103 protein-coding genes, 1 tRNA gene and 1 pseudogene (1 of these 105 running past the window's edge) are annotated in these 115,343 nt (G+C 57.7%); 53 read left to right on the top strand and 52 right to left on the bottom strand.

From position 1 onward, the window contains the following. Positions 1-138 precede the first annotated feature (138 nt). A complete protein-coding gene (gltX, locus tag AAEZ05_RS21645) occupies positions 139-1,620 on the bottom strand; it encodes a glutamate--tRNA ligase (protein ID WP_045057786.1) in 1,482 nt (493 codons plus the stop codon). Positions 1,621-1,839: 219 nt separating this feature from the next. Between gltX and AAEZ05_RS21650 the strand changes: the two genes are divergently transcribed. Together AAEZ05_RS21650 and AAEZ05_RS21655 are read left to right on the top strand one after the other, a co-directional pair. Continuing rightward, positions 1,840-2,889, top strand: coding sequence for an HlyD family secretion protein (locus AAEZ05_RS21650; protein WP_350648781.1), 1,050 nt, complete (start codon positions 1,840-1,842; stop codon positions 2,887-2,889). Then, a complete protein-coding gene (locus AAEZ05_RS21655; RefSeq protein ID WP_350598139.1) occupies positions 2,879-4,429 on the top strand; it encodes an MDR family MFS transporter in 1,551 nt (516 codons plus the stop codon). The genes AAEZ05_RS21650 and AAEZ05_RS21655 overlap by 11 nt, the downstream gene beginning before the upstream one ends. Before the next feature lie 139 nt (positions 4,430-4,568). Here the strand turns inward: AAEZ05_RS21655 and uvrB are convergent, their stop codons facing one another. After that, a complete protein-coding gene (gene uvrB, locus AAEZ05_RS21660) occupies positions 4,569-6,584 on the bottom strand; it encodes an excinuclease ABC subunit UvrB (protein ID WP_045057783.1) in 2,016 nt (671 codons plus the stop codon). Positions 6,585-6,935: 351 nt separating this feature from the next. Between uvrB and AAEZ05_RS21665 the strand changes: the two genes are divergently transcribed. Further along, positions 6,936-8,132, top strand: a complete 1,197-nt coding sequence (locus AAEZ05_RS21665) for an amino acid aminotransferase (RefSeq protein ID WP_045057782.1) — start codon at positions 6,936-6,938, stop codon at positions 8,130-8,132. Between the two features lie 177 nt (positions 8,133-8,309). Then, positions 8,310-8,519 carry a hypothetical protein gene (locus AAEZ05_RS21670; RefSeq protein WP_045057781.1) on the top strand — a complete coding sequence of 70 codons (210 nt, stop codon included), beginning with the start codon at positions 8,310-8,312 and terminating at the stop codon, positions 8,517-8,519. On the opposite strand, the gene AAEZ05_RS21675 is transcribed toward AAEZ05_RS21670, so the two are convergent. Beyond that, a complete protein-coding gene (locus tag AAEZ05_RS21675; RefSeq protein WP_045057788.1) occupies positions 8,516-8,746 on the bottom strand; it encodes a hypothetical protein in 231 nt (76 codons plus the stop codon). The genes AAEZ05_RS21670 and AAEZ05_RS21675 overlap by 4 nt on opposite strands. A 227-nt stretch (positions 8,747-8,973) precedes the next feature. Between AAEZ05_RS21675 and AAEZ05_RS21680 the strand changes: the two genes are divergently transcribed. Further along, a tRNA-Asn gene (locus AAEZ05_RS21680) sits at positions 8,974-9,049 on the top strand. 90 nt (positions 9,050-9,139) lie between these two features. On the opposite strand, the gene AAEZ05_RS21685 is transcribed toward AAEZ05_RS21680, so the two are convergent. The 3 genes from AAEZ05_RS21685 to AAEZ05_RS21695 all read right to left on the bottom strand — a co-directional run bounded on the left by AAEZ05_RS21685 (position 9,140) and on the right by AAEZ05_RS21695 (position 12,684). After that, a complete protein-coding gene (locus AAEZ05_RS21685; protein WP_045057780.1) occupies positions 9,140-10,657 on the bottom strand; it encodes a nucleobase:cation symporter-2 family protein in 1,518 nt (505 codons plus the stop codon). A gap of 296 nt (positions 10,658-10,953) precedes the next feature. Next, positions 10,954-11,781 (bottom strand): arylamine N-acetyltransferase family protein, encoded by an 828-nt coding sequence (locus tag AAEZ05_RS21690; protein ID WP_045057779.1) that lies wholly within the window; start codon positions 11,779-11,781, stop codon positions 10,954-10,956. A gap of 108 nt (positions 11,782-11,889) precedes the next feature. Next, entirely contained in the window at positions 11,890-12,684 is a 795-nt protein-coding gene (locus AAEZ05_RS21695; RefSeq protein WP_045057778.1) for an exodeoxyribonuclease III, read from the bottom strand. A gap of 194 nt (positions 12,685-12,878) precedes the next feature. On the opposite strand from AAEZ05_RS21695, the gene AAEZ05_RS21700 reads away from it, so the two are divergent. Then, on the top strand, positions 12,879-13,241 hold the full coding sequence (locus tag AAEZ05_RS21700; protein WP_350648785.1) for a hypothetical protein: 363 nt from the start codon (positions 12,879-12,881) through the stop codon (positions 13,239-13,241). 61 nt (positions 13,242-13,302) lie between these two features. On the opposite strand, the gene AAEZ05_RS21705 is transcribed toward AAEZ05_RS21700, so the two are convergent. Genes AAEZ05_RS21705 through AAEZ05_RS21715 form a run of 3 tightly spaced genes read right to left on the bottom strand, consistent with a single transcriptional unit; the run spans position 13,303 to position 17,454 of the window. Continuing rightward, entirely contained in the window at positions 13,303-14,874 is a 1,572-nt protein-coding gene (locus AAEZ05_RS21705) for a sensor domain-containing diguanylate cyclase (protein ID WP_502947786.1), read from the bottom strand. Positions 14,875-14,899: 25 nt separating this feature from the next. Continuing rightward, positions 14,900-15,697: a WaaZ-like lipopolysaccharide core biosynthesis protein gene (locus AAEZ05_RS21710; RefSeq protein WP_350648787.1), complete on the bottom strand. Its 798-nt coding sequence runs from the start codon at positions 15,695-15,697 to the stop codon at positions 14,900-14,902. 11 nt (positions 15,698-15,708) lie between these two features. Beyond that, a complete protein-coding gene (locus AAEZ05_RS21715) occupies positions 15,709-17,454 on the bottom strand; it encodes a L,D-transpeptidase family protein (RefSeq protein ID WP_350648789.1) in 1,746 nt (581 codons plus the stop codon). An 81-nt stretch (positions 17,455-17,535) separates the two neighbouring features. Here AAEZ05_RS21715 and AAEZ05_RS21720 point away from each other — a divergent pair, with 81 nt between their 5' ends. The 5 genes from AAEZ05_RS21720 to tal all read left to right on the top strand — a co-directional run bounded on the left by AAEZ05_RS21720 (position 17,536) and on the right by tal (position 22,660). Next, positions 17,536-18,240: a murein L,D-transpeptidase catalytic domain family protein gene (locus AAEZ05_RS21720; protein WP_045057773.1), complete on the top strand. Its 705-nt coding sequence runs from the start codon at positions 17,536-17,538 to the stop codon at positions 18,238-18,240. A gap of 124 nt (positions 18,241-18,364) precedes the next feature. Then, the gene (locus AAEZ05_RS21725; protein WP_350648791.1) at positions 18,365-19,177 is read left to right on the top strand and encodes an alpha/beta fold hydrolase; all 813 of its coding nucleotides are present in this window, start codon (positions 18,365-18,367) and stop codon (positions 19,175-19,177) included. After that, positions 19,170-20,339, top strand: coding sequence for a PAS domain-containing sensor histidine kinase (locus AAEZ05_RS21730; protein WP_350648793.1), 1,170 nt, complete (start codon positions 19,170-19,172; stop codon positions 20,337-20,339). The genes AAEZ05_RS21725 and AAEZ05_RS21730 overlap by 8 nt, the downstream gene beginning before the upstream one ends. A gap of 116 nt (positions 20,340-20,455) precedes the next feature. Continuing rightward, positions 20,456-21,451 (top strand): tRNA dihydrouridine(20/20a) synthase DusA, encoded by a 996-nt coding sequence (gene dusA, locus AAEZ05_RS21735; RefSeq protein WP_350648795.1) that lies wholly within the window; start codon positions 20,456-20,458, stop codon positions 21,449-21,451. Positions 21,452-21,733: 282 nt separating this feature from the next. Further along, complete coding sequence (gene tal, locus AAEZ05_RS21740; RefSeq protein WP_045062488.1) at positions 21,734-22,660, top strand: transaldolase; 927 nt, start codon at positions 21,734-21,736, stop codon at positions 22,658-22,660. Between the two features lie 84 nt (positions 22,661-22,744). Here tal and rssC read toward each other — a convergent pair whose 3' ends face one another. The 3 genes from rssC to AAEZ05_RS21755 all read right to left on the bottom strand — a co-directional run bounded on the left by rssC (position 22,745) and on the right by AAEZ05_RS21755 (position 25,475). Then, a complete protein-coding gene (rssC, locus tag AAEZ05_RS21745) occupies positions 22,745-23,227 on the bottom strand; it encodes an anti-sigma factor antagonist RssC (protein WP_007935262.1) in 483 nt (160 codons plus the stop codon). Continuing rightward, on the bottom strand, positions 23,227-24,408 hold the full coding sequence (gene rssB / locus AAEZ05_RS21750) for a two-component system response regulator RssB (protein ID WP_045062484.1): 1,182 nt from the start codon (positions 24,406-24,408) through the stop codon (positions 23,227-23,229). Before rssB ends, rssC begins: the two co-directional genes overlap by 1 nt. A 377-nt stretch (positions 24,409-24,785) precedes the next feature. Next, a complete protein-coding gene (locus AAEZ05_RS21755) occupies positions 24,786-25,475 on the bottom strand; it encodes an MlaA family lipoprotein (protein WP_350648797.1) in 690 nt (229 codons plus the stop codon). A 197-nt stretch (positions 25,476-25,672) separates the two neighbouring features. Between AAEZ05_RS21755 and pcrP the strand changes: the two genes are divergently transcribed. Beyond that, entirely contained in the window at positions 25,673-26,293 is a 621-nt protein-coding gene (gene pcrP / locus AAEZ05_RS21760) for an HAD superfamily inactivated hydrolase PcrP (protein WP_045062479.1), read from the top strand. 125 nt (positions 26,294-26,418) lie between these two features. Beyond that, the gene (locus AAEZ05_RS21765; protein WP_045062476.1) at positions 26,419-26,682 is read left to right on the top strand and encodes a DUF4404 family protein; all 264 of its coding nucleotides are present in this window, start codon (positions 26,419-26,421) and stop codon (positions 26,680-26,682) included. Positions 26,683-26,782: 100 nt separating this feature from the next. Here AAEZ05_RS21765 and queF read toward each other — a convergent pair whose 3' ends face one another. Both queF and copI read right to left on the bottom strand, forming a co-directional pair. Beyond that, the gene (gene queF / locus AAEZ05_RS21770) at positions 26,783-27,613 is read right to left on the bottom strand and encodes an NADPH-dependent 7-cyano-7-deazaguanine reductase QueF (protein WP_350648800.1); all 831 of its coding nucleotides are present in this window, start codon (positions 27,611-27,613) and stop codon (positions 26,783-26,785) included. 160 nt (positions 27,614-27,773) lie between these two features. Then, positions 27,774-28,289 (bottom strand): copper-resistant cuproprotein CopI, encoded by a 516-nt coding sequence (copI, locus tag AAEZ05_RS21775; protein WP_045062472.1) that lies wholly within the window; start codon positions 28,287-28,289, stop codon positions 27,774-27,776. 155 nt (positions 28,290-28,444) lie between these two features. Between copI and AAEZ05_RS21780 the strand changes: the two genes are divergently transcribed. Next, positions 28,445-29,125, top strand: a complete 681-nt coding sequence (locus AAEZ05_RS21780) for a heavy metal response regulator transcription factor (RefSeq protein WP_205893792.1) — start codon at positions 28,445-28,447, stop codon at positions 29,123-29,125. Beyond that, positions 29,125-30,474: a heavy metal sensor histidine kinase gene (locus AAEZ05_RS21785; protein WP_350648802.1), complete on the top strand. Its 1,350-nt coding sequence runs from the start codon at positions 29,125-29,127 to the stop codon at positions 30,472-30,474. Before AAEZ05_RS21780 ends, AAEZ05_RS21785 begins: the two co-directional genes overlap by 1 nt. 167 nt (positions 30,475-30,641) lie before the next feature. Here AAEZ05_RS21785 and AAEZ05_RS21790 read toward each other — a convergent pair whose 3' ends face one another. From AAEZ05_RS21790 to AAEZ05_RS21800, 3 genes are all read right to left on the bottom strand, one after another. Next, complete coding sequence (locus AAEZ05_RS21790; protein WP_350648804.1) at positions 30,642-31,886, bottom strand: lipoprotein-releasing ABC transporter permease subunit; 1,245 nt, start codon at positions 31,884-31,886, stop codon at positions 30,642-30,644. A gap of 63 nt (positions 31,887-31,949) precedes the next feature. Further along, on the bottom strand, positions 31,950-32,633 hold the full coding sequence (gene lolD, locus AAEZ05_RS21795; protein WP_163019364.1) for a lipoprotein-releasing ABC transporter ATP-binding protein LolD: 684 nt from the start codon (positions 32,631-32,633) through the stop codon (positions 31,950-31,952). Positions 32,634-32,640: 7 nt separating this feature from the next. After that, entirely contained in the window at positions 32,641-33,891 is a 1,251-nt protein-coding gene (locus AAEZ05_RS21800) for a lipoprotein-releasing ABC transporter permease subunit (RefSeq protein ID WP_045062466.1), read from the bottom strand. Positions 33,892-33,985: 94 nt separating this feature from the next. On the opposite strand from AAEZ05_RS21800, the gene AAEZ05_RS21805 reads away from it, so the two are divergent. Both AAEZ05_RS21805 and AAEZ05_RS21810 read left to right on the top strand, forming a co-directional pair. Further along, the gene (locus tag AAEZ05_RS21805; RefSeq protein ID WP_350648807.1) at positions 33,986-34,567 is read left to right on the top strand and encodes a PilZ domain-containing protein; all 582 of its coding nucleotides are present in this window, start codon (positions 33,986-33,988) and stop codon (positions 34,565-34,567) included. Positions 34,568-34,581: 14 nt separating this feature from the next. Beyond that, complete coding sequence (locus AAEZ05_RS21810; protein WP_045062462.1) at positions 34,582-35,304, top strand: glycerophosphodiester phosphodiesterase; 723 nt, start codon at positions 34,582-34,584, stop codon at positions 35,302-35,304. A gap of 42 nt (positions 35,305-35,346) precedes the next feature. On the opposite strand, the gene sthA is transcribed toward AAEZ05_RS21810, so the two are convergent. Both sthA and AAEZ05_RS21820 read right to left on the bottom strand, forming a co-directional pair. Further along, the gene (sthA, locus tag AAEZ05_RS21815; RefSeq protein WP_045062459.1) at positions 35,347-36,741 is read right to left on the bottom strand and encodes a Si-specific NAD(P)(+) transhydrogenase; all 1,395 of its coding nucleotides are present in this window, start codon (positions 36,739-36,741) and stop codon (positions 35,347-35,349) included. A 185-nt stretch (positions 36,742-36,926) separates the two neighbouring features. Then, positions 36,927-37,985 (bottom strand): FAD:protein FMN transferase, encoded by a 1,059-nt coding sequence (locus AAEZ05_RS21820; RefSeq protein ID WP_350648809.1) that lies wholly within the window; start codon positions 37,983-37,985, stop codon positions 36,927-36,929. 196 nt (positions 37,986-38,181) lie between these two features. Between AAEZ05_RS21820 and AAEZ05_RS21825 the strand changes: the two genes are divergently transcribed. Then, on the top strand, positions 38,182-39,480 hold the full coding sequence (locus AAEZ05_RS21825) for an MFS transporter (protein WP_350648811.1): 1,299 nt from the start codon (positions 38,182-38,184) through the stop codon (positions 39,478-39,480). 13 nt (positions 39,481-39,493) lie between these two features. On the opposite strand, the gene AAEZ05_RS21830 is transcribed toward AAEZ05_RS21825, so the two are convergent. From AAEZ05_RS21830 to AAEZ05_RS21855, 6 genes are all read right to left on the bottom strand, one after another. After that, positions 39,494-40,903: an efflux transporter outer membrane subunit gene (locus AAEZ05_RS21830; protein ID WP_350648813.1), complete on the bottom strand. Its 1,410-nt coding sequence runs from the start codon at positions 40,901-40,903 to the stop codon at positions 39,494-39,496. 39 nt (positions 40,904-40,942) lie between these two features. After that, positions 40,943-43,093, bottom strand: a complete 2,151-nt coding sequence (locus AAEZ05_RS21835) for a glycosyltransferase family 2 protein (RefSeq protein WP_350648815.1) — start codon at positions 43,091-43,093, stop codon at positions 40,943-40,945. A 1-nt stretch (position 43,094) separates the two neighbouring features. Beyond that, a complete protein-coding gene (locus tag AAEZ05_RS21840) occupies positions 43,095-44,339 on the bottom strand; it encodes a hypothetical protein (RefSeq protein ID WP_350648817.1) in 1,245 nt (414 codons plus the stop codon). Further along, positions 44,336-45,541: an HlyD family secretion protein gene (locus tag AAEZ05_RS21845; protein ID WP_350648819.1), complete on the bottom strand. Its 1,206-nt coding sequence runs from the start codon at positions 45,539-45,541 to the stop codon at positions 44,336-44,338. The genes AAEZ05_RS21840 and AAEZ05_RS21845 overlap by 4 nt, the downstream gene beginning before the upstream one ends. Positions 45,542-46,060: 519 nt before the next feature. Then, complete coding sequence (locus tag AAEZ05_RS21850) at positions 46,061-47,524, bottom strand: glyceraldehyde-3-phosphate dehydrogenase (RefSeq protein WP_045062443.1); 1,464 nt, start codon at positions 47,522-47,524, stop codon at positions 46,061-46,063. Positions 47,525-47,544: 20 nt separating this feature from the next. Beyond that, a complete protein-coding gene (locus AAEZ05_RS21855) occupies positions 47,545-47,781 on the bottom strand; it encodes a hypothetical protein (RefSeq protein ID WP_350648821.1) in 237 nt (78 codons plus the stop codon). A gap of 106 nt (positions 47,782-47,887) precedes the next feature. Between AAEZ05_RS21855 and mfd the strand changes: the two are divergent. The 3 genes and pseudogenes from mfd to AAEZ05_RS21870 all read left to right on the top strand — a co-directional run bounded on the left by mfd (position 47,888) and on the right by AAEZ05_RS21870 (position 54,633). After that, positions 47,888-51,351, top strand: a pseudogene (mfd, locus tag AAEZ05_RS21860) (transcription-repair coupling factor). A 10-nt stretch (positions 51,352-51,361) separates the two neighbouring features. Beyond that, positions 51,362-51,928 carry a CsiV family protein gene (locus AAEZ05_RS21865; RefSeq protein ID WP_122838167.1) on the top strand — a complete coding sequence of 189 codons (567 nt, stop codon included), beginning with the start codon at positions 51,362-51,364 and terminating at the stop codon, positions 51,926-51,928. 11 nt (positions 51,929-51,939) lie between these two features. Then, entirely contained in the window at positions 51,940-54,633 is a 2,694-nt protein-coding gene (locus tag AAEZ05_RS21870) for an SNF2-related protein (RefSeq protein WP_350648823.1), read from the top strand. A 143-nt stretch (positions 54,634-54,776) separates the two neighbouring features. Here the strand turns inward: AAEZ05_RS21870 and AAEZ05_RS21875 are convergent, their stop codons facing one another. The 3 genes from AAEZ05_RS21875 to AAEZ05_RS21885 form a co-directional block, all read right to left on the bottom strand. After that, positions 54,777-55,514 carry an S-methyl-5'-thioinosine phosphorylase gene (locus AAEZ05_RS21875; protein ID WP_045062436.1) on the bottom strand — a complete coding sequence of 246 codons (738 nt, stop codon included), beginning with the start codon at positions 55,512-55,514 and terminating at the stop codon, positions 54,777-54,779. 12 nt (positions 55,515-55,526) lie between these two features. Next, positions 55,527-56,525, bottom strand: a complete 999-nt coding sequence (gene nagZ / locus AAEZ05_RS21880; protein ID WP_350648903.1) for a beta-N-acetylhexosaminidase — start codon at positions 56,523-56,525, stop codon at positions 55,527-55,529. Positions 56,526-56,695: 170 nt separating this feature from the next. Then, the gene (locus AAEZ05_RS21885) at positions 56,696-57,403 is read right to left on the bottom strand and encodes a TetR/AcrR family transcriptional regulator (protein WP_008037709.1); all 708 of its coding nucleotides are present in this window, start codon (positions 57,401-57,403) and stop codon (positions 56,696-56,698) included. A 229-nt stretch (positions 57,404-57,632) separates the two neighbouring features. On the opposite strand from AAEZ05_RS21885, the gene lexA reads away from it, so the two are divergent. Both lexA and sulA read left to right on the top strand, forming a co-directional pair. Beyond that, complete coding sequence (lexA, locus tag AAEZ05_RS21890) at positions 57,633-58,244, top strand: transcriptional repressor LexA (RefSeq protein ID WP_045062428.1); 612 nt, start codon at positions 57,633-57,635, stop codon at positions 58,242-58,244. A gap of 10 nt (positions 58,245-58,254) precedes the next feature. Further along, entirely contained in the window at positions 58,255-58,728 is a 474-nt protein-coding gene (gene sulA, locus AAEZ05_RS21895; RefSeq protein ID WP_045062425.1) for an SOS-induced cell division inhibitor SulA, read from the top strand. 94 nt (positions 58,729-58,822) lie between these two features. Here sulA and AAEZ05_RS21900 read toward each other — a convergent pair whose 3' ends face one another. The 7 genes from AAEZ05_RS21900 to AAEZ05_RS21930 all read right to left on the bottom strand — a co-directional run bounded on the left by AAEZ05_RS21900 (position 58,823) and on the right by AAEZ05_RS21930 (position 67,320). After that, on the bottom strand, positions 58,823-59,056 hold the full coding sequence (locus tag AAEZ05_RS21900; protein ID WP_045062423.1) for a hypothetical protein: 234 nt from the start codon (positions 59,054-59,056) through the stop codon (positions 58,823-58,825). 106 nt (positions 59,057-59,162) lie between these two features. Then, positions 59,163-59,687 carry a DUF6586 family protein gene (locus tag AAEZ05_RS21905; RefSeq protein ID WP_045062420.1) on the bottom strand — a complete coding sequence of 175 codons (525 nt, stop codon included), beginning with the start codon at positions 59,685-59,687 and terminating at the stop codon, positions 59,163-59,165. Positions 59,688-59,913: 226 nt separating this feature from the next. Continuing rightward, the gene (gene topA, locus AAEZ05_RS21910) at positions 59,914-62,544 is read right to left on the bottom strand and encodes a type I DNA topoisomerase (RefSeq protein ID WP_350648826.1); all 2,631 of its coding nucleotides are present in this window, start codon (positions 62,542-62,544) and stop codon (positions 59,914-59,916) included. A gap of 114 nt (positions 62,545-62,658) precedes the next feature. Further along, entirely contained in the window at positions 62,659-62,895 is a 237-nt protein-coding gene (locus AAEZ05_RS21915) for a DUF1653 domain-containing protein (RefSeq protein WP_045062415.1), read from the bottom strand. Between the two features lie 99 nt (positions 62,896-62,994). Beyond that, positions 62,995-64,170, bottom strand: a complete 1,176-nt coding sequence (fadA, locus tag AAEZ05_RS21920) for an acetyl-CoA C-acyltransferase FadA (protein ID WP_045062413.1) — start codon at positions 64,168-64,170, stop codon at positions 62,995-62,997. 32 nt (positions 64,171-64,202) lie between these two features. After that, positions 64,203-66,350 carry a fatty acid oxidation complex subunit alpha FadB gene (gene fadB, locus AAEZ05_RS21925; RefSeq protein WP_045062410.1) on the bottom strand — a complete coding sequence of 716 codons (2,148 nt, stop codon included), beginning with the start codon at positions 66,348-66,350 and terminating at the stop codon, positions 64,203-64,205. 532 nt (positions 66,351-66,882) lie between these two features. After that, positions 66,883-67,320 carry a hypothetical protein gene (locus tag AAEZ05_RS21930; RefSeq protein WP_350648828.1) on the bottom strand — a complete coding sequence of 146 codons (438 nt, stop codon included), beginning with the start codon at positions 67,318-67,320 and terminating at the stop codon, positions 66,883-66,885. Positions 67,321-67,441: 121 nt separating this feature from the next. Here AAEZ05_RS21930 and AAEZ05_RS21935 point away from each other — a divergent pair, with 121 nt between their 5' ends. Then, positions 67,442-67,882, top strand: coding sequence for a universal stress protein (locus tag AAEZ05_RS21935; protein ID WP_045062405.1), 441 nt, complete (start codon positions 67,442-67,444; stop codon positions 67,880-67,882). 236 nt (positions 67,883-68,118) lie between these two features. Here AAEZ05_RS21935 and AAEZ05_RS21940 read toward each other — a convergent pair whose 3' ends face one another. Beyond that, a complete protein-coding gene (locus tag AAEZ05_RS21940) occupies positions 68,119-70,038 on the bottom strand; it encodes an ATP-binding cassette domain-containing protein (protein WP_350648830.1) in 1,920 nt (639 codons plus the stop codon). A gap of 213 nt (positions 70,039-70,251) precedes the next feature. Between AAEZ05_RS21940 and AAEZ05_RS21945 the strand changes: the two genes are divergently transcribed. Beyond that, the gene (locus AAEZ05_RS21945; protein WP_045062401.1) at positions 70,252-72,180 is read left to right on the top strand and encodes a transglycosylase SLT domain-containing protein; all 1,929 of its coding nucleotides are present in this window, start codon (positions 70,252-70,254) and stop codon (positions 72,178-72,180) included. Positions 72,181-72,268: 88 nt separating this feature from the next. Here the strand turns inward: AAEZ05_RS21945 and AAEZ05_RS21950 are convergent, their stop codons facing one another. Both AAEZ05_RS21950 and AAEZ05_RS21955 read right to left on the bottom strand, forming a co-directional pair. After that, complete coding sequence (locus tag AAEZ05_RS21950) at positions 72,269-72,727, bottom strand: REP-associated tyrosine transposase (protein ID WP_350648832.1); 459 nt, start codon at positions 72,725-72,727, stop codon at positions 72,269-72,271. Between the two features lie 179 nt (positions 72,728-72,906). Then, entirely contained in the window at positions 72,907-74,682 is a 1,776-nt protein-coding gene (locus AAEZ05_RS21955) for an ABC transporter transmembrane domain-containing protein (RefSeq protein WP_350648834.1), read from the bottom strand. A 234-nt stretch (positions 74,683-74,916) separates the two neighbouring features. Between AAEZ05_RS21955 and AAEZ05_RS21960 the strand changes: the two genes are divergently transcribed. Next, the gene (locus AAEZ05_RS21960) at positions 74,917-75,096 is read left to right on the top strand and encodes a PA1571 family protein (RefSeq protein ID WP_350600865.1); all 180 of its coding nucleotides are present in this window, start codon (positions 74,917-74,919) and stop codon (positions 75,094-75,096) included. Positions 75,097-75,313: 217 nt separating this feature from the next. Here the strand turns inward: AAEZ05_RS21960 and pdxB are convergent, their stop codons facing one another. Further along, the gene (gene pdxB, locus AAEZ05_RS21965; RefSeq protein WP_045062394.1) at positions 75,314-76,462 is read right to left on the bottom strand and encodes a 4-phosphoerythronate dehydrogenase PdxB; all 1,149 of its coding nucleotides are present in this window, start codon (positions 76,460-76,462) and stop codon (positions 75,314-75,316) included. 373 nt (positions 76,463-76,835) lie between these two features. Between pdxB and AAEZ05_RS21970 the strand changes: the two genes are divergently transcribed. Continuing rightward, the gene (locus AAEZ05_RS21970) at positions 76,836-78,236 is read left to right on the top strand and encodes an MATE family efflux transporter (RefSeq protein ID WP_350648837.1); all 1,401 of its coding nucleotides are present in this window, start codon (positions 76,836-76,838) and stop codon (positions 78,234-78,236) included. 97 nt (positions 78,237-78,333) lie between these two features. Here the strand turns inward: AAEZ05_RS21970 and tusA are convergent, their stop codons facing one another. Both tusA and rlmM read right to left on the bottom strand, forming a co-directional pair. After that, entirely contained in the window at positions 78,334-78,585 is a 252-nt protein-coding gene (gene tusA / locus AAEZ05_RS21975) for a sulfurtransferase TusA (protein WP_045062389.1), read from the bottom strand. 274 nt (positions 78,586-78,859) lie between these two features. Next, positions 78,860-79,933, bottom strand: a complete 1,074-nt coding sequence (gene rlmM, locus AAEZ05_RS21980) for a 23S rRNA (cytidine(2498)-2'-O)-methyltransferase RlmM (RefSeq protein WP_045062387.1) — start codon at positions 79,931-79,933, stop codon at positions 78,860-78,862. Positions 79,934-80,155: 222 nt separating this feature from the next. On the opposite strand from rlmM, the gene acnA reads away from it, so the two are divergent. From acnA to AAEZ05_RS22110, 26 genes are all read left to right on the top strand, one after another. After that, positions 80,156-82,897 carry an aconitate hydratase AcnA gene (gene acnA / locus AAEZ05_RS21985; RefSeq protein WP_350648839.1) on the top strand — a complete coding sequence of 914 codons (2,742 nt, stop codon included), beginning with the start codon at positions 80,156-80,158 and terminating at the stop codon, positions 82,895-82,897. 358 nt (positions 82,898-83,255) lie between these two features. Further along, a complete protein-coding gene (locus tag AAEZ05_RS21990; RefSeq protein WP_350648841.1) occupies positions 83,256-84,047 on the top strand; it encodes a CPBP family intramembrane glutamic endopeptidase in 792 nt (263 codons plus the stop codon). Positions 84,048-84,260: 213 nt separating this feature from the next. Further along, the gene (locus AAEZ05_RS21995) at positions 84,261-84,695 is read left to right on the top strand and encodes a low molecular weight protein-tyrosine-phosphatase (RefSeq protein WP_122838149.1); all 435 of its coding nucleotides are present in this window, start codon (positions 84,261-84,263) and stop codon (positions 84,693-84,695) included. Between the two features lie 24 nt (positions 84,696-84,719). Next, positions 84,720-86,957: a polysaccharide biosynthesis tyrosine autokinase gene (locus AAEZ05_RS22000; protein ID WP_350648844.1), complete on the top strand. Its 2,238-nt coding sequence runs from the start codon at positions 84,720-84,722 to the stop codon at positions 86,955-86,957. Between the two features lie 54 nt (positions 86,958-87,011). Further along, positions 87,012-87,530, top strand: coding sequence for a transcription/translation regulatory transformer protein RfaH (gene rfaH, locus AAEZ05_RS22005; RefSeq protein WP_350648846.1), 519 nt, complete (start codon positions 87,012-87,014; stop codon positions 87,528-87,530). A 766-nt stretch (positions 87,531-88,296) separates the two neighbouring features. Further along, a complete protein-coding gene (locus tag AAEZ05_RS22010; protein ID WP_502947787.1) occupies positions 88,297-89,688 on the top strand; it encodes an undecaprenyl-phosphate glucose phosphotransferase in 1,392 nt (463 codons plus the stop codon). Between the two features lie 64 nt (positions 89,689-89,752). Further along, on the top strand, positions 89,753-91,009 hold the full coding sequence (locus AAEZ05_RS22015; RefSeq protein WP_350648848.1) for a lipopolysaccharide biosynthesis protein: 1,257 nt from the start codon (positions 89,753-89,755) through the stop codon (positions 91,007-91,009). 33 nt (positions 91,010-91,042) lie between these two features. Then, positions 91,043-92,041 carry a UDP-N-acetylglucosamine 4,6-dehydratase (inverting) gene (gene pseB, locus AAEZ05_RS22020; RefSeq protein ID WP_350648850.1) on the top strand — a complete coding sequence of 333 codons (999 nt, stop codon included), beginning with the start codon at positions 91,043-91,045 and terminating at the stop codon, positions 92,039-92,041. A gap of 3 nt (positions 92,042-92,044) precedes the next feature. Further along, positions 92,045-93,205: a UDP-4-amino-4,6-dideoxy-N-acetyl-beta-L-altrosamine transaminase gene (pseC, locus tag AAEZ05_RS22025; protein WP_350648852.1), complete on the top strand. Its 1,161-nt coding sequence runs from the start codon at positions 92,045-92,047 to the stop codon at positions 93,203-93,205. Then, positions 93,202-93,897, top strand: a complete 696-nt coding sequence (pseF, locus tag AAEZ05_RS22030; RefSeq protein ID WP_350648854.1) for a pseudaminic acid cytidylyltransferase — start codon at positions 93,202-93,204, stop codon at positions 93,895-93,897. The genes pseC and pseF overlap by 4 nt, the downstream gene beginning before the upstream one ends. Continuing rightward, positions 93,894-95,030, top strand: a complete 1,137-nt coding sequence (pseG, locus tag AAEZ05_RS22035; RefSeq protein WP_350648856.1) for a UDP-2,4-diacetamido-2,4,6-trideoxy-beta-L-altropyranose hydrolase — start codon at positions 93,894-93,896, stop codon at positions 95,028-95,030. The genes pseF and pseG overlap by 4 nt, the downstream gene beginning before the upstream one ends. Next, positions 95,023-95,544, top strand: a complete 522-nt coding sequence (gene pseH, locus AAEZ05_RS22040; protein WP_350648858.1) for a UDP-4-amino-4,6-dideoxy-N-acetyl-beta-L-altrosamine N-acetyltransferase — start codon at positions 95,023-95,025, stop codon at positions 95,542-95,544. Before pseG ends, pseH begins: the two co-directional genes overlap by 8 nt. Before the next feature lie 11 nt (positions 95,545-95,555). Further along, positions 95,556-96,611: a pseudaminic acid synthase gene (pseI, locus tag AAEZ05_RS22045; protein WP_350648860.1), complete on the top strand. Its 1,056-nt coding sequence runs from the start codon at positions 95,556-95,558 to the stop codon at positions 96,609-96,611. A 23-nt stretch (positions 96,612-96,634) separates the two neighbouring features. Next, a complete protein-coding gene (locus AAEZ05_RS22050) occupies positions 96,635-97,615 on the top strand; it encodes a hypothetical protein (protein WP_350648862.1) in 981 nt (326 codons plus the stop codon). 55 nt (positions 97,616-97,670) lie between these two features. Continuing rightward, complete coding sequence (locus AAEZ05_RS22055; RefSeq protein WP_350648864.1) at positions 97,671-98,882, top strand: hypothetical protein; 1,212 nt, start codon at positions 97,671-97,673, stop codon at positions 98,880-98,882. A 1-nt stretch (position 98,883) separates the two neighbouring features. Continuing rightward, a complete protein-coding gene (gene glf, locus AAEZ05_RS22060) occupies positions 98,884-100,032 on the top strand; it encodes a UDP-galactopyranose mutase (RefSeq protein ID WP_350648866.1) in 1,149 nt (382 codons plus the stop codon). Further along, complete coding sequence (locus AAEZ05_RS22065) at positions 100,029-100,814, top strand: DUF4422 domain-containing protein (RefSeq protein WP_350648868.1); 786 nt, start codon at positions 100,029-100,031, stop codon at positions 100,812-100,814. The genes glf and AAEZ05_RS22065 overlap by 4 nt, the downstream gene beginning before the upstream one ends. A gap of 28 nt (positions 100,815-100,842) precedes the next feature. Beyond that, entirely contained in the window at positions 100,843-101,862 is a 1,020-nt protein-coding gene (locus tag AAEZ05_RS22070) for an NAD-dependent epimerase/dehydratase family protein (protein WP_350648870.1), read from the top strand. Between the two features lie 34 nt (positions 101,863-101,896). After that, positions 101,897-102,919 (top strand): UDP-glucose 4-epimerase GalE, encoded by a 1,023-nt coding sequence (gene galE, locus AAEZ05_RS22075; protein WP_350648872.1) that lies wholly within the window; start codon positions 101,897-101,899, stop codon positions 102,917-102,919. 239 nt (positions 102,920-103,158) lie between these two features. Beyond that, positions 103,159-103,443, top strand: a complete 285-nt coding sequence (locus AAEZ05_RS22080) for a hypothetical protein (protein ID WP_350648874.1) — start codon at positions 103,159-103,161, stop codon at positions 103,441-103,443. 91 nt (positions 103,444-103,534) lie between these two features. Continuing rightward, on the top strand, positions 103,535-104,641 hold the full coding sequence (locus AAEZ05_RS22085) for a polysaccharide biosynthesis/export family protein (protein ID WP_350648876.1): 1,107 nt from the start codon (positions 103,535-103,537) through the stop codon (positions 104,639-104,641). A 14-nt stretch (positions 104,642-104,655) separates the two neighbouring features. Next, on the top strand, positions 104,656-105,315 hold the full coding sequence (locus tag AAEZ05_RS22090) for a YjbF family lipoprotein (RefSeq protein WP_350648878.1): 660 nt from the start codon (positions 104,656-104,658) through the stop codon (positions 105,313-105,315). After that, positions 105,312-106,085, top strand: a complete 774-nt coding sequence (locus AAEZ05_RS22095; protein WP_350648880.1) for a capsule biosynthesis GfcC family protein — start codon at positions 105,312-105,314, stop codon at positions 106,083-106,085. Before AAEZ05_RS22090 ends, AAEZ05_RS22095 begins: the two co-directional genes overlap by 4 nt. After that, entirely contained in the window at positions 106,082-108,172 is a 2,091-nt protein-coding gene (locus AAEZ05_RS22100) for a YjbH domain-containing protein (RefSeq protein ID WP_350648882.1), read from the top strand. Before AAEZ05_RS22095 ends, AAEZ05_RS22100 begins: the two co-directional genes overlap by 4 nt. Then, positions 108,169-108,564 carry a VanZ family protein gene (locus AAEZ05_RS22105; RefSeq protein ID WP_350648884.1) on the top strand — a complete coding sequence of 132 codons (396 nt, stop codon included), beginning with the start codon at positions 108,169-108,171 and terminating at the stop codon, positions 108,562-108,564. The genes AAEZ05_RS22100 and AAEZ05_RS22105 overlap by 4 nt, the downstream gene beginning before the upstream one ends. Positions 108,565-109,205: 641 nt before the next feature. Beyond that, complete coding sequence (locus AAEZ05_RS22110; protein ID WP_350648886.1) at positions 109,206-109,541, top strand: hypothetical protein; 336 nt, start codon at positions 109,206-109,208, stop codon at positions 109,539-109,541. Positions 109,542-109,755: 214 nt separating this feature from the next. Here AAEZ05_RS22110 and AAEZ05_RS22115 read toward each other — a convergent pair whose 3' ends face one another. The 11 genes from AAEZ05_RS22115 to AAEZ05_RS22155 form a co-directional block, all read right to left on the bottom strand. Then, on the bottom strand, positions 109,756-110,343 hold the full coding sequence (locus AAEZ05_RS22115) for a hypothetical protein (RefSeq protein ID WP_205893286.1): 588 nt from the start codon (positions 110,341-110,343) through the stop codon (positions 109,756-109,758). A gap of 16 nt (positions 110,344-110,359) precedes the next feature. After that, positions 110,360-110,971, bottom strand: a complete 612-nt coding sequence (locus AAEZ05_RS22120) for a hypothetical protein (RefSeq protein ID WP_350648888.1) — start codon at positions 110,969-110,971, stop codon at positions 110,360-110,362. A 372-nt stretch (positions 110,972-111,343) separates the two neighbouring features. Next, complete coding sequence (gene imm40 / locus AAEZ05_RS22125; protein ID WP_205893288.1) at positions 111,344-111,697, bottom strand: Imm40 family immunity protein; 354 nt, start codon at positions 111,695-111,697, stop codon at positions 111,344-111,346. A 102-nt stretch (positions 111,698-111,799) separates the two neighbouring features. Further along, positions 111,800-112,072, bottom strand: a complete 273-nt coding sequence (locus AAEZ05_RS22130) for a colicin immunity domain-containing protein (RefSeq protein ID WP_350648891.1) — start codon at positions 112,070-112,072, stop codon at positions 111,800-111,802. Positions 112,073-112,128: 56 nt separating this feature from the next. Next, positions 112,129-112,257, bottom strand: a complete 129-nt coding sequence (locus tag AAEZ05_RS30850; RefSeq protein ID WP_502947788.1) for a tRNase toxin domain-containing protein — start codon at positions 112,255-112,257, stop codon at positions 112,129-112,131. An 84-nt stretch (positions 112,258-112,341) separates the two neighbouring features. Next, on the bottom strand, positions 112,342-112,665 hold the full coding sequence (locus tag AAEZ05_RS22135; protein ID WP_350648893.1) for a hypothetical protein: 324 nt from the start codon (positions 112,663-112,665) through the stop codon (positions 112,342-112,344). A 9-nt stretch (positions 112,666-112,674) separates the two neighbouring features. After that, positions 112,675-113,037, bottom strand: coding sequence for an immunity 8 family protein (locus AAEZ05_RS22140; RefSeq protein WP_205893290.1), 363 nt, complete (start codon positions 113,035-113,037; stop codon positions 112,675-112,677). A 491-nt stretch (positions 113,038-113,528) separates the two neighbouring features. Continuing rightward, the gene (locus AAEZ05_RS30855; RefSeq protein WP_502947789.1) at positions 113,529-113,819 is read right to left on the bottom strand and encodes an immunity protein CdiI family protein; all 291 of its coding nucleotides are present in this window, start codon (positions 113,817-113,819) and stop codon (positions 113,529-113,531) included. Beyond that, on the bottom strand, positions 113,816-114,205 hold the full coding sequence (locus AAEZ05_RS22145) for a hypothetical protein (protein ID WP_350648895.1): 390 nt from the start codon (positions 114,203-114,205) through the stop codon (positions 113,816-113,818). The genes AAEZ05_RS30855 and AAEZ05_RS22145 overlap by 4 nt, the downstream gene beginning before the upstream one ends. A gap of 44 nt (positions 114,206-114,249) precedes the next feature. Next, positions 114,250-114,567 (bottom strand): hypothetical protein, encoded by a 318-nt coding sequence (locus AAEZ05_RS22150; RefSeq protein ID WP_223523674.1) that lies wholly within the window; start codon positions 114,565-114,567, stop codon positions 114,250-114,252. Positions 114,568-114,572: 5 nt separating this feature from the next. Continuing rightward, on the bottom strand, positions 114,573-115,343 hold the 3' portion of the coding sequence (locus AAEZ05_RS22155; RefSeq protein ID WP_350648897.1) for a two-partner secretion domain-containing protein. Its footprint extends 8,733 nt past the window's final position; 771 of the gene's 9,504 nt are visible here — the last part of the coding sequence; the start codon falls outside the window, past its right edge; the stop codon is at positions 114,573-114,575.

The raw sequence follows: 115,343 nt of genomic DNA on the forward strand, positions 1-115,343 counted from the left end.
TTGAACTGCACGGAATACTTGCCCATGGAAAAACCCCAAAAGTCAGGATATGTGTCCAACTTTTGGGGGTCAGCTCAGGATTGCATTTCAACTGTAGGAGCTGGCGAAGCCTGCGATCTTTTTAGTCGCTGCCCGTAATCAGGCGATATTGGCCAGGAGCTTTTCCCATTCCTTGTTTTCCTTCTTCGACACGCCACCGAGCAAATCGATGGCCTGGCGCAGACGGAAACGGGTCAGGTCCGGCCCGAGAATCTCCATGGCGTCGAGCACCGAGACCGAGCTTGCTTGCCCGGTGATCGCGGCGAACATCAGCGGCATGGCGTCACGCAGTTTCAACTCCAGGGATTCGACCACCGCCTGGATCGTCGCGGTAATGCTGTCCTTCTCCCACTGACGCAGGCTTTCGAGCTTCCACAAAATCAACTGCATCAACTGACGCACCTGATCGCCCGACAGCTTCTTAGACTCGAACAGCTTCGCGTCCGGGTTGACCCCGCCGGCGAAGAAGAACCCGGCCAGCGGAGCGACCTGGCTAAAGGTTTCAACGCGGCCCTGCACGTGCGGCGCGATTTTCATCATGTATTCAGGGTTCAACGCCCAGGTCTGCAGGCGCGAGGCGAACTCGTCCACCGGCAGGTCACGCAGCCACTGGCCGTTGAGCCAGGAGAGCTTCTCGATGTCGAAGATCGGCCCGCCCAGGGAGACGCGCTTGAGGTCGAAGTTGTCGACCATTTCTTGCAGCGAGAACTTCTCGCGCTCATCCGGCATCGACCAGCCCATGCGCCCCAGGTAGTTGAGCATCGCCTCAGGCATGAAGCCCATGCGCTCGTAGAACGTCACCGAGGTCGGGTTCTTGCGCTTGGACAGTTTGCTCTTGTCCGGGTTACGCAGCAGCGGCATGTAGCACAGCTCCGGTTGTTCCCAGCCGAAGTACTCGTAGAGCAGGATCAGCTTGGGCGCCGATGGCAGCCATTCTTCGCCGCGCAGCACGTGGGTGATGCCCATCAGGTGATCGTCGACCACGTTGGCCAGGAAGTAGGTCGGCAGGCCGTCGGTCTTCATCAGCACTTGCATGTCCATGCGATCCCACGGGATCTCGACGTCGCCACGCAGCATGTCCGGCACCACGCAGACGCCTTCGCTTGGCACCTTCATGCGGATAACGTGCGGCTCGCCAGCGGCCAGACGACGGGCCACTTCTTCCGCAGGCAGCAGCAGCGCACGCCCATCGTAGCGCGGGGTTTCGCCCCGGGCCTGTTGTTCGGCGCGCATCTGGTCCAGCTCTTCGGCGGTGCAGAAGCACGGGAAGGCGTGGCCCATTTCCACCAACTGCTGGCAGTACTTCTGGTAGATATCGCCACGTTCACTCTGGCGATAAGGACCGTGCGGGCCGCCCACGTCCGGGCCTTCGCTCCAGTCGATACCCAACCAGCGCAGGGCGTCGAAAATCTGCTGTTCGGACTCGCGGGTCGAACGCAATTGGTCGGTGTCTTCGATCCGCAGGATGAACTCACCGCCGTGCTGCTTGGCAAAGCAGTAGTTAAACAATGCGATGTAAGCGGTACCTACGTGGGGATCCCCGGTAGGCGATGGCGCGATGCGAGTGCGGACGGTGGTCATGGCAAGTCTCGAAATGAAGATAAAACAAAGGGCGAATGGTAACAGGCGACACCGGCCCGGCTCCAGTGAGCAGGGCATTTAAGCCAAGTTTGCGTCTGCAACGCGCTTCGCAGCCGGTGAATGGCCGAATATCAACGGTCGGCATTTACCGTTTATCGGCTGTATGCCAGATTGGGCTGCTGATACCTTTCCTTACAATTTCTCGACTACAGTCTGCCCATGCCTGCCCAACTCAAGCGTCGCCTGTTTATTTTCCTGTTGCTCGTCCTGCTCATCGCCGGGGGATTCTTTGCTCACTGGTTTTTCAAAGGGCGCTTTTACGAAAGCACCGACAACGCCTATGTGCAGGGCGAGATCACCCGCGTGTCGAGCCAGCTCGGCGCTCGCATCGATCAGGTTTTGGTGCAGGACAACCAGCACGTTGAAAAAGGCCAGTTGCTGGTCAAACTCGAAGGTGATGATTTCCACCTGGCCGTCGACCGCGCCAACGCCGCCCTCGAGACCCGCCAGGCCGAGCGCCTGCAAGCCCAGAGCAAACTCACGCAACAGGCCAGCCTGATTGCGGCCAGCGAGGCGCAGGTGGCCTCCAGCCAGGCCAGCCTCAGTCGTTCGCAAATCGATTTGTCCCGCGCCGAAACCTTGCGCAAACCCGGCTACGTATCAGAAGAACGGGTGACCACCCTCTCCGCCGACAACCATATTGCCCGCTCCCAAGTGACCAAAGCCCAGGCGGATGCCCAGAGCCAGCGCCAGCAGGTGAACTCCCTGAGCGCCGAAATCAAGCGCCTGGATGCGATGATCGCCAATGCCCGGACCGATCTGGCCCAGGCCGAGCTGAACCTGACCCGCAGCGAGATCCACGCGCCCATCAGCGGCCTGATCGGCCAGCGCGCCGCGCGCAACGGCCAATACGTGCAGGCCGGCGCGTACCTGCTGTCGATCGTGCCGGACCAGGACATCTGGATCCAGGCCAACTTCAAGGAAACCCAGATCGGCCACATGCAGCCAGGGCAGAAAGCCGAGCTGACCTTCGACGCCTACAGCGATACGCCGATTGAAGCGCGGGTCGACAGTCTGTTTGCCGCTTCCGGGGCGCAATTCAGCCTGCTGCCACCGGACAATGCCACCGGCAACTTCACCAAAGTCGTACAACGGATCCCGGTCAAACTGACCTTCGCCGCGGATAACCCGCTGCACGGCAAGATTCGTCCGGGGATGTCGGTCACCGCCAAAGTGAACATCAAAGACGCCCCTGACGATGGCCGGTGACCAACTGATCCGCCCGGTCGGCGAGCCGACGCGGCGGGACTGGATTGCGGTCATGAGCGTGATGCTCGGCGCCTTCATGGCCGTGCTCGATATCCAGATCACCAACTCTTCACTCAAAGACATCCAGGGCGCGCTCTCGGCGACCCTGGAGGAAGGCTCGTGGATTTCCACTTCCTACCTGGTCGCGGAAATCATCATGATCCCGCTGACGGCGTGGTTGGTGCAGTTGCTGTCAGCACGTCGCCTGGCGGTATGGGTCTCGCTGGGCTTCCTGGTGGCTTCGCTGCTTTGCTCCATGGCCTGGAGCCTGGAAAGCATGATCGTGTTCCGCGCCTTGCAGGGCTTCACCGGCGGTGCACTGATTCCGCTGGCGTTCACCCTGACCCTGATCAAGCTCCCCGAACACCATCGCGCCAAGGGCATGGCCATGTTTGCCATGACCGCCACCTTCGCGCCCTCCATTGGCCCGACACTGGGCGGCTGGCTGACGGAAAACTGGGGCTGGGAATACATCTTCTACATCAACATCCCCCCCGGCCTGATCATGATTGCCGGGCTGATGTACGGTCTGGAGAAAAAAGAGGCGCACTGGGAACTGCTCAAAAGCACCGACTACATGGGCATTCTCACCCTGGGTGTCGGCCTTGGTTGCCTGCAGGTTTTTCTTGAAGAAGGCCATCGCAAGGACTGGCTGGAATCGAGCCTGATCGTGACCCTGGGCAGCATCGCGCTGATCAGCCTGATCACCTTTGTGATCGTGCAGGTATCCAGGCCCAACCCCCTGATCAACCTGGGCATCCTGCGCAATCGCAATTTTGGCCTGTCGAGCATTTCCAGCCTCGGCATGGGGGTGGGCTTGTATGGCTCGATTTACCTGCTGCCGTTGTACCTGGCGCAGATCCAGAACTACAACGCCCTGCAGATCGGCGAAGTGATCATGTGGATGGGTGTGCCCCAGCTGTTTCTGATTCCGCTGGTGCCAAAACTGATGAAGTACATCTCACCCAAATGGCTGTGCACGCTGGGTTTTGGGTTGTTCGGCCTGGCGAGCTTCTCGTCGGGGGTGTTGAATCCGGATTTTGCCGGGCCGCAGTTCAATCAGATCCAGATCATTCGCGCCCTGGGCCAGCCGCTGATCATGGTCACCATTTCACTGATCGCCACCGCCTATATCCTGCCCCAGGATGCGGGGTCGGCGTCGAGCCTGTTCAACATCCTGCGCAACCTGGGCGGCGCGATTGGCATCGCCCTCCTCGCCACATTGCTGGATGCGCGAACCAAGACCTACTTCGATTATTTGCGCGAGGCGATCGTACCGACCAACCCGCAGGTGGCGGAGCGCATGGCGTCGATGACGGATAGGTTTGGCAGCGAGACGGCGGCCTTGGGCAAACTGAGCGAAATCGCGCACCAGCAGGCCTCGATCATGGCGTACAACGATGCGTTTCACTTTGTCGGGATTGCGCTGGGGATCAGCATGATTGCGGTGTTGCTGACCAAGGCATTGCCGGCGGGGATCAAGGCTGGGGAAGCGCACTGATTTTGTAGTGCGGCGACTGACCTCATCGCGGGCAAGCCCGCTCCCACAAGATTTAGAGCCGTTCGCAGGATTTGTGGATCGACACAAAACCTGTGGGAGCGGGCTTGCCCGCGATGAGGCCAGTCAGGCACCGCACACCTCAAACAGTGATCAGGCGCTCGCGCAGCTTGCCAATCTCGTCGCGCATCTGCGCCGCAGCCTCGAACTCGAGGTCCCGCGCCAAGGCGTACATTTTCTCCTCCAGCGCCTTGATCCGCTTGGCCACTTCGCCCGGTGAGCGCAGTTCGGCTTCGTACTTGGCGCTTTCCTCGGCAGCCTTGGCCATGCCCTTGCGCTTCTTGCTGCGCGAACCCGGCACAGTGGCACCTTCCATGATGTCGGCAACGTCCTTGAACACCCCTTTGGGCGTGATGCCGTTGGCCAGGTTGAAGGCAATCTGCTTGTCCCGGCGACGCTCGGTCTCGCCGATCGCCCGCTCCATGGACCCGGTGATGCGGTCCGCATACAGGATCGCCCGGCCATTGAGGTTACGCGCCGCCCGGCCGATGGTCTGGATCAGCGACCGCTCGGAACGCAGGAAGCCTTCCTTGTCCGCGTCAAGAATCGCCACCAGGGAGACCTCCGGCATGTCCAGGCCTTCTCGCAGCAAGTTGATCCCCACCAACACGTCAAACGTCCCCAGCCGCAGGTCGCGGATGATTTCCACGCGTTCCACCGTGTCGATGTCCGAGTGCAGGTAACGAACCCTTACACCATGATCGGCCAGGTAGTCGGTCAAATCCTCAGACATGCGCTTGGTCAAAGTGGTGACCAGCACCCGCTCTTCCAGCGCGACACGCTTGGAGATTTCCGACAGCAAATCGTCGACCTGGGTCAGCGCCGGGCGGATTTCGATCTGCGGGTCCACCAGGCCGGTCGGCCGCACCAGTTGCTCGACCACCCGCCCCGCATGTTCGGCCTCATAGTTGCCAGGCGTCGCGGAGACGAAAATGGTTTGCGGGCTGATGTGTTCGAATTCGTCGAAGCGCATCGGCCGGTTATCCAGGGCCGACGGCAGGCGGAAGCCGTACTCCACCAGGGTTTCCTTGCGCGAACGGTCGCCCTTATACATGGCCCCCACCTGGGGCACGCTGACATGGGATTCGTCGATCACCAGCAACGCATCGGCCGGCAGGTAATCGAACAAGGTCGGCGGCGCCTCGCCGGAAGCGCGCCCGGACAGGTAGCGCGAGTAGTTTTCGATACCGTTGCAGTAGCCCAGCTCGAGAATCATCTCCAGGTCGAAACGCGTGCGCTGCTCCAGGCGCTGTGCTTCCACCAGCTTGTTGTTGGAGCGCAGGTAGTCCAGGCGCTCCTGCAGTTCGACCTTGATCCCCTCGATGGCGCCGAGCAGGGTTTCTCTCGGGGTCACGTAGTGGCTCTTCGGATAGAAGGTGAATCGCGGCAACTGGCGCGTCACCTCGCCAGTCAGCGGATCGAACGCGGAAATCCGCTCGACCTCGTCATCGAACAGCTCGATGCGGATCGCTTCAAAGTCCGATTCCGCCGGATGGATATCGATCACGTCGCCGCGAACCCGGAATGTCGCCCGGGCGAAATCCATGTCGTTGCGGGTGTATTGCAGGTCCGCCAGGCGGCGCAGCAAGGCGCGCTGATCCAGCTTGTCGCCGCGATCCACGTGCAACACCATCTTCAGATAGGTTTCCGGGCTGCCCAGGCCGTAGATGCACGACACCGTAGTCACGATGATCGCGTCCTTGCGCTCCAGCAGGGCCTTGGTCGCCGACAGTCGCATCTGCTCGATGTGGTCGTTGATCGAGGCGTCCTTCTCGATAAAGGTATCCGAGGACGGCACATAGGCTTCGGGCTGGTAGTAGTCGTAGTAGGAAACGAAATACTCAACGGCGTTGTTGGGGAAAAACGCCTTGAATTCGCCATACAACTGCGCGGCCAGGGTTTTGTTCGGCGCCAGCACCAGGGTTGGGCGCTGAACCTGGGCAATGACGTTGGCGATGCTGAAGGTCTTGCCCGAGCCGGTCACACCGAGCAACGTCTGGTGCGCCAGCCCGGCCTCGATGCCTTCGACCATCAGGCGGATGGCTTCCGGCTGATCGCCGGCGGGCTCGAAGCGGGTGACTAGCTGGAATTCAGACATGCATACCTCTGGGTTCTCGAAGCAGGGAATCGCGCCTGCAGGTTAAACCTGCTGGAACGAGAAAAGCCGCAAACGACTGACGCCGCCCGAGGAAAAAAACTGGATTGTGCTCAATGTGGAGCCGATTGCCTGCGCTTTCAAGGTAAACGTCCTACATCACTCTGGGTCTTTGACGACGCAGTGCGACTAACGGTCGAAAAATAATGCAAAAAACTTACGCGAAAAGCCGAATCGTCTGTCGCCTTCACTCGTTGATGGCCTCTATACTAGCTCCCCGTTTGTGCACCGCTCTAGTGCATTCGGCTGGAGCGCGACACGTCCCTCCACTCCCCATTCAGAGCCGCCGCAAAAATGAGCCTGTTCTCCGCTGTCGAAATGGCACCACGCGATCCAATCCTGGGCCTCAACGAAGCATTCAACGCCGATACACGCACCACCAAGGTCAACCTGGGGGTCGGTGTTTACTGCAACGAGGAGGGGCGAATTCCACTCCTGCGCGCCGTTGTCGAAGCCGAGACGATTCGCGTCGCTCAACACGCGTCCCGCGGCTACCTGCCAATCGACGGCATCGCTGCCTACGACCAGGCCGTGCAAAAACTCCTGTTTGGCAACGATTCGCCCCTGATCGCCGCTGGCCGTGTTCTGACCACCCAGGCGGTCGGCGGCACTGGTGCACTGAAAATCGGTGCTGACTTCCTCAAGCAGCTGCTGCCCGACGCCGTCGTAGCGATCAGTGACCCAAGCTGGGAAAACCACCGCGCGCTGTTCGAAACCGCCGGTTTCCCGGTACATAACTATCGCTACTACGACGCCGCGACCCACGACGTTAACCGCAGCGGCCTGCTGGAAGACCTCAACGCCCTGCCGTCTGGCTCGATCGTCGTACTGCACGCCTGCTGCCACAACCCGACCGGCGTGGACCTGAGCCCGGCGGACTGGAAAAACGTGCTCGACGTGGTCAAAGCCAAAGGCCACGTGCCGTTCCTCGACATGGCCTACCAGGGCTTTGGCGACGGCATCGACGAAGACGCGGCGGCCGTGCGCCTGTTCGCTGAATCGGGCCTGACCTTCTTCGTCTCCAGCTCGTTCTCCAAGTCGTTCTCGCTGTACGGCGAGCGCGTTGGCGCCCTGTCGATCGTCAGCGAGTCGAAAGAAGAAAGCGCGCGAGTGCTGTCGCAGGTCAAGCGCGTGATCCGCACCAACTACTCCAACCCGCCGACCCACGGTGCAAGCATCGTCGCTGCTGTACTGAACAGCCCTGAGCTGCGCGCGCAGTGGGAAGAGGAGCTGGCTGAGATGCGCCTGCGCATTCGCGCCATGCGCACCCAGATGGTCGACCTGTTGGCGGAAAAAGCGCCGCAGCGTGACTTCAGCTTCGTCGGTCGCCAGCGTGGCATGTTCTCCTACTCCGGCCTGACCACCGAACAGGTTCACCGCTTGCGCAACGAGTTCGGCATCTACGCGCTGGACACGGGCCGCATCTGCGTTGCGGCGCTGAACCAGAGCAACATCAAGGCGGTAACGGATGCCATCGTTCAGGTGATCTGATTCGGCCTGTTGACGAAAAACGGGAAGCCTTTGGGCTTCCCGTTTTTTATTTGTCTGAAGAATGCGGCTCGAAACCTCTAGACTGCATCAGATCTCAACTAGCCGTAGGAGCTGTCGAGTGCAACGAGGCGGCTCCTACGGGTTTTGTGTACAGCCTGAATTCCTGCGAGAACGTAGATGAAAAATGATGACCTGCGCGCCGAGCGCGATGACCTGGATGAACTGGACCATTTCGTCCCTCGCCCTGCGGCCAAACGCGGCAACAACCTGGTGCTGCAAGTGGCCGCCGGTGTGTTTCTCGGCGGCCTGGCCCTGTGGCTGGTGCAACTGGCGGTGACGATGGTGTATGGCAAGCTGATGCTTGGCACCTTTACCTTCGGCGGTTAAACCAGTTCGCCAGCCCGCTGACTGGCGGCATCGTCATAAGCGACGTAGAGCGATTCGGCGACCTGGCTCTTGATGGCCTTGGTGCTTTCCAGGCCGAGAACGAAACCTTCGGCCTTGCCGCCCGCACGATTCAATTCTTCGGCGGTGCTGGCCTGGGTGATGGCGTCGAACAGCTTTTCAGCGTGTGGGCCAACGCCTTTTGGCAGGCTGATCTGGGCGATGCTCATGCGAACACCCCGTTGGCTGGACAGGTGAAAACTGGGTGATTCATGGCGCGTACCTTTTCGGCGAATGGCCGGCAGCGCGTGTAACCGCTTCCGGGCGGCCATGGTAGACCCCTGAGGGGATTCTGGTAACCGCCAAAGTCGGAAAAACCACTGCGGGTCTCGACGAATTGTCGATTTTAACCACAGGTGCTTGACTTCCCTTTTTGAATCAGTAACATACACGCCATTCCGCGATAGCTCAGTTGGTAGAGCAAGTGACTGTTAATCACTGGGTCCCTGGTTCGAGTCCAGGTCGTGGAGCCAGACAGCAAGAACTGAAAAGCCCCTGAATCGAAAGATTCAGGGGCTTTTTTGTGGGCTTAAGTCTGTTGCAGGAGCGAGCTCCTGCATGATTCAGACATGCTCACCCGTCTTGGCCTGCACCGGTCGCGATTCTCCATGCCCATGGTCAACCTCCACCACCGGAATCTCCTTGCCATCGCAATCGTGCAGCTTGCCATCGCTGAAGTAATCGCCTTCACGCAATGCGGCCAGGTCCTGATAACGCAACACCCGCTCGGTACCCGCAGCGAACACCGACTGCTGGTCGGAGTTGCCCGCCGTCAGGTGGTTAAACGCCAGGTTCAGCACGATGGCCATGATCGCCGACGAGCTGATGCCCGAGTGGAAGATGGTCGCGAACCAGCTCGGGAATTGGTCATAGAAGTTGGGCGCAGCGATGGGGATCATGCCGAAACCGATCGAGGTGGCGACGATGATCAGGTTGACGTTGTTGCGGTAATCAACCTTGGACAGCGTCCGAATGCCACTGGCCGCCACGGTGCCGAACAGCACAATACCGGCACCGCCGAGCACAGAGGTCGGCACTGCGGCAATCACCCGCCCCATGAACGGCAGCAGGCCGAGGATCACCAGGAACAACCCGCCCGTCGCTACCACGAAGCGACTCTTGATTCCGGTCACCGCCACCAGCCCGACGTTCTGGGCGAATGCGCTTTGGGTGAACGAGCCAAAGATCGGCGCGATCATGCTCGACAGCATGTCCGCGCGCAGACCGTTGCCCAGGCGCTTGGAGTCGACCTTGGTCTCGATGATTTCGCCCACGGCGAGAATGTCCGCCGAGGTTTCCACCAGCGTCACCATGACCACAATGCACATCGACAGGATCGCGGCGAAGTGGAACGTCGGCATGCCGAAGTGGAACGGTGTCGGGAAACCGAACATCGGGCCCTGGGTCACGGACGAAAAGTCTGCCATGCCAAGGAACACCGCGATGACCGTGCCGATCACCATGGCCAGCAGGATCGACAAGCGGGAGATGGTCGCGCTGCCGACCTTGCTCAGCAGCAATACCAGCACCAGCGTCACTGCCGCCAAACCGATGTTGGCCATGCTGCCGAAGTCAGGCGCGTGACTGTTGCCCCCCATGGCCCAGCGCGCGGCCACCGGCATCAGCGTCAGGCCGATGGTGGTGATCACGATACCGGTCACCAGCGGCGGGAAGAACTTGGTGATACGCGAGAACACCGGGGTTATCAGTAACCCAATCAACGACGCGGCAATTACCGCCCCCAGGATCGACTGGAACCCGCCCTCCCCGCCGCTGCTGACAATCGCCACCATGGTCGCGACGCCGGAAAACGAGACGCCCTGGACCAGCGGCAACTGGCAGCCAAAAAACGGTAAACCAAGGGTCTGCAGCAACGTTGCCAGGCCCCCTGCAAACAGTGACGCAGCAATCAACAAACCGATGTCCGCCGGCGACAGCCCGGCCGCCTGTCCGATAATCAACGGCACCGCAACGATGCCGCCGTACATGGTCAGAACGTGTTGCAGGCCATAAGCCATATTCGCGCCGATCCCAAGGTTTTCATCCTCAGGCCGTTGGTGTGAAACATGGGGCGTTTTCATGATTGGGGGGTTCCCTGGTTTTTTGTTATGCGCACACTGTATGCAAGACTCAGGACAAATGTCTATAGAGTTGTATACAACTCACCAGTCAGATTATGGACACATGTCCATCCCACCCTTGTTTGCACTGGGCTCCACCAGAAAAATTCCTTCACTATTTTTCGCCTGACAGCTCTCTCGCCCCCCGCTGTTTTTTAGCTTTCAGGCGTTGAGCGAGATCCCGCGAGTGCTCAAAACCTGAGCCGGTCGCTGAAGGCGATCAGCTCGGTCACTTACTGAGGCTGGAAGTACGGCCTCTAAGCGCCGCTCACCAGGCGGGCCAAGGTTTGCCTCAATCCCGCATGCGCTGGCAGCCGAATGCCGAACTCGAGCTGTAGCAAGTCGATGAGTTCTGCGACATCAGCCACTTCATGCCGATCGCTGGCATGGCCAGTTCGGTGGATGGCAAAACTGCCGTTGTTGAGCGTGCGCCGCCAGCCATCCCCGGTCCGCGCCACCATCAGTTGCCTTGAGAAAGACGAGTCTGGATGAGTCGAGACGTACCAGTTGCCGACGGCGTAATCGACGTCCTCCTGGCGCTGCAGGTCGAAGATGTACATCGGCCGCCATTCATCCCCGACCTTGGCGCGCAAGGTATAGCCATCCTCATGCTCGTCGATCCGGTAGGGTTCGTGGAAGGTGGGCTGCTCGGCCCTGGAGTCGAGTAGCAATGGCGCAGTGGGCACCATGCCGCCGAAGCCAACGTCGGTGATGTAGCGTACGCCGTCCAGGTGCACCAGGCTCAAGCGGTGAGTGCGGGCGGTCCAGGCGCCTTCGGGCTGGCCCATTACCACCCGACCGGTAATGCCCTGAACATCGAAGCCCAGCTCTTGGAGCAACACGAAAAAGATGTGGTTGAGCTCGTAGCAATAGCCGCCGCGCTGTTCCTGCAGCAGTTTTCGCTCGATGGACGGCAAGTCGATCAGCACCGGTTCGCCCGCCAGCGTCGCCAGGTTTTCGAACGGGAACACGCCGGTGTGACGCAGTTGCAGCTGACGCAAGGTATCGAGTGTCGGCGCCGGCGGTGCTTCGAACCCTAGAAGTTGCAGGTAGTGCGCAAGGTTGCTCAGGCGTGTCTCGCTCATTGCTCAATCCTATACCGGTGCTGCGGATCGCTCCGCCGATGGGCCACAGGTATAGGCCAAAAACGCCCCGGACCGACAATTGATTTCCCCAATCAGCCTTTTTTGAAATCAACGACGCTTGCGTGAGCCCAGGCGAATCCAGGTCGGGGCATGGTCGCTGGCGTGGGGTTCATTGCGCACCCAGGCGTCCACGCCAGCCTCCTCCAGGTAAGGACTCGACGCCGGGTTGAGCAACAGGTGGTCGATGCGCAGGCCTGAGTTCTTTTGCCAGTGCTGGCGAAAGTAATCCCAGAAGGTATAGAGCCGATCTTCCGGGTAGAGGTGACGCAGGGAATCGGTCCAGCCCTGGTCGAGCAGGCGCTGGTAGCACTCGCGACTTTCCGGCTGCAGCAAGGCATCCTTGAGCCAGGAGCGCGGGTTATAGATATCCATGTCGGTGGGCACTACGTTGTAATCCCCGGCCAGCACCACCGGATGGTCGCTGGCCTGAAGGTCCTTGGCATAGGCGATCAATCGCTCGAACCAGGCCAGCTTGTAATCAAATTTCGGCCCGGGCTGCGGGTTGCCATTAGGCAAGTAAAGACACCCCACCAACACCCCGTGCACGGCGGCCTCGATGTAGCGGCTGTGCGTGTCGCTGTCATCGCCTGGCAACCCGCGCCGGCTTTCCAGCGGTTGCGCATCCCGCGCCAGGATCGCTACCCCGTTCCACGACGACTGGCCCTGCCAGATCGCGCCATATCCGGCAGCTTCAAGCGCGGCGGCGGGAAAAGCGCTGTCCACTGACTTGAGCTCCTGCAGGCAGACAACGTCCGGTTGCTCGCGCTCGAGCCAGGCGAGCAGGTTCGGCAAACGGGCGCGCATGCCATTGACGTTGAACGTGGCGATTCGCAATTTTTTCATGGCCCGGCGCTCCTGCTGGCAAAGTGGACGGCGTGGTTTCCAAGGTTGTGACAGCTGGCTTTTTGCGGGGTTGCGTCGGAATGGGTTTGTACCTGTCCGTTGCGCTCACCTCACGACCACTCGTCATCCAATCGGCACCAACCCCCTCACTCGCTACCCAACATCAGGTAACGACTCATTTTTGGAGACGTACCATGAAAAATCTCAAGATCTCCTCACTGCTTCTGGCCGGGTTGATGTCCGTGGCGTCACTGGGTGCCTATGCGGCGTCCGGCGATGGAGCTGACGCTACCGGGACCAAATCGGGATCCGTCGGTGGCTCGACGATGTCCCCCAATAACAACCCTGGCATGCCTTCCGGCACCTCGGGCGGCAGCAACAGTAGCTCGACCCCATCCACCGGTAGCGGCAGCGGTAGCGGTAGCGGTAGCGGTAGCGGCAGCAGTACCGGCGGCGGCACCGGCACCAATGGCGGCACCAGCGGCTCGGGTGCAGGCGGCGGCACCGGGGCTCCAGGTGGTGGCACGGGCGGTGCGGGCGGTGGCACGGGCAGCTGAACGCGTAAAGGCAGCCGATGAACTCGACTGCCTGCGTTGCCCTGACCGTACAATCGCTGTATCAACGATCTGAGCGTATCAGCGCCTCTTCGGCGCCTTCCATCGAAAGCACCGCCACCCGGTTGCGGCCGGAATGTTTGGCTTGATACAGCGCAGCATCCGCGCGCCCGATAAACACTTCGATGCTGTCGCGCCCGTTTGGCACGAACGAGTAGCACCCCAGGCTCACGGTGACGTATCCCGTGGGCGATTCGGAATGGGTGATGTTCTTGCCCATGACTCTTTGGCGAATTTCCTCTGCGATAATCTTAGCCCCGCGCAGATCGGTGTCAGGCAGCAGTACCGCGAATTCCTCCCCGCCATAACGCACCGCAAGATCAGCCTTGCGCTGACAGCATGCTTTCACCGCACCCGCCACTTCAGCCAGGCAATGGTCACCGACAACGTGACCGTAGGTATCGTTGTAGCGCTTGAAAAAATCGATGTCGAGCATGATCAGGCTGAGCGGACTGGCTTGCCGGGCCCCACGCCCGAACTCGATGTCCAGCGCGCGCTCGAACAACCTCCTATTGGCCAGCCCCGTCAGGCTGTCGTGGGTGGCGATCAGCTCCAGCGTTTCCTGGGCCGCGCGCAAATCCGCCTCGATGCGCTCGCCATTGCGCACCTGATGGATGAACACCCAACCGAACAGGCAAACGCCCAGCACCACCAGGCCGACGATCATGCTGGACTGGAATGCGGTGTCTGACCAGCGCTTGAGAATCGCCGTTTGCGAAGAAGCCGCGGACACCACCAGCGGATAGGCGTCCAGCTGCCGGTAACCGTGCAGGCGTATCACGCCGTCCACCATCGAGCTCACCATGGCATTGCCGGAAGACGCACCGGGCAGCCATTTCTGGAAGATTTCCCCCTGGGCCAGGCTCGAGCCAATCTGCGCTTCCACGAAAGGCCTGCGCGCCAGCAGGGTGCCATCGGTCATGGCGAGGAACATCGAGCCGTTGTCATCGATGCTGAAGCTTTTGAAGAACTGGTCGAAATACGACATCTTGATCCCGGCCATCAACACGCCCAGGAACTTGCCATCCTTGTCGTTTACCCGCTTGGACAGCGGAATGATCCACTCGCCATTCTCGCGACTGCGAATCGCCGGGCCGATGTGCGCCTGCGAAGAAATGTTCTGCTGGTGAAACTTGAAGTAGTCACGATCCGCCACGCCCTTGCCACGGGGCAGGTCTTCGAACGACGTCACCACCCATTGCCCCTGGCGGTCGAACAGGAAAATGCCGTGCAGCTGATTCAGCGCCGCCACTCGCCGGGCGAAGGTCCTCTGCAGCCTTGGCACTTGCGCAGCGCCGTAGCCGTCAGCCTGAATCCAGTCGGCCAGGCTGCTCAACACCAGGTCAGCCTTCATGAAGGTATCTTCAGCCTGCTGTGCCATGGCACGGGTCAGATTCTGCGACGCCACTTGCGCCTGTTCCAGATCGTAACGGCGTGACTGGTCCAGTTGCAGGTACAGCAAACCCACAAGGGTCAGGCACACGGCTACGATGAACAGCACCGCCGCCTTGAGCAGCGGCATTCGTTTCAGCGGCCGGCCGGAGCTGGGCTGGTGGTCATACATGGGAATTGGCAAGGAAACTCATCCTGGGAAAGGCGCGTCAGGCACCGATCATTCTGTCGACATCTTCAAAGGTCACACGGGGCACCAGTTCAGCAGGGATCCTCGAAGTGCTGGACAGGTTGTAGACCTGGAAGTCCGGATTCATTACGTATTTCGACAGAATCTTGAACGACGGCAGAATCCGGGTGTGGAAATGCTCATCCAGCGTGCAAGGCGAAACGAAGGCCCCCGGGGTCTCGTAGAAGCGTTTCACTGATTGATTCAGATCGACACCCACCAGGAACACCTTGGAAAAACCCAGGTGATAAGCAACCTGCAGGGCCACATAAGCCACCGTGCGCGCATCAAAAAAACCACGCTTGAGATTCTTGCTGAAACCCAGGCTGCGATTACGCCCTGCCCCCAGCTTGCGGCTTCGGATCAGTTCCCTGTCACGCCGGCCCAGCAGCCCCAGCCATGACAGCCTGGGCGCGCGAGTCAACAGATACAGCTCCCCCTTGGGGTTGAGCGCCTGGTAATACGCGTGACTTTGCGGCACCGCAACCCGCTGGCTCAAGCGCATGGCTTCAGCGAACAGACGCGGCTGCTCTCTGTAGAACGCGTCATCCGAGCACATGAAAAAGTACGGTTTGATGCCCGTACCGATGAACATCGATATAGCACCGTTCATGGTAATCATCGGCACGTCAGCATACTTCTTGAGAGGAAAGTCCTTGGCTGACGCACCCGAGGCGATGATAAACACCGCCCCGTTACTTATATTGCGACACTCATCCAGGTCATGCACCTGGACCGGACTCTTGACCAGTTCCGTGGCTTTTTGCGCAACATCCATATTCAGCCCCCTTATTTCGGGTTGAGCACCACGGCGGGAGCTCCTGCCCGCAGCAAATCCAGAATCGGTAACTTGGAGGGCAGGTTCAACCCCCGCAGGACAGCCGAATCGTAGCCGTACACATCGGGCTTGAACGTCACTCGCCCGTCATTACTCAGGTCTACCGTCCAGTAAGCCAACAGCACCGGCACCTTCACCGGCAGCCGAATATTTTCGGTCTTGCCCTTGGCCAACTGTTTCTGGATGCCGGCACTGTCCCAGCGCACCGGATCGTTGAACAACAGTTCGACCAGCTGCAACGGGTTTTCCACGCGAATGCAGCCGGAACTGGTGGCGCGCATCGATTTGGAGAACAACTCGCGATGGGGCGTGTCGTGCAAATAAATCGCATAGTCGTTGGGAAAACGAATCACCACCTGGCCCAGCGAACTGTCGGGCCCCGCATCCTGGCGCAGGCTGACGCCACGCGGGTTGCTCCAGTCGACGCTCGACGGATCCAGCACCGCACCCTCGCGATCAATCACGCGAATGTGGTTGGCGGCGAGATACCCGGGATTCCTCTGGATCTTGGGGATCACGTCTTCCTTGAGGATGGTGGGGGGCACCGTCCAGGTCGGGTTGAACGTGACATAGGTGATCTCGGACTGGAACACCGGCGTGTTACGGAACGGCTTGCCCACCTGCACCCGCGAGCGCCAGATGGGCTTGCCGTCGCGGTACATCGCGACTTTATACCCGGCGATATCAACAATCACGAAGGTGCCTTGCAGCTTGTACAGCAGCCAGCGCGCCCGCTCCATGTTCACCCGGACCTGATCGATGCGCGCGTCGACCGACACATTCAGCGCCGCCAGCGTGGTCGCCCCGGCCACACCATCAGCCCCCAGGTACTGCTCGGCCTGATATTTCTTCACTGCCGCAATCACTGCGCCGTCATATTTGGTTCCACGGGCCAGGCGCGGTTCGAGAAAACCACCGGCGACCAACCTGGCCCGCAACTGGGCGACGGCAGGGTCATCCATGCCCGGCTTGAGCGATTGACCTTCGACCACTTTTGGCCAGCCACCCACGTCGTGCACCTTGCGCAACTGCGCCAGGCCTTCGCGCAAGCCGCGATACACCGCCTCTTGCGGTGGCGCCTGGGCAAAGGCGCCGGCCACGTCATGGGCATCCAGGGCGATGAAGAATTTATTCACGTCTTCCCGGGGATCGACGTCCGCAGGGTCGAAATTCCAATGGATATCCAATCGGGAAGGATCGACCTTGCCGCGACGCAACTGCAGCAATGCCGTGAGAAAAGTATGAGTGGCCGCAACATCGAATGCCGCCCGCTGTTCAGGTGTCGCCGAATCAGCCTGCATCAATGTCCGCGACGCGGCCAACTCGTCGATATGAAAATCCGCCGGGTTCAAGCCATCGACCTGAGTGGCCCGCAAGCTGGCAAACAATTGCGCGGTATCGCCTTCGTTGGTCCACGCCGCGCGATAGCCACGATGAGAGTAGAAATCCAGGACCATGCGGCTGACATCGACCCGCTTATGCCGCGGCGCAGTCAGTAAAGGAGGAAAAGATGTCGTCAGGGGCGAAAGGTGCGCCTGGATCGCCTGCCCGACGTTGTCATCCGCTGCCGCATCCCTTTGGATGATGGGAGCAATTGCCCCCTCGTTCGACGAATTTTCTCCATGCGCAGCACCGCTGATCAGAAAGACCATAAAAAAGACGCGGCTTATGACGAATAACCTTGTTAATTGCACCATGGATAATCCTTAATCTCCCGATTTCAACGGCTAGCTTCCCGCAAACAGCTAGACTCGAACCTATCACGATGAGACATCTATATGGCGCCAGCTCGCATTCGTCTGCTTCTCTCGGCCCTGCTGCTGACATCCCTTTCAGTACCGGCAGCCTACGCCGATTCGCTTGCCGCCGCCCTCGTCAAAGCGGCTCCAGATGCCAACGCCGCCGTTATAAACCTGGCAGTACGCGCTTCACAATGTACGCAGGCCCAGGGTTCAGCTCCAGCCCAACGCCTGGCAGTCATCGATTACTCCCTGCCTTCGACCGAACAACGCCTGTGGGTGTTCGATCTGAAAAAGAGAAAGTTGCTGTTTCGTGAACTGGTCGCCCATGGCCGTAACAGCGGCGAGAACATGGCGGTCAACTTTTCCAACCAGAACGAGAGTTTCGCCACCAGTTTAGGGTTGTATCGCACACAAGCCAGTTACGTCGGGCAGAACGGTTATTCCCTGCGCATGCAAGGCCTGGAACCAGGCTTCAACGATAACGCGTTTGACCGGGCAATCGTCATTCACGGTGCACCATATGTCAGTCCGGTACTGGCACGCGCCAACGGCCGGATTGGTCGAAGCCTGGGCTGCCCGGCCGTGAGGCCTGCCGTTGCTCGCCCGTTGATTGACTCGATGAAAAATGGGCAGTTGTTGTTTTCTTATTATCCGGACCAGCGCTGGTTGAAGTCATCGCCTTATATTAACTGCAGTGGCGCAACGGTTGCTTCGGTGGGTAAGGCTACGTCTCGGAAGTAGGTGGGGCGCCCTCCCGAGCTCGTTGCAAAAGTGTAATCAGCGCTCGCGAAGCGTGACCTGCCGGCCCTGACTATTTAAACTCCCGGGGCGCCATTACTTTCTTTGGCCTGCCCGGGAATCAAGCATGGACCTTCAGCATCGCAACAACGTAACTGTGCTGGGTGACGGTCCGTCGACATTGATCCTGTCCCACGGCTTCGGCTGCGACCAGAGCATGTGGAACTACCTGTATCCTCACTTTACCGGGCGTTTTCGTGTGGTGATGCTTGACCTGGTCGGTGCCGGCCGGTCGGATCTAAGCGCCTACGATCCACAAAAATACAGCTCGCTGGCGGGTTATGCCCATGACCTCAACGAAATCATCGACGAGTATGCCCAAGGCCCGGTGATCCTGGTCGGCCACTCCGTCAGCGCCATGATCGGCGTCATCGCTGATCGCCAATTGCCTGATCGAATCGCCGCCCACGTCATGATTGGCTCATCGCCCTGCTACATCGATTCCGATGACTACGTGGGCGGCTTCAAGCTCGAAGACATCCATTCGTTGCTCGACACCCTCGACAGCAACTACCTTGGCTGGTCGAGCACCATGGCGCCGGTCATCATGGGCGCACCGGGGCAGCCGGACCTGAGCGAAGAACTGACCAACAGCTTTTGCCGCACCGAACCGGAAATCGCCAAGCAGTTCGCCCGCACCACCTTCATGTCCGACAACCGCAAGGACGTCGCAGGGCTGACCACGCCCACCTTGATCCTGCAGTCCACCGACGACCTGATCGCGCCTGTTGCCGTGGGCGAATACCTGCGCGCCGTAATCCCCAACAGCCGCTATTGCCTGGTGGACAACGTCGGCCACTGCCCGCACATGAGCGCACCGGGAGCCTGCTCCATCGCCATGGACGATTTCCTGCAGCCCTGGGCCGGAACCGATGACTGAAGAGTCGTACCTGCCGGATGCCCACTCGCTGTTCGAAGGCGCCCCTTGCGCCCTCGTGGTCACCCGTGAAGATGGCAGCATCCTGCGAGCCAACCTGACCTTCTGCACCTGGATCGGTTTCAGCCAGGAGGAGCTGTGCGGGCGCCGCTTCCAGGAACTGCTGACGATGGGCGGGCGGATCTTTCACCAGACCCACTGGGCACCGCTGATGCGCATGCAGGGCTCGGTCGCGGAAGTGAAGCTCGACCTGGTTCACCGCGACCGGCACATCATCACCATGCTGCTCAACGGCGTCCGGCGCGAGCACGCCAGCGGCGCCTTCTACGAACTTGCATTGTTCGGAACCACTGACCGCGACAAATACGAGCGCGAACTGCTCAACGCCCGCAAGCTCGCCGAGGCCCTGCTGAAAGAAAAGACCGCCACCGAAACGGCTTTACAGCAAGCACAGGACGAACTCAGCGACGCCTACGAAAAGGCCCAGCGACGCGCCCAATTTGCTGAACAGATGGTCGCCATCGTCAGCCACGACCTGAAAAACCCGCTCACCGCAATCAAAATGGCCTCGGACATCCTCGCCCGCAGCGAGCGCACCGCCCGGGAAACCACCCTGCTCGGCCACATCAGCCAATCCTCCGAACTCGCCCAACGGATGATCGCCGACCTGCTGGACTTCGCCCTCGCCCGGGTCGGCCAAGGCCTGAGCATCGCCGTCGCCCCTTCGGACCTGCACGGCGTCACCCGCCTAAGCGTCGACGAACTAAGGGTGGCCTTTCCGGCCGCGAACCTCCTCCACCAGGAAAGCGGCAGCGGCAGCGCCCTGCTCGACGCTGACCGAGTGCAGCAGATCATCGGCAACCTGGTCGCCAACAGCGTGGCCTATGGCGATTCGCTACAGCCGGTCATCATCACCTCACGCATCGAACAACATACTGCCATCCTGTCAGTGCACAACCAGGGCCCCGCCATCCCGCCCTCCCTGATAGACGTCCTGTTCGAACCCATGACCCGCGGCACCGAGAGCGACAGTGAAGTGCGCAGCGTCGGCCTGGGATTGTATATCGTCCGGGAAATTGCCAAGGCGCATGGGGGCGACGTCGGCGTGCAATCCAGTGAGGAAGGCGGGACTGAGTTCAGCGTCTATTTCCCACACTCCCTTTAGCGGCTGGTGGCGTCCTGAGGACTGGTGACGGTGGCGCCCGAGGTGAATGATTCGGCAGGCAGCCTAACCCTGATAAACTCCCCATCTCCCAGCCCTGTCGATTCCAGATTCCTCCAATGCCTTCAGCCATTGCCACACCTGCACCGCTCTCCCGCCGCTTCTCCGTCGCGCCCATGATGGATTGGACAGACCGCCACTGCCGCTTCTTCCTGCGTCTGCTCTCCAAACACGCCCTCCTCTACACCGAGATGGTCACCACCGGCGCGCTCCTCAACGGCGATCACGAGCGGTTCCTTCGTCACAATGAAGCCGAGCACCCGCTGGCCCTGCAACTGGGCGGTAGCGTCCCCCTGGACCTCGCTGCCTGCGCACGCATGGCCCAGGAGCACGGCTATGACGAGGTGAACCTGAATGTGGGCTGCCCGAGCGATCGGGTGCAGAACAACATGATCGGCGCGGTGTTGATGGGGCATCCGCAGTTGGTGGCGGATTGTGTGAAGGCGATGCGGGATGCGGTGTCGATTCCGGTGACGGTGAAGCATCGGATCGGCATCAATGGCCGGGACAGTTATGAGCAGTTATGTGACTTCGTAGGCACCGTGCGGGATGCCGGGTGTACGAGTTTTACCGTGCATGCGCGGATTGCGATCCTGGAGGGGTTGTCGCCGAAGGAGAACCGCGATATTCCGCCGCTGCGTTATGACGTGGCGGCGCAGCTGAAGACTGACTTCCCGGATCTGGAGATCATCCTTAATGGCGGGATCAAGACGCTGGAGGCCTGCCATGAGCATTTGCAGACCTTCGACGGGGTGATGCTGGGGCGTGAGGCATATCACAATCCTTATGTGATGGCCGAGGTGGATCAACAGCTGTTCGGCAGCACTGCGCCGGTGATCAGCCGGGCTGAGGCGCTGGCGCAGTTGCGGCCGTATATTGCGGCGCATATTGCTGCGGGTGGGTCGATGCACCATATCACCCGGCATGTGCTGGGGTTGGGTACGGGATTCCCTGGCGCGCGCAGGTTTCGGCAGTTGTTGTCGGTGGATATTCACAAGGCCAAGGAGCCCTTGGCGTTGCTGGATCAGGCGGCGGAGTTGCTGGAGGGGCGTTGATGCGGGGGGGGGCTGATCGCAGCCGTTTTTAAAAGATCGCAGCCTCGTTTCACTCGACAGCTCCTACGCTTCTGCGCTTCTGCGCTGCTACGGCTTTTACTGCTTGGTCAGCCCGGTTGAACCAGTTCCGCATTTCGGCATCGTATTTATCAACACCGCGCCCCACCTTTCAAACAGCCGTTTTCAGGTTGTTGCCGCTGGGGCCTTCGATAGGTACACGCGCCCTTGAGTGGCTGTCAGCGCTCGGGTAATGTCATCAGATCCAAAGGACAGAGCACGCCCATGACTTCCAAGCTGGAACAACTGAAACAAATGACCACCGTCGTTGCCGACACTGGCGACTTCGAAGCCATTGCCCGGGTCAAGCCGGTAGACGCTACCACTAACCCTTCGCTGCTGCTCAAAGCCGCCGCAATCTCCGGTTATGCCGAGTTGTTGAATGCGTGCGTGCATGACTGCAAAGGTGACGTAGGGCTGGCGAGCGATCGTTTTGGCGTCGCGGTCGGGCAGGAAATTCTCAAGGTAGTACCGGGGCGGATTTCCACTGAAGTGGATGCGCGCCTGTCGTTCGACACTGACGCGGTATTGAAGCGCGCGCACCGTCTGATCGAGCTCTATGACAAGGCAGGCGTGGGCCGTGACCGCGTGCTGATCAAGATCGCTTCCACCTGGGAGGGCATTCGTGCCGCCGAGAAGCTGGAGAAGGAAGGCATCCAGACCAACCTCACCCTGCTGTTCTCGTTCGCTCAGGCAGCGGCCTGTGCCGACGCGGGCGTGTTCCTGATTTCGCCGTTCGTGGGCCGCATCTACGACTGGTACAAGAAAGCCAATGGCAGCGACTACACCGGCGCGGACGATCCGGGCGTGCAGTCGGTGACCCGTATCTACAACTACTACAAGGCCAATGACTACAAGACCGTGGTCATGGGTGCGAGCTTCCGCAACCTGAACCAGATCGAGCAACTGGCCGGCTGTGATCGCCTGACCATCAGCCCGGAGCTGCTGGAAAAACTGGCGGCGGACAACGGCAAGCTAGAGCGCAAGTTGGCCCCAGGGCATGCCGGTGAGGCGCGCCTGAGCTTGAATGAAGCGCAGTTCCGTTGGTTGTCCAACGAGGATGCAATGGCGACGGAGAAGCTGGCTGAGGGGATTCGCCAGTTTGCCCGGGATCAGGAAAAGCTTGAGGCGCTTCTGCAAGCCAAGCTGTGATCTAGTCCAAGGCAGTGCAAAAAGGCGAACCCTCAGGGGTTCGCCTTTTTTGTGTGTGAATTCCAGTGTGGGAATTTGACAGTATCAGTGGCGCTCGAGCGCGTTCACCAGGTCATGGAAGGCTTCACGGTTGGAGTCGTTGAGCCCCATGAGGATCTTGTGCGCTTCCAGCACTTTGATCCGCACCACTTCTTCCGACTGATCCTGGTCTGGCAGGTCGGTCAGGCACTCAGGGCACGGGATCGGGCGGTCAACGATGTTGAACACCTGCTCGAAGCCCATGGACTGCAGCAGACGGGTGATGTCTTCGTGGGTGGTGACGACGGTCGGCAGCAGGCCGACTTTTTGCCGCGACAGGATCGACAATTTGGCCAGCAGGCCAAGGGTGGTGCTGTCGATGCTACGGGTCTCGGTCAGGTCGATCACAATGGCGTTGAAATTCAACGCCGTGAAGATCCGCTCAATAGTCGCATCCAACGCCGAACACAGGGTCAGGCGAACTTCACCGACGAACTTCAGGACGAAGGTGCCGTCCTGCTCGGCGAACTGGATTCTACCGGTACTCATTAAAGATTCCTGCTCAACACCAACAGGGCGATATCATCCGGCATCTCCCCAAGCGTGGCCAATCCAAAAACCTGCCGCAACCCATCCAGGGTGCCGCCCGCTGCCTTGACCCGCTGGGGCAAAGCCGCTTCTTTTTCCTTCAGTGTAGGTTCTGGCAGAAGGTCCAGGATGCCGTCGGACATCAGCGTCAGGCTGAAGGTCGGTGGCAGTTCCAGTACGTGGTCTTCGTAGGTGGCTTCATTGAAGAGGCCCACCGGCAGACCGCGCCCTTCCAGATAACGCACACTGTCTGGCGTGTACAACACAGGCAACGGCAAATGACCACCGATGCTATAGGTCAACAAACCTGTCTCCTCGTCGATGACTCCACCGACCATTGTGACGTGTTTACCCAGCTTACAACTGATCAGGCCTCGGTTGATATGACCAAGCACCTCTGAAGGCTTGAATTCCGGCAATGTACCGCTGCGCTTGGATTCGAACAGCAAGCGCGTGGTCATGAACTTCAACAGCACGGTGACGAAGGCTGACGAAGCGCCGTGACCGGAAACGTCCGCCAGGTAGAACGCTACCCGACGCTCATCGACACGGAAATAGTCGACAAAATCACCCGACAGGTACAGCGACGGGATGATTTGGTGAGCGAACTGGAACTCATCGACGGTCCAGGGGCTGACCGGCAGCATGTTCATCTGCACCTGGCGACCGGCGTTCTGGTCTTCCTGCAGCAGGTTGAGGCTGGCTGCCAGCTCGCGGTTGGCCTTCTCCAGCTTCTCACGGTAGCGCTGGTTCTCCAGCAGCAGGCGCGCGCGATCCAGGGCCCGGCGCACGGAGTGCTCGAGCACGGCCAGATCTTCGAGAGGCTTGATCAGGTAGTCAGCGGCGCCCAGGCGCAGGGCCTCGACCGCGTCATTCATCACGCCGGCACCCGAAACCACAATGACCGGGGTTTGCGCAGACCGCTCGGTGACCTGACGGATAAGTTCGAGTCCGCCCATCTGTGGCATGCGCAGATCGCAGATGACCAGGTCGGGCTTGTCTTGCTCGAATACCTGAAGACCTTGCTGGCCATTGCTGGCCTGCAGGACGCTGAAACCACTGTCTTCCAAATAGGCGGCGAGACTCGCGCGCACTACTTCGTCATCATCGATTATCAGCAGCGTGGCACTGGTTTTTGGCATGTGGGCAAACGGCGCCAGAATTAGGTTGGCGTAGCAGGCGGGGTTCAGACCCGGCTCTCGCTACTGGATTCGCTTTCTAGCCTCTCTGACGCGCCGGTTTCGGGCTTTTGCCCTACGCACAGGTCACACCAGAGGTGCCCTCTAAGGCGCAGACGGTACTCCCATCCGCTGGGCGTTTCAAGCTCGTGGCGAAGGTCACTTGAGGACTTTACCTGGCAAATGACCAGTAGTTATAAGAACCGGTAAAACCGTAACTCAATGTTAGGTAGCACTCAGTACGCAAAACGCATGCTCAGCCCCATAAAAACTGGAGTTTGCGTGATCCGGACAATGAAAAAGGCGGCACAACGGCCGCCTTTCTTTATGCCTGGTCGAAATCAGAAATCGTCTTCGACCTGACCATCCTTGACCTTGAATTCACGATTCTGCAGGTAGGCGTTACGGATGAACACGTACTTGTCGCCGTTGATCAGCTTCTCGGCCGACAGCAGGTTGGCGCGGGCATCGACCACATCCAGAGCCATGAACGAGTTACGCACAGCTACGTCGTCGACGTAGCGATAGGCGCCGACGTAGGAGTCCGGGTACCTGGCCGGTGCATCGCGCAAGGTGCTCGGGCCGAGCAACGGCAGCATCACGTACGGACCACTCGGGACACCCCAGTAACCCAGGGTCTGGCCGAAGTCTTCATCGTTACGTTGAAGGCCCATGCGGGTACCGACGTCAATGAAGCCCAGCAGGCCAAACGTGGTATTGAAGATCAGGCGCGCAGTATCGACGCCCGCTGCAGCCGGCTTGGCCTGCAGCACATTGTTGGCGAGATTGCGCACGTCACCGATGTTGCGGAAGAAGTTGTGAATGCCGTCTTCGACAAACTGCGGCGTCACGTACTGATAACCCTGGGCCAATGGCTTCAGCGCATAGGTGTCGAGTACGTCGTTGAATTTGTAGATTGGGCGGTTGACGCTTTCCCAAGGGTCTTCTTCCGTGGCTGCCTGGGCAACGAAAGGCACCAGCAACACGCTGGAACACACACACAGCTGAGCTAGAAGGTTGCTCCAGCGCATAGAAAAACTCCTTGGATTGTACTGACGCGGGCTCTGGACCCAAGCGTTGAGCTGGCTAGTATAAGACGGAAAGGCCGTTTTAGGCAGTATCGCCGTGAGCCCGCGCGCAAGTCTAGCTGGCCTACGGTCGATAACAGCAGTGTCACTCAACTGTCACCCGCGTCCAATAGCCTCGGTACTATTTCAAGGATGCCGAAATGCCGCACGCCGAAGCCTTGCCCCTCGCCGCGCCCCGCCTGACCGCCGTGTTGTTTGGCCTCAGTGGCTGCCTGGTGGATTTCGGCGCGCGCACCCGCCAACACGCCGACCATCAAGGGGAGCATGCCGAAGTCACGCCTGGCGCCCTGGACAGTCTGCACAGCTTGCAGCGACAGCAAATCCCCTGTGCCTGGCTCGATGAACTGCCCCCTGCCCTCAGCCACTCCCTGGCGCTCGCGCTGCCGGAATGGATCAAACCTTCGACACAATTTGCAACAAACAATCCATGGCCGTCCCCCCATGCCTGCTGGGAAGCCTTGATGGCCCTCAACGTTGCTCAACTGGATGGCTGCGTGCTGGTGAGCGGTGAGCCGCGGCTGCTGCAATCAGGCCTGAACGCCGGTTTGTGGACCATTGGCCTGGCCTCCTGCGGATCGCTGTGCGGGCTGGCGCCGAATGAATGGCAAGCGTTGAGCGCACAGCAGCGCGAGCTCAAACGCGGTAAGGCCACCGTGCAACTGTTCGGCCTGGGCGTGCATTCGGTGATCGACCACCTGGGCGAACTCGACACTTGCCTGGCGGACATCAGCCTGCGCAGGCTCAAGGGCGAAAAGCCCTGATTGCCGCCTCGCCACGATCAACGCATGCAGGTTGCCCGCGAGTGGATTAATCTAAAGGCAAGCCATAGACCTTTGGCGCGCTGCTGCGGTCTATGCCAGTGCCTATCGATAAAAGGAAGAACGTCATGCCTGCCCGCGAACTGCAAGAACAGCTCAATACTCTGCGCGAGCAACTGGAACAGAATCCGCCACTGACGGAAGTGGAGCGTGAAGACCTGCACGTACTGATGCAGCAGATCGAACTTGAGCTTGAGCTTGAGACCAAAACCCAGGATTCAAGCTTGTCCGATAATGTGAACCTGGCGGTCGAGCGCTTCGAAATCGAGCACCCGACCCTTGCTGGCACCTTGCGCAACATCGTGCAGGCGCTGGGCAACATGGGTATCTGAATTCGCCCGAGACAAAAAAGCCCCACCAGTGATGGCGGGGCTTTTTATTGTGCGCAGTTTGCAATGCATTCCCTGTGGGACCGGGCTCCCCATTCGTTCTTTATTGGCGGACCAGGCGGTGGTTCGGCAGTTGCACGGCTTGCGTGCTGCGATACGGGTTGATATCCAGACCGCCACGGCGCACATACCGCGCATACACGGTCAGCTTCTCGGGTTTGAGCAACCGTTGCAGGTCGAGGAATATCCGCTCCACACACTGCTCATGGAAGTCCGAATGCTGGCGGAAGCTGACGATGTACTCCAGCAGGCTCGCGTGATCCAGCGCCGCACCACGGTATTCGACTGCCACACTGCCCCAATCCGGCTGGCTGGTGACCGGGCAATTGGATTTGAGCAGATGGCTGTGGACGCTCTCCTCGACGATGCGCGAATCATCGCAACGCAGCAGTTCCGGACGCGGGTGTTCGTAGTTGCTGACACTGATATCGAGGTCGTCGATACACACCCCCGGCAATGCGACGACGCCTTCGGCCTCCACCTCTTTCAGGCTGCGGATGCGCACGCCCACCGGTTTGCCGGCGGCAGCGGACAAGTCTTTGGCCAGGGTTGCCTCGAGGCTTGCCGTGTCAGCGAATGGCGTCTGGTTCAGCGAGTTGAGGTACAGCTTGAACGACTTCGACTCGATGATATTCGGCGAGTCCGCCGGAATGCTGAATTCGCCGATCGCCACCACGGGCTTGCCGGACGGCAGCAACCACGACAGCTCAAAGCAGTTCCAGAAGTCCACACCCGTGTACGGCAGGGTTTGCGCCGTCAGGCCGAGCTCGGCCCATTTTGCGGTGCGCGGGATCGGGAACAGCAGGGACGGCGTGTAGGTGGCGATGTATTCGCTGGATTTACCCAGCGGCGAGTGTTCGGCTGCGGGATGCATGGCGGAAACCTGACTGAAGAATCAGGGGATTCTATCAGTGTTCAGTGGTTTTGTTGGGGGTTGGGGATTGGGAATTCGGGGTTGGGTGGTTTTGGAAAGATCGCAGCCTCGTTTCACTCGACAGCTCCTACACAGCTCCTACACAGCTCCTGCGCAGCGCCTAAGGGGCTTCGATGGTTAGTTTGCCGACCATGCCGGCCTGGTAGTGGCCGGGGATGTTGCAGGCGAATTCCAGGCTGGTGGGTTTGGTGAAGGTCCAGGTCAGCTCGGCGGTTTTGCCAGGCTCGACCAACACGCTGTTGGGGTCATCGTGCTTCATGCCATGCCCCATGGCAGCGTGATCCATGGCCTTCATGCCGGTCGGTGTCAGCATGCCGCTTTGCTGCATCTGCAGCATGGCCTGTTGATGCTGGGCATGCATGGCTGCGTCGCCGAGGTTGAACTCGTGCAGCAACTGGCCTTTATTGACCAGGACGAAGCGGACGGTCTCCCCCGCCTTGATCTTGATGGCCCGGGGATCGAACGACATGTCACCCATGACCACTTCGATGCTGCGGGTCGCATTGGCTGCCGGGGCCGGCTGACCAAAATCGACGGATTGCGCCGGCGATGCCCACGCCGGAGCGCTCAGCGCCAGCAGGCATGCGGTCAACAGCAGGGATTTGCGCAAAAACATGGGTCTTCTCCAACAAGATAAGGTTCAGCCTATAGAAAACTCTAAACTGACACGACTGCCCGTAACCTGACAGGCAGATTACAACTTTGTCAGGTTGGCCTGCACTCGCGCGGCCCACGGTATAAAGCCTTCGTTCCATTGACCCCGAGCTCTCCATGAAACTGTTGATCGTCGAAGACCAAGCGAAAACCGGCCAATACCTGCGCCAGGGCCTGACCGAGGCCGGGTTCAATACCGAGTTGGTGGCCGACGGCAGCACTGGTCAACAGCTGGCACTGAGCGGCGAATACGCCTTGTTGATTCTTGATGTGATGCTGCCCGGGCGCGATGGCTGGCAAATTCTGCAAGCCGTGCGCGGCGCAGGTCTCGACACGCCGGTGCTGTTTCTCACCGCCCGTGACGCCGTAGAGGACCGGGTTTATGGCCTGGAGCTGGGAGCCGACGATTACCTGGTCAAGCCCTTCGCCTTCTCCGAATTACTGGCGCGGGTGCGCAGCCTGTTACGCCGTGGCAGCGCCCCGCCCCAGGACACCAGCTTGCAACTGGCGGACCTGCGCCTGGACCTGATCCGGCGCCGGGTTGAACGCAGTGGGCAGCGCATCGACCTCACCGCCAAGGAATTTGCCTTGCTGGAAATGCTGTTGCGCCGTCAGGGCGAGGTGTTGCCCAAGTCGCTGATCGCTTCACAGGTGTGGGACATGAATTTCGACAGCGACACCAACGTTATAGAAGTGGCGATCCGCCGGTTGCGCCTGAAGATTGACGATGACTTCCCCAACAAGCTGATCCACACCGTGCGCGGCATGGGTTACGTCCTCGAAGAGCGTTCTGCCTGATGCCTCGACTGTCCTTGAGCAGCCGCCTGGCGCTGCTGTTCGCTGCCTGTACGGCGGTGGTGTCACTGATCGCCGGCGTGCTGTTCAGCCGTGCCAGCGAGGCGCATTTCATCGAGTTGGACCAACAGTTGCTGGACGGCAAATTGATTGGTTTGCGTCGGGCGCTGCACGACATTCAATCGAGCGACAGCCAGGCCAGGCTAGCCGATGAGTTGAGCCGCCAGGCCGACCTGGCACTGCGCATCACCGGGGCTGACGGCCGGCGCTGGTACGACAGCTCGGCGCAACTGCCGGAACAACTTCCACTGACCGCAGGCTTGTCCACCACCAGCCACGCAGGCACCGACTATCGAGTGCTGAGCGCCCCGCTCTATCCGGGCCAACCCGACTCGCCGCAGTTGACCCTGCTGCTCGACATCACCCATCACCAGCACTTCCTGCAGCGCATGCAGCGCCTGATCTGGCTGACCGTCGGCCTCTCGGCGCTGGCCACCGCACTGCTTGGAGCCTGGGCGGCGCGCAGTGGCTTGCGGCCGCTGCGGCGCATGAGTGAAGTGGCGCGCGGGGTGTCGGCCCAGTCGCTGAACGCCCGATTGCCCGAAGAGCAGATGCCACCCGAACTTGCGCAAATGGCCCATCACTTCAACGCCATGCTGGAACGTCTCGACGACTCATTCCAGCGACTGTCGGCTTTCTCCGCCGACATCGCCCATGAGCTGCGCACGCCGCTGTCAAACCTGCTGACCCACACTCAGGTCACCCTCACGCGCCCGCGACCGCTGGAGGATTACCGCGAGGCGCTGCACAGCAACCTTGAAGAGCTGCAATGGATGGCGCAGCTGGTCAACGACATGCTGTACCTGGCCAAGGCCGATCACGGGTTGTTGATGCCCACCCGCGAACCGCTCGACCTTGGACAGGAAGTGGATGTGTTGCTGGAGTTTTTCGCTCCCCTGGCGGAAGACGCCCGGGTGACATTGAGCCGTGAAGGCACTGCCAGTATGGAGGGTGATCGCAACATGCTGCGCCGCGCGCTCTCCAATCTGCTGGACAATGCCTTGCGGTTTACCCCGGCGGAGGGTGAGGTGCGCGTGCGGATCAGCCAGCAGCCCAAGGTGTTGGGACTGGTGGTCGAGAACACGGGCGAAGGGATTGCCGCCGAGCTGCTGCCGCGCTTGTTCGACCGCTTCTACCGGGCGGACCCTGCGCGCCAGGAAGGCAGCAGCGAACATGCGGGGCTGGGGTTGGCGATTACCCAGTCGATCATCAAGGCCCATGGCGGGCAGATTCGGTGTGAATCGGGGGATGGCTGGACGCGGTTTTCGATTGAGCTGCCAAAAAGAGTTTGACCCCCGCCCCGGTAGGAGCTGCCGAAGGCTGCGATCTTTTGATCCTGTTTTTTAAGAGCAAGATCAAAAGATCGCAGCCTGCGGCAGCTCCTACGAGGGAGCGGCGGAAGAGCAAGATCAAAAGATCGCAGCCTTCGGCAGCTCCTACGGGGGAGCGGCGTCAGGACTTACGAATAACGTAGAGCATGCGCCGGCTCGATCTTCGCCGCTCGCCACGCAGGGTACACCGTGGCCAAAAAGCTCAGCACGAACCCCGCCGAGCAGATCAACAGCACATCACCACCCTGCAACTCCGAAGGCAGGTTGCTGACGAAGTACACATCCGAACTGAAGATGTGCTGCCCGCTCACCCGCTCTACCCAACCCACCAGCTCGCTGACGTTCAGCGCTGCAATCACGCCCAGCACCCCGCCAATCAAGGTCCCGACGATCCCGATCACCGTGCCCTGTACCATGAAGATCGCCATGATCTGTCGTGGCGTGGCGCCGATGGTGCGCAGGATCGCGATGTCCGCGCCCTTGTCGTTCACGACCATGATCAGGGTGGCAATGATGTTGAAGGCGGCGACGGCGACGATCATCAGCAACAGCAGGCCGATCATGGTCTTTTCCATCTTCATCGCACTGAACAGGCTGCCCTGGGTGTGGGTCCAGTCATCCGCCCGGTAGGCGCTGCCGAGACTGCCGGCAATATCGCTGGAGACCTTCGGCGCCGTGTACAAGTCCTTCACCGCCAGGCGCACGCTCTGCACCTGGTTCGGCTGCCAGTGCTGCATCTGCGCGGCATCGGCCACATGGATCAGCGCCATCGAGCCGTCCAGCTCGGCGCCAACCTTGAACACGCCCACCACGTTCAGGCGCTGCATGCGCGGCGTGATGCCGCCCGGTGCCGTGCTCACTTCCGGCACGATCAGGGTGATCTTGTCGCCCACATTCAAGCGGAAACGCCGGGCCGTGATTTCACCGACCACCACGCCGAACTCACCTGGCTTGAGCGCATCCAGGCGCCCCTGGACGATATGCTTGGCGACGATCGACACCTGGCCTTCGAGCGCCGGGTCGACGCCGCTGACCTGGATCGGCTGCATCGTCCCCTTGTAGGACAGCATGCCTTCCATCTCGGTGAACGGCACGGCGGCGGTCACTTCGGGGTTTTTCATCGCGGCGGCGGCCACCGGCTGCCAGTCGTCGATCGGGTTGACACCGACGATGGTCGCGTGCGGCACCATGCCGAGGATGCGCGAGCTCATCTCACGCTGGAAGCCGTTCATCACCGACAGCACCACGATCATGGCGAGCACGCCCAGGGCGAGACCGATCATCGAGGTCATCGAGATGAAGGACACGAAGCGATTGCGACGCTTGGCGCGGGTGTAGCGCGCGCCGATGAAGATCGATAACGGTCTGAACATTCGCTGGGGCACCGTATAAAAATAAATGACCCGAGGTCGTTGCAGCCCCCGGGTTTCGACCAGTCAGATAGGCGTCAGGCGGCCTTCCTGCAGATGCAGGACGCGATCCATCTGGCGGGCCAGGTTCATGTCGTGAGTCACCACCAGGAACGCCGTGCGCATCGAAGTGCTGAGTTCCAGCATCAAGTCCTGGATGCCCTGGGCGGTGTGGGAGTCGAGGTTGCCGGTGGGCTCGTCGAGCATCACCAGGCCTGGCTTGTTCACCAGGGCGCGAGCGATGGCCACACGCTGGCGTTCGCCACCGGACAGTTCGGCCGGCTTGTGCTCCAGGCGATGGCCCAGCCCTACCCGCTCCAGCAACGCCGTGGCACGCTGGCGCGCCTCGGGGATCGCAGTCTTGCCGATCAGCAGCGGCATGCAGACGTTTTCCAGCGCGGTGAATTCCGGCAGCAAGTGGTGGAACTGGTAGACGAAACCCAGCGACCGATTGCGCAACAGGCCGCGATTCTTCTCGCTCAGGGCCGACAGCTCTTCACCGTCGAGCCACACGCTGCCCTGGGTCGGCGTATCGAGGCCGCCCAACAGGTTGAGCAAGGTACTCTTGCCCGAACCCGAGGTGCCGACGATGGCGACACGCTCACCTGGGTGCAACTCCAGTTGCAGCCCCGCCAGGACCTCGACCGATTCCGGACCTTCCTCGTAGGACTTGCCCAGGTTGCGGCAGCTCAGGATTGCTTTTTCACTCATGCCCAATTCACTCATAACGTAGCGCCTCCGCAGGCTGGGTGCGCGCGGCACGCCAGGCTGGATACAGGGTGGCGAGGAAACTCAGGATCAACGCGGCGGCACAGACCATCACCACGTCCTGGCTCTGCACTTGCGACGGCAGGTAATCGATGAAGTACACATCGGCGTTCAGGAACTTGTGGCCGATCAGGCCTTCGAGGGCCGAGATCGCTGCGCTGACGTTCAGCGCGGCGAAAATCCCGACCACGGCGCCGATCAGCGTACCGAACACCCCGATCACCGTGCCCTGCACCATGAAGATCGCCATGATGGTGCGTGGCGTCGCGCCCAGGGTGCGCAGGATCGCGATATCGCCCTTCTTGTCGTTCACCACCATCACCAGGGTGGAGATGATGTTGAACGCGGCCACGGCCACAATCAGCAGCAACAGCAGACCGATCATGGCTTTTTCCATGCGAATCGCCTGGTACAGGTTGCCGTGGGTACGGGTCCAGTCACGCGCATAGTAACGGTCTTCGCCAAGTTGCTGGGCGATGTTCCACGCGGTACGCGGCGCCTGGAACAGGTCGTCGAACTTGAGGCGGATGCCCTGCACCTGATCCGGCTTCCAGCGATGCAGTTTCGCCAGGTCCTGGAGGTTGGTGACGCCCAGGTAACCGTCGATCTCACCGGCGCCGACATGGAAAATGCCGACCACGGTAAAGCGCTTCATGCGCGGGAACATCCCGGCCGGGGTCACGGTGACTTCCGGCGCGACGAAGGTCAGCTTGTCGCCGATGGCGGCACCCAGCTTGGCGGCGGCCTTGTCACCGATGACGATGCCGAAACTGCCGGGCGCCAGGTCGTCGAGTTTGCCCTGCAGCATGAACTTGTCGATGATCGACACCTGGCGCTCCAGCGCCGGGTCGATGGCATTGAGCAGCACCTTGGACACCTTGCCGTTGTTGGTCAGCAACCCCTGCATCTGGGTAAACGGCGCTACCGCCGTCACCTGCGGGTTCTGCTTGACCTTGGCCGCCAGGCTTGGCCAGTCGCTGATCGGTTCACCGGACTCGATGGTCGCGTGGGGCACCATGCCCAGCACGCGGGTGCGCATCTCATGATCGAAGCCGTTCATGACCGACAGCACCACGATCATCACGACCACGCCCAAGGCGAGCCCGATCATGGAAGTCAGGGAAATGAACGACACAAAATGATTGCGACGCTTTGCACGGGTATAACGCGTGCCAATAAATACGAAGAGAGGTCTGAACATGTCGGGGCTTGTTCGGAGGGAAAAGGAACGTCCTTGTGGCGGGGGTCGATAACCAGCTTTACACTCAGACCACCGCCGCTACCATGGGTTCGCCATGTCGACATTAGATGAAGAAGATCGCCGCGAATACTACCGTATCGAGGACACGATCGCACTGGAAATTCGGCCTTTGTCCGCTGTCGAAGCCGCGGGCCTGGAAGTGTTGCAGGATGCTTCTCCACTGTTCAATTTGCTCAGCGAATTGCACCTGAGCGAATTCGAATCGCAACACCTGTTGCGCCAGATCAGTGAGCGCGACCGCAACCTTGCGGCATTCTTGAAATCCCAGAACAAACGCATCGACCTGCTGAGCCAGGTGATCGCCATTACCGTGCTGGGGCAGATTGGCGAGCCGCAACCGGTGATCATCTCCGAAGGGGGCGTCGACTTTCAGTACCCCACGCCGATTGCCGCCGGGGCGCGCCTGTCGATCAAGCTGGTGTTGATGCCGCAAGCCCTTGGCCTGTTGCTGCGCGCCCGGGTCACCCATTGCGATCCCAAGGGCGATGGCTACGACATCGGCACCGAGTTTGAACACCCCACCGATGCCCAGCGCCAATTGCTCGCCCGCTACATTTTGCAGAAGCAGGCCCAGGAACGTCGCCTGGCCCGCGAACAAAACGACTCAGGCCTCTAAATTAAGGAAGAACCGTGACCCTCATCTACGGCCATCGCGGCGCCAAGGGCGAAGCACCGGAAAACACCCTGATCAGCTTTCAGCAATGCCTCAAGCACGGCGTGCGCCGTTGCGAACTGGACTTGCACCTGTCCAAGGACAACGAGCTGATGGTCATTCATGACCCGACTCTCAAGCGCACCACCGAACGGCGCGGCAAGGTCGTCGAACATACGGCGGCGGAGCTTAAGACCTACGACGCGCGCAAAGGCGGCCCGGGCTGGATCAAACCGTGCCCGATCCCGACCCTGGAAGAGCTGTTCGAAAAATGCGATTTCGAGCATTGGCAGCTGGAAGTCAAAAGCGCTTCGCGCACCCGCGCCGCCACCACCGTGCTGGCGATTCGCGAAATGGCCCAGCGTTTCGGCATGCTCGACAAAGTCACCATCACCTCGAGTTCACGTGAAGTGTTGAAGGCTGCACTGGATCTGGTGCCGGACGTGTCCCGCGGGCTGGTAGCCGAGTACGCCTGGCTCGACCCGTTGAAGGTCGCGCAAAGCTATGGCTGTGAGTTTCTCGCGCTGAACTGGACCCTGTGCACGCCGGAACGCCTGGAGAAGGCGCAGCGCCAGGGGCTGCATGTGTCGGTATGGACAGTCAACGAGCCCGCGCTAATGCGCAGGCTCGCCGACTTCGGCGTTGACAGCCTGATTACAGACTTTCCCGGTTTGGCCAGCGCCACGCTCGAGAATTGCTGAAATCGGTCTCCCCGGCCGGCTCAGGCCACCGGCCGGAGCCGCTCAAAAAAGCCGGTTGAGGCCATCGTAGGCCGCTACCCGATAGGCTTCGGCCATGGTCGGGTAGTTGAACGTGGTGTTGACGAAGTACTTCAGCGTGTTCAGATCGCCCGGCTGGTTCATGATCGCCTGGCCGATGTGCACGATCTCCGACGCCTGATAACCGAAGCAGTGAACGCCCAGCACTTCCAGGGTCTCGCGGTGGAACAGGATCTTCAGCATGCCTTGCGGCTCGCCGGCAATCTGCGCGCGCGCCATGCTCTTGAAGAACGCCTTGCCCACTTCGTACGGCACCTTGGCCTGGGTCAACTCCTGCTCGTTCTTGCCGATCGAGCTGATCTCCGGAATCGTGTAGATGCCGGTTGGCACGTCATTGACGAAGCGCCAGCTGTGGTTGTCGACGATGCTGCCAGCGGCCGAACGGCCCTGGTCATGAGCGGCACTGGCCAGGCTCGGCCAACCAATCACGTCACCGGCGCCGTAGATGTTCGGCTTGCAGGTGCGGTAAGCCTCGTCCACTTCGATCTGGCCACGGCTGTTGACCTTCACGCCAATGTTTTCCAGACCCAGCTGATCGGTGTTGCCGGTACGGCCATTACACCAGAGCAAGGCGTCGGCCTTGATCTTCTTGCCGGACTTGAGGTGCAGGATCACGCCATTGTCCACGCCTTCGACGCGGTCGTAGTCTTCGTTGTGGCGCACGGTGATGTTGTTGTTGCTGAAGTGGTAGCTCAGGGCCTGGGAGATTTCCGAGTCCAGGAAGCTCAGCAACTGGCCGCGGTTGTCCACCAGTTCAACCAGTACACCCAGGCCACTGAAGATCGAGGCGTACTCGCAACCGATCACGCCGGCGCCATAAACGATGAGTTTGCGCGGGGTGTGGCCGAGGCTCAGGATGGTGTCGCTATCGTAGATACGCGGGTGGTGGAAATCGATATCCGCCGGGCGATAAGGACGCGAGCCGGTGGCGATGATGATGTGCTTGGCCACCAGTTTCTCGACCACGCCGTTGGCGCAGACGACTTCGATGGTTTGCTCGTCGGCGAAGCTGCCGGTGCCGAAGAACACGTCGACGCGGTTACGGGCGTAGTAGCCGGTGCGCGAAGCGACTTGCTTGGAGATGACTTTCTCGGCGCTTTTGAGCACGTCCGGGAACGAGAACCAGCGCGGCTCACCAATGGCCCGGAACATCGGGTTGGTGTTGAACTGCATGATCTGCCGCACCGAGTGACGCAAGGCCTTGGACGGGATGGTGCCCAGGTGGGTGCAGTTACCGCCGACCTGGCGACGGCTATCGACCATCGCCACCTTGCGTCCTGCTTTGGCGGCGTTCATTGCCGCGCCTTCTCCTGCCGGGCCGGAACCCAGCACCACCACGTCGTAGTTGTAGACAGCCATGCGTACTCCTCAGAACAGGCCGCGGCGCCATCGGCACCTGCGGCTAAATCACGCCATCTGCGGCGTGAAGGAACAATTTGGGGCCAGTGCAGAACCCGGACACAGTCTATAGAAGCGTCAACGCCGGGCACATTAACCCTTGGTCGCGTCGTAGGCTAGTTTTGCCTGCACTACAACGCCAGCGTTCATTGCTTTTTTTGGGTAGCCGCGCCACTGAGCCGCTCGAAAGCCTGATTGGTTCTTGTGACGAAACCGGTATCGGTTCGAATCACAAAAAAAGCGCCAATAGCGTATTTCTCCGCGTAGTCCCAGCCGCGTTCCGGCCCGAGAATCAGCAACAGCGTCGATAAGCCATCGGCCATCAGCGCCGAAGGGTGGATCACCGTGACTGCCGCCAGGGCGTGGGAAACCGGCGCCCCGGTGCGCGCATCGAAGGTGTGGGAATAGCGCCGGCCATCCTGCTGGAAGTAATGACGGTAGTCACCCGAGGTGGACACCGCGTAGTGATCGACCGCGATGATTTTCTCCGCGACCTGGCGGTCATCCCGGGGCTCCTCCAGGGCGATGCGCCACGGGCTGGCGTCGAGTTTGCGGCCGGCCGCCTTGAGTTCACCGGTGGCTTCGGCGAGGTAATCGTGGATGCCCATGGCCTCGAGCCGGGCAGCGATGGTGTCGACCGCGTAACCGGCGGCGATGCTGTTGAAATCGACTTCCACTGCAGCGTCCTTGCACAGCTGTTCGCCTTCGATGCGCAAATGCTGGTAACCCACTCGCTGACGCACCTGGGTCAGTGCTTCGGCGCTCGGGACGACTTCCTGGCGCGATTGCGGACCAAATCCCCAGAGGTTGAGCAGCGGCTCGACCGTCAGGTCGTAGGCGCCTTCGCTCTGCTGTGACAGCTGCTGGCCGACCCGGACCAGTTCGAGGACAGGCGCGGGCATGTCCTGACAGTGGTCGGCAGGCAGATGGTTGAAGCGCTCGATGTCGGAGTCGCTGCGGTAGGTCGACATTTGCCGGTCGATGCGGTCGAGGATTGTTTCCACCTGCGCCTGCACCTCAGCGGGTGCGGGCAGGCCGGCGCGGTGCACATACTTGATTGAATAGGAGCTGCCCATGGTGGGCCCCCCGAAGCTTTCCATGGAGTCACCGTTGCCGCAGCCGGACACAACCACGGCCAGCACCACAAGCCCACCCCACCGTCCAGTTAACAAATCTTCATCTCCCCGCAAAACCGCGCCGGCCATTATGGACCTCAGAGCGCAGAGGAGCGAGGGCTGCCGGCGCCCGTCAGGCAAACGCAAAACCTGCGGGAGCGAGGCTGCTCGCGACAGGGGTGCGTCAGCCAACAGCCATGCGGATTGACCCCACGCCATCGCGAGCAGGCCCGCGCCCACAGGTGCCGTGTTTTCAAACAAGATTTACCAGCGTGAGTACCTACACATGTCTACCCCCACGAGCAAAGGCAAAGCGATCTTTCGCGTTGTCAGCGGCAACTTCCTCGAAATGTTCGACTTCATGGTCTACGGCTTCTACGCCACTGCCATTGCCAAAACCTTCTTCCCCGCCGACAGCGCGTTCGCGTCCCTGATGCTGTCGCTGGCGACCTTCGGCGCCGGCTTCCTGATGCGGCCGCTGGGGGCAATCTTTCTCGGCGCCTACATCGACCGTCACGGGCGCCGCAAAGGCCTGATCATTACCCTGGTGATGATGGCTGCCGGCACCGTATTGATAGCCTGCGTCCCGGGATACGCCACCCTGGGTGTCGCGGCACCGCTGCTCGTGCTGTTCGGCCGCCTGCTGCAAGGTTTCTCGGCAGGCGTCGAGCTTGGCGGGGTGTCGGTGTACCTGGCCGAGATCTCCACTGCGGGCCGCAAAGGCTTTTTTGTCAGCTGGCAGTCCGCCAGCCAGCAAGCGGCGGTGGTCTTCGCCGGTTTGCTGGGCGTGGCCTTGAATCATTGGCTCAGCCCGCAGGAAATGGGTGAATGGGGCTGGCGCGTGCCGTTCCTGGTCGGCTGTTTGATTGTGCCGGTAATCTTCGTGATTCGTCGTTCACTGGAAGAAACACCGGAGTTCCAGGCACGCAAACATCGCCCGACCTTGCGCGAGGTGGTCCGCTCGATCGGGCAGAACTTCTGCATCGTCATCGCCGGCATGGCCCTGGTGGTCATGACCACCGTGTCGTTCTACCTGATCACCGCCTACACGCCGACCTTCGGCAAGGCCGAACTGCACTTGTCCGACCTGGATGCCTTGCTGGTGACGGTGTGCATCGGCCTGTCGAATTTCTTCTGGTTACCGGTCATGGGCGCATTTTCCGACAAGGTCGGGCGCAAACCCCTGCTGCTGGCGGCGACGCTTCTGGCGATTCTCACCGCCTACCCTGCCCTGTCCTGGCTGGTGGCCAATCCGAGCTTCAGTCACTTGCTGATCGTCGAGTTGTGGCTGTCGTTCCTGTACGGCTCGTACAACGGTGCCATGGTCGTGGCGCTGACCGAGATCATGCCGGTGGAAGTGCGCACCACCGGTTTTTCCCTGGCCTACAGCCTGGCGACCGCTACCTTCGGCGGGTTTACTCCGGCAGCCTGTACCTATTTGATTCATGTGCTGGATAACAAGGCCGCACCGGGGATCTGGCTGACGGGCGCAGCGGTACTGGGGTTGATTGCGACCCTGGTGTTGTTCCGCGGCAATCGCCATGAGTTGCGCACGGCGCAGGCGTCTGTGGTCGGCGGCGCCTGATCGATCGCCATCATCACCGCCCTGCCACCTTCAAGGAGCCACCCCAGCCCCCACCCAACGCCTTGTACAAGGTCACTTGGTTAATCTCCCGGGCCAACTCCAGCTGGGCCCACTTTTGCTGCGCGTCAAACAGCGAACGCTGTGCATCCATGGTTGAAAAATAGCTGTCCAGCCCAGCCTCAAAGCGCAGGCGGGACTGGCGGTAAGCCTCCTGATAATCCCCCACCAGTTTCTTCTGGAACTGCACCTGGGTCAGCATCTCCTGACGCGCATTCAAGGCATCGGCCGCTTCCCGAAAAGCGTTCTGCACCGTGGCCTCGTACGCCGCCGTTTGCCCGTCAAACCGCGCATGGCTGGCGTCCACTTGCGCACGACGGCCCCCCCCATCGATCAATGGCAACGACCCTGCCAGCGCCACGGTCCAGAACTCCGCCGGGCCGGTGAGCAGGCGCGAGAAGTCCCCGGTCAGGCTGCCCAGGGCCGAGGTCAGGGAAAAGGTCGGGAAGTAAGCGCTACGAGCGGCACCGATGTCCGCGTTGGCAGCGCGCAGCTGGGCTTCGGCCGACATGATGTCGGGGCGGCGTTCGACCAATGACGCCGGCAAACCGGCCGGCACGTCCAGCGTGGCCAACTGCTCACCGAGCACACCCGTGGGCAGCAAACCCGGCGGCACCGGCTGCCCCACCAGCACCCGCAGCGCATTGCTGTTCTGCGCCACTTGCATCCGGTAAGTGTTGACCTGCACGGCCGCTGTGTTGGTCTGCGCATCGGCCTGGTGCACGTCGATCCGGGCGCTGGAACCCAGGTTGAAACTCTTGCGCAGCAACTGCCCATAGCGGTCCTGGGACTGATAAGTATTCTGCGCCAGGTCAAGCAGATGCTGATTGGCCTTGAGCGTCAACCAGGTGCTGGCCACTTCGCCGATCAGCGCCAGGCGTGCGGCCTGGTAATCGCCCTCAGACGCTTCGAACCGGGCACCGGCGGCATTGCGCTGGCTGCGAATGCGACCGAACAGGTCCAGCTCGTAGGACGTGAAACCACCGGTGGCCTGGAAGGTGTTGGCAATACTGCCGGCACTGTCGCCGCCATTGGGCGTGCGCACCAGCGGCGGCAACTTGCTGCGTCCGGCATAGGTGTCTATGCCGATGGTAGGAAACAGCCCGGACTGCGCACTGGCATAACCCGCCCGCGCCTCTTCGACACTGGCCGCGAACTGGCGCAGGCTGCGGTTGTTGGCCAGCGCCAGGTCGATCAGCTGGCGCAGGCGGTCATCGACCACAAAGCCGCGCCAGTCCTTGTCGAACGCCTGCTTGCCCGCGCAGCATTCGCCGGCCGTGTTGGCCGGCCATTGCTGGTCGATCGGTGCATCGGGTTTCTCGTAGGTCGGCTCCAGCGAACAACCACCCAGCAGAAGCAATGACATAAAGCATGAGGTCGATAAGCAACTGTTCATGGCGCGCACCTAAAATCGTTGGCCGAGCAGAGCTCGCAAGGGTGAAAGCAGCAAAGACCAAAGGCCTGACCGACTGACGCTGACATGCGGCAAAGGCTGTCTACGCGAACGTACACTGACCGGTCGCCAGCGACGTAGCGGGGTGTAGGACGACGCCCTGGCCGGCGCAGGCAAATGCGGCGCCGCTGATTTTTCGCCAAGCAATGCACGCCGTAACAAGGTGCCGAACGCCAGCCCCGGCTCCGCCTTGCTGACGACATTGATCGTTGCATCGCTGAACAACCGCGCGATCAACCGTCGCCGCAGCGCTTCATCAAGCTCGGCAAACCTCAGGCCCAGTTGATTGTCTCCATGGTTGCGCATGACCTCGACATCGAGCCAACCCAGTTTGTCGACCCACATCTGCCCGCACAGCCCCGGCTTGATCGACGACGCGAACGCGCACTCGAACGACGCGCCGCTGAGGGAGATATCCACCAGGCGCCCGGCGAGCACCTTGCCGCCAAACCGAAACCCCGTGGGCTTGTTGAACGGAAAACGCTCTTCACCGTGCAAGCGCGGACGATCCACACAGGCGACCAGCGTTGCCAGGTTGTAGACCAGCGCGACCACAGTCCAACACAGGTTGAACAGCATGTTGCCGTCGAACGAGGCGGAAGTGCTGATCGCGATATAGGCGCCAATCTGCGAGAACAGCGTCAAGGCAAAAAAGAACCCGAACAGCTTCCAGTGCACCATGGTTTTGGTGCGATCCAGGCCTTTGGCGGTCACTTTGAACGGGCGTCCGAAAGGCCGGATCATCGCGCTGGCGATGGTGGCGGTGACGGCCAGGGAGGCAACGATCTGCGTGACCTCAGTGAAAATCGGCAAGGTGCGCCGGTCCGTGACCCAGGTGCCGTAGCCCCAGAACGCGATCAGCGCCGGCATGCCAAACGCGAGGAAATCCATCGGCGTGGCGTAGAAACCGGCAATGCCGAAATACCAGTACAGCACCGGCGACACCAGCATCATCAGGATGAAGGGTTTGGAAAACCAGTGCATCAGCCCATGGATGTAGTGCAGGCGGTCGTTGAGCGTATAGCCGCTGCCGCGCAACGGTCCATCCTTGAGCAGCGCCACCTGGATGGTGCCCAGGCACCAGCGCCCGCGCTGGTTGATGTACTCGGTCAGGCCTTCGGCCGACAAGCCGATTGACAGGCGCTCATTCAACCAGCGGGTGACATAGCCTTTCTGCAGCAGCCGGTAGGTGGTGTAGATGTCTTCGCAGACCGAGCCTGTAGGAAAACCGCCCATCTCGTTGATCAAATCGCGCCGCACCACGAAGGACGTACCGACGCAAAATGCCGCATCCCAGCCATCCTTCGCCGGCTGAAACACGTCGAAGAACACCCTTTGCTCATCGACCCAGCACGCCGAAGTGCCCAGGTTGTGCTGGATCGGGTCGGGGTTGTAGTAGAACTGCGGCGTCTGCACCAGGCCGACTTTCGGGTCGTCGAACAAGCCCAGGGTGCGCAACAGGATCGGCTGCTGCGGCGCGAAATCGGCATCCAGCACCAATATGTACGGCGCGTTGCTGCCAGCCGCCGACTGGCGCAAGCCATTGTTCAGGTTGCCGGCCTTGGCGTGGGAGTTATCAGGGCGGCGCGCGTACTGCACGCCGACCTCGGCACAGTAATCACGCAACCAGTCCCGGCGCGTATCGTCGAGCACCCAGATGGTGAAATTCGGGTAGTCGATGGCCTGGGCGGCAATAATGGTTTTTTCCAGGATTTCCAGGCCTTCGTTGTACGTGGCGATGAAGATATCGACCGCTGGCGCACTCACGCCCTGGGCGCGCAAGCGTCGCTCGCCCGCGTCCGCGTCCTTGCTGTGATCCGAGCGACAGAGCATGACGACGATGGAAAACAGCGTGTAACCGATCGCCAGCATTTCGAAGAACAAAAAGGTGTAGGCCCAGACTGTGGCAAACCCGGAATGGCCGTCCGGCAAGGTGTCGCGAATCCGCCAGGCCGCGTAGTTGAGCAACAGCAACGCGGTCACGGCGCCGAATCCGGCGCGCGCAGCCCATTGGTCCCGATGAGTCAGGCAGGTGAATAGAATCACCAGCGCCAGGGTCCAGAAGTTGATTTGCATCAGTTGCAACGAGTCCAGTGCCTGCATGTCAGTCAGCCTCTCGCGAACCGGTAAAGGGATTGACGCCGGTGGCCGCAATCGCCGCCCACGCCGTGGCGCCCAGGTGAGGCAGGTGGTAATAGAAAAAATCGTTGGTCACCGAGTCCGGGCCTATGGCCAGCCCGGTACTGATGCGCGCTGCCGGGGTCGCGTACAGCCAGCCATTGCCGGCTTCCTGGGCCAGCAAAACACTCCAAAGCGGCTGCGCCTTGTCACTCAGGCCGTTTAACTGCGCGACCGCAGCGGCTTGCGCGGTGCCTTCGGTCCACAAACCATCGGGATCGCGATTGAAGCCGTAGCCGTCACCGGCCCGGTGCGCGCGATCGACAAAAGCGAACACCCGACGCCAATCCCCGGGCGGGTCGTGCAAGGCAATCAGTGGCCAGATTTGCGCATCCAGCCCGGAGCGCACCCGGTCCGACGTCTGGCCATCCGCACCGGTGCCGATCAGGAAGCGCCCTTCCGTGGCGTCCCACTGGCTGGCGACAAACTGCCGGGCGATCTGCGCCTGCCGCGCCGTGCCCTGATCCGGAGCCAGCGCATTGAGTGCCGACCACGCAGCCGCCAGGTCGACGTTATGCTCGGTGGACTTCCAGTTCTGCTGGATCTGCTGATTGAAGTACCCGTAGTAGCCCCCACTGAAGCCGGCCGGTGCCTGGGCGTCGTAGGTTTTGTCCTGCGACCAGCGCAGGACTTTTCTTGCCGCTTCCAGGTAGGCGCCCTCGCCGCTTTGGCGAAAAGCCTCAAGCAACGCCAGCGCCGCCCAGGCCTGGTTCCCGGTCGCACTGCTGACTTGATAGGCGTCCTGGTTCCAGGCGTTGCGTTCGGTGCTCCAGTAGCCGGGCAGCTTCATCGGCGGCGCACCCACCGGGCCAGCAGCGTAGGCGTTGCGCAAACGGCCATCGTGATATTCGGGATCGTGGTTCGTTGCAAAGACAAGAGCATCGGCGATGCGTCGCGCCGACCCGGCCTTGCCGCAGGCGAACAAGGCAATGCTCGCCAGGGCGTTATCGTAAGTGAACGCCACCCCGCGCAACGCCAGGATCGGCGCCGGCTGACCATTTAGCGCCGGGTAACTGGCCACCAGCACAGGGCCCGCCGGCTGCGTCGCCACCGCGCGATCGAGTGCGGCGCAGGTCATTGTCGCCAGTTGAGGCCTGGCGGCTGCCGCCAATGAGGACGCGCCAGAGCCCATGAGTATCACACTGACCACCCCGCGCAAGAGGCCGTTCATGGTCGTGACACTTCGGCACTGGCCCATAGCCCGGGGTTGCAGGTCATGGCGCGCTGGCTATCGGTGAGGTCGGCGGCAAAGGTACCGACCACATACACCGAGTTCTGCTCGGCGTAGGGGAACGGCACGCTGTAGGAGTTGGCGCGAATGTCCGAAGCGCTGGATAACAACTGCACCACGCTGGCCTTGAGCGGCTCGGCAAGGCCGCGGATTTTCACGGTCAACACACTGTCACGATCGATCTTGCTTGCCATGCGCTCCGGGAACACCGCAATCACATAGCTCTGCCCGCAATCGGTGGCGCGCAGCAAAGTCGAACCGGCCTGCACCAGCGTGCCCTGGGGCGCCAGGAGTTCCTGAACGGTACCCGGCGAATAGGCCACGACATCGTACCCGGCCATCAGCTTGACCCGGTTCTGCTCGGCATCGATCAAACGGTTGAGGTTGTCGAGCTCCTGTTGATAGGTCGCCCGATTGCGCGCCTGATTTTCCAGGCTGAGCTTGAGCGTGGTCATCTGCGCCGTCAGGTCGAACATGCGCAGTTGATCCGGGTCGAGGTACACCTGCTTGTTGGCCGCACTGACGTCGCCGTCGTTGATCCGTAACTGCGAGCGCACCGACTCCGCCGCACCTTGCAAAGAGGCCAGCTGCGCTTTCGATGAAGCCACCACCGCGCCACTCACCGCCCCCTGCACGAACAACTCCAGGTTGCGCTCGACCGTTTCCTGGGCGTCCATCAACCGCGCACTGGCAGCACTGTTTTCGGCCCGCAGCGCCCTTTGGGTGAAGAGTTGCCGGGTATGAAAAGCGGTCTGGTACTGCTGGCTGGTTTTTTCCAGTGCCTCGTAATACTGCTGATCATGTTCGGCCTGGCTGGCCGAGGAAGATATCTGCTGTTCCAGAGTGAGGCGGCGCGTTTGCAGGGTCAGCAAGGTTTCCTGATTCGCCCGGGGGTTTTCCACTACGGCGATTTTCTGGCCCTGGGCAAAGGTCGCACCGGGTTTGACGTCCAACGCACTGACCACGCCATCAATGGGCGTGGTGAGCAGGATCACCGGCGCATTCAAAATCGCCCGGGTGGCAGAGGCCGACACCAGAGGCATCAACAGTGTCGACATCAGTAACCAGACGACAAACCCCAGGACTCCCAACCCCACCAGGCGCGGTAACAGCGACAACAACTTCGATCGTTCTTCCGCCATGTTCGACTCTCCCGATAGACCAACCGCGTAAAAGCCAGGCAATAACATGCCGTGACCGCAAAACACTTTCGGCAGGGTGAGCAATACGAAACAGAGCGCTGCACGGCAACTAAGCCGGAACAGTTTTCATTAGATTTATTGTGATGTGAGCAGGAATGAGATCCCTGTCTTTTTGGAGAGTTGTAACGCGACGCTGAAGCAGCAAAACCGACGAAGCCCGAGGCAGAGCGGGCCGTCACAGGCGACACTAGTTTCAGTGAGTGACAGTGTCAAGTATTTGGACGGAACAATTAAATGGCGCCAATTCCCCAACGCATTTTAAGTTGGATCCACTAAACTCACCTGCACCTCAAACAATCGGCAACTGCTTATTTTTGCTGGAAGTTTATGCCTGCAACTTTCGAGGCAACAAACTGGATAACGCTTAACTCCTGGGAAAAAAGTCTAAAAAGTTATAAGCAAGATACAAACAAAAACGCCCCGACCAAGGGCCGGGGCGTTTTTAGTTACTTGTGAAGCTTAGCGCGGGAATGCTGGCGGGTTTACACCGGCCATGTCTTCCATCACGCGAACCACCTGGCAGCTGTAACCGAATTCGTTGTCGTACCAAACGTACAGTACAACGCGGTTATCCTGGGTGATGGTCGCTTCAGCGTCCACTACGCCTGCGTGGCGCGAGCCAACGAAGTCGGTGGAAACCACTTCCTGCGAGTTGACGTAGTCGATTTGCTTATGCAGATCCGAGTGCATGGCCATCTGGCGCAGGTACTCGTTGATCTCTTCGCGGGTGGTGGCTTTCTCAAGGTTCAGGTTGAGAATGGCCATCGACACGTTAGGCGTCGGAACGCGGATCGCGTTACCGGTCAGCTTGCCGGCCAGCTCAGGCAGGGCCTTGGCAGCAGCGGTAGCGGCACCGGTCTCGGTGATGACCATGTTCAGCGCAGCACTACGGCCACGGCGATCGCCTTTGTGGAAGTTGTCGATCAGGTTCTGGTCGTTGGTGTACGAGTGAACTGTTTCAACGTGACCATTAACGATGCCGAACTTGTCGTTCACAGCCTTGAGCACCGGCACGATGGCGTTGGTGGTGCACGAAGCGGCAGAAACGATCTTGTCGTCAGCAGTGATATCGCCGTGGTTGATGCCGTGCACGATGTTCTTCAGCTTGCCTTTGCCAGGCGCGGTCAGAACAACGCGGTCGACACCCGGGCACGCCAGGTGTTGGCCAAGGCCATCGGCGTCACGCCATACACCGGTGTTGTCCACCAGCAGCGCGTCTTTGATGCCGTACTGGGTGTAGTCCACCTCAGTCGGGTTTTTCGCGTAGATAACCTGGATCAGGTTGCCGTTGGCGGTAATGGTGTTGTTGGCTTCATCAATGGTGATGGTGCCATCGAACGGACCATGAACCGAGTCACGACGCAGCAGGCTTGCGCGCTTGACCAGGTCGTTCTCGGCGCCCTTGCGGACCACGATGGCGCGCAGGCGCAGGCCGTCGCCACCACCGGTTTTCTCGATCAGGATGCGCGCCAGCAGGCGGCCGATACGACCGAAACCGTACAGGACAACGTCGGTGCCCTTGCGAGCGGCGGCGTTCTGCTGACCAACGACGTCAGCCAGTTCTTCACGGACGAACTGCTCGGCAGTACGGCCATTGCCTTCGGTCTTGAACTTGACCGCAAGCTTGCCCAGGTCTACCGAAGCGGCGCCGAGCTTGAGCTCGCTCATCGCCTTGAGCAGAGGGAATGTTTCGTGGACGGACAATTCGCTGTCATCGGACTGGCGATGACGAGCAAAGCGGTGGGCTTTGAGAATCGCAATGACTGAACGATTGATCAGGCTGCGGCCATAGATCGAGCTCACCACGTTGTTATTGCGGTAGAGCTGACCGATAAGCGGAATCATCGCTTCTGCGAGTGCTTCACGGTCGATCCATTCACCAAGACACTGGTCGGGCTTCTGAGTCACGGGAACCTTCCACATGTAGGGGCAGAAAAAAGGGGCTACATTATGCCGCCGAGTGCCTCTTGTAGCAATGCGCGCTTGTCGTACCATCCGTAACAAAATTCCGTCAGAAAAAAATACGCCTCGCTGCAGCCCAGTAAACACGCGGCTTCCAGCGCTGTCATTTTTTTGCAGACAGCGCTGCCTTGTCCGTAACCATCCGTAACACTGGCCTGTTTTGCCACTACATATCCGGTCATTTTCCCTAAAAAAACCGCCGATTTTGTCTTTACCACTACATTTCGCCAAACCTGCGTAATAGACACAGTCTGTCACTGACAGGCGGCACCCGGGCCCGCTACAATTACCGACTTTGTCGCAACGCTTGGAGCTCAACCTTCCGTGCCCGTTCTGCGTCTACCGCTTCTCCCTGCCGCGGCAGGTAAACAGCACTGGGGCAACCTGCCCGGTGCCGCCCTGAGCCTGGCCATTGCCGAGGCTGCCAGCGCTGCCAAGCGCTTTACCCTGCTGCTCACTGCCGACAGCCAAAGTGCCGAGCGGCTGGAACAGGAGCTGGGTTTCTTCGCCCCGGATTTGCCCGTACTGCATTTCCCGGACTGGGAAACCTTGCCTTACGACCTGTTCTCGCCGCACCAGGACATCATCTCCCAGCGCATCGCTGCCTTGTACCGGCTGCCAGAGCTGAGCCACGGCGTGCTGGTGGTACCGATCACGACCGCACTGCACCGCCTGGCGCCGACCAAGTTCCTGCTCGGCAGCAGCCTGGTGCTGGACGTCGGCCAGAAGCTCGACGTCGAGCAGATGCGCACCCGGCTCGAGGCCAGTGGCTATCGCTACGTCGATACGGTGTACGAGCATGGCGAATTCACCGTGCGCGGCTCGCTGATCGACCTGTTCCCGATGGGCAGCAAGCTGCCTTTTCGTATCGATCTGTTCGATGACGAAATCGAGACCTTGCGCACCTTCGACCCGGAGAACCAGCGCTCCATCGACAAGGTCGACACCGTGCGCCTGCTGCCTGCGCGGGAATTCCCGCTGCAAAAAGATGCGGTCACGCGCTTCAAGGCACGCTTTCGCGAACGCTTCGACGTCGACTTCCGGCGCTGCCCGATCTTCCAGGACTTGAGCAGCGGGATTACCCCCGCCGGCATCGAGTACTACCTGCCGCTGTTCTTCGATGAAACCTCCACCCTGTTCGACTACCTGCCCCAGGACACCCAGGTGTTCTCCCTGCCAGGCATTGAACAGGCGGCGGAAAACTTCTGGAACGACGTGCGCAACCGCTATGAAGAACGCCGCGTCGATCCGGCCCGACCTCTATTGCCACCAGCGGAGCTGTTCCTGCCGGTGGAAGACTGCTTCGCCCGCCTGAAAAACTGGCCGCGCGTGGTGGCCAGCCAACAGGATGTCGAAACCGGCGCTGGGCGCGAGCGCTTCCCGGCCCGCGAACTGCCCAACCTGGCCATCGAAGCCAAGGCCACCCAGCCACTGGCGGCGCTGGCCGGCTTCCTCGACGAGTTTCCCGGGCGCGTGCTGTTTACCGCCGAGTCCGCAGGCCGTCGCGAAGTGCTGCTGGAACTGCTCGAACGCCTGAAGCTGCGACCGAAAACCGTCGACAGCTGGCCAGACTTTGTTGCGGGCAAAGAGCGCCTGGCGATCACCATCGCGCCGCTGGACGAAGGCATGGTGCTCGATGACCCAGCCCTGGCACTGGTAGCGGAAAGCCCGCTGTTCGGCCAGCGCGTGATGCAGCGCCGCCGTCGGGAGAAACGCGCCGACGCGAACAACGACGCCGTCATCAAGAACCTCACCGAGCTGCGCGAAGGCGCGCCGGTGGTGCACATCGATCACGGTGTTGGGCGTTAGGTGTTGGGCGTTATCTGGGGCTGGCGACCCTGGAAATCGACGATCAGGCCGCTGAATTCCTGACCCTGCAATACGCCGAAGGCGCCAAGCTCTACGTGCCCGTGGCCAACCTGCACCTGATTGCCCGTTACACCGGCAGCGACGACGCCCTGGCGCCGCTGCACCGCCTTGGCTCCGAGACCTGGCAGAAAGCCAAGCGCAAGGCCGCCGAGCAAGTGCGCGATGTGGCCGCCGAATTGCTCGACATCTATGCCCGTCGAGCTGCACGGGAAGGTTATGCCTTCGAAGACCCGAAAGCCGACTACGCGACCTTCAGCGCCGGCTTCCCGTTCGAGGAAACCCCGGACCAGCAAACCACCATCGACGCCGTGCGCGCCGACATGCTAGCGCCCAAGCCGATGGACCGCCTGGTGTGCGGCGATGTGGGTTTCGGCAAGACCGAAGTGGCCATGCGCGCCGCCTTCATCGCGGTGCATGGCGGGCGTCAGGTGGCCATCCTGGTGCCGACAACCCTGCTCGCCCAGCAGCACTACAACAGCTTCCGCGACCGCTTCGCCGACTGGCCGGTGAGCGTGGAAGTGATGAGCCGCTTCAAGTCGCCCAAGGAAGTGAATGCGGCCATCGCCGACCTCGCCGAAGGCAAGATCGACATCGTCATCGGCACCCACAAGCTGCTGTCGGACGACGTCAAGATCAAGAACCTGGGGCTGGTGATCATCGACGAAGAACACCGCTTTGGCGTCCGCCAGAAGGAACAGCTCAAGGCGCTGCGCAGCGAAGTCGACATCCTGACCCTGACCGCCACGCCGATTCCGCGCACGCTGAACATGGCAGTGTCGGGCATGCGCGACTTGTCGATCATCGCCACACCGCCGGCCCGTCGCCTGTCCGTGCGCACGTTCGTCATGGAGCAGAACAAGAGCACGGTCAAGGAGGCCCTGCTGCGTGAGTTGCTGCGCGGCGGCCAGGTTTACTACCTGCACAACGACGTGAAGACCATCGAGAAATGTGCAGCCGACCTCGCCGAACTGGTGCCGGAAGCACGCATCGGCATCGGCCACGGGCAGATGCGCGAGCGCGAACTCGAACAGGTGATGAGCGACTTCTACCACAAGCGCTTCAACGTGCTGATCGCCTCGACCATCATCGAGACCGGCATCGACGTGCCAAGCGCCAACACCATCATCATCGAGCGCGCCGACAAGTTCGGCCTGGCACAGCTGCACCAGCTGCGCGGCCGCGTTGGACGCAGTCACCACCAGGCCTATGCCTACCTGCTCACACCGCCGCGCCAGCAGATTACCGCCGATGCGGAAAAACGCCTGGAAGCGATCGCCAATACCCAGGACCTTGGCGCGGGCTTTGTGCTCGCCACTAACGACCTGGAAATCCGCGGCGCCGGCGAGCTGCTCGGCGACGGTCAGAGCGGGCAGATCCAGGCCGTGGGTTTCACCCTGTACATGGAGATGCTCGAACGCGCGGTGAAGTCGATCCGCAAGGGCGAACAACCGAACCTCGACCAACCCCTGGGTGGCGGTCCTGAAGTCAATCTGCGGGTACCGGCGCTGATCCCTGAAGATTACCTGCCGGACGTGCACGCCCGACTGATCCTCTACAAGCGCATCGCCTCGGCCACCGACGAAGACGGCCTCAAGGATCTGCAGGTGGAGATGATCGACCGCTTTGGCCTGCTGCCGGAACCGACCAAGAACCTGATGCGCATCACGGCCCTGAAACTGCAGGCCGAACTGCTCGGCATCAAGAAAGTCGACGGCGGGCCGCAAGGGGGCCGTATCGAATTCGCGGCGCAAACACCGGTCGACCCGCTGACGCTGATCAAGCTGATTCAGGGACAACCCAAACGCTACAAATTCGAAGGTGCCACGGTGTTCAAATTCATGGTGCCGATGGAGCGCGCAGAAGAGCGCTTTAATACTGTGGAGGCGCTGCTTGAGCGCCTCATCCCGAAAACTGCTTGAAGGACGCCGCATGCGCCTGTTTTGCTCACTGACCTTGCTGATGACCCTGGTCGCACCCTCGGTGTTTGCCGACGACATGTATCAAGTTGAAATGGTGCTGGTGCGGCAGAACGCCGTGCCTGCCATCGTCAGCCGTGCCGCACCGGAAGACTGGGCAGCCGGCGCGCAACGCGTGAGCCCGCAAAGCCTGCGCACGCCAAGCCTGACTCGCGAGGTGGAAAAACTCACGGCCAGCAATGAATACACAGTGCTGCTGCACAAGGCCTGGCAACAGACCCTGGGCGAACAAGCCAGCAAGTTTGCGATCAGCGACGGCGCGGAACAGTTCGGCCAGTTCCCGATCGAGGGCACCCTGAGCCTGAAACTGGGGCGCTTCACCGACGTCGACGCCGACTTCTGGGTCAACCAGATCGACGCCAATGGCCTGGTCACCTCCAGCGAGCGACTCAAGCAGGAAAGCCACACCAAGAACGGCCAGCTGAATTTCCTCGATAACGGCCACTTGGGCCTGCTGATCAAGATCACTTCGTTGACCGCCCCCGCACCTCGGCCAGTCCCCGATGAAATTCCGGACTGATTGAAGTCCTTATGTCCACGACCCTGAGCAAACCCCTGGCACCGTCCTGGGTCAGCCGATTCAAGGAACAGAGCCTGGAGCGTGGCCGGCGCTACGCCCTGGAGAACCGCGTCAGGATCGTCGAAGTGGGCGACGCCACGATCGTTGCCGCGTGCGAAGGCTCTGGCGGCAACGTCTACCGCCAGACCATTCGCCTGCGCGAGTCGGCCAAGTCCACCCTGCTGATGGTCGATGCCACCTGTAGTTGCCCGGTGCGCAACAACTGCAAGCATTGCGCTGCGGTGCTGCTGCAGGTGCAGGAAACCCTCGACTATCCAGCCGCCGCCAAAGACGCCGAACTGCTGGAAAAACTCTCGGCCGTACTGGAAAACCGCAACCCCAAAAGCGTGCCTCAAGTGCTGGTGGAGAATGTCCAGCCGGTGCCGCGCCTGTGGCTGGCGAGTATCGAATTCAGTGCATTCGAGCCGCGCAACGGCAAAATGCAGCGCTACATCCAGCATCGCGCCGCGCTGTCGTTCAGCTATCTGGATGAATACGTCTCGGGTCAAAAAAACGCCGACATTCTCATCCGCCAGGAGACCCAGACCCTGCGGATCAAGCGTCAACCGGAAGTGGAACAGTCCTACCGGGAACACCTGCGAATCCTCGGCTTCAAGATCGCCACCCGCCAAAGCAAGGCCCTGCCGGAAAGCGCGGGCGAGCTGTTCGAAATGGTCAACGACAGCGCCTGGCTGACCTTCACCCTCAATGAACTGCCGAAGCTGCGCACCCAGGGCTGGGAGTTGCAGATCGACGAGGAATTCGGCTTCGACCTGACGGCCGTGGACGACTGGTACGCCACCGTCGAACAGGCGCCGGAACGCGACTGGTTCGACCTCGAGCTGGGCATCATCGTCAATGGCGAGCGCCTGAGCCTGCTGCCGATCCTGTTGAACCTGATGCGCTCGCACACCGAAATCCTCAACCCGGAACGCCTGGCACGGCGTCGGGACGACGAGCTGATCCTGGTCAACATTCCCAATCGCCCCAACTCCGAGCATGGCCCGCTGCAAGTCGCCCTGCCCCTGGGTCGGTTGAAACCGGTACTGGCGACCCTCGGCGAGTTCTACCTGCAGGAGCCCGGCGAAACCACGCTGCGCCTGAGCAAGGCCGATGCCACACGTCTCAACCCGCTGGAAGACATGCCACTGCTCTGGGAAGGCGGCGAGCAGATCCGTACGTTTGCCCAGCGCCTGCGCGACATCAAGGACTTTACTGCGACCGCGCCCGACGGCCTCAACGCCACCCTGCGCCCGTATCAGCTGGAAGGCTTGAGCTGGATGCAGTCGTTGCGCCAGCTGGAAGTCGGCGGCATTCTCGCTGATGACATGGGCCTGGGGAAAACCCTGCAGACCCTGGCACATGTGCTCAGCGAGAAGAACGCCGGGCGCCTCGATCGCCCGTGCATGGTGGTGATGCCCACCAGCCTCATCCCCAACTGGCTCGACGAAGCGGCGCACTTCACCCCGCAGCTCAAGGTGCTGGCGCTGTACGGTGCCAGCCGCAAAAAACATTTCGCCCACCTTGGCGACTACGACCTGATCCTGACCACCTATGCACTGCTGCCCAAGGACATCGAGCACCTGGCGGCGCAACCTTTGCACGTGCTGGTGCTGGATGAGGCGCAGTACATCAAGAACCCCAACAGCAAAGCCGCCCAGGCTGCCCGCGAACTGAACGCGCGCCAGCGCCTGTGCCTGAGTGGCACGCCATTGGAGAATCACCTGGGGGAGTTGTGGTCGCTGTTTCACTTCCTGCTGCCCGGCTGGCTGGGCGACGTGAAGAGCTTCAATCGCGATTACCGCGTGCCCATTGAAAAGCGCGCCAGCGAAGTCCGGCTGCAGCACCTGAACGGGCGGATCAAACCCTTTCTGCTGCGCCGCACCAAGGAGCAGGTGGCGACCGAGTTACCGCCAAAAACCGAAATCATTCACTGGGTCGAACTCAACGAAGCCCAGCGCGACGTGTACGAAACCATGCGCCTGGCCATGGACAAGAAAGTGCGCGACGAGATCACCCGCAAAGGCGTGGCCCGCAGCCAGATCATCATTCTTGAAGCGCTGCTGAAGCTGCGCCAGGTGTGTTGCGACTTGCGCCTGGTCAGCGATGCCGCGCCGCCGACTCGCGGCAGCACCTCGGGCAAACTCGACAGCCTGATGGAAATGCTGGAAGAACTGTTCGAAGAGGGCCGGCGGATTCTGTTGTTCTCGCAGTTCACTTCAATGCTGGCGTTGATCGAGGTCGAGCTGAAGAAGCGCGGCGTGGAATATGCCTTGCTGACGGGCCAGACCCGCGACCGCCGGGCGCCGGTGAAAGACTTTCAGAGCGGCAAGCGGCAGATCTTTCTGATCAGCTTGAAGGCCGGCGGCGTGGGCCTGAACCTGACCGAAGCGGACACGGTGATTCACTATGACCCATGGTGGAACCCGGCCACGGAAAACCAGGCGACTGACAGGGCCTACCGCATCGGCCAGGAGAAACCGGTGTTCGTCTACAAGATGATTGCCCGGGGCACGGTGGAGGAGAAGATCCAGCACCTGCAAAAGGAAAAATCCGACCTGGCGGCGGGCGTGCTGGATGGGCGCAGTGCCGGGGATTGGAAGTTGCAGAGTGATGATATCGAGGCGCTGTTTGCGCCGTTGCCGGATAAGCTGGAGAAGCGTTGAGAGTGTCGGCGCCTGTCAGGCCGTCATCGCGGGCAAGCCCGCTCCCACAGAGATTGTTGTTGGCCCGGCAATGTGGGGGCGTGCACACACTTCCTGTGGGAGCGGGCTCGCCCGCGATGGGCTCACCCCGACCCCAAAACTGATTAGCCCTTAAGCACCCGCGCCAGAGTCGATTTCACCTTCCCCATCCCGTCATGCAAAGCCTGCTCGATCTCGGCCATGGTGATGATCGCCGTCGACTTGCCCGCCGCCGGGTTCACCACCAGCGCCAGGCAGGCGTAATCCAGTTCCAGTTCCCGCGCCAGCGCCGCTTCAGGCATGCCAGTCATGCCGACGATGTCGCAGCCATCACGCTCCAGCCGCGTAATTTCGGCAACCGTTTCCAGGCGCGGTCCCTGGGTGCAGGCATACACGCCCTGGCTGCTGTAATCGACACCCTCTGCAGCCAGCGCCGCGATCAATTGCTGGCGCAACGGCTCGCTGTAGGGGTAGCTGAAATCAATGTGGGTCACCTGTTCCAGGTCATCGGCAAAGAACGTGTGCTGACGCCCGCTGGTGTAGTCGATCAGCTGGTGCGGCACGCAGAAATGCCCGGTGCCCATCGCGCTGTGGATACCGCCGACGGCATTGACCGCCAGGATCGCTTCGGCGCCGGCCTGCTTCAGGGCCCAGAGGTTGGCGCGGTAATTCACCTGATGCGGCGGGAACCGGTGCGGATGGCCGTGACGGGCGAGGAACAGCACTTCCTTGCCGGCGTATTCGCCAATCTGCACCTCGGCCGACGGCGCGCCGTAAGGCGTGTCCACGGCCAGGGACTGACGAATGTTCAGGCCTTCGAGCTGGGTCAGGCCGGTGCCACCGATGATCGCGTAAACCGTCATAACGTTGAATCCTTATTCAATCAGTTGAGCTTCTTTGAGCGCGCCGATGGCAGCCAGCCAGCGTGGCTGCTGACGGTATTCGGTACCGACGAAGGCTTGCCCACGCATCCGCGCAATGCGCTGCGAAGGGGTGACTTTCAGGCGCTGCGCCGCCGACAGGGCAAGCTCTGCCGCTGCGCGGTCGTTGCACACCAGGCCCATGTCGCAACCGGCCGTCAGCGCCGCTTCGATCCGGCTGGCCGCATCGCCAACCACATGGGCACCGGCCATGGACAGGTCATCACTGAAGATCACACCGTCAAATTGCAGCTCGCCGCGCAGGATGTCCTGCAACCAGCGGCGGGAGAAGCCGGCCGGTTGGGAGTCGACTTGCGGGTAAATGACGTGGGCCGGCATCACTGCCGCCAGCTGCTTGCTCAAACGGGCAAACGGCACCAGGTCGTTGGCGCGGATCTCGTCAAGGCTGCGCTCATCGTTGGGGATGGCCACATGGGAATCTGCTTCGGCCCAGCCATGCCCGGGGAAATGCTTGCCGGTGGCGGCCATGCCGGCGCTGTTCATGCCGCGAATGAACGCGCCGGCCAGCAAGGCGGCGCGTTGCGGATCACCTTCGAACGAACGGGTGCCGACGACGGCGCTGCGCTGGTAATCGAGGTCCAGCACCGGGGCGAAACTCAGGTCCAGACCCACAGCCAGCACTTCAGTGGCCATGATCCAGCCACATTGTTCCGCCAGGTATTCGGCATTCGGGTTATCGGCAATGGCGCGCATGGCCGGCAGGCGCACGAAGCCCTGGCGCAGCCGTTGCACCCGCCCGCCTTCCTGGTCGACTGCCAGCAACAGGTCGGGACGCACCGCGCGAATCGCCGCGCTCAATTCACGCACCTGGCGCGGATGTTCGATGTTGCGGGCGAAAATGATCAGCCCGCCCACTTGCGGTTGACGCAGCAACTGGCGATCTTCAGCCGTCAGCCAGGTACCGGCGACGTCCAACATCAACGAGCCTTGCAGGCCAGCAGTCATAGAGATTCCTTGATAACGAAAAACCCGGAGCGTGCAAAATCGCCAACCTGGGCGAGGCCAGGCAGGTCGACGAGTGCAATGGGGAGCGGGTTCAGAACGAGAGTCGGCATGGGCGGCTAGCTTAGCGGATGTCAGCTGCCGCGCCCACCCGTACGCGGTTAAACCTTGGCGGCAACCTGTGTCGATTTGCTGCGTGGACGCAACTGCGCGGTGGCCATGGCGGAGTCTGTCACGCCGGTTTCGGCGCGCATGCCGGCGGCCAGGAACGGCACCATCAGGCGCATGACCTGCTCGATCGACGTGTTGACGCCGAAATCGGTCTCGGCAATCGCCCGCAGCGCCTTGATCCCCGACATGCTGAACGCAGCGGCACCGAGCATGAAGTGCACGCGCCAGAACAACTCGATCGGCGGTATACGCGGCGCAGCTTCGTTGACCAGCATCATGTAGCGGCGAAACACCTTGCCGTACATGTCTTCCAGATAACGACGCAAATGGCCCTGGCTCTGGCTGAACGCCAAGCCCAGCAGACGCATGAAAATGGACAGGTCGTTACCGCTGCGCGGCTGCACGACCAGGGCCTGTTCGACCAGGATCTCCAGCAGCTCTTCCAGCGTCGGCTTGTTTTCGGGCTTGGCCTGGCGACGTTCCAGCTCTTTATCGAGGCTCAGGCAGAACGGCCCGAGGAAGCGCGAGAACACCGCCTGGATCAGGGCTTTCTTCGAGCCGAAGTGATAGTTCACCGCCGCCAGGTTGACCCCGGCCTTGCTGGTGATCAGGCGCAACGAGGTTTCGGCGAAACCTTTTTCCGCGAACAATTGCTCGGCAGCATCGAGAATGCGTTCAACGGTTTCCGACTGGGCCATGGCTACTCCGCCTGACAAACACTTGTTTGAAACATACGTTTCAGACCCTGTCTTGTCAAGCCTGGCGGTTCGTTTTGGGAATGGTCGGTCAGCTATTTAACCATACAACTGCAAAGCTTCAATCAGGGCTCGGATCGACCGTCCAGCGGCGGGTAAAAAAACGGGCATTGCCAAGACCGTTCCACTGTATATAATCCCAGTCACTGTATAAAAAGACAGAGCGATCAATATGCTAAAGCTGACGCCACGCCAAGCAGAGATTCTGGCCTTCATCAAACGCTGCCTCGAAGACAACGGCTACCCGCCGACCCGTGCGGAAATCGCCCAGGAACTGGGCTTCAAATCGCCTAATGCGGCGGAAGAACACCTCAAGGCCCTGGCCCGCAAGGGTGCAATCGAAATGACCCCGGGCGCGTCCCGTGGCATCCGTATTCCGGGCTTTGAAGCCAAGGCCGCCGACGATTCCACCCTGCCGATCATTGGCCGGGTGGCTGCCGGTGCGCCGATCCTGGCCCAGCAGCACATCGAGGAATCCTGCAACATCAACCCGGCCTTCTTTCATCCACGCGCCGACTACCTGCTGCGCGTCCACGGCATGAGCATGAAGGACGTCGGCATTTTCGACGGCGACCTGCTGGCGGTTCATACCACTCGCGAAGCCCGTAATGGCCAGATCGTAGTCGCGCGGATCGGCGATGAAGTGACCGTCAAACGCTTCAAGCGCGATGGCAGCAAAGTCTGGTTGCTGGCTGAAAACCCCGAGTTCGCCCCTATCGAAGTCAACCTGAAAGATCAGGAACTGGTGATCGAAGGCTTGAGTGTCGGCGTCATTCGCCGCTAAAGGAGGCTTTATGCAATTCCCGCACACATCACAGCAAGCCCAACTGCCGTTGTTCGAGGCGTTCATGGTGCAGCCGTTGGCGCCCATCCTCAAAGACGTGGTCGAATCGCCGTGGAGCGCCGAACCGGAAGTCTTCAGCGAACTGTCACTGCGTGGTGCAGCCGGGAATTGCCTTAACCTTCTCGCCCCGATCCTCAGGGAACTGAGCCAGGACCAGGACGCCCGCTGGCTCACCCTGATCGCCCCGCCAGCCAGCCTGACCCAGGCCTGGTTGCGGGACGCCGGCCTCAACCGCGAGCGCATCCTGCTACTGCAACCACGGGGCACCCAGAGCGCTCAGCAGCTGACGTGCGAAGCACTTCGACTGGGCCGCAGCCACACGGTTGTGAGCTGGCTCAATCCGCTGGGTTCAACCCAACGGCAACAGTTGATCAGCGCCGCCCGGATCGGGGACGCGCAAAGTCTGAATATTCGACTGGGATAAGCGAACCTGCTGCGCGCAAGGATCATGCGCGGGGCTTCTCAAAGGACAGAGAAGCCGAACCGAAGCGGTGTCTGCAGAAACCGACGGGCGGGGATCAATGAAGAACCCGCGACCCCTCTTCCTGCTCTAATTCGCCTTCAACCATGCGACCGGCCATCTGCACGCCGACGCTCAACATCGCCTTGGCGACTTCCACGTGCTGGCCTTGCAGGAACGCTTTGGCATCTTCGGAAAAATCCAAAGTCACCAGAGAACCCTCGTCCTCAGCCCTGCGCAGCTCGATACGGCCGTCAGGCAACTCGACAATTTCCAGAAACGACGTTGGCATATAAGTCTGTTCTCCACGAAAGGCGGGGATTATATAGGCATCGGCCATGCTTCGCTCGGGATCTTGACCAGCAGTGCCATTGACAGCACCGCTGAATCCCCAGCCATCAGCACTCGTTCAAGCCTTCACGAAAACGAATGGCCAGGCCTTTGAGGTGCTGCCGCCAGCTCTCCAGCTCTTCGCGGCTGAGCTCCTGAGGCGCCTGTTCTTCATCCAGGTTGATCGCCTGGATCAGCGGCTGGGTCACGTCACCCTTGGGCTTGTGCGGGGCACGCGGTGGCTGGAACAGCGCCGAGTACGCGGCCAGCAACCTGGCCAGCCATGTTTCCGGGTTTTGCGCCAGCTCGACCATCTCGGCCATTTCCGGAATAGCGATGGCTTCGAGCACTTCGCGCGTCAGCAGCATCTCTGCGCGCGGGGCGTTGGCCTGCGGCAGACGGTAGAAGCCGGCGATCTCATGGCACAGGCCCAGCAGCGCGCCGTACAGATGAAACAGCGCCGATTCACGCCCCGCCTGGATCAACGCGAGGGAGTTCATCGCCCGCCCCTCTTCGGCTTTGCCCAGCGCTTCAAGCGACAGGCCGGCGAAATAGATCTTCTGATTGGTGCGGGTATAGAGTTCGTGGGCCATGACGGCAGCCTCCACAACGAAATAATTGCTTCATGCAGGTCGGACAGTGTCGTGGATACACCTGGCCTGCGGCAAGTAAATCAAGATCAAAAGATCGCAGCCTTCGGCAGCTCCTACAGGAACCTTATGTAGGAGCTGCCGAAGGCTGCGATCTTTTGATCTTTCCTGCAAAAAAAACCGCATGAGGACCCTCGGGCTTCATGCGGTTTTTTATATCAGCGCCGAATCAAGCCTTGGCTTTCGCCGGGCGCTTGTCTTCAACCGTCCACTTGCCGCCGTCATAGTACGCCTTCCAGCCAGTCGGCTTGCCGTCGACTTCTGTCTGCACGTACTGCTCCTTGGTCTTGCGGCTGTAACGAATCACCGCCGGCAAGCCATCCGGGTCCTTCTTCGGTGCTTCGCACAGGAAGTGATACTTCGGATCGATCTCGTCCTTGTGCGGAATGATCTCCATCACCAGGGGCGCACGAGTCTCGCGGTTTTTCGGGAACTGGCTGGCGGCCAGGAACAACCCGGAAGCACCGTCGCGCAGGATGTAGGTGTCGTTGACCTTCTCGCATTTGAGCTCAGGCATCTTCACCGGGTCCATCTTCGGCGGCGCCGCATCACCGCTCTTGAGCAGCTTGCGGGTGTTCTTGCAGGTCGCGTTGGTGCAGCCGAAGAACTTGCCGAAACGGCCGGTCTTGAGTTGCATCTCGCTGCCGCACTTGTCGCATTCCAGGCTCGGACCTTCGTAGCCCTTGATGCGATAGCTGCCTTCTTCGATCTCGTAGCCGTCGCAGTCCGGATTGTTGCCGCAGATGTGCAACTTGCGCTTCTCGTCCAGCAGGTAGGCGTCCATCGCCGTGCTGCAGATCGGGCAGCGATGCTTGCCACGCAGCACCAGGGATTCGGACTCGCCCTCGTCGTCTGCGGCAATTTCATCGCCCGGCACCAGGTTGACGGTGGCCTTGCAGCGTTCTTTCGGTGGCAGGCTGTAGCCGGAGCAACCGAGGAACACGCCGGTCGATGCCGTACGAATCTGCATCGGACGACCGCACACCACGCACGGGATGTTCGTCATCACCGGCTGGTTGGCGCGCATGCCACCTTCGGCGCTTTCAGCTACTTCGAGTTTCTTCTTGAAGTCGCCGTAGAACTCGTCCAGCACGCTTTTCCAGTCGCGCTCGCTCTTGGCCACGTCATCGAGGTTCTCTTCCATGCCGGCAGTAAAGCCGTAGTCCATCAGGTTCGGGAAGCTCTCGGACAGGCGCTCGGTGACGATGTCGCCCATTTTTTCCGAATAGAACCGGCGGTTGTGCAGCGCAACGTAGCCGCGGTCCTGGATGGTCGAAATGATCGCGGCGTAAGTCGAAGGACGACCGATGCCGCGTTTTTCCATTTCCTTGACCAGGCTCGCTTCCGAGTAACGCGCAGGCGGCTTGGTGAAGTGCTGGGTCGGATCAAGCTTGATCAGCTTCATCGAGTCGCCCTGGGCCATGTCCGGCAGTACATCGTCATCGCCAGGCTTGGCGATCTGCGGCATGACGCGGGTGTAACCGTCGAACTTGAGGATACGGCCCTTGGCGCGCAACTCGAAATCACCCGCGCCCACGGTAACGGTGGTCGACAGGTATTGCGCCGGCAGCATCTGGCATGCCAGGAACTGGCGCCAGATCAGCTCATAGAGGCGCTCTGCATCACGCTCCATGCCCGCCAGCTTGCTTGGCTCGGTATTGGCGTCAGAAGGACGAATCGCTTCGTGAGCCTCCTGTGCGCCTTCCTTGCTGCTGTAGACGTTCGGGTTTTCCGGCAGGTACTTCTTGCCGAACTCGGTCTCGATGTAGCTGCGCGCCATGGTCACGGCATCAGCCGAGAGGTTGGTGGAGTCGGTACGCATATACGTGATGTAGCCGGCTTCATACAGACGCTGGGCCATCATCATGGTTTTCTTCACGCCGAAGCCCAGGCGGTTACTCGCGGCCTGCTGCAGGGTGGACGTGATGAAGGGCGCAGACGGCTTGCTGCTGGTCGGCTTGTCTTCACGCTTGACGATGCTGTAGCTGGAAGCCTTGAGCTTCTCCAGCGCGGCCATGGCCTGGGTTTCGTTAAGCGGCTTGAAGGCCTCGCCTTTCTCGCGAGCGACGTCAAAGCGCACGGTGGAGCCCTTGGCGGTGCCGAGGTCGGCGTGGATTTCCCAGTATTCTTCAGGGTTGAACGCACGAATTTCGCGCTCGCGATCCACCACCAGCTTCACGGCAACCGATTGCACGCGACCGGCAGACAGGCCACGGGCGATCTTGGCCCACAGCAGCGGCGACACCATGTAACCCACCACGCGGTCGAGGAATCGACGCGCCTGCTGGGCATTGACGCGGTCGATGTCCAGCTCGCCGGGCTTGGAGAAGGCTTCCTGAATCGCCTTCTTGGTGATTTCGTTGAACACCACGCGCTTGTAGCGGCTGTCGTCGCCACCGATGGCTTCGCGCAGGTGCCAGGCAATGGCTTCCCCCTCTCTATCCAAGTCGGTTGCGAGATAGATGGTGTCAGCATCCTTGGCGAGCCGGCGCAGCTCTTCGATGACCTTTTCCTTGCCCGGGAGGATCTCGTACTTGGCTTTCCAGCCGTTATCGGGATCGACGCCCATGCGGGAGACCAGTTGCTTGCGCGACTTCTCTTTCGGCGTGAGCACCGGGCCTTCGCCCGCAGCGGCCTTGCCGCGCTTGGCGGCAGGCTCTTTGCTGGCGCTAGCCGAACCGCTGGTGGGCAGGTCTCGGATATGGCCGATACTCGACTTCACCACGTATTGGTTACCCAGATACTTGTTGATGGTCTTGGCCTTAGCCGGGGATTCCACAATGACCAGCGATTTGCCCATGGATCAGAAAATTCCTGAATTCTAGAAGTGAAAGGCGGTTGGCGCCTGACGCGGCACCGCTATATATAGTGGCTACAAGATGAGGTCAAGCGCAGGGTTCGGCGCGCACTCAGCTTATACCTTCGAAAAAACACTCGGTTCGGCCTGCACCAAAGCAAAGCGTGGCACCTGTTCGCCGTCAACCTCGACCGACTCCAGGAACATGCTCAAGGGACGCACCCAAAAGCCGTAATCACCATACAGGGCTTGGTAGAAGACCACTTCTTCTTCTGTTTCCGAATGTCGCGCAATGCTGAATACGCGGTACTGCGGACCTTTGTAATGTTGGTAGAGCCCAGGTTGTAAAAGCATGGTTTGGCCCTCGCACAAATCTTTTCAAAATAAAAATAAAAAAAATTTCAGAAAAACAAAAACCGGGGCACTTGGCCCCGGCTTCCATCAACGTAACGCTTAAACGCGTTCGAAGACGGTGGAGATGCCTTGGCCGAGACCAATGCACATGGTGGCAACCCCGAGGCTGCCGCCATTTTGCTTCATCACGTTCAGCAGAGTGCCGGAGATACGCGCTCCGGAGCAACCGAACGGGTGACCCAAGGCGATCGCGCCGCCGTGCAGGTTAACCTTCTCGTTCATCTTGTCGAGCACTTTCAGATCTTTCAGCACTGGCAGGGCCTGTGCGGCGAAAGCTTCGTTGAGCTCGAAGAAGTCGATATCGTTGATGCCAAGGCCGGCACGCTTAAGTGCTTTCTGAGTGGCCGGTACTGGACCATAGCCCATGATCGCCGGGTCCACACCTGCCACTGCCATCGAGCGGATCACCGCCAGCGGCTGGATGCCCAGGTCCTGTGCACGTTGCGCCGACATCACGATCATGCACGAGGCACCATCGGTGATCTGCGACGAAGTACCGGCTGTCACGGTGCCGCCCTTGGGGTTAAACGCTGGCTTCAACGCCGCCAGGCTTTCCAGGGTGGTTTCCGGACGAATGGTTTCGTCGTAGTCGAACAGTTTCAGGAAACCGTTCTCGTCGTAGCCCTGCATCGGGATGATCTCGTCCTTGAACTTGCCTTCCACGGTCGCCTTGTGAGCGAGCTGGTGGGAGCGCACGCCAAAGGCGTCCTGCTGTTCGCGAGTAATGCCGTGCATCTTGCCGAGCATTTCCGCGGTCAGGCCCATCATGCCCGAGGCTTTCGCCGCGTACAGCGACATGTGCGGGTTCGGATCGACACCGTGCATCATGCTCACGTGACCCATATGCTCGACGCCGCCAACCACGAATACGTCACCGTTGCCGGTCATGATCGCTTGCGCAGCAGTGTGCAGCGCGCTCATCGAGGAGCCACACAGGCGGCTGACGGTCTGGCCGGCAGCGGTGTGCGGAATCTGCGTCATCAGGGACGCCATGCGGGCGATGTTCCAGCCCTGCTCCAGGGTCTGGTTGACGCAGCCCCAGATCACGTCTTCGACTTCGTTAGGATCAACCTTGACGTTGCGTTCCAGCAGTTTGCTGATCAGGTGCGCCGACATGTCTTCGGCACGGGTGTTGCGGTGCATGCCGCCCTTGGAGCGGCCCATCGGCGTACGACCGAAGTCGACAATCACGACGTCTCTTGGATTCAAGCTCATAAAATTTCACTCTCGCTCAAGTGTTGGGACGCTTAACCGAAGAACCGCTGGCCAGTCTTGGCCATTTCACGCAGTTTTGCGGTCGGGTGGTACAGCGCGCCCAAATCAGCGTACTGGTCAGCCAGGGCAACGAACTCGGCAACACCGATCGAATCGATGTAGCGCAGCGCGCCGCCACGGAATGGAGGGAAACCAATACCGTAGACCAGACCCATGTCGGCTTCGGCGGCGGTTTCGACAATGCCGTCTTCCAGGCAACGCACGGTTTCCAGGCACAGCGGGATCATCATCCAGTTGATGATGTCTTCGTCAGTGACTTCGCGCTGCTCGTAAACGATCGGCTTGAGCACTTCCAGCACCGACGGGTCGGCCACTTTCTTCTGCTTGCCCTTCTTGTCGGTCTCGTAGGCGTAGAAGCCCTTGCCGTTCTTCTGGCCCAGGCGCTTGGCTTCGTAGAGCACGTCGATCGCCGAACGGCGGTCGTCTTTCATGCGATCCGGGAAGCCTTCAGCCATCACGTCACGACCGTGGTGACCGGTGTCGATGCCGACCACGTCCATCAGGTAAGCCGGGCCCATCGGCCAGCCGAATTTTTCCATGACCTTGTCGATGCGCACGAAGTCCACACCAGCGCTGACCAACTTGGCGAAACCGCCGAAGTACGGGAACAGCACGCGGTTGACCAGGAAGCCCGGGCAGTCGTTGACCACGATCGGGTTCTTGCCCATTTTCTTGGCGTAGGCAACGGTGGTGGCAACAGCCAGCTCGCTGGACTTCTCGCCACGGATCACTTCCACCAAGGGCATCATGTGCACCGGGTTGAAGAAGTGCATGCCGACGAAGTTTTCCGGACGCTTGAGGGCCTTGGCCAGCAAGGTGATGGAAATGGTCGAGGTGTTGGACGCGAGGATGGTGTCCTCTTTGACCTTGTCTTCCACTTCGGCCAGTACGGCCTGCTTGACTTTCGGGTTCTCGACCACGGCTTCGACCACCAGGTCCACGTGACCGAAGTCGCCGTAGGACAGGGTTGGACGAATGCCGTTGAGCACTTCGGCCATTTTCGCCGCCGTCATGCGGCCTTTATCAACGCGGCCAACCAGCAGCTTGGCGGCTTCAGCCAGGCCCTGCTCGATACCGTGCTCGTTGATGTCCTTCATCAGGATCGGCGTACCTTTGGAAGCCGACTGATAGGCGATGCCGCCGCCCATGATGCCAGCGCCCAATACGGCAGCCTGCTTCACGTCGCGAGCGATTTCGTCGTAGGCCTTGGCCTTTTTCTTCAATTCCTGATCGTTCAGGAACAGACCGATCAAGCTCTGCGCAGCAGAGGTCTTGGCCAGTTTCACAAAACCTGCCGCTTCGACTTCCAGAGCCTTGTCGCGACCGAAGTTCGCGGCTTTCTGGATGGTCTTGATCGCTTCAACCGGCGCCGGGTAGTTCGGGCCAGCCTGACCGGCCACGAAACCTTTGGCAGTTTCGAAGGCCATCATTTGTTCGATCGCGTTCAGCTTGAGCTTTTCCAGCTTCGGCTGGCGCTTGGCCTTGTAGTCAAACTCACCGGAAATGGCGCGCTTGATCAGTTCAAGGGCCGCTTCCTGCAGTTTCTCAGGAGCCACCACTGCGTCTACAGCGCCAACTTTCAGCGCGTCTTCAGCACGGTTTTCCTTGCCGGCGGCAATCCATTCGATGGCGTTGTCGGCACCGATCAGGCGCGGCAGACGCACGGTGCCGCCGAAGCCAGGGTAGATGCCCAGCTTGACTTCCGGCAGACCGATCTTGGCCGAGGTGGACATGACGCGGTAGTCCGCCGCCAGGCACATTTCCAGACCGCCACCCAGGGCGATGCCGTTGATCGCGGCGACAGTCGGGACGTTGAGGTCTTCGAAATCACTGAATATCTTGTTGGCTTCGAGGTTGCCTGCAACAAGCTCTGCATCGGGCAGCTTGAAGTTCTCGACGAATTCGGTGATGTCGGCGCCGACGATGAAAACGTCCTTGCCGCTGCTGACGATCACACCCTTGATCGAAGCATCTGCCTTGATGGTGTCTACGGCCTGACGCAGTTCGTTCAGGGTTAGACGGTTGAACTTGTTGACGGACTCACCCTTGAGGTCGAATTTCAATTCGACGATGCCACTTTCAAGAGCCGTAACCGTGATGGCTTTACCTTCGTAAATCATCAACTGATCTCCACGATATGGAAGCTGAACAGTACACGTCGGACGCAGGCGAATGGCTTGGCAGGACGTTATTCGTCGATGCTACGCCAATCCACCCGTCACACCCGCCAACGCGATAGTCGGGATTCGTAGGAGCGATGCGCAATGCAAACGCTCAATTCATACGCCCGTTTGATTTGGGTACGTCACCTTCACGGAATTTCAGACAATTGTCAATCGCCCAAAATAGGGGCGCAAATGCGACTTTGCGGTCATTTCCGTTACGCGAAGATCTTCAACACGCGGGTGCATGTGTGGCCATTCATAGAATCAATAGTTAGAAAAGTCGCCCTAATTCGCGGCAGCTTCCGTTTAAGAGGCTACGCTGGCGGGGACCTGGAGGAAAATTTATCAACGCTTGGACGAATGCCAAGCGTAAGATCAGCCCACACCGTTTTCCGGCCTGCCTGGCCAACCCGGCCCGATGTTGATGTCGGGCTTTTTATTGTCTCGGGAAATGTGGATGCAACACCGCAGGCCAGGCAGATCGGTTTCAGGCCAGGGCTTTGAGGGTGGCGTCGATTTGTTGCAACACACTCGCCTCGCCCTTCTCACCCCAATACAAGGTGATCATTTGCTGATCCGCCTCGACCTTGTAGACGTTGTCTGGCAATTTTTCGAAATGATTCAGCAACACCTGATCTTCGCAAACTTCCTGCCACTGATTCACCCAGACCCCAGGGGCTTTTTGCCAGTAACTCCAGCAGGCCGGCCGCTTGCCGCGTCGTGGCCGATGGTACTGCGCGCACGGGCTTGGCGGCTCCTGGCTGAGCCAGTGCGGCCACTCCACGGGCGCCAGTTGCATGGCCAGGCCGATGCGTCGCGCCTCCATGCGCAGGGCCATGCGACCGCTCTGGCCACGGGACGGCCGCAACCATGCCAGCGGACTCAAAACCACCAACAGGATTGACACCACTATCCAGACCGTCATATCAGTACTCCGTTTTTACAGGCATCGTTTTTTTAAATGAGCGCGTCCGGGTCACTTTGGAACCGCTGCGCTTGAAACCAGCCATACTTATCACTATTGCCATTCTCAGGAGGAGCACCTCATGCCCTACCACCATATTCTGGTCGCTGTAGATCTAACCGAAGAGTGCGACCCTGTAATCCACCGTGCTCGCGAACTGTCGGTGAGCAACGGTGCCAAGCTGTCCCTGGTGCACATCGTCGAACCGATGGCCATGGCCTTTGGCGGCGACGTGCCCATGGACCTGTCGCAACTGCAACAGCAGCAGTTTGACCAGGCTCGCGAGCGACTTGACCGGTTGATCATCAAGTACCCGGAGCTGTCCAAGGAATTCAGCCACCTGACCTACGGCCAACCGCGCCAGGAAATCCATCACCTGGCCAAGGAGCAAGGCTGCGACATGATCGTGGTGGGCAGTCATGGCCGCCATGGCCTGGCATTGCTGCTGGGCTCGACGGCCAATGACGTGCTGCACGGCGCGCCCTGTGACGTGCTGGCGGTGCGCCTGGCCAACAAGAACTGACAACACAATCCCCTGTAGGAGCTGCGATCCTGGGCTTGGTTTTTTAAAGCAAGATCAAAAGATCGCAGCCTTCGGCAGCTCCTACGGGGTTGCGATTCTGGGCCTGGTTTTTTAAAGCAAGATCAAAAGATCGTCCGAACGCGGCCCGAGCCTTCGGCAGCTCCTACGGGATCGCGGTACATACGAAAAGCCCGGCGCTCATCACTGGACGCCGGGCTTTTTTATTGCGGGGTTAATCAGGCGTCCAGCTCGGCCCAACGCTCCACCATCACCTCCAGTTCCGCCTGCAACTGTTCCAGCTGAGCAATCACCGCTGCGGTTTCCGCCGCAGGACGCTGGTAGAACGCGCTGTCGGCCATTTGCGCTTCAACCGCGGCGATCTGCTGCTCCATGGCTTCGATCTGGCCCGGCAAGGCTTCCAGCTCGCGCTGCAGCTTGTAGCTGAGTTTCTTTTTCGCCACTGGCGCTTCAACCGCAGCAGCCGCAGGCGCCGCCTCGGCGGTCACCACCGCCGACGTCAGGTCGGCTTTACCCGATTTGCTCTCGGTCACGCCCAGCAGGCGCGGCGAGCCACCCTGGCGCAGCCAGTCCTGATAACCACCGACGTATTCGCGAACCTTGCCTTCACCTTCGAAGACCAGGGTGCTGGTAACCACGTTGTCGAGGAATGCCCGGTCGTGACTGACCATCAGCACGGTGCCGTTGAAGGTCAGCAGGACCTCTTCCAGCAACTCGAGGGTTTCCACGTCGAGGTCGTTGGTCGGTTCGTCGAGCACCAGCAGGTTGGCCGGTTTGCTGAACAATTTGGCCAGCAACAGACGCGCACGCTCACCACCCGACAGCGCCTTGACCGGCGTGCGGGCACGCTGCGGGCTGAACAGGAAGTCGCCCAGGTAGCTCAGCACGTGGCGGCTCTGGCCGTCGATGTCGATGAAGTCGCGGCCTTCGGCCACGTTGTCGATCACGGTCTTTTCCAGGTCCAGCTGATGGCGCAACTGGTCGAAGTAGGCCACGTCGATGCGCGTGCCCTCCTCCACGGTGCCGCTGGTAGGCTGCAGGCCGTTGAGCATCAGTTTGAGCAGCGTGGTCTTGCCGGTACCGTTGGCGCCGAGCAGGCCGATACGGTCGCCGCGCGCCAGGACCATCGAAAAATCCTTGATCAGGAACGGGCCGCCCGGATGCGCGAAGCTCACGTTCTCGAGGACCATCACCTGCTTGCCGGACTTGTCGGCAGTGTCCAGCTGGATGTTGGCCTTGCCGGTGCGCTCACGACGCTCGCTACGCTCGACGCGCAATGCTTTCAATGCGCGAACACGGCCTTCGTTACGGGTACGACGGGCCTTGATGCCCTGGCGGATCCACACTTCTTCCTGGGCCAGCTTCTTGTCGAACAGCGCGTTGGCGGTTTCTTCAGCGGCCAGCGACGCTTCCTTGTGCACCAGGAAGCTGGCGTAGTCGCCGTTCCAGTCGATCAGGCCGCCGCGATCCAGTTCCAGGATGCGGGTCGCCAGGTTCTGCAGGAAAGAACGGTCGTGCGTGATGAACAGCACGGCGCCCTGGAAATCCTTCAGCGCTTCTTCAAGCCAGGCGATGGCACCGATGTCCAGGTGGTTGGTCGGTTCGTCGAGCAGCAGCAGGTCCGGCTCGGAAACCAGGGCCTGGGCCAGCAGCACGCGACGACGCCAGCCGCCGGACAACTGGGACAGGGTCTTGTCGGCCGGCAGTTGCAGGCGGCTCAGGGTGCTGTCTACCAATTGCTGCAAGCGCCAGCCGTCACGAGCTTCGAGGTCTTGCTGGACGTGCATCAGCTTGTCCAGGTCGGCGTCGGTGACGATGTTCTGGCTCAGGTGGTGATACTGCGCGAGCAGCTCACCAACGCCGTCCAGGCCTTCAGCCACCACGTCGAACACGGTCCGCTCGTCGGCTACCGGCAATTCTTGCGGCAATTCGCCAATCTTGAGGCCGGGGGCACGCCAAACGGAGCCGTCATCCGGCTTCTGGTCGCCCTTGACGAGCTTCATCATGCTGGACTTGCCAGTGCCGTTGCGGCCGATGATGCACACCCGCTCTCCACGGGCGATCTGCCAGGACACCTTGTCCAACAACGGCGTAGAGCCGAAAGCAAGGGACACATCGCTGAATTTGAGCAGGGTCATGAGCTTCTCCAAAAACCGGGCGCGCATTCTACCTGACTTGAGGCTGCAAAAGGCCGGCAATTTCAATGTCGGGGCACTCTGCATGACAAATGTTGCGAACTGATGCCAAGAGGCCGGCAAAGCTTTCGCCGGTCGCCGGCAAAAGGCTAAGCTACAGATTATTCAGTGGGGGTCCTGCCCGCACTTGTCATGATTTCTCTGCCCGGATGTCTCATGCGCAGTCGCCTTTTCAGTCTTTTTTCATGTTTGCTTCTTTCTGCCTCTGCCATCCAATCAGCCCAGGCGGTGGACCTGTCCACCCAGCGCCAATACTACGACGAAGCCAAGCGCGCGCTGGCCAAGGGCGATACCGGCCCTTATATGCGCTACAGCCAGGCCCTGGCCGATTATCCGCTGGAACCTTACCTGGCGTATGACGAACTGACCGCGCGCCTGAAAACCGCCAGCAATGCCGAAATCGAGAAATTCCTCGCCGAGCACGGTGACCTGCCCCAGGCCAACTGGATGAAACTGCGCTGGTTGCGCTGGCTGGCAGAACGTGGCGACTGGGCACCCTTCGTCAAGTATTACGACCCCAAGCTCAACTTCACCGAGCTGGACTGCCTGAACGCGCAATACCAGATCGGCCACAACCAGAAATCCGAAGGCTACGCCAACGCCAACAAGCTGTGGCTCACCGGTAAATCCCTGCCGGCCGCGTGCGACGGCTTGTTCGGGGTGTGGGCCGCCGATGGTCAACTGACTGAACAGAAACGCTGGGAGCGCACCAAGCTCGCGGCCCAGGCGCGCAACTATCCGCTGGCCAACAGCCTGGTCAACGGCCTCACCACCCTAGCCCCCCGCGGCCGCTTGCTGGTGGATGTAGCGCAGAAGCCCGAGCTGCTCAACCAGCCGTCACGCTTCACCCCGGCCGATGAGCCAATGTCCGACGTCGTCAGCCTTGGCTTGCGCCGCCTGGCGCGCCAGGACCCGGACAAGGCCATGGCCCTGCTCGATGGCTATGCCAGCAGCATGCATTTTTCCCGCGATGAAAAAGTTGCCATTGCCCGGGAAATCGGCCTGACCCTCGCCCGCCGGTTCGACGCCCGGGCGCTGGAGGTGATGACCAAGTACGACCCGGAGCTGCGCGACAACACCGTTTCCGAATGGCGCCTGCGCCTGTTGCTGCGCCTGGCGCGTTGGGATGATGCCTATCAGCTGACTCGCCGCCTGCCCCAGGACCTGGCGACCACCAACCGGTGGCGCTACTGGCAGGCCCGCAGCCTGGAACTGGCGCAACCGCAGAACCCGGAAGCGCAGACGCTGTATAAGGGCCTGGCCCGCGAGCGTGACTTCTATGGCTTCCTGGCCGCCGATCGTTCGCAATCGCCCTACTCGCTGAACAACAAGCCGCTGGTGTTGAGCCAGGCGCTGATCAACAAGGTGCGCAATACACCGGGCATTCGCCGTGCGCTGGAGTTTCATGCTCGCGGGCAGATCGTCGACGGTCGCCGCGAGTGGTATCACGTCAGCCGCCACTTCAACCGCGATGAAATGGTCGCCCAGGCCAAACTGGCCTATGACCTGAAATGGTATTTCCCGGCGATCCGCACCATCAGCCAGGCGCAGTATTGGGACGACCTCGATATCCGCTTCCCGATGGCCCACCGCGAAACGCTGGTGCGTGAAGCCAAGGTCCGCGGCCTGCATTCCAGCTGGGTCTTCGCCATTACCCGCCAGGAAAGCGCCTTCATGGACGACGCCCGCTCCGGCGTCGGCGCCAGCGGCCTGATGCAGCTGATGCCAGCCACCGCCAAGGAAACTGCACGCAAGTTCAGCATTCCCCTGGCCTCGCCTCAGCAAGTGCTCAACCCGGACACGAATATCCAGCTCGGCGCCGCCTACCTGAGCCAGGTCCACGCCCAGTTCAACGGCAACCGCGTCCTCGCCTCTGCCGCCTACAACGCCGGCCCGGGCCGCGTACGCCAGTGGCTGCGCGGTGCCGATCACCTGAGTTTCGACGTGTGGGTGGAGAGCATTCCGTTCGATGAAACCCGGCAGTACGTTCAGAACGTGTTGTCGTATTCGGTGATCTACGGGCAGAAGCTGAATTCGCCGCAGCCGCTGGTGGATTGGCATGAGCGGTATTTTGATGATCAGTGATATAGGGTGAAGCAAGACCAAAAGATCGCAGCGGTGCCCCCGTAGGAGCTGCCGAAGGCTGCGATCTTTTGACTTTTGCTTCTGATCTTCAAACCCAAATCGCATCCCACAACGGATAATCACCAACCCGCCGAACCAACCCCGCCCGCAACGGATTCATGACGATGTACCTCGCCGCCCCCTTGATATCTTCATCGCGGCGCAACGCGCGGTCGTAATACCCCCTCTGCCACACTCGCCCCTGATCTCCACGCAGCAGATTGATCGAACGGCTGCTCCTGGACTTGATGCGACACATCAATTCCGCGAGCGTCCCGTGCTTAAGCTCAATCAGCCAATGCAGATGATCCGGCATCACAACCCATGCCATGGAACTGATCGCCGCCCCCTCATCGGCGCAGCGCAATTGATCCACCAACAGGCGGCCCAAGCGCCAGTCAGCAAACACCGGCTGGCGCTGATGAGTGACTGCTGTCAGCAGATAAATACGACCCTGCTCAGAAAATCTGGACGTACGCAGGCGACATCCGTTTGCGGCGATGGGCATTCCGTTGCCCTCCCTGAAACATGCAGATTACTCAAGGTTAGCCCTGCGATTTAAAGCCGCTGATTTGCGCGATTTCTGCATATTTCCGAGTGCCGATCCCTGGTCGGTTACTTGGTCGGTTACTTAGTCGGTTACTTAGTCGGTACTGGGTCGGTATTGGGTCAGCCAGTGCCACTCATTCACGCCCCTTCATGCCCATCACTGAACTGCAACGCCGCCAACCGCGCATACAGCGCATTCCCTGCGATCAGCTCCTGATGCGTCCCCACGGCGACCAACTTGCCCTGATCCATCACCGCGATGCGGTCGGCGTTTTTCACCGTGGCCAGGCGGTGAGCGATGACCAGGGTGGTGCGGTTTTTCATCAGGCTGGGCAGCGCTTGCTGAATCAGGTGTTCGCTCTGGGCATCGAGGGCGCTGGTGGCTTCGTCGAGCAGCAGGATGGGGGCGTCCACCAGCAAAGCACGGGCGATGGCCAGGCGTTGGCGCTGGCCGCCGGACAAGCCCAGGCCGCCGTCGCCGAGGTGGGTCTGGTAGCCGTCGGGCATCTGTTCGATGAAGTCGTGGGCATAGGCGATTTTCGCCGCTTCCTGCACCTGGGCCAGGGTGGCGTCCGGCCGGCCATAGCGGATGTTCTCTTCAACGCTGCCGTAAAACAGCGCCGGGTTCTGCGACACCAGCGCGAAGCAGCGGCGCAGGTCCAGGGGGTCGAGCTGGGTCAGTGGCACGCCATCGAGCAGGATGCGCCCGGCGATGGGGTCGTAGAAGCGCAGCAGCAGGTCATACACCGTCGACTTGCCCGCCCCCGAAGGCCCGACCAGGGCCAGGGTTTCGCCGGCATGGATGGTCAGGCTCAGGCCATCGACCGCGTAGCTTTCCGGCCGCGAGGGGTAGGAAAAACGTACATCCTCCAGCACCAGATCGCCGGCGACCCGCTCGGGCAAGGTCACCAGCCCCGAGGTCGGCGGCTGGATGATGTTTTCCGAGCGCAGTAACTCGGCAATGCGCTCGGCGGCGCCAGCGGCGCGTTGCAGTTCACCAATCACTTCGCTCAAGGTGCCGAACGCGCTGCCGACGATCAGGCTGTAAAAAACGAAAGCCGCCAGCTCGCCCGCGGAAATCCGCCCGGCAATCACGTCCATGCCGCCCACCCACAACATCACGCCCACCGCCCCCAGCACCAGCACGATCACCAGGGTAATCAGCCAGGCGCGCTGGAAGATCCGCTTGCGCGCGGTCTCGAACGCCTGCTCCACGGTCACGGCAAACCGTTGCTCGTCCTGCACCTGATGGTTATAGGCCTGCACGGTCTTGATCTGGCCCAGGGTTTCGGACACGTAGCTGCCGATGTCGGCGATGCGGTCCTGGCTCATGCGCGACAGGCTGCGCACCCGGCGACCGAAGATCAGGATCGGCGCAATCACCAGCGGCAAGGCGACCACCACGATGCTGGTGAGTTTGGGGTTGGTGATGAACAGCAGGATCACCCCGCCGATCACCATCAACAAATTACGCAGGAACAACGACAGCGAAGAGCCGATCACCGATTGCAGCAAAGTGGTGTCGGCCGTCAGGCGCGACTGGATCTCGGAGCTGCGGTTGTCCTCATAAAAACCGGGATGCAGGTAGACGAGGTGGTTGAACACCTGCCGGCGAATGTCGGCGACCACCCGCTCGCCGATCCACGACACCAGGTAAAAACGCGCAAAGGTGCCGACCGCCAAGCCCCCAACCAACAACATGAACAGGCCGATGGATTGATTGAGCAGATGCGGTGACTGGGTCATGAACCCCTGATCCACCAGCAGTCGAATGCCCTGCCCCATGGACAGGGTGATGCCCGCCGTGGCAATCAGCGCCAACAACGCGCCGAGGGCCGGCCAACGGTACGGTGCGAGAAAACGACTGGTCAGGCGAATGGCACGGCGGTGACGGGCAGAAAGCATCAAAATCATCCAGGTGCGCCACGGCGCGGTGGTTTGAAGGGAACTTGTGTAAATCACAATGAGTCAGGTTAATTATGACCGCAAGGCCTAGGCGCTAGACGCTATTGGTCTAAAGTCCGGGTGGCAACCCTGCGTTATTTCTGGTGGACTGTCGATGCCGTTCAGGAAAGACCGCAGGGACTGTCACAGCCCGGTCACCAGGCGGTTTTATAGTAAGCACACAACCTGATGAGGAGACAGGCCATGTCCTTGCAACACAGCAGCGAAGACAAGATTGAAGTGATTCGTACACAGCCCGGCCAGTCTCTGGGTTGCTCGATTATCGACGAGCAGGGGCGCGAAGTGCCAATCACTGAAGCCATGATCCAGGACGCTTGCCGCGACCTGGAGAAGCGATTGGTCGAGCCTGCCAAACAAGATTGATATAGCCCGTCTTCTTGACCCGGCCCTGATGGCCGGGTTTTTTATGGGCGGTTTCTTAACCCCGCCTTGATGGCCGGGTTTGTTATGGGCGGTTTATGGCATACCCCTGTAGGAGCTGCCGCAGGCTGCGATCTTTTGATCTTGCTTCTGGTTTTTTACAATCAAGAACCAGATCAAAAGATCGCAGCCTTCGGCAGCTCCTACGGGAAGGTAGGCGCTACGCCGGGATTGAGGTGGCCCCTAATGCCGCCACGATCTTTTGCAACTCCACAGACTCCCCCTCAACCCGCACCTGCAGCCCATCAATCTCCCGGCGCAACGGGTAATGCTTGCGCAGGGCATCAAACGCCGCACGCTGCTCGCTCACACTGCCTACAAGGCTGCGACGGAAATCCGCATCATCACGGCGTGGGTCGTACACCCCGCGGCACAACATCGCCAGCGCCCAGGCCGGGTCGGTCTGGGCGTTGAGGGTGACCTGCGCCAACCAGGGCGCCGGCAGCAGCTCACTCAGGCTGACCGTCGCCGGCTGCCCAAGGAAATCGCAAAACGCCTGATAGATCTGCGCCGTGCCGCGCTGCTTGCCATCGAGGCTGTAACCGGCAATGTGCGGCGTGGCCAACACGCACAGGTCCGCCAGCGCCACATCCACCTCAGGCTCACCTTCCCAGACATCCAGCACCGCCTGCAGGTCTTCGCGCTGCAGCAGCACGTTGCGCAAGGCGGCGTTGTCGACCACCGGGCCGCGGCTGGCGTTGATCAGCCAGGTGCCGGGTTTGAGCTGGCTCAGGCGATCGCGGTCGAACAGGTGCCAGGTGGACTGCGCGCCGTGTTTTTTCAGGGGGGTGTGCAGGCTGATGACATCGCAGCGCTCGATGACCTGCTCCAGGCTGACAAAATCACCGCCCTCAGCGCTCTGGCGCGGCGGGTCGCAGACCAGCACGTTCCAGCCCAGGCCCTTCAGCACTTCAACCAGGCGACCGCCCACTTCACCGGCACCCACCACGCCATAAGTGCGCTGCTTGAGGTCCGCGCCCTCGATCTCGGCCAGGGTCAACAGGCTGCCCAGCACATAGTCGACCACGCCCCGGGCGTTGCAGCCCGGAGCGCTCGACCAGCTGATGCCGGCTTGCTGGAAGTAGTCCAGGTCAAGGTGATCGGTGCCGATGGTGCAGGTCCCGACAAACCGCACCTTGCTGCCTTCAAGCAAAGCGCGGTTGACGTTGGTCACGGAACGCACCAGCAACACGTCGGCCTGCTCAACGGTGGCGCGATCAATCGACCGCCCCGGTACCCGGCGGATCTCACCGAAGGATTCGAAAAAGGCATCGAGTAGCGGGATATTTTCGTCGGCAACGATCAGCATGGTGGGCTCCTTTGGGGGATCGGCAGTGTAGGCGCAGATGCCACCCACCGCCTAGCACCGATCCCTCACCACCCGTAGGAGCTGCCGAAGGCTGCGATCTTTTGACGTTGATCCCAGGACATTCAAACTAACCAACCACCCCCGTAGGAGCTGCCGAAGGCTGCGATCTTTTGACCTTGATCTTCGGGGCATTCGAACCCGTCAAAGCCAAGATCAAAAGATCGCAGCCTTCGGCAGCTCCTACGGGGACTGTGGCGGGATGAGGGAATGGTTTTTGTGCAATTACAAATCCCCAACATAGCTATTTTCCTGACCACTGCGTCAACGCGTAGAATGCCCCGCCTCGCGCATCAATACCTTTGGACGTTACGCCTTGAATTCCGCCACTGACCACGCCTCTACCACCCCCCTCACCCGCCCGGCTCGGGTGCGTCTGGAGCTGAAAAACCTGCTGGGCCTGGCCCTGCCGATCATGATCGCGCAGCTGGCCACCACCGCCATGGGTTTCGTCGACGCCGTGATGGCCGGCCGGGTCGGGCCGCGGGATCTGGCGGCGGTGGCCCTGGGTAACTCGATCTGGGTGCCGGTGTTCCTGCTGATGACCGGCACCCTGCTCGCCACCACCCCGAAAGTCGCCCAGCGCTTTGGCGCCGGCACCCACAGCGAAATCGGCCCGATCGTGCGCCAGGCGCTGTGGCTGGCACTGGTCGTAGGTTTGATGGCCACCGGCATGCTGCTCAGCGCCGAGCCGATCCTGCACCTGATGAACGTCGACCCCGAACTCATCGGCCCCTGCATGCAATACCTGCACGGCATTGCCAGCGGCCTGCCTGCGGTTGCGTTTTATCACGTGCTGCGCTGCTTCAGCGACGGCCTGGGGCGCACCCGTCCGGCCATGGTCCTGGGCCTGTGCGGCCTGGCACTGAACATCCCGCTCAACTACATCTTCATCTATGGCCACTTCGGCGTGCCCGCCATGGGTGGCGTTGGCTGCGGTTGGGCCACGGCGATCGTGATGTGGGTGATGGCCCTGGGCATGGCCGGCTGGGAACGCTGGGCGCCGGTTTATCAGTCGAGTCAGTTGTTCAGCCGCTTCGACTGGCCGCAGTGGTCGGTGATCAAGCGCCTGCTCTCCATCGGCCTGCCAATCGGCATTGCGGTGTTTGCCGAGTCGAGCATCTTCGCCGTGATCGCCCTGTTGATCGGCAGCCTCGGCGCGACCGTCGTGGCCGGGCACCAGATCGCCCTCAACTTCAGCTCCCTGGTGTTCATGATCCCCTACTCCCTGGGCATGGCCGTCACCGTACGCGTCGGCCAGGCCCTCGGGCGCGAGCAACCGCGCGAAGCAAGGTTCGCCGCCGGCGTCGGCATGGGCACCGCGCTGGCGTATGCGTGCATTTCGGCGAGCATGATGCTGTTGCTGCGCGAGCAGATCGCGACCATCTACACCTCGGACCCGACGGTGATTCATGTCGCGGCGATGCTGATCGTGTACTCGGCGCTGTTCCAGTTCTCCGACGCGATCCAGGTCACCGCAGCCGGCGCCCTGCGCGGTTATCAGGACACCCGGGTAACGATGATCCTGACCCTGTTCGCCTACTGGGGCATTGGTTTGCCCGTGGGCTACGCGCTAGGCCTCACTCACTGGTTCGGCGAACCAAGCGGCCCGAGCGGGCTATGGCAAGGCCTGATCGTCGGCCTGAGCTGCGCCGCACTGATGCTCTCCATCCGCCTGACCCGCAGCGCCCGCCGCCGCATCCGCATCACCCTGTAGAAACCTGGCTTGCCAGCGATGACGGTGCCACATTCACCATCGCCATCGCTGGCAAGCCAGCTCCCACGAGGTGCTCATCCATGCTCAAGCGAGCTGCTTAAGCGAGTTTCTTGCGAATCCAGTAGAGGTAGGTCCCTGCCTCTTCATGCTGCCCAACCAGTTCATGGTCGAGGAACACACAAAACTTGGGAATGTCACGCCGGGTCGACGGGTCGGTGGCAATCACCTTCAGCAGACCGCCAGGCACCAGGTCACGGATGTGCTGGTGCAACATCATCACCGGTTCCGGGCAGTTGAGGCCGGTGGCGTCGAGGGTGCCGTCGACCGGCGTATCAAGCATTTCACTCATGATTCACTCCTGAAACTGGCCGACATTGTCGCGCAATGTCGCGTGCTGGGTCATCTGTGGCATAACACGCTCCCCGTAGGAGCTGCCGAAGGCTGCGATCTTTTGATCGTGATCTTGATCTTTCAAGGTTGCTGAACATCAAGATCAAAAGATCGCAGCCTTCGGCAGCTCCTACCGGGGGGCGATTTTTTTGATCGTGACCTTGGGCTTTCAAGGCTGCTGAACATCAAGATCAAAAGATCGCAGCCTTCGGCAGCTCCTACGGGGGGTGGGGTTAGCGGGACTTGGGCTTTTTTACATCAATCCTGCGCAAATGACAGGTCACCTCTTCCCGGTCGTGGTACAGCTGCTTGCAGCCAATCTCCACCCGAATCCCCCGCGCCTTGAAGCCCTCGGCAATCCGCTCCAGCAAGCGCTTTACCTCGGCATAGCGCTGCTTCATCGGCAATTTCAGGTTCACCACCGCCTCACGGCAATGCCCCTCGCCGATCCACTCCTCCAGCATCGCCGCATTGCGCGCCGGCTTCTCGACGATGTCGCACACCATCCAGTCCACCGGCTGCTTGGGCTTGAAGGTGAAACCATCCGCCATCAAATGCTGCACCAACCCGGTTTCCATCAGGCTTTCCGCCATCGGCCCGTTATCGATCGCCGTCACCAGCATGCCGCGGTTCACCAACTGCCAGGTCCAGCCGCCCGGCGCCGCACCCAGGTCCACACCGGTCATGTCACTGTGCAACCGCTCATCCCACTGATCACGCGGGATAAAGTGGTGCCAAGCCTCCTCCAGCTTCAACGTCGAACGACTCGGCGCCTCGCGCGGAAACTTCAACCGTGGAATGCCCATCGGCCACATCGCCGAATTGTTCGACTCCGCCAACCCCATGAACACTTCGCGCCCACTCTTGAACGTCAGCAGCAACCGTGGCTTGAGCGGGTCTTCCACCAACTTGCCCGCCGCCATCAGCGCCTTGCGCAAATGCACTTCGAACTTCTTGCAGAAATTCGACAGCTCCTTGCCATCGTTGGTATCGACCATCTCCAGCCACAAACTGCCACACAGCGGAAAGTCAGCCATGTGCGCCAGGATCACACTGATGCGATCCGTTTCCGGCAGCTCGATAAACATCCCGCGAGCCCACTGGCGCGGGAAAATCAAATCGGCAAACCGCTGCCCGCGCATCAGGCGCTCGGCGCCGTCTTCCTCCGTGCAGATAAACTCGGCAAAGGCGCTGGCAGTCTTGGCCTTGGCATAACCGGCCACGTTCAAACGGGCCGCATGCTCGGAAATCTCGGAGCAGACTTCGCCTTCGAAGCCCGGCCGGCAATGCATAAAGAGGGTGTTCATTATTACTCCTGGGCAGATGACGAGGAATTCAGCCACTGCGCGATGCCCAGGCTTGCGTTGAAGCAAAGCCTGTCACGAAAACCGGCGCATGATAGCCGAGTTCGGAACCTTGGACCTGTCCATAGAGTCCAGTTATTAGCGTTAAGCCGCAAACAGGACTAGGTTAAGACCTCAGTTCGTCCCCTCAGTCCGTAGCCGTGCGGATCAAAAGGAGTGATCGTAATGCCGTCCCTCGATAGCCTGAAAACCCTCAAAACCCTGCAAGTCGACGACAAGACCTACCATTATTTCAGTCTGCCCGACGCCGCCAAGAGCCTCGGTGACCTCGACAAACTGCCCATGTCGTTGAAAGTACTGCTGGAAAACCTGCTGCGCTGGGAAGATGAAAAGACCGTCACCGGCGCCGACCTCAAGGCCATTGCCGCCTGGCTCAAAGAGCGCCGCTCCGATCGGGAAATCCAGTACCGCCCCGCCCGCGTACTGATGCAGGACTTTACCGGCGTCCCCGCCGTGGTCGACCTGGCCGCCATGCGCGCCGCCATGGCCAAGGCCGGCGGCGACCCGCAACGCATCAACCCGCTGTCCCCCGTGGACCTGGTCATCGACCACTCGGTGATGGTCGACAAATTCGGCACCGCCGGCGCCTTCGAGCAGAACGTCGACATCGAAATGCAGCGCAACGGCGAACGCTACGCCTTCCTGCGTTGGGGGCAGAGCGCCTTCGACAACTTCAGCGTCGTGCCACCGGGCACCGGCATCTGCCACCAGGTCAACCTCGAGTACCTGGGGCGCACCGTCTGGACCAAAGATGAAGACGGCCGCACCTACGCCTTCCCCGATACCCTGGTCGGCACCGACTCCCACACCACCATGATCAACGGCCTCGGCGTCCTCGGCTGGGGCGTCGGCGGTATCGAAGCGGAAGCGGCGATGCTCGGCCAACCGGTATCCATGCTGATTCCGGAAGTCATCGGCTTCAAACTCACCGGCAAGCTCAAGGAAGGCATCACCGCCACCGACCTGGTGCTCACCGTCACCCAGATGCTGCGCAAGAAAGGCGTAGTCGGCAAATTCGTCGAATTCTACGGCGACGGCCTCGCCGACCTGCCCCTGGCCGACCGCGCGACCATCGCCAACATGGCCCCGGAATACGGCGCCACCTGCGGCTTCTTCCCGGTGGACGACGTCACCCTCGACTACCTGCGCCTCTCGGGCCGCCCGCCAGAAACCGTCAAGCTGGTCGAGGCCTACTGCAAAACCCAGGGCCTGTGGCGCCTGCCGGGCAAAGAACCGGCATTCACCGACAGCCTGGCCCTGGACATGTCCAGCGTCGAAGCCAGCCTCGCCGGGCCCAAACGCCCGCAAGACCGCGTCTCGCTGCCCAACGTCGCCCAGGCCTTCAGCGACTTCATCGACCTGCAATTCAAACCCACCAGCAAGGAAGAAGGTCGCCTGGAAAGTGAAGGCGGCGGTGGCGTGGCCGTGGGCAACGCCGACCTGGTCGGCGAAACCGATTACGAATACGACGGCCACACCTATCGCCTGAAAAACGGTGCCGTGGTCATCGCCGCCATCACCTCCTGCACCAACACCTCCAACCCCAGCGTGATGATGGCCGCCGGCCTGGTGGCGAAAAAAGCCGTGGAAAAAGGCCTGACCCGCAAACCCTGGGTCAAAACCTCCCTGGCCCCCGGCTCGAAAGTCGTCACCGACTACTACAAGGCCGCAGGCCTGACCCAATACCTCGACCAACTCGGCTTCGCCCTGGTCGGCTATGGCTGCACCACCTGCATCGGCAACTCCGGCCCACTGCCGGAACCGATCGAAAAAGCCATCCAGAAAGCCGACCTCACCGTCGCCTCCGTGCTGTCCGGCAACCGCAACTTCGAAGGCCGCGTGCACCCACTGGTGAAAACCAACTGGCTCGCCTCACCGCCACTGGTGGTCGCCTACGCGCTGGCCGGCACCGTGCGCACCGACATCAGCAGCGAACCCCTGGGCAACGACCACGACGGCAACCCGGTCTACCTGCGTGACATCTGGCCCAGCACCCAGGAAATCGCCGACGCCGTGAGCCAGGTCAACACCGCCATGTTCCACAAGGAATACGCCGAAGTGTTCGCCGGCGACGAACAATGGCAAGCCATCGAAGTGCCGCAAGCCGCCACCTACGTCTGGCAGGCCGACTCCACCTACATCCAGCACCCACCGTTCTTCGACGACATCGGCGGCCCGCCCCCGGTGGTCAAGGATGTCGCCGGCGCCCGGGTGCTCGCCATGCTCGGCGACTCCGTCACCACCGACCACATCTCCCCCGCCGGCAACATCAAGGTCGACAGCCCCGCCGGCCAATACCTGCGCAGCAAAGGCGTGGATCCCCGGGACTTCAACTCCTACGGCTCGCGCCGCGGCAACCACGAAGTGATGATGCGCGGCACCTTCGCCAACATCCGCATCCGCAACGAAATGCTCGGCGGCGAAGAAGGCGGCAACACGATCTACATCCCCACCGGCGAAAAAGTCGCGATCTACGACGCCGCCATGCGCTACCAGGCCGCCGGCACCCCGCTAGTCGTCATCGCCGGCCAGGAATACGGCACCGGCTCCAGCCGCGACTGGGCCGCCAAAGGCACCAACCTGCTGGGCGTCAAAGCCGTCATCGCCGAAAGCTTCGAACGCATCCACCGCTCCAACCTGGTCGGCATGGGCGTACTGCCCCTGCAATTCAAACTCGACCAAAACCGCAAACACCTCAACCTCACCGGCAAGGAAACCCTCGACATCCTCGGCCTGACCGGCGTCGAACTCACCCCACGCATGAACCTGACCCTGGTCATCACCCGGGAAAACGGCAGCCGCGAGAAGGTCGATGTGCTGTGCCGAATTGATACGCTAAATGAGGTTGAGTACTTTAAATCCGGAGGGATTTTGCATTACGTGCTGCGCCAGTTGATTGCTTCGTAACTGCGGACGATGTTGGTGCTTCAGGCCCTGTTTCTTCGGTAACGGCGCCTGGAGCCCTTTCAACCAGTGACTTGAATGCACTCGAACCACTGTGGGAGCCAGCCTGCTGGCGATGGCGCCCTCACAGCCAACCAATCTCCCACGACCAAACACATCCACTGTAGGTGCAAGCTTGCTCGCGATGGAGCTTAACGATATATCCCTGTGCTCAGTATTCGCGCTATTAAAAGCACCGGTGCTTGGGTCAAACCGCAGCTAGTACTCGGTGTCGTCAACAATTTTGAAATGCAGGATCCACGACCCTATCTGCCTAAATGCCCCACACTAAAGCGAGCTAACCTGAAACAAGGAAATGTTCATGCTCGTAATGCCTTGGCCATACTTGACACTCCTCACCGCCGGCTACGTCCTGGCGCTCACCTACGGTCAACTGTCCCTCCAGGCCAGCATCCCCATCACCCTGCTCCTGCTAGCCGGCTTCGCCGTCCAACCCCAAAACCACCGCTACGCCCGCTACCTAGGCCACAGCCTGTTCGTGCTCATCGCAATAGCCCTGGCCCTCCACTACCTGCCCGGCTTCCACAACGCCCAAGTCATCGAGCCCCAACACTTCAGCGAAAACGCCGTGCCCTTCTCGATGTACCTGAACCTCGACAAACCCCTGCTCGGCTTCTGGCTCCTGCTCGCCTGCCCCTGGATCATCGCCCAGCGCGCCTTAAGCCCAACCCTGAAAACCAGCGCCATCGCCCTGACCCTCACCGCACTCGCCACCTTCACCTGCGCATGGCTGCTGGGCATCATCGAATGGGCCCCCAAATGGCCAGACGTCGCGCGCATCTGGCTCCTCAACAACCTGCTATTAGTCACCCTGGTAGAAGAAGCCCTGTTCCGCGGCTATATACAGGGCGGCCTGAGCCAACGGGTCAAACACCTCCCGTACGGCGAATACCTCGCCGTGTTACTTGCTGCAACAGTTTTCGGGCTGGCGCACTGGGGCGCCGGCTGGCAGTGGGTGCTGCTGGCAACCCTGGCCGGCATTGGCTACGGCCTGGCCTACCGCTTCGGCGGACTGGCCGCCGCCATCGCCGCGCACTTCGGGTTAAACCTGCTGCACTTCGGGTTGTTCACGTACCCAATGCTGGCGGGATAGCCAGGGCGGTCAACCGAACGCCCGTATGACAGAAAGTTCCTACAGAGCCTTGACCCTCCCCCCCTACGCCACTAGAGTGCACGCTTTTAAAATGGCCCCGGCAGCATTAGTGCACCGGAGAAGGCCGTACTGTTGCGCTGGAAAGGAATTCCATCCCCCTCCTCCTGCTGCCCGTGCGGTCACCACACTCGTTTCCGTAACCTGCGCAGCCCTATGTTCAATAAAATCCTGGTTGTATGCATCGGCAACATCTGCCGCAGCCCCACCGTAGAAGCCCTGCTTAAAAGCAAGCTGGCCCATCGCGGCATCGACGTAAGCTCAGCCGGCCTCGGCGCCCTCGTGGACAAATCCATGGACGCCACCGCGCTGGAAGTCCTGCGCGAACACGGCGGCGACCTGCCAGACCATAAAGGTCGGCAATTGACTCGAGAAATGCTGCAACAGGCCGATGTAATACTGACCATGGAACAGCGCCACGTGGACAGCATCGCGCGAATGGCCCCGGAAGTACGCGGAAAGACGTTCCTGCTAGGCAAGTGGCAGAACAACCAGGAAATTCCCGACCCGTACCGCCAGCAGAAAGTCGCATTCGAACACGTCTACCAGTTGATGACGCAAGGCGTCGACAGCTGGTCGCAAAAATTATAATCACCTCTTGTAAAAGTACCCCGCATGCCAAGCCAAAACAGCCTACCTATTCAGGATCACAGCGACGACGATGACAGCATCGATCTGCTCGCGCTATTCGGCACTTTGATTGATAGTAAGTGGATTATTATCGGGATTACTGCGTTCTTTTGCGTGGTTGGTGTTGCTTATGCTCTTCTCGCGACTCCCATCTACCAGGCTAACGCGCTCGTGCAGGTAGAAGGAAAAAAAGGTGGTATGGCTGCTCTTGGTGGCATGGCTGAAATGAATGACATGTTCGGTGGTACTTCTCCGGCAGTGACTGAAATTGAACTGCTTAAATCACGAGCAGTACTGGGTAAGGCAGTAGAAAATCTCAAGCTCGATATCATTAACGAACCAAACTACTTCCCGTTGATTGGGCACTTTCTGAGCAGACACTATAAGCCAACAACCGAGAATGCGCTGGCTTCACCATTGTTAGGCCTGAACAGCTTTACCTGGGGAGGAGAAAAGCTAGACATTTTTCAACTCGAAGTACCGGATGCCTACTTAGGTAAGGATCTGACGATACGTGCTGAAGGCAACAACAATTTGACATTGCTCAACGATGACGACGAAGTACTTCTCAGTGGTCAGGTTGGAGAGAAGCTTGATCAGAATGGATTTAAGCTGCAAGTCGCCACACTCAAAGCCAATATTGGCGCCCAGTTCAATATCATCAAGCAGCGTCGCCTCAATACTATTCTACAATACCAAGAAGATGTGTCGGCCAGTGAGCGCGGCAAAGAATCGGGCATCATCGCTCTTTCGCTTGAAAATCAAGATCCAGTACTAGCGAATAACGTGCTGGATGAAATCAACCGACTATACGTACTACAAAACGTACAGCGTAACTCCGCAGAGGCGGCGCAGAGCCTTGAGTTCCTCCGCACGCAATTGCCGGATGTGCGTAAACAGTTAGAGCAAGCAGAGGGGCAGCTAAACGCTTACCAGACCAGCGCCCGCTCTGTAGACATCACTATCGAAACCAAAGCTGTGCTCGATCAAATCGTAGCACTTGAAACTCTTATTTCTGAGCTTAAGCTGAAACAAGCAGAAATGGAGCACAGATTTACTCGCGAACATCCAGCCTATCAGGCATTAATGACTCAAATGGGCCAACTGGATCAACAAAAGCGCGGTCTTGAGAAAAAGGTGAAGAACCTGCCGGAAACCCAGCAGGAGTTGCTGCGCTTGGCTCGCGACATGCAGGTGACCACTGAAATCTATACGCAACTGCTAAATAAAACCCAAGAGCTGGACATCGTTCGGGCGGGCACAGTCGGGAACGTCCGGATCATTGATTCGGCTGATGCGAATATAGAGAAACCAGTTAAGCCTAAAAAGCCTCTTATAGTACTCATTGCTACCTTACTAGGCGCACTTATAGCAGTTGGTTTCGTGTTACTTCGCAAAGCTATGAATCGCGGCGTAGAGGACCCCGAGATCATCGAGCAACTTGGCATTCCGGTTTATGCCTCGATCCCCCTCAGCAAGGGCCAATCCCTGATTGAAGCAAGCTTGAAAGGCAACAGCCGCGCCAGTACAGGTTCACTTTTGTTGGCGGTTAACAACCCTGCAGACCTCGCTGTTGAATCTTTGCGGAGTTTACGCACCAGCCTGCACTTCGCAACTCTTGAGGCAAAGAACAACATTCTGATGATCTCCGGACCAAGCCCTGCGGTAGGAAAATCTTTCGTCTCGTGCAACCTAGCCGCCATCATAGCCCAGGCCGGGCAGAAGGTTTTGCTGGTCGATGCCGACATGCGTAAAGGCTATCTGAACAAACTGTTCCGAATTGACGTGAGCAATGGTTTGTCTGACTTGCTGGCAGGTAAGATAGATCTGACATCAGCGACTCACTCAACGGAAGTGGAAAACTTGCACGTCATCACCCGCGGGCAGATCCCACCAAATCCGTCGGAATTGTTGATGCACAGTAACTTCACCCAGTTTCTGGAAAAAGTCAGCGCCCAGTACGACCTGGTAATCATCGACACGCCACCAATCCTGGCGGTTACCGATGCTGCACTGGTCGGACGGCAAGCAGGAACAAGCCTGATCGTGACTCGTTTCGGCGTAAACGCAGCCAAGGAAATTCAGGTCACCAAGCGTCGTTTCGAACAAAATGGCATCGTCGTCAAAGGTGCAATTTTCAACGCCGTGGAACGAAAAGCTTCGGCCTATGGCTACGGCAGCTACAGCTACTACCAGTACGAATACGCGTCAGACAAAAAGTAGCGCCGGATATCAGGGCAGCGCCGCTGCCCTGATTTACCCATGAGAGCCCATCGCATGCCTCCTCAGCACCCGCCACCCCGCTGGTACCTGATCCAATGCAAGCCACGACAAGACTCGCGCGCCGAGGAGAACCTGACGCGCCAAGCATTCGAGTGCTACCGCCCCACTCAACACGTAGAACGCATACAACGTGGCCGCCGCACCACTTCAGTGGAGTCATTATTCCCTGGCTATTTGTTCATCCAACTCGACCAGCTCAACGACAACTGGCATCCCATCCGCTCAACTCGCGGAGTAAATCAACTCGTCACATTCGGCAAACAGCCCATCGCAGTAGCAGACGAACTTATCGAACAGCTCCGAAAAAGACTTCAAAATCAACTCACCGAAACTCCCCAAGATTCCTTAGCTCTTGAGCCAGGTGACCACGTACGCATCACCAGCGGCAGCTACAAAGAACTTGAGGCCATTTTCCTCTCCCACGATGGCGCCGAACGCATCGTCATCCTCCTGCAACTCCTGCAACGCGAACACACCCTAAGCGTCCCGATCACCGCAATAGAAAAAACCTGACACCGCTTCAACCTAAAAAACAAAAACAATCCATCACCTCCCCCGCCGCCCGCCCCCCCCCCCGGTAGGAGCTGCCGAAGGCTGCGATCTTTTGATCTAAACCCCATCGCAACACTACTCACTTGAGCCGCAATACCATTCTCCACACGTGCCACACGACCTTTCTTCGATGCCCCACCCGCGTCCTCCGCACCCAAAACAACCACCACCACCACCTCAAAACCCATGACTCGCCGGTTACTCTCGACACAACTGCTGTGATCCAATACTCAAAACACACAGTTCTGCCTATAGGATATTTCCTAAAAAACTGTTTTACCCTTCACTTTTCCCACCAAATCAGTAAAATGCGCCGTCGGCTGAGGGTTACAACTCACTCCGGCAGGATGCCATTGCACAGACCTCGCGTTGTGCAGCAGTCAAGGACAGACTCATCTCCTCTGCTTGCCATTAAACGAGCCCAGACTCGGCCTGCCTGATTGATCCTCACCCCAAAAAATTGCCAGCGCTTGCGCATACGGCTCACGTCGCACCCACGGCGCACGTTCTCAGGAAATCGACGGTGAATCCTGGGGCGGTAGCGTGCCCAAAACCTTGATATTGGCCAAGGCAAGCGCGGCCCCTGCCACGGATACGGGGAACGCAACGACAACGACCGGTTTGTGCCACAGGCCCAAACAGTATTTCCAGCTGGACGGAGATAAATCCTCCCTACAGCGGGCACAGCCTGGATGGCTATGCCCATTTCAACGCAAGGGACATTATCTTGATTCGCAAGCGTCACACCACCATGCCAGCAGGCCGCGGACTTACCTTTTGGGCGCAATGGGTGGCAGCCATCTCCGTACTCATCCTCCTGCTTTGCGCACTGGCGATGATCAAAACAGGCGAAGTCGATACTCAGTATCGCGTTCTTTGTGTGCTCATGTTGCTTGGCTCTGTCCCGGCGTACTCCATGATGCAGGTCTATCACAAACAACATGGCTATCTCGTTGGGCTAGGCCGCCTAATGGCCGGCTGGTTGGCGCTGCTCTCCGGTTTGATGGTTATGGCCTTTGTCACTAAAACCAGCGAACTTTTCTCCCGCGAGGTAATAATCACCCTCGCGTTGTCAGGCTTCGCGCTGCAAGCCTGCTTATATGTGCCATTACATAACCTCGCCAAGCGGTATCAGCAGAAACTACAAGCCGAGCGCACCTCGTTGATCGTTGGCACTGGCGAACTTGCGTTCGAACTCGCGGACAAACTGGCTCGGCAAAAAAATGAACCTTTAATCGGTTTGGTAGCAGCGCACGACCAACCGTTACCAGGTAACGGCCTATACCCCATCCTTGGCAACCTGGCTCACCTGCGTGACTTAATCGCAACGCACCGCATTCGACGCCTTTACATCGCGCTGCCACTAGCAGAAGCCGAGCAGATTGAGAGTTTGTACATCGACCTCCTAGATTCCAGTGTAGATGTGATCTGGATTCCTGACCTGCAAAGCCTGATTCTGCTTAACCACTCCGTATCGGAAATCGGCGGACTACCCGCGATCCATCTGAATGAAAGCCCCCTGACATCCTATCCGACAGCAGCACTCTCTAAAGCAGTAATGGATCGGTCCGTTGCGCTGATAGCAATCCTATTGCTCAGCCCAGTGCTGCTAGCCACCGCCGTTGCCGTAAAGTGGTCATCGCCCGGCCCGGTACTGTTCAAGCAGAAACGCCATGGCTGGAACGGCAAGATCATCAAGGTTTGGAAGTTCCGATCTATGCGACTACACGACGACAAGGAGGTCAAACAGGCCAGTCGTGACGACCCCCGCATCACCCGGGTAGGTCAATTTATTCGCAGAACTTCAATAGATGAATTACCGCAACTTTTCAATGCTCTGCAAGGACGCATGTCATTGGTTGGCCCCCGCCCTCATGCCGTCGCCCATAATGATTACTACACGGGCAAGATCGACGCCTATATGGCTCGTCATCGGATTAAACCAGGAATCACTGGGCTGGCCCAGATCAGCGGTTTTCGGGGGGAAACTGAAACCATCGACAAGATGCAAAAGCGCGTAGAACTGGATCTTGCCTACATAAATAACTGGTCACTGTGGCTGGACATAAAAATATTGATAAAAACTCCTTTTACCTTATTGTCCAAAAATATCTACTAGCTTTACACGCACTACTCGTAAGCAGTAGGAAAGCCATTAAATCGAACCAAACATTAGCCACTGAATGCCAACCAAAAAAATTACCCGACTGATCAACATCGCTCTGCGCGGAGTGACTTTAGGCAGCAAGTTCCTGTTGATCTTCTTTCTTGCACGGTTTCTTGAGCCTGCTGAACTTGGAATTTACGGCCTGCTATCGGCCACCATTAGCTACGCCCTTTACCTACTGGGTTTCGATTTCTACACATTCACCACGCGTGAAATATTAAAATGCGACCGTAATGAATGGGGGGGGCTTTTAAAAGACCAAGGGGCCCTCTCCTTAGTGCTATATGCAATATTTCTACCGCTCTTAATTTTGGTATTCCTAAAAGGGTTGTTGCCTTGGCATGTTGCAGGTTGGTTTTTTGCGCTATTGGTGCTTGAGCATCTGACGCAAGAATTAGGGCGCTTGTTGATTGCCATCTCAGAACAGCTCATGGCAAGTGCCGTGTTATTTCTTCGATCAGGGATCTGGGCTGTAGCTGTCACCGCATTAATGTTCGTTACACCAGCAGCCCGCTCGCTGGACGTTGTAATGGCTGCTTGGACAGTTGGCGGAATATTGGCACTCCTGCTTGGTATCTACCGGCTCAATCACCTTGGGATATCAGGATGGCACAAAGAGGTTGATTGGAATTGGATATGGAAGGGCCTGAAAATCGCCATTCCACTCTTACTAGCGACACTTGCTATTCGAGCCGTATTTACTCTAGATAGATATTGGTTCGGATCACTAGCAGGGCTCGATGTTCTCGGGGCTTACATATTATATATAGGGATTTGCAACGCCCTAATGTCGTTCCTTGATGCTGGTGTATTCGCATTTATCTACCCTGCCTTAATCAGTGCTCACAACAAACAGGATTCAGCCGCTTTTCGCCAAGGAATCCGAAAAATGCTAATCCAAACCTTGGTATTGACAGTAGCCTTTGCACTGATTGCGATTGCAGTGATAGACCCACTACTTAACTGGTTGGACAAGCCTCTCTATCTGGAACATAAAAATCTATTCCAGTGGCTTTTGCTGGCAACGCTGCTCTATGCCATCGGCATGGTTCCTCACTTTGCATTGTACGCCCAAGGTCAAGATCGCCCAATTATCCACAGCCATATTGCTAGCTTAATTTGTTTCATCCCGGCGACGTGGCTGGCTTCCACACATTGGCCATACCTCGCAGTACCGCTTGGCATGTGCGCTACTTTTGCTCTAATTCTGTTCTGGAAGTCTTGGGCGTACTTCGCCCTGACACCCGCAAAATACCGCCTATTTCAATCCTGAATAACACCAGGCCTCAACCAAGGAACTCGTTGAATGTTCACCAACAAAACCATCCTCATCACTGGCGGCACTGGCTCGTTTGGCAACACTTTTGTGCCAATGACGCTGGCCAAGTACAACCCGAAGAAGATCATCATCTTCTCCCGTGATGAGATGAAGCAGTGGGACATGGCTAAGAAGTTCGAAGGCGACTCCCGCGTTCGTTTCTTCATCGGCGATGTGCGCGACAAGGATCGTTTATACCGCGCACTGGATGGTGTCGACTATGTGGTCCATGCCGCCGCCACCAAAATTGTTCCAACCGCCGAATACAACCCGTTCGAATGCGTAAAAACCAACATCAACGGCGCCATGAATTTGATCGACGCTTGCATTGACAAAGGCGTCAAAGGTGTTGTCGCGCTTTCTACTGACAAGGCCAGCAGCCCGATCAACCTGTACGGCGCGACCAAGCTGGCATCGGACAAACTGTTCGTTGCCGGTAACTCCTATGCAGGAGGCCATGACACTCGTTTTTCCGTAGTCCGCTATGGCAACGTCATGGGGTCCCGCGGCTCGGTAATTCCGTTCTTCATGTCGATCAAGGACAAAGGCGTATTACCCATCACCGACGATCGCATGACCCGCTTCATGATTTCTCTCGAGGAGGGCGTAGAACTCGTTTGGCATGCCTTTGAGGATATGGAAGGCGGTGAAATCTACGTTAAAAAAATCCCTTCGATGAAGGTCACCGACCTCGCTCGTGTGGTTGCACCTGAAGCACAACAGGAAGTGGTTGGCATCCGACCCGGCGAGAAGTTGCATGAGCAGATGATCAGCGCCGAAGACGCCTACTACACTTACGAATATCCAGAACACTTCAAAATCCTCCCAACCATCAACGGCTGGGCCACTTGTGCTAAGCGCATCAAAGATGGTGTAAGAGTGCCTGAAGGCTTCGTCTACGCTAGCGACAACAACAGCGAATGGATGAGCGATGAAATGCTGGCCACGTGGATCGATCGCAACCACGAAAAAATCGGGAGCATCTGATACATGATCCCGTACGGTCGCCAGGACATCACTCAAACGGATATCGATGCCGTTCTGGAAGTATTGCAATCCCCCCACCTCACTCAAGGCCCCATGGTGCCGCGATTTGAGCAGGCAGTGCTCAGCCACGTCGGCGCAAAGCACGCTTTGGCTGTTAATAGTGCTACGTCAGCGCTACATATCGCCTGCCTGGCGCTGGGTCTCGGTGCTGGCGATTGGCTGTGGACTACGCCGGTAACATTCGTGGCGTCTGCCAACTGCGGGCTGTACTGCGGCGCGCAGATCGATTTCGTCGATATCGACCCGCGAACCTACAATCTTTGCCCGAAAGCACTGGAACGCAAACTTGAGCTAGCGGAACGAGAAGGCAAACTGCCTAAAATCGTGGTGCCTGTACATTTGTGCGGCCAACCGTGCGATATGCAAGCAATTCACGCTTTAGCTCAGCGCTACGGCTTTAAGATAATCGAAGACGCTTCTCACGCCATTGGTGGTAAGTACCGAGGTGAGCCTATTGGTAATTGTCGGTACAGCGACATCACCGTCTTCAGTTTTCACCCAGTCAAAATTATTACTACCGCTGAAGGTGGCATGGCACTGACCAACAATGCCGACTGGGCCCGACGCATGGATCTGTTGCGCAGCCACGGCATTACGCGTGATGCCGCGCTGATGACTAAGGAAATGGAAGGCCCTTGGTATTACCAGCAGGTCGATCTTGGATACAACTACCGAATGACCGACCTTCAAGGTGCCTTGGGCGCAAGCCAAGTGACTCGCCTAGAACAATACGTGGCCCGACGCCATGTACTAGCTAAGCGTTATGACGATCTTTTGTCAGATCTGCCGGTTACTACGCCATGGCAGCACCAAGACAGCTACTCGGGCCTACACCTTTATGTGATCCGTCTGCAGTTGGACAAAATCAAAAAAAACCATCGCGAAGTTTTTGAAGCGCTACGCGCACAGGACATTTTGGTTAACTTGCACTACATCCCTGTGCACACCCAACCGTACTACGAGCAGATGGGCTTCAAAACCGGTCAATTCCCTGAAGCAGAGCGATACTACGGCGAAGCTATCAGCATTCCGATGTATCCAACCATGACCGAAACGCAGCAGGACCAAGTGGTTGATGCTTTGCGCGAGGTGACGCAGGCATGAAACTGGCGATCATCCCTGCCCGCGGAGGCAGCAAGCGCATCCCGCGCAAAAACATCAAACTGTTCTGCGGAAAGCCGATGATTGCCTGGTCCATAGAGGCCGCACTGCAAAGCGGGTGTTTTGATCAGATAATAGTTTCTACCGATGATGAAGAGATAGCCCTAGTGGCTCGTCACTACGGAGCCACAGTACCCTTCATTCGTCCTGCGGAGCTATCCGACGATCATACCGGGACGATTCCGGTAATACGGCATGCCATTGAGTGGTTCAACGCACGGGGTCAAACAGTTGAGCAAGCTTGCTGCCTATATGCGACCGCCCCATTCGTTAGCCTCGAGGATATCCGACGCGGTTTCGATAGACTTACTGAAGCCGGCTGCGATTACGCCTTTTCGGTCACTAGCTACGCCTTTCCGATTCAGAGAGCTATTCACCTAAACTCCGAAGGACGGGTGGAGATGTTCAATCCTGAAAATTTCAATACCCGCTCTCAGGACCTTAAAGAGGCGTTTCATGACGCAGGACAGTTCTACTGGGGTACCGCTGAAGCCTGGCTGCAAGGCCGTATGATCTTTAGCCCTGCCTCGATTCCTGTGGCATTACCGCGTCATCGCGTGCAAGACATTGATACCATGGAAGACTGGATACGAGCTGAATGGTTGTTCAAGGCTATGCAGGCGCAAACTCCGTGAATAAGCAACCGTTAAAGATCGCTTTTCGAGTTGATGCTTCGCTTGAAATAGGCATCGGGCATGTTATGCGTTGCATTACACTCGCCCAAGCGCTCACGTTGAAAGGAAGCGAATGCGAATTTATCTGCCGTGAGCATGAAGGCAACTTAATTGCGGTCGTCCGAAGCAAAGGCTTCCGAGTTGTAGTGCTGCCCATCAAGGAACCAAAAGCTGCAGTCTCAAAGGTTACCCATGAATCAACAGCAGAAAAAGAACTTGAGCACTCCAGTTGGTTGGCCTCCACTCAGCTAGATGACGCTGCAGACTGCACTGCGATTTTCGGCGAAACCCTACTTGATTGGCTAATCGTTGACCACTATGCACTTGACTATCGCTGGGAAACCAAATTAAAAGCGCATTATAAAAAACTAATGGTGATAGATGATCTAGCTGATCGCCATCATGTAGCCGATCTTGTGCTTGATCAGACTTTCGGGCGGAATACCGGGGACTACGCGCCTTGGGTCCCTGATGATTGCACGTTGCTCTGCGGCTCGGAATATTCGTTACTACGACCAGAGTTCGCGAACCTCCGGAACTACAGTTTGGATCGTAGGAAAGATTCTAAACTCGAAAACCTACTCATCACCATGGGCGGAGTAGACAAGGATAACGCCACAGGAAAAGTTCTAGAGGCGCTGAATTCCTCAGAATTGCCCAGCAACTGCCAAATTACGGTGGTGATGGGTGCAAGTGCCCCTTGGCTATCGGAGGTTCGACTGCAAGCCACACAATTGCGTTGGCCCACCAGCGTAAAGGCGGCGGTTTCCGATATGGCTCAACTGATGGCCGATAGCGATTTGGCAATAGGCGCCGCTGGGGCAACCTCTTGGGAGCGCTGTTGCCTTGGGCTACCAACTCTCATGCTGGTACTGGCCAGCAATCAGCGAAAAGTTGCAGAGGGCCTTGAGGAAGCTGGCGCAGTTCAATTACTAAAAGGCCCAGAGGAAATTTTACTGCTGCTTCCTCACATGCTAAACAAGATTATTGAATCGCCAAGCCTGCGAGAACATATGAGCTTGGCCGCCACCGATATAGCGAATGGCCAAGGAGTTCCCGCCGTCATCCAACACCTGGAGCTCTCAATTGACTGAAAGCGTACCGACACGATCCCGGGTAAGGCCAATGACCCGGGAGGATCTAGAATTAGTACTGGCGTGGCGTAATCACGAAGATGTACGCCGTTATATGTATACCCAAAATACAATCAAACTCGCCGATCACACTTTATGGTTCGAAAAAGGGTCTCAGGATACCAACCGATATCTCCTTGTTTTCGAATACGATAACATTCCTCTTGGGTTTATAAATATCTACAAAATAGGTCCTGGCGGCATAGCTGAGTGGGGATTCTACGCAGCACCGGATGCTCCGCGAGGTACAGGTCGAAAATTAGGCGAGGCCGCGTTGCGATACGCCTTTGACGAAGCGGCAGTTCACAAAATTTGCGGTCAGGCACTGTGGTATAACGAGCGCTCTATAAAATTCCACCTGAGTCTTGGCTTCCAACAGGAAGGTATATTGCGCAGTCATCACTTCGACGGCGAACTCTATCACGATGTTGTATGTTTCGGACTGTTCGCCTCTCAGTGGCCACTAAATAATTAAGAGATTTTACCATGTCGAAAATTCCAAGTATCAGCATCGCGGGTCGTCGCATTGCAGCGGACGCACCTCCCTATATAATTGCCGAGCTTTCCGCTAACCATAATGGAAAGTTAGAAACCGCATTAAAAATTATTGAAGAAGCGAAAATATCGGGTGCCGACGCGGTCAAATTGCAGACTTACACTGCTGACACAATTACACTGAACTGCGACTCTGAGGATTTCCAGATCCATGGAGGTCTTTGGGACGGGAAAACCCTTTATCAACTTTATAAAGAAGCACACATGCCTTGGTCCTGGCACAAAATTCTTTTTGAGCACGCGCGCAAGATCGGCATTACAATTTTCAGCTCTCCATTTGACAACACCGCCGTCGATTTATTAGAGGACCTAAACGCTCCAGCCTACAAGATCGCTTCTTTCGAAGCGATTGATTTGCCTCTTATAAAGTATGTAGCGAGTACTGGAAAACCGATGATTATTTCAACCGGCATGGCCGATGTTGATGAAATCCAAGAAGCGGTAAATGCAGCGCATGAAGGTGGATGCAAGGAATTAGCGATTCTTCATTGTGTCAGCGGCTATCCAGCTCCAGCGAAGGACTACAATCTTTTTACAATTCCAGATATGATGAAGCGCTACGGTTTAGTAACTGGCTTGTCTGACCATACATTGGATAACACCACTGCGATAGCCAGCGTGGTACTTGGGGCATCCATAGTCGAGAAACACTTCACCCTCGATCGTAGAGGGGGCGGGCCAGACGATAGCTTTTCATTAGAACCAACTGAGCTTACTGCGCTCTGTCGGGATGCTAAGACTGCATGGTCAGCTTTGGGCATGATCGATTACGGTCGCAAATCGAGCGAACAAGGAAACGTAAAATTTCGTCGCTCTCTGTATTTTACAAAAGACATCAAAGCTGGTGAGCTAATAACCAAAGATGTTGTTAGGAGCGTAAGACCAGGACATGGGCTTGCTCCAAAGCACCTTGATCAGGTTATTGGAAAAATAGCGGCAGAAGACATTACCGCCAACACAGCGACTAGTCTGAAACTAATAAAATAGGAGGATAACTAGTCATGATATGTGTGAGTACAGAAACGGACGAAGAGTTAAGCGAGCTGACAACAATATTAAATGACGCCAAACTCGAGCACATGATTTTTAAACCGCACTACGAAAACACAGCGAAAAAAAATAAATTAATCAATAAATCAATAACAAAAATCATAGAAACAATAAATCTCATAAAAATCATTAGAAACAATAATATTACAGTATTACTCGGCTCGCCCTGCCTGAGAAACAGGCTTGCTCACTTAATTACAAAAGTCCGATATGGCTCATATATAAGATCCTTACACCCCGATAGTAAAAACCCTTCAAGCTTATCAGACAAAATTTACTTCAAATTTAAAAAATTTGGAATATTAAATCGACACCTAAACCCATATCACGCAGACGCATGCTTCATCAGCACACCAATTAACTCTAATTTCTTGCAAGCCCGCTCTATATCTTCGGATAGAATCAAATCAATTGGAGCAGTATGGCTTGAGGACAACACTAGAATACTATTAACAAACGCTCCACGTCGGATATTTTACTTAACGCAAGCTTACAAAGAACACAACAAACCCGAAGCCCACCTTGAACAAATAGAAATAATAAAAAGACTATTGGAAATTTCTTCGGAAATTAAAACTGACATCATAATCCGACGACATCCAAGGGACAACTATGACTACGTCAACGAGATCGGATCACAAAACATAGCAATCAACGATGATAGTCCTCGAGACTTCATGGAACAGCTAAACAAACAGGATACTGTCATTAGTGCTTTCTCAACAATGGCATTTGAGATAGCACACCTTGGAGGAACAATACAATTCATAACTTTAGACAGTATTTCAGCTTACGAGGTTGCATTTAGAGACGTGGGCATCAAACCTATTTCATGGCGCGAAATTCAGCAACACCACATAAATAGTCCGACTAAAATCGAATGCAACGTTTTCTTTGAGTATCAGCTCATGCACCTTCAAGAATTCTGCGCCGAATCTTAGCGAGTCCTGCGTCAGATACGCAAAGATAAACTCATCGCATATAGAATTAAACCTCATGCCGTCGATCATTCAGCACAATGACAATCGCAACTTAACTAAAATATTATTCCTTATTTTTATTGCAATAATAACTCAACCTTACTTGAAACCATTTGGAATTGGCACAGAATCTGATGTGCAACCTATTCCGTTGCTCCTCTCAATTTTTGTTGTAGGCGCCTCCCTTTTTCAAAAAAAGAGAATTGACTCGTTATATTTCCGATCCATTGTATTTATAATAACAATGATGGTTCTCCATACTTTATTCTTCGGTTTTGACGGATATTATTTTATCCGCGGATTCTACGGATACATCAGCATAATTTTTATAACCATGGCGGTAAATATAGCCTATGAACACTTAGGTCCAAAAAGTTTAGAATCCTGTTTAAAGGTTATATTTTCAGCATGGAGTATAGTGGGATTAATACAAGTCTTGGACCCTCAGGCCTTCACATTCTGGAGGGATAAACTGATACTTACCACAGGGCGAGGAAGCCTTTCCCTGGCCACTGAACCAGCATACTTCTCACTCGCACTGATACTCACTTCTTTGACGCTATACATTCTTAATAAAAACAACACAAAATATATATTAGCAACTTTGGTTCTAACTTTATTTGTGGCAAAATCTTCTGTCGGCGTCATATATACTGCAGCTATCCTAGGGATTCTACTTTCAAAGAAGCCATTGCACTTCTTCATCGTTTGCGCTCTCGCCCTATCACTTATAGCTATATTCTTAGTAGTATTCCAAGACAGTAGAATGGGCGGAATACTTATCGATTTTATTCGAGCTCCGCTATTGCTCGCAGAAAGGGATCAAAGTTTTGGCTTGAGAGTCATTAACATAGTAATCCCAATCAAAGCTTTTTTTGACAACTTCGGACTCCCCTATGGATTGTTCCAATGGACATTTGTACAGTATGAATATCTAATTAAATATTTTAGTTACTTTAATTGGATCAATTACATTGATCGACCAGAAAACCTCGGCAGCGGTAGAATTCTTTCCATTCATGGACAGCTTTTGTTTGAATTAGGAGTATTTTCGTCTGCAGCTTATTATTTTTTTTGGAAATCAGTTAAAAAACAAGATATCAACCTTCGACTATTCATCATCATAATGCTAATGGCGCTCAACGGACTGACACTAAACAACCCATTCTTCTCTATTTTCATCGCAGTTGCGTACTCACACAAACCAACCAAATTTAAAATGAGTTAACATGAAAACAATTTTAATCGTCGGCACTGGATTTTCTGGAGCTGTCATTGGGAGAGAACTGGCGAACGCTGGCCTCAAAGTCAAAATCGTAGACTCTCGCAGTCATGTTGCTGGCAATTGCTATTCGGAACGCGATTCGCAAACAGGAATTATGATTCACAAATATGGCCCTCACATATTTCACACTGACAATCAAGAAGTTTGGGAGTATATATCTAAATTCACGGAATTCATGCCCTATGTCAATCGAGTAAAATCGACAGTAGGCAATTCTGTGTTTTCCCTCCCTATCAACCTGCACACAATCAACCAATTCTTTAATAAGGCTTTAAACCCAGCAGAAGCTAAAGAACTCATTCGATCTTTGGGCGATCAAACAATTGAGAATCCAGAAAACTTTGAAGAACAGGCACTTCGCTTCGTTGGCCGAGAATTATACGATGCGTTTTTCAAGGGGTATACAAAAAAACAATGGGGCCTTGAACCCACCGAATTGCCGGCTAGTATATTGAAACGGCTACCTATCCGCTTTAACTATGATGACAATTATTTCAATCATAAATATCAAGGTATGCCGAAAGATGGCTACACACCGATAGTTGAGAAAATCTTGAACCACCCTAATATCACCATCGAACTTGATCGTGAGATTCTAAAAAAAGATACAACTGATTATGATCATGTTTTCTTCAGCGGTCCGTTAGATAGTTGGTTTAGCTACAGTGAGGGCCGTCTCGGCTACCGGACTTTAGATTTTCAAGAAATTCGAGATAGTGGGGATTTTCAAGGATGCGCCGTTATGAACTATGGCGATGAGTCTGTTGCACACACCCGCATTTCGGAGCATAAATTTTTCGCACCTTGGGAGTCACATTCCGGCACAGTAGCGTTTAGAGAGTACAGCCGCGAGTGCTCGCCTGGAGACATACCTTATTACCCAATACGCTTATCCAGCGAGCAGTGCTTATTGCAAAAATATGTTGCCATGGCTAAAGCAGAACAGAATGTCACATTCGTTGGACGTCTTGGAACTTATCGCTATTTAGACATGGATGTTACTATCGCAGAAGCGTTGCATACCGCAAAAAACTTTCTTAAGGCAGTAGAATCCAAAAATCCGATCCCAGCTTTTTTTGTGGAGCCTCTATGATCAACCACAATATTTCAATAATGGTTGCAGCCCACAAAAGCTACGAATTCCCCCATGACGATGGCTACATGCCGATACATGTAGGGCGAGCGACCAGCGCGGCCGCTTTAGGATTTACGGGCGACGACACTGGAGACAATATTTCTCATCTAAACAAAAACTTTTGTGAGCTAACGGGTCTTTATTGGCTTTGGAAGAGTCGAAAATCGGACATCTACGGACTGGTACATTACCGCAGATATTTTAAATCGGATTCAAATTCAATCCAAATATCCGGGAAGGATATCTGTACTTCTGCAGAGCTCTCGTTGTTTTTGGAAGACAACAAAATCATACTTTCGAAACCCAGAAACTACTGGATTGAATCTATTCGCAAACACTACGAAAACGCGCACTACATTAATGATCTCAACACCCTAGAAGAAATCATCCAAGAATATCATCCTCAATACTCGCCGGCGTTCACCGAAGTGATGAGCCGTAAAAAAGTTTCTTTATACAATATGTTTGTTATGCACTCAGAACCTTTTAATAATTATTGTGAATGGCTCTTTTCAATACTCTTTGAAGCTCAAAAACGGATTCAATACCAAGATTACGGACCTTACCAGGGCCGTGTCTTCGGCTTTTTGGCTGAACGGCTGTTAAATGTTTGGGTCGAGCATAACATCCCCGCCGACCAAATTAAATTTTTACCAGTGGTTAATCTCGAAGGTGAGAATCTCTTGAAAAAGGCAATAGGACTGCTCGAGAGAAAACTCAAGGGAGTAAAACAGCTTTGACTCCACAAAAGAAAATAGGAATCAAAAAATGAAAGTTGCTGTTATTTTTGGTGGGTCGGGATTTATCGGTTTGTTTTTTGCCAAGCACCTCATTGAAACATCAAACTTTGGCAAGGTCTACTTGTATGACAAGCAGCAAGTCAAAGATAAACTCTTCCCGTTCCGCCATATACTTTTAAAAGATACGCCCGAAATCGTCGAAGTAAATGGTGACTTGCGTAAAACGATTGCTTGGCAACCCAGCGAACAGGTTGATTTAATCGCAAATTTCGCAGCGGTACATCGGGAACCAGGCCACGAAGATAGTGAATACTTTGAAACTAACTTGCTGGGTGCTGAAAACGTTTGCAATTGGGCTGAGCAGATAAGCTGCAAAAATATTATTTTTACGAGTTCGATATCCCCATATGGTCCCAGTGAAGCCTCTCGCGACGAGCGCTCTCTCCCAGTCCCCTCCACCGCATATGGTGCCTCGAAATTAGTCGCCGAAAAAATTCATCAAGCGTGGCTTGCGCGAGAAAGGGACCAGCGACATCTCGTGATAGTTAGGCCTGGTGTCGTATTTGGGCCGGGAGAAGGCGGTAATGTCTCTCGCCTAATTAAGGCCGTAAACAAGCGTTATTTTTTCTATATGGGCAACCGCGACACTCGCAAAGCTGGCACGTATGTGAAAGAACTCTGCGCCGCAATGTCGTGGGTATTGGAACGTCAGAAAAATCAAGGTGAAAATTTTTCTCTATTCAATATGACAATGAATCCTGGACCTTCCATTCAAGAGTATGTAGAAGCTGTATGCCAAGTGGCAAATATAAAGCGGAAAGTCCCGTCGGTCCCCTACCCACTTATACTTTCACTTGCTTATTCGATTGAACTAATTGCGCGCCCTTTAAGAATTGTACATCCGTTCAGCCCTGTGAGAATACGCAAATTAGTTCGCTCAAATAATATCTTACCTAACTTTTTAGTGGAAAATGGTTACACATATCAGTACACCTTGGAGTCGGCGCTTTCAGACTGGAAAGCGAGTTATCCTGAAGAGTGGCGCTGATTCATATTCCTGATAAAGAATGGATGCTTTTTTCGTGACTGAGAAAATCCTTGTTACTGGTGGCGCCGGCTTTATCGGCTCACATACGACCCTTGCGTTGCTGGAAGTTGGCCTCGAAGTAGTGGTACTTGATAACCTTAGCAACAGCTCTGATATTGCGTTGCGCAGAGTTGAGGACATCTGCGGTAAGTCTCTGACATTCATTGAAGGTGATATCCGCAATTCGCAAATATTAGACGATCTTTTCAACGAACATCGTATTTCAGCAGTACTGCATTTCGCGGGACTGAAAGCTGTAGGTCAGAGTGTTAGGATGCCGCTGAATTACTACGACAACAATGTCGTAGGTAGCATCTCACTTTTTAATGCGATGGCGCGTGCAGGTGTTTTCAATTTAGTGTTCAGTTCCTCTGCCACCGTATACGGTGAGCCGACACAAATGCCGATTAGTGAAGATTTTCCCACTGGTATTCCCACAAATCCCTACGGCCGCTCGAAGCTGATGGTAGAGGACGTGCTCCGAGACTTAAGTCTTTCGGATCCACGTTGGAGTGTAGGTCTTCTACGTTACTTCAATCCAGTCGGTGCGCATGAAAGCGGGATCATTGGAGAGGACCCCAATGGCATCCCTAACAATCTTCTCCCTTATGTGAGCCAAGTCGCAATTGGCAAGCTCAAGCATCTTTCAGTGTTCGGTAATGATTATCCGACGCCTGACGGCACCGGGGTTCGCGACTACATACACGTTCAGGATCTTGCTGACGGACATTTGTGCGCACTACAAAAAATTCTCCAGACAAACGGGGTGAACATCTGGAACCTCGGCACGGGGATCGGCTACAGCGTGCTGGAAATAATTCGGGCATTTGAGGAGGCGAGCGGTCGGGCAGTACCGTATCAAGTGGTAGAACGCCGATCCGGCGATATCGCCCAGTGCTGGGCCGCCCCTGAAAAAGCAACGAGAGAACTGGGCTGGAGCGCAAAGCGAAATTTATTGGACATGATGACGGATACTTGGCGCTGGCAGTTAGGCAATCCGCAGGGTTACGGCCACTGACGCGGTAGTTACTGAAAAATCACGCAAACCAGCGACTTCACCCTCCAGTCCGCTTTCTGGCGCCAGTCAAGGCCCGATTAAAGGGTTTGTCCTTCGTAATTCGGCGGATTTCGGAGATACACAAACTGAAAATTTCTCAAAAAACCATGAATCAGCAGCTCTAGCTTGCATTACAAATGCTTACTGAAATACCCTTACCCAATAACCACTCAAGGATCATCCTTTCAAGGAGCACGATTATGAAAAAACTACTGGCTTTGGCCCTCGTAACCACCATCAGCCTCCCATTGATGGCTGCTGAAACAGCACCTGCAAAAGCTGCGTCGGCGCCTAAAGCGGATGCTCCGCTGAGCTTGTCCACACCGATCGCTGGTGGGGTAACCGTTGGCACTGGCTTGGCGGTTGGCGCTGGCCTCATTGCTGTAGGCGTTGCTGCCTCCAACAGCGGCGGCGGTGGCGGTAATGATGGTACTCCAGGCACTACCGGCACTACTGGCACCACCGGCACCACTGGTACCAACTGAAAACAGTTCCCTTCGCTTTTAGTTCGATACGCTAACCTCCCAGCCCTGCTGGGAGGTTTTGTTTCGCCTATCCCCTCGAGCAATTTCGACAATGAATCGCGCGCTTCCCTTGGCCATGCTGGTTGGCCTGTCCCTGCAAGGCTGCATATTTTCCCCTGGTCAGCACATGGACACGGGTAATCTGGTACGTGAAGGTTCGCCCGAGAGCAGCCGGATCGAGCTGATTCCGATCACCCCTAAGCTAGTAGCGATCGAGTCAGCTGCAGACCATTCCAATTTAGTAGCTCCTGAGTTGCTGAGCTACCAACCAGTTGAATACCGGATCGGAGCCGGTGATCTGATCTACATCACTGTCTGGGACCACCCGGAGCTAACAGCGCCTTCTGGTTCGCAACAGCAGATTGAAGCGAATGGGCGCCTTGTTCGTCCTGACGGTAGCCTTTTCTACCCCTATGTAGGAACTATTGAAGCAGCAGGAAAGACCATTGAGGAACTTCGGGCAGTCATCGCGTCTCGACTGGCGAAAGTGGTCGCGGAGCCTCAGGTAGATGTAAGCATTCTGCGTTTCGTCAGTCAGAGAGTAATCCTATCTGGCGCTTTTTTAAAAACGGGCCAATTTCCTATTACCAATACACCTCTGCGACTACTCGACGCTATTGGGCAGGGGTCTATTGTTCCGGAAACTGCTGATATCTCCGGCTTGGTACTCAAGCGTGATGGCCACGAATACTTCATTGATCTTGACGCGCTAAATCGAAAACATTCCCAACTGCACAATATATTCCTCAAAGACGGCGACCAGTTGCACCTTCCGTACAACGACCAGAAGAAGGTTTATGTGCTCGGCGAAGTTACTGCAACACGTTCGCTGAATTTTAAGGGCAGCAATATGAATTTAACCGACGCGCTCGGTAGCGTTGGCGGTCTACGCCAGGAAACCTCTAGCGGCAAAGAGGTGTATGTGATTCGTGGGGTTGAAAACCTAGCGGATCAACCGGTAAAGGTATACCAAATTGACCTTAAGTCGCCTTCGGCTTTTGCAATTGCCCAGCACTTTAAATTGCAACCGCAGGACGTCGTCTATGTCGGCCCAGCTGATGTAACACGTTGGAACCGCTTCATTAGCCAAGTGTTTCCATCTGCCAACCTGCTTCGTACAGGCGTCGGCATTCAGGATGACCTGGGTAGCAACAACTAAGAACTGGAATTCTTGTGAAATTTCTGCGACTGGCCACCCTATCGGTGGCCTCCTTGCTGGTGAGCGCCTGCAACCCGTTGATGACCGCTTCCATGGACACGCTCAAGGCCGCTTTCGAAGGTCCTGAGCCCCTGGAACTCACCCGCCAACAGGTGGATGCAACTCCGTACTACCAGATCACCATCGCAGCACCCACGGGTGAAGCTGTTATGGCGTTGGTGCGTCAGCAGGATGGTGTTGGTTTCTGGATGGCCTCGACTCGCCAGATCCTGATGCTCGAAGACGGCCTGGCTATTCGCAGCGTTGGTTTCAACAACAACCTCGATGGCACCCGCTTTGAGGGTAAATCGCCTTTCAAAGCAGGCTTGCACCGCGTTGCCGATGGCCTGCAAACCCGCCGCCAGGTGGACTTTGTCGATGGTTATCGCATGGGTGTGACGCTCACCAGTCGCTTTGAGAAGAAAGGCCTGGAAACCGTGAATATCCTCGACCGCGACGTGGAGTTATTGCGCGTTGATGAGGACATCACCATGGAAGGTCTGGGCTTCACCGCGCGGAACCAGTATTGGGTCGACCCTGCCGACGGCTTCATCATGGCCAGCGTGCAACACCTAACTCCCGAATTGCCCCTACGCATTGTTCAAGTGCGCCCGAATAAGCCGGTAGTGCAATGATTTCTCGTTCCTCCTGGCTGCTTTGCTGCAGCCTGCTCATGACGTTTGCCGTAAATGCTGACTCGCTGGTCACCGTGCAGGGCGATGCCGCCAAACCTGGGCGCTATTCGTTCCAGGAAGGAACTCGCCTGCATGATGTTTTGCTTCCGGCCCAGGTTAATCCGAAGGCGTATCTGCTTGGCGCTGCGTGGTTGAATACCCCTCTGCGCAATGCACAGGAGCGATTGAAGCTGGGCGTCCTATTCGATCTCGCGACTGTTAAGAGCAACGCACTGCAGGATGACGAAATCGAGCTAGCCGCCCTGGCTGAACGTTTGATCGACAAGGTTCAGGCCATGCCAGTTACCGGACGCCGAGTGGCTCAACTTGATCCGGTTCGGGTGGAACTGAACCGTGGGGACAATCCGTACCTGAGCAATGGTGACATGCTGCTCTACCCTACCCGCCCGAACACAGTGAAGGTTGTGGGCGCGGTAGCTGAAGAATGCGAGTTGGCGTACCAGCCTTTGCAGCCGGCAACCAACTATCTGCAAAACTGCCCGCGTGATCCTGGTGCAGACAAAGACTTGCTGTTTGTCATCCAGCCGGATGGCCGCGTTTTCCAGGAAGGCATTGCGCTATGGAATGAAACCAAGTCTGTACACCCGGCCCCAGGTGCGCGCATCTATGTGCCTGTTCACAGCACCGCAAAGGGTGATCCAACTCCAGACCTGAATACCGAACTGGCTGCTTTCATCGCCACCCAGCCACTGCTGGAGGTGAAGCCATGAAGTATCACTTGATCCCATGCCTGTTGCTTGGTTGCAGTGCTTGGGCGGTAGCTGAACCGCGTCACACCCAGAGCGACTTTGGTGGTGTAGGTCTGTTGCAGACACCTAGCGCGCGCATGGCCCCTGCTGGTGAACTGTCGTTGACCGCTAGCCGGACTGATCCATATAGCCGCTACAGCGTTTCTTTCCAGCCTTTTGACTGGCTGGAAGGCTCGTTCCGGTACACCTCGATCAGTAACCGAGACTATGGACCGGAATCTTTGAGCGGTAGCCAGAGTTATAAGGATAAGGCGATTGATGCAAAGGTACGCCTACTCGACGAGAGTCACTGGATACCGGAAGTTGCCTTAGGTGCACGAGATATCGGTGGTACAGGCCTGTTCTCCAGCGAGTACTTTGTTGGCAACAAACGCATGGGTAATTTCGATCTGAGCTTGGGCTTAGCGTGGGGCTATATCGGTAACCGTGGCGATATGGATAACCCGCTGGGCTGGCTGGATGACAAATTCGATACGCGGCCTGACTCAGGCACTCAAGCAGGCAACTTTAACGGTAACAGCTACTTCCGTGGCTCACCGTCCTTCTTCGGCGGCGTGAACTACCAAACACCATGGGACCCATTGTCCATAAAACTTGAATACGAAGGAAACGACTACCAGCACGAGCCGCAAAACAACAACCAGATCCAGGACTCCCCAATCAACCTGGGCTTCGTCTTCAAAGCCACCGATTCGGTAGACCTCCACGCAGCCTGGGAACGCGGCAACACCGCCATGTTCGGCATCACCTTGCACACCAACTTCGCCACCCGCAAGGCGCCGACCAAAAGCTTCGACCCAAAACCCGAACCCGTGCCGGACGTGAAACCGACTACCGCGCCAACGGACGTGCAATGGGCCGGCGTCGCCAAGCGCCTGCAGAACAACGCGGGCTACACCGTTTCGAAAATCACCCAGCGTGACTCCGAGCTGATCGTCTACGGTGAACAGGGCCGCTACTTCCACACCCCGAAAGCCGTAGGCCGTGCTTCGCGCATCCTCGACAACAGCGTTAACGATGAGATCAACTGGTTCACCATGGTGGACACTCGTTACAGCTTGCCGGTCCAGGAAGTCAGTCTGCCCCGTGATACGTTCCGCGAAGTGGTGCAAGAAGATCGCCCGCTGGAAGACCTGCGCCGCGTAACTGAGCAGAATGTTCCAGTGCCGCATCAGGAAAAAACCCTGTATGCGAAGACGCCGGACAAGTTCACCTACGGCCTGGGCCTGGGTTACAAACAGAACGTCGGCGGCCCTGACGGATTCCTGCTGTACCAATTCAGTGCCGATTTGAGTGCTGAGTACCGGTTCCAGCCTGATCTGTGGTGGAGCGGCCTGTTGAGCGCCAACCTGATCAACAACTTCGACAAGTTCAAGTACGACGCACCCAGCGGCCTGCCGCGCGTGCGTACCGACTTGCGTCAGTACATGACGACGTCGGAAGTGACGATGCCTACTTTCCAGTTGAACAAGGTCAAGCAGCTGGACGAAGACCTCTACGGCATGGTGTACGGCGGCTATCTGGAATCGATGTTCGCCGGCGTCGGCGGTGAAGCACTGTACCGTCCCATGGGCGAGCGCTGGGCGGTTGGTGTGGACATGAACTGGGTCAAGCAGCGTGATTTCGATCAGGGCTTGGGTCTGCGTGATTACAGCACCATCACCGGCAACGCTACGCTTTACTATCGGAGTTCGTTCCAGGACATTCTGGGCGCACTCAGCGTTGGGCGTTATTTGGCCAAAGACTACGGCGCTACTTTGGACTTGTCCCGCGAGTTCTCCAACGGCGTACGGTTCGGTGGTTGGGTAACGATTACCAACGCCACGAAAGAGGAATACGGTGAGGGTAGTTTCGGCAAAGGTATTTATTTCTCGATACCCTTCGACGAATTGATGGCCAGTTCGACCACTCGCCGGGCTAACCTTGCGTGGACACCACTGACTCGAGACGGTGGCGCTGCCCTGGCTCGCAGCTACTCGCTGTATTCCCTGACCGAGCGTCGCAACATCGACCTGTTCCACAACAACTTCTACAAGGTCACCGAATGAAGCAGCGGATTCTGCGTGTCCTGCCCAAACTGGCGTTTTTCGTGATCCTGCTGGTGCTGTGTTTCGCCGGCATGCGCGGCGAGCCGGTGCCGCAGGTATTCGAGAATCAGGACAAGCTGCATCACTGGGCCGGCTTCGCCTGCTTGACGGTGAGCGCCTACCTGGCGTTCCCCGGCACGCGGCTCGGCTGGCTGCTGTTTTGGCCGTTGCTGGGGTCGATGTTGATCGAGCTAGAGCAGAGCTTGATGCCTTTGCGTACTGCGTCCTGGGGTGACATGGTGGCGAATGCCACTGGGGTTCTATGCGGGATGGTGGTTGTGCTGGTGTTGCGCGGTTACCAGAAAAGCAGACTCAAGAAAGCCTCGTTGGTGGAGTCGCAGGGCGTTAGCTGATCAGGTCAATCACATACCTTCTTTGTGGGAGCTAGCCTGCTTGCGAATGCGGTGAATCAGTCGATAGCGATTTGACTGACATACCGAATTCGCGAGTAGGCTCGCTCCCACGTTTGTTTATGGGGATAGGAATAATGTGATTCTGTGGGTAGTAACAACGCGTTTAAACTAGTTAGCAGCCTTTCCCACCTGCAATTCGTCTTTTCTGACTTCTTCCTTTCCAGATGCCTCGCGCACCATGGCGCGTCGTTGTCTGCGCCATAGAATTCTCGCGGTTGAATGTTTAGGTCGATACATTCTGTGACGGCGGCGCGCAATCGCGGGGAGGCTTTGTACCTACATGATTGGGTCGATGTGTAGGGATGGAGCTTGCCCGTGGGATCGGTCTGACAGCCAACGGGATTCTTCTACCATTTCTGCGGAAATTTCCTTCGAGTTGTGTCGACTAGCATGAACTGGTGCGAAGTGAACTCCTGGGTTAGTCTTTCGCTGTCACTGCGTTTGCAGTGGCAGGGCGTAGGAACCCTCAAAGCTCATCACGCACCAGCACTGTCGTTTGTTTTTCGGTACTTAACTTGCGTCAGTAATACCGTTGACGACGGCTGTTGGCAGTTCACATTCCTGCTCTTGAGTTTGAGAAAATGACAAAAGCGACTACCGATCATCCCTACACAAAACCAACCCCCTACCCCGAAAACCGCTTCAAGCCGCTCACCAGCAACTGCGACGACATGCCTACATTGTTCGTCGACACCCAAGCCCCACTCGATGTATTGATCGACGCTGCCAAGTACCGAATCGATGCCGTCACCCAGGTACTCGAAAACCTGGCCATGCGTGGCACGATCGAGTGCGAGTCGTTCATCCTCAGTGACTTCGCCCTGCTCTGCGCCATTTCGTTGCGCGATGGCTCTGATGTGCTGGAGGTGGTCAGGCATCGATTGCGGCCGCCGACTGAAGGTGTTTTTGTGGCGTAATTAACCCGGGTAGTTGAGGCGTCTCTGACGCCTTCGCGGCCAAGCCTAATTCCAGCAGGCCCCTGTGGGCTCGGGATGCGTGGACTTGTCCGCGAACTCTCGTCGCGGCTCGGGCCCTGAATCTTTATCAGGAATTCAGACAACCTCGTCAGCCAATCCTGATACCAGACCAGTTCACGACGCTTAGCCAGGGCCGCTTCGCAAGCGGCATGCTCTAAAGCAACTGACGTTGCACCGCTTCTTCCAGCGTGCTGCGGGCAAGCGTTTGCACCACTTCGCGAGTGTCTTGCTGGAAAGGCAGGGCAACGATCAACACCAACTGCATCCAGGTACGCACCGACTCGCTTTTGCGAATGCGCCCAAGTTCTTTACCGTCCTTGTCCTTGAACACCGTTTCCAGGGTAAACGTGTTCTTCGCCGTGCTGGGAATGATGAACATGGTCAAACCGGTCACAACGGCGGAGACAACGCTGTACTGTTCATTGTTGTACAGCGTGGCTTCGGCGTAGATGTCAGAGTCAACCTTGTCGGTAGTCACCCGCGAAAAGCGCCCCGACTCTCGGAACGCATCAACAATGGCCGATTCCCACAGGGCAGCTGGAGCGCCGGCAACCGTCCGCCCCTCCCCGCCGTTGGCCTGATAAAACGCGGTGGTGCGCACGAACGTCGTCGGCTTTTGCTGTGCAGCATCTGCTGTGAGTGGCCAGGCCTGTAAGGGCGGCAGTTCATGCATCGAATACGATGCGCAACCTGACATCAGAATGACTGACAGGATGAAGGCGTGTTTGATGTATCCAACCATGTGGTTCTCCTTTTAGTTACTGTTTTGCCAAGCGCGCAGTCGCGGTATCAAGCAGCGTTGAGACCAGTTCGCTCAACTGTTTGGCACCCATGGTAGGTGCCCAGTGTTCGCGTCCGTAAATGCCGACATTGCGCTCGAACTTGACCTGTTCCTTGGAAGTCGCCAGCGTTTTTCCGTCTCGGTCTACGATCTGCAGATCACCCGCCAGGTCGAAGCTGTCTACGTCGATGGGCCCATTGACCCAGATCCACAGCGTCAGTGTCAGCAAGGCGCCGGGGAAATAGGCGGGATGCGGAGCTCGACGACCTTTGAGCGAAGTCATATTGAAGTTGAGCACCACATCGTTTTCACCTAAACGGGTGGGGTATTCGGTGATTTGCTTGAAGTAGCCGCCTTTATCCACGTATTGCTTGATCTGCGTTGTTAGCGAACGGCTGATGGAGGTACGTGTAGCAGCGTCCATGTCCGGGACCGAGACCTTAACGTCGGCGAGTTGTGCGGTACGCGGGCTGGCAATGGGGGCGGGATGTGTGGGTGCGCCGATTGGGCCGGTAACATTGTAAGACACACAACCGCTCATTGTTAAAATGGTGATTATGGTTGTGAGTTTTGAGAAACTTTTAAACATGGGTATTCCTAAGCATTACGAATTTTCGTTGTGAATGATTTTATTATCAATTAAAAGACGGCCGAAGATAATTATCGGTAAATTACGGACGCAGCCGTAAGCACAGCGACTTTCCAAGATTCATGAGTTTGCGCACTGGGCAGCGCCGCCGAATTGGTGGTACTAATCAATTTTGGCAGTCAGATCGCTAACAGCTCTAAAAAGCACCACAATGCCAGAAGATTTTTTATGAGCGCACTCAATTTAATCAACTAATTATCCTCATAAAAATACTCACCACAGTGCCACGCACGCACTCCACATCGACTCATTCAGCTTATATATTTTTCATTTGTCATTTCTTTACCTGCAGCAACTATAATTGCCGCACTCTTAATTTGAGCAACTCTTCCCCCATAAAATTTTAGGCACTAGCGCAAAAAGCGTCTTCGGCATTAAGTAGCTAAGAATATAATTTTTTGCCTTATCTGAACTGCGTTTCAAGAAAACAGAATCAGACTCATCGGCGCCTTGATCGCAATACCAACTGTCGTACGTCTGTTCTGCTTTCTCGCCAAACAATTGATATACATCTCCTCCAAGAATCGCGATTCCGAAAGCCTCGAGTTCATAAATAGCATGTAAAGCGTCATCATGACCTAGGGCCCAGTTCTGCACTCCCAAATGATCCAGGGATATACCTCTACCTAGAACAGTATCAATTCGCTCCGACCACACAATACTCATAGATCACTCCACTGAAGTCGGCTTGAATAGTCGATAGTCCCGCCGACTACTTTATGAACTCGTCATATTTGCCCGGTGCAATCTACAATATTGTTGCACTGACTAATTAACAACTATTTTTTGCGACAAGCTCGCGACTTTAGATTTTAGCATTTCATCGTCAAGTTCATACTCTTCTCTTGATTCATCTGGCTCGTACATATCCGCAGCACAACAAATACTGGACAAACACTCGCTCAACGAAGGTTCATCGAACTGAAGGACATTCCTATCTCGCTCTATTTTCCAAAGTTCAATGTACGCCTCAGAAAAAATCTTGCCTGTCAGCCTTCCCGCTACATACGATTTTGCAAACTCCAAGATAGTAAGACTCATAGCAAATCTCCATTTTCAATAAAGCTAAAAATTGCTGAGTTACCGGGGATTATTGCTCAGAATTTCATCAGCAATTTTTGACCTTGAGCGTTCATTTCGGAAGGATCGCCTTTGACGTTAGCGAACGTACTATCTTCACGGTTTTCATGTTTTTTGAGTGCTCGGTCAGCGAGTGAAAGCTGCACTGACTTATCCTAAGGATCTGACAATTCCCGCATACGACAAATCAACAAGGCATTTCCCTGCCTACCTGTTGCCTTTTGCACCATCTAAACTCTAACGAGCACAAACTCCATAAAAATGCCATCACCGCTAATACCTTCAATAACTGTCCGACTCGCTTCTATCGACTTTACAGCAAAGTTTGTTTCATTTAATGACGCGGAAAAGTCAACGATACAATCTATGTCTGGGATCCTTTTGCCCCCCTTGATTTTAAAACCATCGATACCAAGAACTGCTATATCGTTATTTTTGCAGTAATCTACCAACCTAAGCCCATCGTCAACATTAAACAAAGGAGTGCCACTCCATAGCATTGTAGGAGTAATAGGTAAACCATGTACGGATACTTCAAGTGTAATCAGTCCCATGGCGCAACCTCAAACACCATCTTCGTGCCCTTCGAACTCCCACAAACCTAACGCTGATACCTTTCTTGAAATTTCATTCCAATTTTCACCCAAACAACCTTGTAGAAAATTTTCGATGAAAAGAACAATTTTTTGATAATTATAGTCACGAACAATAAGGTAGTGATGTCCAACAAGAGCTTTGTCCAACCCGAGGTTTTCTTCAATCCATGCCGGAGTACAAACCTCTATATCATAGGACTCTTCGCCTTCTCCACATTCGGGGCCGATCATAGCCTGAAGAAGAAAACAAAAGCTGCCTGCGCATTCCGGCTGGTAATTTTCAAGATTGTAAATGTCAGGGCTATGCAGCCGTTTTAATTTCGCGTTCATAATGGAACCCAGAAAGGTGGCTGCTCAGGAGTTCGCACTAAAAAATCTACCCGATCAGAAATAAACATCAGGGCATACACCACGTAACAATCTCCGACATTCAAAGGAGAATAGCTAGTTTGATCAACCTCATTCAAATAGCGCTCCTTTGTTGGGATAGCGCTACCGAGATTAGCCTGGCATAAGGCTAGCATGTTTTCACTCACTTGAATTTGAAGTCGTCAACTGCTCCAGTAATGGAGTTTCTTACATAGTGAATTTCGATTCCATTGATATTTTGCGCCGATTTCACCCAGCCATCAGTTGCCGGCCATCGGAAATCAATCATCGGAACCGTCAGTGGGCGACCAGCAACAGGATTTTAAATAGCCTGCTCCATTGCAAGCTTTTCACGAAAGTTAGCAGGCGTAGATCTACCCGTCGAACCCTAGCCCAACGGTTTGTCTACTAAAGCTGGTATTTCAACGCCTTTTGTACCGACGAATTATAGACTATGGGCAATACTCAACCATATAACTGCTCCCTAGTTCTTGCTGCATCGATTTGGCCAGCTCCTCCCCCTCTGCTTTGTGCCGAAGCTCTGCCTCAGGCGTGGCAAAACAAGAATCGGGCGGGTAGTCGCTATTGAACGTCGACTGATACTCACCGTCCCACTCACTGATTTTGACCCTCAGCTTTGGAGAAAAGGGCAAATCTTCAATATCAACGTGCCCCATTCTATCCGGATCTGGGCAGAATATCGGCCCAGCTAAATACTCACTCGTTAGTCTTAACCTGATCATGGCAATGGTTTCCAAGAAGTGACTGGATTAGCTCGAACCACAAAGCCGTTTGAGCCAACCCCAACTGCGATGTTTTGCTCAACACCATTGTGCGTGATGCGATAAACATTAGCTGAACCATTGGTCCCGACAACTTTCCCACGTTCAAGAGCACTCATTACAACATTTGGAATGTCATCACGTGAGATGCCTTTTTTGACAAAGTCGGCTTCGTGTCGTTTGTAGATGTGTTGCAATCCGGCAGCATCAGTACCCTTTTCCAGCCAGACTGTTCTGCCATCTGGCAACCTACGGATATCAACCACACTTCCTGGGCAGGCGACCCTCACCAATTTTTGTTCCCGGCTTTTTGTTGAGGTTAGCCGACTTTGAAGCAAAGAAGTCATCTACCTCTCCAAAACCAGGAACCTTCTGAATACTTTTAGCACCTTCAAGCTTTAACTAAAACAAACTCCAATAGCGTATCAGGGTCTGAAATCGTACTTAGGAAGTACTTGGCCGATTTTCTAGACTCAGCTGGGAATAGCTCTCCGGCAGTCATAGCCAGGGCAGAAAAATCTGCAATACAATCCATGTCAGGCACTCTTTTATCTCCAATGACTTTGAACCCTTCGATTCCGAGTACGGCTGCATCGTGCTCATCGCAAAAAACTAGTAGTTTATGCCCGTCAATTAAGTTAAATAAAGGCGTTTCACCCCAAAGCCTAGTGGGTTCCGGCCCCGCACCCAGAAATATAAATTCATTCATTACATTTAGTCCCATGGAGCAACCCAATTTTTATCATTCTTATCCGATACCTGCACGATCGCACCAGTCCGGTCATTCCGCACAACGTAAGACCCATCTTTGGCTACATAACCAGTTGCGGGATCATTGAGTCTAGTACCAGAAGCCGGATCGAACCTAGTATCTTTAGTCACAACAGTCTTGCTTGGGTTTGCGATAACACCTTCAAGAGAATCGGTTGTCCAACCTCGCTTCCCCATTTGCTGAGCAATTTTTGGTTCCACGATTGAAGGTATTCCTTTCGCACCACCAATACCACCAGGCCGCATCCCCCCAAGAACGGTACCCAGCATTGCTCCAGCAAAGGCAGTAGAAAATCTGGAATCGTCACCATCTCTAGCGGCTGCGAGTTCGGTAGCGATTTCAGAACCAGCAGCAATATTACTGTTGGTGATCAGTACGCCTACGATGGCGGCCTGATTGTATTCGCCACGGGCTTTCAGATCGTTTGCCAGGGCCCTGAGCTTTGGATCATCCTTCAAAAGTTGCGTCGACAACGCGTCACAACCCGTCGGATCGCTTTGACAGAGCGAGCTCAACTCTTTGTTTCTGTTTTCATCAAGCTCGGCGTAATGCTCCCGAACCCTGTTCTTACCCTCTTCAGTCGACTGACCGTCGACCTCTCGCAGCATTTCTACGACTTCTTTGTGATTCAGGTAGTTGTACTGCGTAGCGTTCTGCGCCACCCACGCACCGGTTTGCAGGCTTTCGCCATCCGCATCCCGCTGCGTTGCCGC

This window comes from Pseudomonas sp. HY13-MNA-CIBAN-0226 (assembly GCF_040310305.1).
Taxonomy (GTDB): Bacteria; Pseudomonadota; Gammaproteobacteria; order Pseudomonadales; family Pseudomonadaceae; genus Aquipseudomonas; species Aquipseudomonas gregormendelii.

What these genes read in the sequence shown, in the direction of transcription:
- AAEZ05_RS21800 (WP_045062466.1), bottom strand. Translation starts at nt 33,891, where the DNA reads ATGTTCAGACCTCTCTTCGTATTTATTGGCACGCGTTATACCCGTGCA.
- AAEZ05_RS21840 (WP_350648817.1), bottom strand. Translation starts at nt 44,339, where the DNA reads ATGAACGGCCTCTTGCGCGGGGTGGTCAGTGTGATACTCATGGGCTCT.
- AAEZ05_RS21765 (WP_045062476.1), top strand. Translation starts at nt 26,419, where the DNA reads ATGCCTGCCCGCGAACTGCAAGAACAGCTCAATACTCTGCGCGAGCAA.
- AAEZ05_RS21700 (WP_350648785.1), top strand. Translation starts at nt 12,879, where the DNA reads ATGAAAAATCTCAAGATCTCCTCACTGCTTCTGGCCGGGTTGATGTCC.
- AAEZ05_RS22145 (WP_350648895.1), bottom strand. Translation starts at nt 114,205, where the DNA reads ATGACTTCTTTGCTTCAAAGTCGGCTAACCTCAACAAAAAGCCGGGAA.
- AAEZ05_RS21790 (WP_350648804.1), bottom strand. Translation starts at nt 31,886, where the DNA reads ATGTTCAGACCGTTATCGATCTTCATCGGCGCGCGCTACACCCGCGCC.
- AAEZ05_RS21715 (WP_350648789.1), bottom strand. Translation starts at nt 17,454, where the DNA reads ATGGTGCAATTAACAAGGTTATTCGTCATAAGCCGCGTCTTTTTTATG.
- AAEZ05_RS21875 (WP_045062436.1), bottom strand. Translation starts at nt 55,514, where the DNA reads ATGACGGTTTACGCGATCATCGGTGGCACCGGCCTGACCCAGCTCGAA.
- AAEZ05_RS21685 (WP_045057780.1), bottom strand. Translation starts at nt 10,657, where the DNA reads ATGAAAACGCCCCATGTTTCACACCAACGGCCTGAGGATGAAAACCTT.
- AAEZ05_RS21825 (WP_350648811.1), top strand. Translation starts at nt 38,182, where the DNA reads ATGTCTACCCCCACGAGCAAAGGCAAAGCGATCTTTCGCGTTGTCAGC.
- fadA (WP_045062413.1), bottom strand. Translation starts at nt 64,170, where the DNA reads ATGAGCTTGAATCCAAGAGACGTCGTGATTGTCGACTTCGGTCGTACG.
- AAEZ05_RS21785 (WP_350648802.1), top strand. Translation starts at nt 29,125, where the DNA reads ATGCCTCGACTGTCCTTGAGCAGCCGCCTGGCGCTGCTGTTCGCTGCC.
- AAEZ05_RS21945 (WP_045062401.1), top strand. Translation starts at nt 70,252, where the DNA reads ATGCGCAGTCGCCTTTTCAGTCTTTTTTCATGTTTGCTTCTTTCTGCC.
- AAEZ05_RS22055 (WP_350648864.1), top strand. Translation starts at nt 97,671, where the DNA reads ATGCCGTCGATCATTCAGCACAATGACAATCGCAACTTAACTAAAATA.
- AAEZ05_RS22065 (WP_350648868.1), top strand. Translation starts at nt 100,029, where the DNA reads ATGATCAACCACAATATTTCAATAATGGTTGCAGCCCACAAAAGCTAC.
- AAEZ05_RS21670 (WP_045057781.1), top strand. Translation starts at nt 8,310, where the DNA reads ATGAAAAATGATGACCTGCGCGCCGAGCGCGATGACCTGGATGAACTG.
- AAEZ05_RS21655 (WP_350598139.1), top strand. Translation starts at nt 2,879, where the DNA reads ATGGCCGGTGACCAACTGATCCGCCCGGTCGGCGAGCCGACGCGGCGG.
- fadB (WP_045062410.1), bottom strand. Translation starts at nt 66,350, where the DNA reads ATGATTTACGAAGGTAAAGCCATCACGGTTACGGCTCTTGAAAGTGGC.
- imm40 (WP_205893288.1), bottom strand. Translation starts at nt 111,697, where the DNA reads ATGAGTATTGTGTGGTCGGAGCGAATTGATACTGTTCTAGGTAGAGGT.
- AAEZ05_RS21725 (WP_350648791.1), top strand. Translation starts at nt 18,365, where the DNA reads ATGGACCTTCAGCATCGCAACAACGTAACTGTGCTGGGTGACGGTCCG.
- pseB (WP_350648850.1), top strand. Translation starts at nt 91,043, where the DNA reads ATGTTCACCAACAAAACCATCCTCATCACTGGCGGCACTGGCTCGTTT.
- tusA (WP_045062389.1), bottom strand. Translation starts at nt 78,585, where the DNA reads ATGAGTGAAATGCTTGATACGCCGGTCGACGGCACCCTCGACGCCACC.
- pseI (WP_350648860.1), top strand. Translation starts at nt 95,556, where the DNA reads ATGTCGAAAATTCCAAGTATCAGCATCGCGGGTCGTCGCATTGCAGCG.
- AAEZ05_RS21935 (WP_045062405.1), top strand. Translation starts at nt 67,442, where the DNA reads ATGCCCTACCACCATATTCTGGTCGCTGTAGATCTAACCGAAGAGTGC.
- AAEZ05_RS21710 (WP_350648787.1), bottom strand. Translation starts at nt 15,697, where the DNA reads ATGGATGTTGCGCAAAAAGCCACGGAACTGGTCAAGAGTCCGGTCCAG.
- AAEZ05_RS21830 (WP_350648813.1), bottom strand. Translation starts at nt 40,903, where the DNA reads ATGTCATTGCTTCTGCTGGGTGGTTGTTCGCTGGAGCCGACCTACGAG.
- AAEZ05_RS21960 (WP_350600865.1), top strand. Translation starts at nt 74,917, where the DNA reads ATGTCCTTGCAACACAGCAGCGAAGACAAGATTGAAGTGATTCGTACA.
- AAEZ05_RS21915 (WP_045062415.1), bottom strand. Translation starts at nt 62,895, where the DNA reads ATGCTTTTACAACCTGGGCTCTACCAACATTACAAAGGTCCGCAGTAC.
- AAEZ05_RS22070 (WP_350648870.1), top strand. Translation starts at nt 100,843, where the DNA reads ATGAAAGTTGCTGTTATTTTTGGTGGGTCGGGATTTATCGGTTTGTTT.
- copI (WP_045062472.1), bottom strand. Translation starts at nt 28,289, where the DNA reads ATGTTTTTGCGCAAATCCCTGCTGTTGACCGCATGCCTGCTGGCGCTG.
- AAEZ05_RS21950 (WP_350648832.1), bottom strand. Translation starts at nt 72,727, where the DNA reads ATGCCCATCGCCGCAAACGGATGTCGCCTGCGTACGTCCAGATTTTCT.
- dusA (WP_350648795.1), top strand. Translation starts at nt 20,456, where the DNA reads ATGCCTTCAGCCATTGCCACACCTGCACCGCTCTCCCGCCGCTTCTCC.
- acnA (WP_350648839.1), top strand. Translation starts at nt 80,156, where the DNA reads ATGCCGTCCCTCGATAGCCTGAAAACCCTCAAAACCCTGCAAGTCGAC.
- AAEZ05_RS21780 (WP_205893792.1), top strand. Translation starts at nt 28,445, where the DNA reads ATGAAACTGTTGATCGTCGAAGACCAAGCGAAAACCGGCCAATACCTG.
- AAEZ05_RS21905 (WP_045062420.1), bottom strand. Translation starts at nt 59,687, where the DNA reads ATGGCCCACGAACTCTATACCCGCACCAATCAGAAGATCTATTTCGCC.
- AAEZ05_RS22015 (WP_350648848.1), top strand. Translation starts at nt 89,753, where the DNA reads ATGCCAACCAAAAAAATTACCCGACTGATCAACATCGCTCTGCGCGGA.
- pseF (WP_350648854.1), top strand. Translation starts at nt 93,202, where the DNA reads ATGAAACTGGCGATCATCCCTGCCCGCGGAGGCAGCAAGCGCATCCCG.
- lexA (WP_045062428.1), top strand. Translation starts at nt 57,633, where the DNA reads ATGCTAAAGCTGACGCCACGCCAAGCAGAGATTCTGGCCTTCATCAAA.
- AAEZ05_RS22085 (WP_350648876.1), top strand. Translation starts at nt 103,535, where the DNA reads ATGAATCGCGCGCTTCCCTTGGCCATGCTGGTTGGCCTGTCCCTGCAA.
- AAEZ05_RS21865 (WP_122838167.1), top strand. Translation starts at nt 51,362, where the DNA reads ATGCGCCTGTTTTGCTCACTGACCTTGCTGATGACCCTGGTCGCACCC.
- AAEZ05_RS21990 (WP_350648841.1), top strand. Translation starts at nt 83,256, where the DNA reads ATGCTCGTAATGCCTTGGCCATACTTGACACTCCTCACCGCCGGCTAC.
- pcrP (WP_045062479.1), top strand. Translation starts at nt 25,673, where the DNA reads ATGCCGCACGCCGAAGCCTTGCCCCTCGCCGCGCCCCGCCTGACCGCC.
- tal (WP_045062488.1), top strand. Translation starts at nt 21,734, where the DNA reads ATGACTTCCAAGCTGGAACAACTGAAACAAATGACCACCGTCGTTGCC.
- AAEZ05_RS21940 (WP_350648830.1), bottom strand. Translation starts at nt 70,038, where the DNA reads ATGACCCTGCTCAAATTCAGCGATGTGTCCCTTGCTTTCGGCTCTACG.
- sulA (WP_045062425.1), top strand. Translation starts at nt 58,255, where the DNA reads ATGCAATTCCCGCACACATCACAGCAAGCCCAACTGCCGTTGTTCGAG.
- AAEZ05_RS22130 (WP_350648891.1), bottom strand. Translation starts at nt 112,072, where the DNA reads ATGAGTCTTACTATCTTGGAGTTTGCAAAATCGTATGTAGCGGGAAGG.
- AAEZ05_RS21870 (WP_350648823.1), top strand. Translation starts at nt 51,940, where the DNA reads ATGTCCACGACCCTGAGCAAACCCCTGGCACCGTCCTGGGTCAGCCGA.
- AAEZ05_RS21755 (WP_350648797.1), bottom strand. Translation starts at nt 25,475, where the DNA reads ATGCGCTGGAGCAACCTTCTAGCTCAGCTGTGTGTGTGTTCCAGCGTG.
- pseC (WP_350648852.1), top strand. Translation starts at nt 92,045, where the DNA reads ATGATCCCGTACGGTCGCCAGGACATCACTCAAACGGATATCGATGCC.
- pdxB (WP_045062394.1), bottom strand. Translation starts at nt 76,462, where the DNA reads ATGCTGATCGTTGCCGACGAAAATATCCCGCTACTCGATGCCTTTTTC.
- AAEZ05_RS22110 (WP_350648886.1), top strand. Translation starts at nt 109,206, where the DNA reads ATGACAAAAGCGACTACCGATCATCCCTACACAAAACCAACCCCCTAC.
- AAEZ05_RS22080 (WP_350648874.1), top strand. Translation starts at nt 103,159, where the DNA reads ATGAAAAAACTACTGGCTTTGGCCCTCGTAACCACCATCAGCCTCCCA.
- AAEZ05_RS21730 (WP_350648793.1), top strand. Translation starts at nt 19,170, where the DNA reads ATGACTGAAGAGTCGTACCTGCCGGATGCCCACTCGCTGTTCGAAGGC.
- AAEZ05_RS21845 (WP_350648819.1), bottom strand. Translation starts at nt 45,541, where the DNA reads ATGGCGGAAGAACGATCGAAGTTGTTGTCGCTGTTACCGCGCCTGGTG.
- lolD (WP_163019364.1), bottom strand. Translation starts at nt 32,633, where the DNA reads ATGAGTGAAAAAGCAATCCTGAGCTGCCGCAACCTGGGCAAGTCCTAC.
- AAEZ05_RS21900 (WP_045062423.1), bottom strand. Translation starts at nt 59,056, where the DNA reads ATGCCAACGTCGTTTCTGGAAATTGTCGAGTTGCCTGACGGCCGTATC.
- glf (WP_350648866.1), top strand. Translation starts at nt 98,884, where the DNA reads ATGAAAACAATTTTAATCGTCGGCACTGGATTTTCTGGAGCTGTCATT.
- AAEZ05_RS21835 (WP_350648815.1), bottom strand. Translation starts at nt 43,093, where the DNA reads ATGCAGGCACTGGACTCGTTGCAACTGATGCAAATCAACTTCTGGACC.
- sthA (WP_045062459.1), bottom strand. Translation starts at nt 36,741, where the DNA reads ATGGCTGTCTACAACTACGACGTGGTGGTGCTGGGTTCCGGCCCGGCA.
- AAEZ05_RS21690 (WP_045057779.1), bottom strand. Translation starts at nt 11,781, where the DNA reads ATGAGCGAGACACGCCTGAGCAACCTTGCGCACTACCTGCAACTTCTA.
- AAEZ05_RS21850 (WP_045062443.1), bottom strand. Translation starts at nt 47,524, where the DNA reads ATGTGGAAGGTTCCCGTGACTCAGAAGCCCGACCAGTGTCTTGGTGAA.
- AAEZ05_RS21665 (WP_045057782.1), top strand. Translation starts at nt 6,936, where the DNA reads ATGAGCCTGTTCTCCGCTGTCGAAATGGCACCACGCGATCCAATCCTG.
- AAEZ05_RS21995 (WP_122838149.1), top strand. Translation starts at nt 84,261, where the DNA reads ATGTTCAATAAAATCCTGGTTGTATGCATCGGCAACATCTGCCGCAGC.
- rssC (WP_007935262.1), bottom strand. Translation starts at nt 23,227, where the DNA reads ATGAGTACCGGTAGAATCCAGTTCGCCGAGCAGGACGGCACCTTCGTC.
- AAEZ05_RS22135 (WP_350648893.1), bottom strand. Translation starts at nt 112,665, where the DNA reads ATGGGACTGATTACACTTGAAGTATCCGTACATGGTTTACCTATTACT.
- AAEZ05_RS21650 (WP_350648781.1), top strand. Translation starts at nt 1,840, where the DNA reads ATGCCTGCCCAACTCAAGCGTCGCCTGTTTATTTTCCTGTTGCTCGTC.
- AAEZ05_RS21695 (WP_045057778.1), bottom strand. Translation starts at nt 12,684, where the DNA reads ATGAAAAAATTGCGAATCGCCACGTTCAACGTCAATGGCATGCGCGCC.
- AAEZ05_RS21930 (WP_350648828.1), bottom strand. Translation starts at nt 67,320, where the DNA reads ATGACGGTCTGGATAGTGGTGTCAATCCTGTTGGTGGTTTTGAGTCCG.
- AAEZ05_RS22115 (WP_205893286.1), bottom strand. Translation starts at nt 110,343, where the DNA reads ATGGTTGGATACATCAAACACGCCTTCATCCTGTCAGTCATTCTGATG.
- uvrB (WP_045057783.1), bottom strand. Translation starts at nt 6,584, where the DNA reads ATGTCTGAATTCCAGCTAGTCACCCGCTTCGAGCCCGCCGGCGATCAG.
- rssB (WP_045062484.1), bottom strand. Translation starts at nt 24,408, where the DNA reads ATGCCAAAAACCAGTGCCACGCTGCTGATAATCGATGATGACGAAGTA.
- AAEZ05_RS22100 (WP_350648882.1), top strand. Translation starts at nt 106,082, where the DNA reads ATGAAGTATCACTTGATCCCATGCCTGTTGCTTGGTTGCAGTGCTTGG.
- AAEZ05_RS22140 (WP_205893290.1), bottom strand. Translation starts at nt 113,037, where the DNA reads ATGAACGCGAAATTAAAACGGCTGCATAGCCCTGACATTTACAATCTT.
- AAEZ05_RS21720 (WP_045057773.1), top strand. Translation starts at nt 17,536, where the DNA reads ATGGCGCCAGCTCGCATTCGTCTGCTTCTCTCGGCCCTGCTGCTGACA.
- rlmM (WP_045062387.1), bottom strand. Translation starts at nt 79,933, where the DNA reads ATGAACACCCTCTTTATGCATTGCCGGCCGGGCTTCGAAGGCGAAGTC.
- AAEZ05_RS22150 (WP_223523674.1), bottom strand. Translation starts at nt 114,567, where the DNA reads ATGAATGAATTTATATTTCTGGGTGCGGGGCCGGAACCCACTAGGCTT.
- rfaH (WP_350648846.1), top strand. Translation starts at nt 87,012, where the DNA reads ATGCCTCCTCAGCACCCGCCACCCCGCTGGTACCTGATCCAATGCAAG.
- AAEZ05_RS22120 (WP_350648888.1), bottom strand. Translation starts at nt 110,971, where the DNA reads ATGTTTAAAAGTTTCTCAAAACTCACAACCATAATCACCATTTTAACA.
- AAEZ05_RS22000 (WP_350648844.1), top strand. Translation starts at nt 84,720, where the DNA reads ATGCCAAGCCAAAACAGCCTACCTATTCAGGATCACAGCGACGACGAT.
- AAEZ05_RS21955 (WP_350648834.1), bottom strand. Translation starts at nt 74,682, where the DNA reads ATGATTTTGATGCTTTCTGCCCGTCACCGCCGTGCCATTCGCCTGACC.
- AAEZ05_RS22095 (WP_350648880.1), top strand. Translation starts at nt 105,312, where the DNA reads ATGATTTCTCGTTCCTCCTGGCTGCTTTGCTGCAGCCTGCTCATGACG.
- AAEZ05_RS21885 (WP_008037709.1), bottom strand. Translation starts at nt 57,403, where the DNA reads ATGGCCCAGTCGGAAACCGTTGAACGCATTCTCGATGCTGCCGAGCAA.
- AAEZ05_RS21675 (WP_045057788.1), bottom strand. Translation starts at nt 8,746, where the DNA reads ATGAGCATCGCCCAGATCAGCCTGCCAAAAGGCGTTGGCCCACACGCT.
- AAEZ05_RS21805 (WP_350648807.1), top strand. Translation starts at nt 33,986, where the DNA reads ATGTCGACATTAGATGAAGAAGATCGCCGCGAATACTACCGTATCGAG.
- AAEZ05_RS21820 (WP_350648809.1), bottom strand. Translation starts at nt 37,985, where the DNA reads ATGGCCGGCGCGGTTTTGCGGGGAGATGAAGATTTGTTAACTGGACGG.
- AAEZ05_RS22105 (WP_350648884.1), top strand. Translation starts at nt 108,169, where the DNA reads ATGAAGCAGCGGATTCTGCGTGTCCTGCCCAAACTGGCGTTTTTCGTG.
- topA (WP_350648826.1), bottom strand. Translation starts at nt 62,544, where the DNA reads ATGGGCAAATCGCTGGTCATTGTGGAATCCCCGGCTAAGGCCAAGACC.
- AAEZ05_RS30855 (WP_502947789.1), bottom strand. Translation starts at nt 113,819, where the DNA reads ATGATCAGGTTAAGACTAACGAGTGAGTATTTAGCTGGGCCGATATTC.
- gltX (WP_045057786.1), bottom strand. Translation starts at nt 1,620, where the DNA reads ATGACCACCGTCCGCACTCGCATCGCGCCATCGCCTACCGGGGATCCC.
- queF (WP_350648800.1), bottom strand. Translation starts at nt 27,613, where the DNA reads ATGCATCCCGCAGCCGAACACTCGCCGCTGGGTAAATCCAGCGAATAC.